Annotated in this window: 91 protein-coding genes and 1 pseudogene (1 of these 92 running past the window's edge); 50 read left to right on the plus strand and 42 right to left on the minus strand. The window is 69.4% G+C overall.

Annotated elements, in window-relative coordinates:
* Positions 1–1,209: the 5' portion of an HlyD family secretion protein gene (locus MKL11_RS10360; RefSeq protein WP_243942862.1), read on the minus strand. It extends 42 nt beyond the left edge of the window; the window shows 1,209 of its 1,251 coding nt (coding positions 1–1,209); the start codon lies at positions 1,207–1,209; the stop codon falls past the left edge of the window.
* A gap of 204 nt (positions 1,210–1,413) precedes the next feature.
* Here MKL11_RS10360 and MKL11_RS10365 point away from each other — a divergent pair, with 204 nt between their 5' ends.
* Positions 1,414–2,073, plus strand: coding sequence for an HdeD family acid-resistance protein (locus MKL11_RS10365; RefSeq protein WP_243942864.1), 660 nt, complete (start codon positions 1,414–1,416; stop codon positions 2,071–2,073).
* Between the two features lie 134 nt (positions 2,074–2,207).
* A complete protein-coding gene (locus MKL11_RS10370) occupies positions 2,208–4,670 on the plus strand; it encodes a PBP1A family penicillin-binding protein (RefSeq protein WP_243942866.1) in 2,463 nt (820 codons plus the stop codon).
* Positions 4,671–4,674: 4 nt separating this feature from the next.
* Here MKL11_RS10370 and MKL11_RS10375 read toward each other — a convergent pair whose 3' ends face one another.
* Complete coding sequence (locus MKL11_RS10375) at positions 4,675–5,103, minus strand: DUF1810 domain-containing protein (RefSeq protein ID WP_243942868.1); 429 nt, start codon at positions 5,101–5,103, stop codon at positions 4,675–4,677.
* A 93-nt stretch (positions 5,104–5,196) separates the two neighbouring features.
* On the opposite strand from MKL11_RS10375, the gene MKL11_RS10380 reads away from it, so the two are divergent.
* The gene (locus tag MKL11_RS10380; protein ID WP_243942869.1) at positions 5,197–5,550 is read left to right on the plus strand and encodes a hypothetical protein; all 354 of its coding nucleotides are present in this window, start codon (positions 5,197–5,199) and stop codon (positions 5,548–5,550) included.
* Between the two features lie 284 nt (positions 5,551–5,834).
* On the opposite strand, the gene MKL11_RS10385 is transcribed toward MKL11_RS10380, so the two are convergent.
* The 8 genes from MKL11_RS10385 to MKL11_RS10420 all read right to left on the minus strand — a co-directional run bounded on the left by MKL11_RS10385 (position 5,835) and on the right by MKL11_RS10420 (position 12,687).
* Complete coding sequence (locus MKL11_RS10385) at positions 5,835–6,110, minus strand: hypothetical protein (RefSeq protein ID WP_243942871.1); 276 nt, start codon at positions 6,108–6,110, stop codon at positions 5,835–5,837.
* Between the two features lie 349 nt (positions 6,111–6,459).
* Positions 6,460–6,873, minus strand: coding sequence for an EF-hand domain-containing protein (locus MKL11_RS10390; protein WP_243943056.1), 414 nt, complete (start codon positions 6,871–6,873; stop codon positions 6,460–6,462).
* A gap of 177 nt (positions 6,874–7,050) precedes the next feature.
* A complete protein-coding gene (locus MKL11_RS10395) occupies positions 7,051–7,299 on the minus strand; it encodes a hypothetical protein (protein WP_243942873.1) in 249 nt (82 codons plus the stop codon).
* A 101-nt stretch (positions 7,300–7,400) separates the two neighbouring features.
* Positions 7,401–9,020, minus strand: a complete 1,620-nt coding sequence (locus MKL11_RS10400) for an ABC transporter substrate-binding protein (RefSeq protein ID WP_243942875.1) — start codon at positions 9,018–9,020, stop codon at positions 7,401–7,403.
* A gap of 127 nt (positions 9,021–9,147) precedes the next feature.
* Positions 9,148–10,209 (minus strand): MBL fold metallo-hydrolase, encoded by a 1,062-nt coding sequence (locus MKL11_RS10405; RefSeq protein ID WP_243942877.1) that lies wholly within the window; start codon positions 10,207–10,209, stop codon positions 9,148–9,150.
* A 77-nt stretch (positions 10,210–10,286) separates the two neighbouring features.
* Complete coding sequence (locus MKL11_RS10410; protein ID WP_092036457.1) at positions 10,287–10,523, minus strand: DUF6894 family protein; 237 nt, start codon at positions 10,521–10,523, stop codon at positions 10,287–10,289.
* Positions 10,524–10,628: 105 nt separating this feature from the next.
* The gene (locus MKL11_RS10415; protein WP_243943057.1) at positions 10,629–11,654 is read right to left on the minus strand and encodes an aromatic ring-hydroxylating oxygenase subunit alpha; all 1,026 of its coding nucleotides are present in this window, start codon (positions 11,652–11,654) and stop codon (positions 10,629–10,631) included.
* Positions 11,655–12,057: 403 nt separating this feature from the next.
* Positions 12,058–12,687: an ATPase gene (locus MKL11_RS10420; protein WP_243942879.1), complete on the minus strand. Its 630-nt coding sequence runs from the start codon at positions 12,685–12,687 to the stop codon at positions 12,058–12,060.
* A gap of 300 nt (positions 12,688–12,987) precedes the next feature.
* Between MKL11_RS10420 and MKL11_RS10425 the strand changes: the two genes are divergently transcribed.
* From MKL11_RS10425 to rimM, 5 genes are read left to right on the plus strand one after another with little or no spacing between them, the layout of a single operon-like run.
* Positions 12,988–13,200, plus strand: a complete 213-nt coding sequence (locus MKL11_RS10425) for a glutathione S-transferase (RefSeq protein ID WP_243942881.1) — start codon at positions 12,988–12,990, stop codon at positions 13,198–13,200.
* 17 nt (positions 13,201–13,217) lie between these two features.
* Complete coding sequence (gene ffh, locus MKL11_RS10430; protein ID WP_243942883.1) at positions 13,218–14,792, plus strand: signal recognition particle protein; 1,575 nt, start codon at positions 13,218–13,220, stop codon at positions 14,790–14,792.
* Positions 14,789–15,124, plus strand: coding sequence for a chorismate mutase (locus MKL11_RS10435; protein WP_243942886.1), 336 nt, complete (start codon positions 14,789–14,791; stop codon positions 15,122–15,124). The genes ffh and MKL11_RS10435 overlap by 4 nt, the downstream gene beginning before the upstream one ends.
* Positions 15,125–15,128: 4 nt before the next feature.
* Positions 15,129–15,491, plus strand: coding sequence for a 30S ribosomal protein S16 (rpsP, locus tag MKL11_RS10440; RefSeq protein ID WP_147896965.1), 363 nt, complete (start codon positions 15,129–15,131; stop codon positions 15,489–15,491).
* Between the two features lie 12 nt (positions 15,492–15,503).
* The gene (rimM, locus tag MKL11_RS10445) at positions 15,504–16,199 is read left to right on the plus strand and encodes a ribosome maturation factor RimM (protein WP_243942888.1); all 696 of its coding nucleotides are present in this window, start codon (positions 15,504–15,506) and stop codon (positions 16,197–16,199) included.
* Between the two features lie 56 nt (positions 16,200–16,255).
* Here the strand turns inward: rimM and MKL11_RS10450 are convergent, their stop codons facing one another.
* On the minus strand, positions 16,256–16,975 hold the full coding sequence (locus MKL11_RS10450) for a class I SAM-dependent methyltransferase (RefSeq protein ID WP_243942890.1): 720 nt from the start codon (positions 16,973–16,975) through the stop codon (positions 16,256–16,258).
* Positions 16,976–17,050: 75 nt separating this feature from the next.
* Between MKL11_RS10450 and trmD the strand changes: the two genes are divergently transcribed.
* The 3 genes from trmD to aqpZ all read left to right on the plus strand — a co-directional run bounded on the left by trmD (position 17,051) and on the right by aqpZ (position 20,611).
* Positions 17,051–17,794, plus strand: a complete 744-nt coding sequence (gene trmD / locus MKL11_RS10455) for a tRNA (guanosine(37)-N1)-methyltransferase TrmD (RefSeq protein ID WP_243942892.1) — start codon at positions 17,051–17,053, stop codon at positions 17,792–17,794.
* Between the two features lie 352 nt (positions 17,795–18,146).
* Entirely contained in the window at positions 18,147–19,313 is a 1,167-nt protein-coding gene (locus tag MKL11_RS10460; RefSeq protein ID WP_243942894.1) for a phosphoserine transaminase, read from the plus strand.
* Positions 19,314–19,870: 557 nt separating this feature from the next.
* The gene (gene aqpZ, locus MKL11_RS10465) at positions 19,871–20,611 is read left to right on the plus strand and encodes an aquaporin Z (protein ID WP_243942895.1); all 741 of its coding nucleotides are present in this window, start codon (positions 19,871–19,873) and stop codon (positions 20,609–20,611) included.
* Positions 20,612–20,734: 123 nt separating this feature from the next.
* On the opposite strand, the gene MKL11_RS10470 is transcribed toward aqpZ, so the two are convergent.
* The 3 genes from MKL11_RS10470 to tesB form a co-directional block, all read right to left on the minus strand.
* A complete protein-coding gene (locus MKL11_RS10470) occupies positions 20,735–22,246 on the minus strand; it encodes an ammonium transporter (protein WP_243942898.1) in 1,512 nt (503 codons plus the stop codon).
* 84 nt (positions 22,247–22,330) lie between these two features.
* A complete protein-coding gene (locus MKL11_RS10475; protein ID WP_092036434.1) occupies positions 22,331–22,669 on the minus strand; it encodes a P-II family nitrogen regulator in 339 nt (112 codons plus the stop codon).
* Between the two features lie 301 nt (positions 22,670–22,970).
* Complete coding sequence (gene tesB / locus MKL11_RS10480; RefSeq protein WP_243942901.1) at positions 22,971–23,870, minus strand: acyl-CoA thioesterase II; 900 nt, start codon at positions 23,868–23,870, stop codon at positions 22,971–22,973.
* Between the two features lie 95 nt (positions 23,871–23,965).
* On the opposite strand from tesB, the gene MKL11_RS10485 reads away from it, so the two are divergent.
* Entirely contained in the window at positions 23,966–25,237 is a 1,272-nt protein-coding gene (locus MKL11_RS10485) for an FAD-dependent monooxygenase (RefSeq protein ID WP_243942903.1), read from the plus strand.
* Position 25,238: 1 nt separating this feature from the next.
* On the opposite strand, the gene MKL11_RS10490 is transcribed toward MKL11_RS10485, so the two are convergent.
* Positions 25,239–26,765, minus strand: a complete 1,527-nt coding sequence (locus MKL11_RS10490; RefSeq protein ID WP_243942905.1) for a glycosyltransferase family 2 protein — start codon at positions 26,763–26,765, stop codon at positions 25,239–25,241.
* A 19-nt stretch (positions 26,766–26,784) separates the two neighbouring features.
* Positions 26,785–29,892 (minus strand): rhamnan synthesis F family protein, encoded by a 3,108-nt coding sequence (locus tag MKL11_RS10495; RefSeq protein ID WP_243942907.1) that lies wholly within the window; start codon positions 29,890–29,892, stop codon positions 26,785–26,787.
* Positions 29,893–30,247: 355 nt separating this feature from the next.
* Here MKL11_RS10495 and MKL11_RS10500 point away from each other — a divergent pair, with 355 nt between their 5' ends.
* The 8 genes from MKL11_RS10500 (at position 30,248) to MKL11_RS10535 (ending at position 43,189) form a co-directional block, all read left to right on the plus strand.
* Positions 30,248–30,796 (plus strand): formaldehyde-activating enzyme, encoded by a 549-nt coding sequence (locus MKL11_RS10500; protein ID WP_091718756.1) that lies wholly within the window; start codon positions 30,248–30,250, stop codon positions 30,794–30,796.
* Positions 30,797–31,060: 264 nt separating this feature from the next.
* Complete coding sequence (locus MKL11_RS10505) at positions 31,061–32,065, plus strand: AAA family ATPase (protein WP_243942910.1); 1,005 nt, start codon at positions 31,061–31,063, stop codon at positions 32,063–32,065.
* 2 nt (positions 32,066–32,067) lie between these two features.
* Positions 32,068–32,979: a DUF58 domain-containing protein gene (locus MKL11_RS10510; protein WP_243942912.1), complete on the plus strand. Its 912-nt coding sequence runs from the start codon at positions 32,068–32,070 to the stop codon at positions 32,977–32,979.
* Positions 32,980–32,986: 7 nt separating this feature from the next.
* The gene (locus MKL11_RS10515; RefSeq protein WP_243942914.1) at positions 32,987–35,806 is read left to right on the plus strand and encodes a DUF4159 domain-containing protein; all 2,820 of its coding nucleotides are present in this window, start codon (positions 32,987–32,989) and stop codon (positions 35,804–35,806) included.
* Between the two features lie 214 nt (positions 35,807–36,020).
* Positions 36,021–38,105: a hypothetical protein gene (locus MKL11_RS10520; protein WP_243942917.1), complete on the plus strand. Its 2,085-nt coding sequence runs from the start codon at positions 36,021–36,023 to the stop codon at positions 38,103–38,105.
* Between the two features lie 248 nt (positions 38,106–38,353).
* Positions 38,354–40,231 carry an extracellular solute-binding protein gene (locus MKL11_RS10525; protein WP_243942919.1) on the plus strand — a complete coding sequence of 626 codons (1,878 nt, stop codon included), beginning with the start codon at positions 38,354–38,356 and terminating at the stop codon, positions 40,229–40,231.
* Complete coding sequence (locus MKL11_RS10530; protein WP_243942921.1) at positions 40,228–42,081, plus strand: extracellular solute-binding protein; 1,854 nt, start codon at positions 40,228–40,230, stop codon at positions 42,079–42,081. The genes MKL11_RS10525 and MKL11_RS10530 overlap by 4 nt, the downstream gene beginning before the upstream one ends.
* A gap of 7 nt (positions 42,082–42,088) precedes the next feature.
* On the plus strand, positions 42,089–43,189 hold the full coding sequence (locus MKL11_RS10535) for a microcin C ABC transporter permease YejB (RefSeq protein WP_243942923.1): 1,101 nt from the start codon (positions 42,089–42,091) through the stop codon (positions 43,187–43,189).
* 25 nt (positions 43,190–43,214) lie between these two features.
* Here the strand turns inward: MKL11_RS10535 and MKL11_RS10540 are convergent, their stop codons facing one another.
* A complete protein-coding gene (locus tag MKL11_RS10540; RefSeq protein ID WP_243942926.1) occupies positions 43,215–43,826 on the minus strand; it encodes an NIPSNAP family protein in 612 nt (203 codons plus the stop codon).
* Between the two features lie 92 nt (positions 43,827–43,918).
* The gene (locus MKL11_RS10545) at positions 43,919–44,719 is read right to left on the minus strand and encodes an AraC family transcriptional regulator (RefSeq protein ID WP_243942928.1); all 801 of its coding nucleotides are present in this window, start codon (positions 44,717–44,719) and stop codon (positions 43,919–43,921) included.
* Between the two features lie 62 nt (positions 44,720–44,781).
* On the opposite strand from MKL11_RS10545, the gene MKL11_RS10550 reads away from it, so the two are divergent.
* Both MKL11_RS10550 and MKL11_RS10555 read left to right on the plus strand, forming a co-directional pair.
* A complete protein-coding gene (locus MKL11_RS10550) occupies positions 44,782–45,978 on the plus strand; it encodes an MFS transporter (RefSeq protein WP_243942930.1) in 1,197 nt (398 codons plus the stop codon).
* A gap of 66 nt (positions 45,979–46,044) precedes the next feature.
* Complete coding sequence (locus MKL11_RS10555; protein WP_243942932.1) at positions 46,045–46,548, plus strand: GNAT family N-acetyltransferase; 504 nt, start codon at positions 46,045–46,047, stop codon at positions 46,546–46,548.
* A gap of 81 nt (positions 46,549–46,629) precedes the next feature.
* Here the strand turns inward: MKL11_RS10555 and MKL11_RS10560 are convergent, their stop codons facing one another.
* On the minus strand, positions 46,630–47,358 hold the full coding sequence (locus MKL11_RS10560) for a Crp/Fnr family transcriptional regulator (protein WP_243942933.1): 729 nt from the start codon (positions 47,356–47,358) through the stop codon (positions 46,630–46,632).
* Between MKL11_RS10560 and MKL11_RS10565 the strand changes: the two genes are divergently transcribed.
* Positions 47,357–47,548, plus strand: a complete 192-nt coding sequence (locus tag MKL11_RS10565; RefSeq protein WP_243942936.1) for a hypothetical protein — start codon at positions 47,357–47,359, stop codon at positions 47,546–47,548. The genes MKL11_RS10560 and MKL11_RS10565 overlap by 2 nt on opposite strands.
* Before the next feature lie 12 nt (positions 47,549–47,560).
* On the opposite strand, the gene MKL11_RS10570 is transcribed toward MKL11_RS10565, so the two are convergent.
* Positions 47,561–47,815, minus strand: coding sequence for a hypothetical protein (locus tag MKL11_RS10570; protein WP_243942938.1), 255 nt, complete (start codon positions 47,813–47,815; stop codon positions 47,561–47,563).
* A 172-nt stretch (positions 47,816–47,987) separates the two neighbouring features.
* On the opposite strand from MKL11_RS10570, the gene MKL11_RS10575 reads away from it, so the two are divergent.
* Positions 47,988–48,203, plus strand: a complete 216-nt coding sequence (locus MKL11_RS10575; RefSeq protein ID WP_243942940.1) for a hypothetical protein — start codon at positions 47,988–47,990, stop codon at positions 48,201–48,203.
* Between the two features lie 116 nt (positions 48,204–48,319).
* Here MKL11_RS10575 and MKL11_RS10580 read toward each other — a convergent pair whose 3' ends face one another.
* The gene (locus tag MKL11_RS10580; protein ID WP_243942942.1) at positions 48,320–49,501 is read right to left on the minus strand and encodes a multidrug effflux MFS transporter; all 1,182 of its coding nucleotides are present in this window, start codon (positions 49,499–49,501) and stop codon (positions 48,320–48,322) included.
* A gap of 93 nt (positions 49,502–49,594) precedes the next feature.
* Positions 49,595–50,569, minus strand: coding sequence for a c-type cytochrome (locus tag MKL11_RS10585; protein ID WP_243942943.1), 975 nt, complete (start codon positions 50,567–50,569; stop codon positions 49,595–49,597).
* Positions 50,570–50,862: 293 nt separating this feature from the next.
* Here MKL11_RS10585 and MKL11_RS10590 point away from each other — a divergent pair, with 293 nt between their 5' ends.
* From MKL11_RS10590 to MKL11_RS10600, 3 genes are read left to right on the plus strand one after another with little or no spacing between them, the layout of a single operon-like run.
* The gene (locus tag MKL11_RS10590; RefSeq protein ID WP_243942945.1) at positions 50,863–51,606 is read left to right on the plus strand and encodes a 3-deoxy-manno-octulosonate cytidylyltransferase; all 744 of its coding nucleotides are present in this window, start codon (positions 50,863–50,865) and stop codon (positions 51,604–51,606) included.
* A gap of 12 nt (positions 51,607–51,618) precedes the next feature.
* Complete coding sequence (locus MKL11_RS10595; RefSeq protein WP_243942947.1) at positions 51,619–52,476, plus strand: prephenate dehydratase; 858 nt, start codon at positions 51,619–51,621, stop codon at positions 52,474–52,476.
* A 7-nt stretch (positions 52,477–52,483) separates the two neighbouring features.
* Positions 52,484–52,747, plus strand: a complete 264-nt coding sequence (locus MKL11_RS10600; protein ID WP_243942949.1) for a BrnA antitoxin family protein — start codon at positions 52,484–52,486, stop codon at positions 52,745–52,747.
* Positions 52,748–52,819: 72 nt separating this feature from the next.
* On the opposite strand, the gene MKL11_RS10605 is transcribed toward MKL11_RS10600, so the two are convergent.
* Positions 52,820–53,545 (minus strand): tyrosine-protein phosphatase, encoded by a 726-nt coding sequence (locus tag MKL11_RS10605; RefSeq protein WP_243943059.1) that lies wholly within the window; start codon positions 53,543–53,545, stop codon positions 52,820–52,822.
* 215 nt (positions 53,546–53,760) lie between these two features.
* Between MKL11_RS10605 and MKL11_RS10610 the strand changes: the two genes are divergently transcribed.
* Together MKL11_RS10610 and ppa are read left to right on the plus strand one after the other, a co-directional pair.
* Positions 53,761–54,267 (plus strand): GNAT family N-acetyltransferase, encoded by a 507-nt coding sequence (locus tag MKL11_RS10610; protein WP_050734398.1) that lies wholly within the window; start codon positions 53,761–53,763, stop codon positions 54,265–54,267.
* A 111-nt stretch (positions 54,268–54,378) separates the two neighbouring features.
* The gene (gene ppa / locus MKL11_RS10615) at positions 54,379–54,912 is read left to right on the plus strand and encodes an inorganic diphosphatase (protein WP_147856529.1); all 534 of its coding nucleotides are present in this window, start codon (positions 54,379–54,381) and stop codon (positions 54,910–54,912) included.
* Positions 54,913–55,025: 113 nt separating this feature from the next.
* Here ppa and MKL11_RS10620 read toward each other — a convergent pair whose 3' ends face one another.
* The gene (locus MKL11_RS10620) at positions 55,026–55,559 is read right to left on the minus strand and encodes a gamma carbonic anhydrase family protein (RefSeq protein ID WP_243942951.1); all 534 of its coding nucleotides are present in this window, start codon (positions 55,557–55,559) and stop codon (positions 55,026–55,028) included.
* A gap of 136 nt (positions 55,560–55,695) precedes the next feature.
* On the opposite strand from MKL11_RS10620, the gene MKL11_RS10625 reads away from it, so the two are divergent.
* Together MKL11_RS10625 and MKL11_RS10630 are read left to right on the plus strand one after the other, a co-directional pair.
* The gene (locus tag MKL11_RS10625) at positions 55,696–55,974 is read left to right on the plus strand and encodes a hypothetical protein (RefSeq protein WP_243942953.1); all 279 of its coding nucleotides are present in this window, start codon (positions 55,696–55,698) and stop codon (positions 55,972–55,974) included.
* A gap of 9 nt (positions 55,975–55,983) precedes the next feature.
* The gene (locus MKL11_RS10630) at positions 55,984–56,331 is read left to right on the plus strand and encodes a hypothetical protein (protein ID WP_243942955.1); all 348 of its coding nucleotides are present in this window, start codon (positions 55,984–55,986) and stop codon (positions 56,329–56,331) included.
* A 16-nt stretch (positions 56,332–56,347) separates the two neighbouring features.
* Here MKL11_RS10630 and MKL11_RS10635 read toward each other — a convergent pair whose 3' ends face one another.
* Together MKL11_RS10635 and MKL11_RS10640 are read right to left on the minus strand one after the other, a co-directional pair.
* Positions 56,348–56,512: a hypothetical protein gene (locus MKL11_RS10635; protein WP_243942957.1), complete on the minus strand. Its 165-nt coding sequence runs from the start codon at positions 56,510–56,512 to the stop codon at positions 56,348–56,350.
* Positions 56,513–56,637: 125 nt separating this feature from the next.
* Complete coding sequence (locus MKL11_RS10640; RefSeq protein WP_243942959.1) at positions 56,638–57,156, minus strand: META domain-containing protein; 519 nt, start codon at positions 57,154–57,156, stop codon at positions 56,638–56,640.
* A 239-nt stretch (positions 57,157–57,395) separates the two neighbouring features.
* On the opposite strand from MKL11_RS10640, the gene MKL11_RS10645 reads away from it, so the two are divergent.
* The 5 genes from MKL11_RS10645 (at position 57,396) to MKL11_RS10665 (ending at position 60,822) form a co-directional block, all read left to right on the plus strand.
* Entirely contained in the window at positions 57,396–57,719 is a 324-nt protein-coding gene (locus tag MKL11_RS10645) for a multiprotein-bridging factor 1 family protein (protein WP_243942961.1), read from the plus strand.
* Positions 57,720–57,870: 151 nt separating this feature from the next.
* Complete coding sequence (locus MKL11_RS10650; RefSeq protein ID WP_243942963.1) at positions 57,871–58,608, plus strand: PIG-L deacetylase family protein; 738 nt, start codon at positions 57,871–57,873, stop codon at positions 58,606–58,608.
* The gene (locus MKL11_RS10655) at positions 58,605–59,198 is read left to right on the plus strand and encodes a class I SAM-dependent DNA methyltransferase (protein WP_243942965.1); all 594 of its coding nucleotides are present in this window, start codon (positions 58,605–58,607) and stop codon (positions 59,196–59,198) included. The genes MKL11_RS10650 and MKL11_RS10655 overlap by 4 nt, the downstream gene beginning before the upstream one ends.
* Positions 59,195–60,046, plus strand: a complete 852-nt coding sequence (locus MKL11_RS10660; RefSeq protein WP_243942967.1) for a glycosyltransferase family 2 protein — start codon at positions 59,195–59,197, stop codon at positions 60,044–60,046. Before MKL11_RS10655 ends, MKL11_RS10660 begins: the two co-directional genes overlap by 4 nt.
* Positions 60,047–60,144: 98 nt before the next feature.
* Positions 60,145–60,822, plus strand: a complete 678-nt coding sequence (locus MKL11_RS10665) for a uridylate kinase (RefSeq protein ID WP_243942969.1) — start codon at positions 60,145–60,147, stop codon at positions 60,820–60,822.
* Between the two features lie 110 nt (positions 60,823–60,932).
* On the opposite strand, the gene MKL11_RS10670 is transcribed toward MKL11_RS10665, so the two are convergent.
* From MKL11_RS10670 to MKL11_RS10705, 8 genes are all read right to left on the minus strand, one after another.
* On the minus strand, positions 60,933–61,904 hold the full coding sequence (locus MKL11_RS10670) for an HpcH/HpaI aldolase/citrate lyase family protein (protein WP_243942978.1): 972 nt from the start codon (positions 61,902–61,904) through the stop codon (positions 60,933–60,935).
* Between the two features lie 160 nt (positions 61,905–62,064).
* Entirely contained in the window at positions 62,065–64,827 is a 2,763-nt protein-coding gene (locus MKL11_RS10675) for a phosphoenolpyruvate carboxylase (RefSeq protein ID WP_243942980.1), read from the minus strand.
* Positions 64,828–65,044: 217 nt separating this feature from the next.
* Positions 65,045–65,935 (minus strand): succinate--CoA ligase subunit alpha, encoded by an 891-nt coding sequence (sucD, locus tag MKL11_RS10680; protein ID WP_243942982.1) that lies wholly within the window; start codon positions 65,933–65,935, stop codon positions 65,045–65,047.
* 14 nt (positions 65,936–65,949) lie between these two features.
* A complete protein-coding gene (locus MKL11_RS10685) occupies positions 65,950–67,128 on the minus strand; it encodes a malate--CoA ligase subunit beta (RefSeq protein WP_007559571.1) in 1,179 nt (392 codons plus the stop codon).
* Between the two features lie 238 nt (positions 67,129–67,366).
* Positions 67,367–68,008 (minus strand): methenyltetrahydrofolate cyclohydrolase, encoded by a 642-nt coding sequence (gene fchA / locus MKL11_RS10690; protein ID WP_243942984.1) that lies wholly within the window; start codon positions 68,006–68,008, stop codon positions 67,367–67,369.
* A gap of 12 nt (positions 68,009–68,020) precedes the next feature.
* A complete protein-coding gene (locus MKL11_RS10695; protein WP_243942986.1) occupies positions 68,021–68,881 on the minus strand; it encodes an NADP-dependent methylenetetrahydromethanopterin/methylenetetrahydrofolate dehydrogenase in 861 nt (286 codons plus the stop codon).
* Positions 68,882–69,094: 213 nt separating this feature from the next.
* The gene (locus MKL11_RS10700; protein ID WP_243942988.1) at positions 69,095–70,039 is read right to left on the minus strand and encodes a D-2-hydroxyacid dehydrogenase; all 945 of its coding nucleotides are present in this window, start codon (positions 70,037–70,039) and stop codon (positions 69,095–69,097) included.
* Positions 70,040–70,142: 103 nt separating this feature from the next.
* A complete protein-coding gene (locus MKL11_RS10705) occupies positions 70,143–71,351 on the minus strand; it encodes an aminotransferase class V-fold PLP-dependent enzyme (RefSeq protein ID WP_243942990.1) in 1,209 nt (402 codons plus the stop codon).
* Between the two features lie 543 nt (positions 71,352–71,894).
* Here MKL11_RS10705 and MKL11_RS10710 point away from each other — a divergent pair.
* Genes MKL11_RS10710 through MKL11_RS10720 form a run of 3 tightly spaced genes read left to right on the plus strand, consistent with a single transcriptional unit; the run spans position 71,895 to position 74,448 of the window.
* Positions 71,895–72,710 carry a UDP-2,3-diacylglucosamine diphosphatase gene (locus tag MKL11_RS10710; RefSeq protein ID WP_243942993.1) on the plus strand — a complete coding sequence of 272 codons (816 nt, stop codon included), beginning with the start codon at positions 71,895–71,897 and terminating at the stop codon, positions 72,708–72,710.
* Between the two features lie 11 nt (positions 72,711–72,721).
* Positions 72,722–73,768: a glycosyltransferase family 4 protein gene (locus MKL11_RS10715; protein WP_243942995.1), complete on the plus strand. Its 1,047-nt coding sequence runs from the start codon at positions 72,722–72,724 to the stop codon at positions 73,766–73,768.
* A 38-nt stretch (positions 73,769–73,806) separates the two neighbouring features.
* Positions 73,807–74,448: a ribonuclease HII gene (locus MKL11_RS10720; RefSeq protein ID WP_243942997.1), complete on the plus strand. Its 642-nt coding sequence runs from the start codon at positions 73,807–73,809 to the stop codon at positions 74,446–74,448.
* Between the two features lie 143 nt (positions 74,449–74,591).
* Here MKL11_RS10720 and MKL11_RS10725 read toward each other — a convergent pair whose 3' ends face one another.
* From MKL11_RS10725 to MKL11_RS10735, 3 genes are all read right to left on the minus strand, one after another.
* Positions 74,592–76,952, minus strand: a complete 2,361-nt coding sequence (locus MKL11_RS10725; RefSeq protein WP_243942999.1) for a membrane-bound PQQ-dependent dehydrogenase, glucose/quinate/shikimate family — start codon at positions 76,950–76,952, stop codon at positions 74,592–74,594.
* A gap of 289 nt (positions 76,953–77,241) precedes the next feature.
* Positions 77,242–79,374 (minus strand): methyl-accepting chemotaxis protein, encoded by a 2,133-nt coding sequence (locus tag MKL11_RS10730; RefSeq protein ID WP_243943001.1) that lies wholly within the window; start codon positions 79,372–79,374, stop codon positions 77,242–77,244.
* Positions 79,375–79,724: 350 nt separating this feature from the next.
* Positions 79,725–80,840 (minus strand): PA0069 family radical SAM protein, encoded by a 1,116-nt coding sequence (locus MKL11_RS10735; RefSeq protein WP_243943003.1) that lies wholly within the window; start codon positions 80,838–80,840, stop codon positions 79,725–79,727.
* A 142-nt stretch (positions 80,841–80,982) separates the two neighbouring features.
* Here MKL11_RS10735 and MKL11_RS10740 point away from each other — a divergent pair, with 142 nt between their 5' ends.
* Together MKL11_RS10740 and MKL11_RS10745 are read left to right on the plus strand one after the other, a co-directional pair.
* The gene (locus tag MKL11_RS10740; protein WP_243943005.1) at positions 80,983–81,501 is read left to right on the plus strand and encodes a hypothetical protein; all 519 of its coding nucleotides are present in this window, start codon (positions 80,983–80,985) and stop codon (positions 81,499–81,501) included.
* A gap of 138 nt (positions 81,502–81,639) precedes the next feature.
* On the plus strand, positions 81,640–83,094 hold the full coding sequence (locus tag MKL11_RS10745) for an amino acid permease (RefSeq protein WP_243943007.1): 1,455 nt from the start codon (positions 81,640–81,642) through the stop codon (positions 83,092–83,094).
* Here the strand turns inward: MKL11_RS10745 and moaB are convergent.
* Complete coding sequence (gene moaB, locus MKL11_RS10750; protein WP_243943009.1) at positions 83,084–83,641, minus strand: molybdenum cofactor biosynthesis protein B; 558 nt, start codon at positions 83,639–83,641, stop codon at positions 83,084–83,086. The two genes, MKL11_RS10745 and moaB, sit on opposite strands and share 11 nt — an antisense overlap.
* 866 nt (positions 83,642–84,507) lie before the next feature.
* Between moaB and MKL11_RS10755 the strand changes: the two genes are divergently transcribed.
* The 7 genes and pseudogenes from MKL11_RS10755 to MKL11_RS10785 all read left to right on the plus strand — a co-directional run bounded on the left by MKL11_RS10755 (position 84,508) and on the right by MKL11_RS10785 (position 89,407).
* Positions 84,508–85,419: an aspartate/glutamate racemase family protein gene (locus MKL11_RS10755; protein WP_243943019.1), complete on the plus strand. Its 912-nt coding sequence runs from the start codon at positions 84,508–84,510 to the stop codon at positions 85,417–85,419.
* Between the two features lie 151 nt (positions 85,420–85,570).
* Positions 85,571–86,218: a maleylacetoacetate isomerase gene (gene maiA, locus MKL11_RS10760; RefSeq protein WP_243943022.1), complete on the plus strand. Its 648-nt coding sequence runs from the start codon at positions 85,571–85,573 to the stop codon at positions 86,216–86,218.
* 159 nt (positions 86,219–86,377) lie between these two features.
* On the plus strand, positions 86,378–87,709 hold the full coding sequence (locus MKL11_RS10765; protein WP_243943061.1) for an NAD(P)/FAD-dependent oxidoreductase: 1,332 nt from the start codon (positions 86,378–86,380) through the stop codon (positions 87,707–87,709).
* Positions 87,710–87,853: 144 nt separating this feature from the next.
* Positions 87,854–88,039 (plus strand): annotated as a pseudogene (locus MKL11_RS33385) (type II toxin-antitoxin system RelE/ParE family toxin); the annotation flags it as partial.
* Between the two features lie 106 nt (positions 88,040–88,145).
* Positions 88,146–88,427, plus strand: a complete 282-nt coding sequence (locus tag MKL11_RS10775) for an addiction module antidote protein (RefSeq protein ID WP_243943024.1) — start codon at positions 88,146–88,148, stop codon at positions 88,425–88,427.
* A gap of 366 nt (positions 88,428–88,793) precedes the next feature.
* A complete protein-coding gene (locus tag MKL11_RS10780) occupies positions 88,794–89,105 on the plus strand; it encodes an EthD family reductase (protein ID WP_243943026.1) in 312 nt (103 codons plus the stop codon).
* Positions 89,102–89,407 carry a hypothetical protein gene (locus MKL11_RS10785; RefSeq protein WP_243943028.1) on the plus strand — a complete coding sequence of 102 codons (306 nt, stop codon included), beginning with the start codon at positions 89,102–89,104 and terminating at the stop codon, positions 89,405–89,407. The genes MKL11_RS10780 and MKL11_RS10785 overlap by 4 nt, the downstream gene beginning before the upstream one ends.
* A 7-nt stretch (positions 89,408–89,414) precedes the next feature.
* On the opposite strand, the gene MKL11_RS10790 is transcribed toward MKL11_RS10785, so the two are convergent.
* From MKL11_RS10790 to MKL11_RS10805, 4 genes are all read right to left on the minus strand, one after another.
* Positions 89,415–92,738 (minus strand): GAF domain-containing hybrid sensor histidine kinase/response regulator, encoded by a 3,324-nt coding sequence (locus MKL11_RS10790; protein WP_243943031.1) that lies wholly within the window; start codon positions 92,736–92,738, stop codon positions 89,415–89,417.
* An 80-nt stretch (positions 92,739–92,818) separates the two neighbouring features.
* Positions 92,819–94,120 (minus strand): O-antigen ligase family protein, encoded by a 1,302-nt coding sequence (locus MKL11_RS10795; RefSeq protein ID WP_243943033.1) that lies wholly within the window; start codon positions 94,118–94,120, stop codon positions 92,819–92,821.
* Between the two features lie 106 nt (positions 94,121–94,226).
* Complete coding sequence (locus MKL11_RS10800; protein ID WP_243943035.1) at positions 94,227–94,715, minus strand: hypothetical protein; 489 nt, start codon at positions 94,713–94,715, stop codon at positions 94,227–94,229.
* Between the two features lie 184 nt (positions 94,716–94,899).
* Positions 94,900–95,901 carry a CobW family GTP-binding protein gene (locus tag MKL11_RS10805; RefSeq protein WP_243943037.1) on the minus strand — a complete coding sequence of 334 codons (1,002 nt, stop codon included), beginning with the start codon at positions 95,899–95,901 and terminating at the stop codon, positions 94,900–94,902.
* A 297-nt stretch (positions 95,902–96,198) separates the two neighbouring features.
* Between MKL11_RS10805 and MKL11_RS10810 the strand changes: the two genes are divergently transcribed.
* Positions 96,199–97,512: an efflux RND transporter periplasmic adaptor subunit gene (locus MKL11_RS10810; RefSeq protein WP_243943046.1), complete on the plus strand. Its 1,314-nt coding sequence runs from the start codon at positions 96,199–96,201 to the stop codon at positions 97,510–97,512.
* Positions 97,513–97,528: 16 nt separating this feature from the next.
* Positions 97,529–100,341 (plus strand): efflux RND transporter permease subunit (locus MKL11_RS10815; RefSeq protein ID WP_243943048.1); only part of this gene is annotated, 2,813 nt, incomplete at its 3' end.

The following is a 100,341-nucleotide window of genomic DNA, read 5'->3' on the forward strand; positions in this document are numbered from 1 at the left end:
GATCGCGACGTCCGTCGGCCAGTCCTTGACCACGATCTTGACCGGGATGCGCTGCGTGACCTTGACGTAGTTGCCGGTGGCGTTCTGCGCCGGCAGCAGGCTGAAGGCGGTGCCCGAGCCAGGCTGCACCGAGGCCACCGTGCCGTGGATCTTGCGGTCCGGATAGGCGTCGATGCTGATGTCGACCGGCTGCCCGGGCCGCATGTCGGTGATCTGCGTCTCCTTGTAGTTCGCGGTCACCCAGATGTCGTCGGGCACGAACATCGACAGGCTCTGGCCGGCCTGGGCGAATTCACCGATGCCGCCGGACAGGCGCACGACGCGGCCGGACTGCACGGCCCGGATCGTGGTGTAGCCGAGGTTCAATTCGGCCTGCTCGACCTGTGCCTTGTCGCGGGCAAGCTGGGCCTGCGTCGAGGCCTTCTGCGCCTCGAGGGAGCCGATCTGCTTCTGCGCGGCGACCACGCTGGCATTGGCGCTCTGCAGCGCGGCCTGGCGCTGCTGTAGTGTCGAGGTCGCCGATTGGGATTGCTGGACCGAGCCCGAACCGCGGTCGGCGAGGTCCTTGTAGCGGGCCGCATCCTCCTGGGCGAATTTCAGCGCCGCCTCGGCGGTGGCGACCTGCGCCTTGGACACGTCGATATTGGCGTATTGAGCCTGGATCTGGGCGTCGATGTTCTTGATCGCGGCCTCGTCGGCCACGACCTGCGCCTTCGCCTGATCGAGGGCGATCTCGTAGTCGCGCTGGTAGATCTGGAACAGCACCTGCCCGGCCTCGACATGCTGGTTGTCGGTTACCGGGACATCGACGAGGTAGCCGCCCACCTTCGGCTGAACCGAGATGCTGCGCGCATCGACGAACGCGTCGTCGGTGCTCTCGTAGGGGTGCATGTACAGCAGCCAGTAGAAGAACACGCCGACGCAGAGGGCGAGCACCGCGAGGCCCCCGAACAGGAACGCCAAAGGGTGGCGGCGCAGGATATTCGGACGCTTTTCCTCATCCTCCGGCTCACCGTCCTGCGCTGGCTCTTCATCCGGGGCGCTCTGGCCTTCGTCGCCCTCTTGGGCCGGCTTGCGCGCCGTCTCGCCATCCGGGCTGGCGCCGCCGCGGCCGAGATCCAGGATATCGCGGTCGGGCGCCTCGGGCCGGCCCTCGACCGGCAGCGGGCGTGACACGGGCTCGGCAGCCTGCCGCTGATCGTCAAACATGGCGTCTCATCACCACCGGATGGACCGGCCGCCCTGCGGCGGCCGGGCTGTACTCGTGCCCGCCTCGGTCAGCAAAAGTCGGCGACCGCGCCAAGGTTCCGCCCGGCGCGCGGCCACTTGCAGGAACGCTTGTCGCAGTGCAGCGTTCTGCGGGCGGTTTATCCGGGCACCGCATGCGCGCCCAGCGCGTTTCGGAGTTCCGCCATGACCAGCACCCCGTCCCCGACACCGCAGAGCCCAGGCGTCGGTTCGACCGCGACGTCGCGCTCCGGAATCCCCCTCGCCGGCACTGCGCGCCTCGACGCGATGAGCGCCGCGCTCGCCCGGAACTGGTGGCTCGTCGCCCTGCGCGGCGTCATCGCGATCCTGTTCGGCATCGTGGCCTTCGCGGCGCCCGCGGCCTTCGTGCTGTCGCTGGTGCTGCTGTTCGCCGGGTACACGCTGGTCGACGGCATCGTCGCCATCGTCGGAGCGGTGCGGGCCGCGCAGCGGCACGAGCGCTGGGGCTTCCTGCTCGTCGAAGGCATCGTCGACATCGTCGTGGCCGTGGCCGCCGTCCTGGTGCCGGGAGCCGCGGTCTGGGCGTTCGTGCTGCTGCTGGCCGCCTGGGCGCTCGTGACCGGCGCCCTGATGATCGCCGCCGCCTTCCGGCTGCACCTCCATTACGGGCGCTGGTGGCTGGGGCTCGGCGGCCTCGTCTCGATCCTGTTCGGGATCGCGCTGATCCTGGAGCCGGGCATGTCGGCCCTGGTCCTGACTTGGTGGATCGGCGCCTACACCTTCGCGTTCGGCGTGCTCCTGCTGATCCTCGCGTTCACGCTGCGCAGCCGCCACGGAGCCGTGGGACCGGTCGTCGGGCGGTAGACCGGGCCGCGTGGCGCGCGTCACACGGTCGAGCCTGAAGACCAGCGTCATCCCTTTGTCGGTGGGACTTGCAGCCGAATGCAGCATAGAACCTGCCGTCGACCGGAACGGCCGGTCCCGGAACATGCATCGCGATGACGCCAGACGCGCCGGAGCGCGCCCCGATCGATCCGGGTCCCGCACAGGGTCCCGGACCCGACACGCCGGACCCGCGCCGGGCGGCCCACGAGGCCGGACGCGCCGCCCGCGACTTCTTTCGCCACCTGTGGATTCTGGTCGCCGCCGCCGGGCGCGGGCTGCTGCGCCTCTGGCAGTCGGGTTTCGCGCGAACCGCCGGCGTCCTGACGCGCAAGCGCGACCGCGTGCCGCCTGTCGCGGCCGCCCGGCCTGCCGTGGCGGGAACTGCGATGCGCCCCGCTCCCGGCGCTGCGCCCTTCGGCCGCCTGCGGCGCCGGCCCGTGCTGCTGGCCGTCGGCGCCGCGATCCTGCTGCCCACCCTGGCGCTGGCGATCTACCTGCTCGCCGCCCTCCTGACCCTGCCGCCCCTCGGCGGCGCCGTCGTCGATACCGGCCAGCGTGCCATCACCGTCGAGGCCGATGACGGCCGGGTCTTCGCCACCCGGGGCAGCTTCCGCGGCCAGAAGCTCACCGCCGCCGACCTGCCCAAGCACCTCGCCCAGGCGATCGTGGCGATCGAGGACCGGCGCTTCTACAGCCATTGGGGCATCGACCTGCGCGGGCTGGCCCGCGCCGCGTGGCGCAACGCCCTGGGCGGCGGCGTCCGCGAGGGCGGCTCGACGATCACGCAGCAATATGTCCGCCTGACCTCGCTGAACCAGGAGAAGACGCTCTGGCGCAAGGTCCAGGAGGCGTTCCTGGCGCTCCGGGTCGAGACCACGATGAGCAAGGACGAGATCCTGCTCGGCTATCTCGACGCCGCCTATTTCGGCGCCGGCGCCTACGGGGCGGACGCGGCGGCCCGGCGCTATTTCGGCAAGCCCGCCAAGGCGCTGACCCTGCCCGAGGCCGCCATGCTGGCCGGGCTGGTGCGGGCGCCGTCGCAACTCGCCCCGACCCGCAACCTCGGCGGCGCCAAGGAGCGGGCCGACGTGGTGCTCCAGGCCATGGTCGAGACCGGCGCGATCACGCAAGCCGAGGCCGACGCGGCGCGCAAGCAGAGCGTGACCCTGAAGTCGCCGCCCGAGGCGCCGCCGGGCACCAACTACTTCCTCGACATGATCGCGGGCGACGTGAAGCGGCTGGCCGGCACCGACGGCGACATGACCGTGCGCTCGACCCTCAACCTCGACCTGCAGAGCCTGGCCGAGGGCGTCGTCGCCCGCCGCCTCGACAAGGACGGGGCCAAGCGCAAGGTCGGCCAAGCCGCCATGGTGGTGCTGTCGAAGACCGGCGCGATCCTCGCCATGGTCGGCGGCCGGGACTACGAGGACAGCCAGTTCAACCGCGCGGTCCAGGCCAAGCGCCAGCCGGGCTCGCTGTTCAAGCTGCTGGTCTATCTCACGGCCTACGAGCAGGGCCTCACCCCTGAGACCGTGATGGACGATCGCCCGGTGCGGATCGGCGACTGGGAGCCCGAGAACGACGACGGCCGCTATCGCGGCCCGGTGCCGCTGCGGACCGCCTTCGCGCTCTCGATCAACACGGTGGCGGCCCAGCTCGGGCAGGAGGTCGGCATCCCGGCGGTGATCGCCACCGCGCGCAAGCTGGGGATCCAGTCCGAGCTGCCGAACGTGCCGAGCCTCGTCCTCGGTTCCGGCACCGTCAGCCTGCTGGAGATGACCCGCGCCTACGGCTCGGTGCTCTCCGGGCGCGTGCCTCTCCAGAGCTTCGGCATCCACGCGATCCGCGGCGCGGCCCCCCAGCCGCTCTACGTTCGTGCCGACCCCGCGCCGACCGCCCAGCTGGCGCAGGAGCCGCGCCAGATGATGCTCGATTCGCTCCAGGCGGTGGTCGAATCCGGGACCGGCCGGGCGGCGCGGGTGCCGGGCCAGATCATCGGCGGCAAGACCGGCACCAGCCAGGATTTCCGCGATGCCTGGTTCGTCGGCATGACCCCGGATCTCGTGGTCGGAATCTGGGTCGGCAACGACGACGACAAGCCGATGAACCGGATGTTCGGCGGCGAGATGCCGGCGGGCATCTTCCACGATTTCGTGCAGCGGGCCTCCGCGCAGCTCGCCAAGGGCAAACCGCGTCCCTCGGCGGAGCGGGCCGAGCCCGCGCCGGCCGCCGCGCCGGCGCAGCCGCCGACCCCGGTGGCGTCCGCCGAGATCCGGGGCGTGCCCGAGGTGATCGACACCGGGACCCTGTCGCTGCGCGGGCGGACCGTGCATCTGCTCGGTGTCGTGGGCGAGCGCGGCCACCTCGCCCGCCAGCTCGCGAGCTACCTGCGCCGCCGCGAGGTGGTCTGCAGCCTGTCCGAAGACGCCACCGGCCGCTGCCGAATCGAGGGCGACGACCTCGCCGCCCTGATCCTGACGGCGGGCGGCGCCCGAGCCGCGGAGGATGCGCCCCCGGACCTCCTCGGCGCCGAGGAGCAGGCCCGGGCCGAGCGCGTCGGCCTGTGGGGACGGTGACGGTCTACCGGGTGCCGAGCTTGGCGAGCGTCAGCGGGTCGGGCTCCCCGCCGAAGTACTTGGCCAGCGCCGCCGCAAATGGTGGCGCGTCCGGCGCGGCCCGCGCGAACAGCGTCATGCTGGAACGGAATTTCATATCGTCGGGCGCGCCGAAGATCGCGTGCGCCGAGCGCCCGGTGACGCCGTTCACCGCCTCCGTGCAGGCGCGCAGGCGTGGGCCGAGAACCGGATGGGCGAGATAGGCTGTGGCCTCGTCGCGGGAGCCGATCGCGTAACGCTGCGCCATCAGGCTGGAACCCAGGCCGGCGATCTGCGGGAAGATGAACCACATCCAGTGGCTGCGCTTCTCCCCGGCCCGCAGCTCGGCGAGCGCCCGCTCGTAGACCCCCTCCTGCGCGGCGACGAAACGGTCGAGATGGTACGGTTCGGCCATGGTCCCGCTCCGGTCTGCCCGGGATCAACCCGGTCGCGGCCGTTCGGATGCGCGCGGCCGACGCGCCGCAGCGGATCGTGTAAGCATCACCCGATGCTCGGTACGCTCCTCGGCTTCATGATCGCCAACCCGGCGACGAGCCACGCCCTCACGGCACTGCTCGAGACGGCCGGAGTCGCCGCCGCGATGATCGGGCTGCGGACGCCCCGCCCCGAGGCGACGGCGGCCTTGGTCGTCTCGACCTATTACTTCGGCCGCGAGGCCGGGCAGCGCGAGCACGACATCAAGCATGCCGGCTGGGACGCCGTTCAGGCGCATCTGGGCGCTGAATTCCTGTACGGCTGGGCGCTGCCCAACCTCCAGCAATGGGTAGCGCCGACCTGCGCCGCCTGGGCCGTCGCCGCAGCGATCTTTCTGATGCGCAGACGCCTGACACAAAAGCGCTAGCGGCAGCGCTGTCAGGATGTTCGACCCGGGATGTCCCGTCGGCCGTCAAGGATAGGTCTTCGCAGCCGCAGATCGATCGAACTCTTTGGCATTCCGGGGCCGCGACGCGGAGCCCCGGTATGACGGGATTGGTGCCGAAACGACAGGGCTCGTTCCAAATCACGGGACGACTGGCTCTCCAGATGCCTTCGCCACTTCCGCCTTGCATCAGGCCGGCGTCTCCCGCCGTTCCCTGCGACGCGCATTCTTTCGATGGGCCGGATGCCACTTCGTCAGAATGCGCTCTAATGACAGGGAATGCCGGCATCCGCAGGCGACATGCCGCGCGCCAGCCGGCGCCCGACATGGAACAGGACCTTCTCGATCAGCGCCACGGTCAACGGATCGCCGTCGTGCTGCGCGAGATGATAGGCGACGAGCAGGTTGTCGCTGATGTCGCCGAGCAGGTCCGACGCATCGCTCAAGGCCTCGGCGGATAGCGGCTCCGGCGCGGGTGCAGCGGCCGGACGCGCCTGCGCCGCCTGCGATCCTTCGATGACTTGCCGCGCCGATTCGATCATCGCCAGCAGCTCCAGGCGCGCGGCGTCTTCGGGCGTATCGTTACGCATGGTTCTGGCCCCCCAACCACCTCCAAACTGCACCTACAGGTTGCGATCCGTCAACCGGCCGCATGCACATCTTTGCGGCAAAAGGCGATCGAGGCACGATTGTCGCAGGACGATGCTGAATAGATTTCGATCAATACAACAATCAAGACGAAGACTATACAACCGAAAGGTGCATAAGCAATCGCCGCCGTGTGCCGCCGAACCGCACGGCATTCGCGGCTGAAACACAAGAACGCCCCCGCGAAGATATCCGCGGGGGCGTCGATCTTTGTCGGTGCGGGCGAAGAACGCCCGCGAACCGTTACTTGATCAGGGCGAGCAGCGCCTTGCCGGCCTTGGAGTTCAGCTCCTTGGCGTCGAGGGTACCGTCGCTATCCGGATCCGCCGCCTTGAATCGGGCGTCCACGGCAGCGAGGTATTCCTTCTTGTCGATGGTGCCGTCGTTGTCCGGATCGGCCTGCTTCAGCCCGGCCTTGCTCAGACGGCCCTTCAGCTCCTTGGTGTCGAGGGTGCCGTCGGAATCCTTCTCCAGGCGGTCGAAGGTCGCCGAGGCCACGGCCTCCACTTCCTTGAGATCGACGGTGCCGTCATTGTCGGTGTCGATCATCTTGACGGCACTGGCACCGCTCACCGGCTTGGCCAGTGCGGCTGGCACGGCAAGACCGGAGACGGCGAACGCGACCGCCGCGAAACCACTGATGAAACGAAGTGCCATTGCCAAATGCTCCCGAAACATGATGCGCGATCTTCCTAGTCGCGCCCCGGCTTTGCCGCAAGCGCGAAATTGGCCGCGCAACGCAGCCATCCGAAAGGTGGAGACGCGAAAAAGGGGCCGGCGAATGCCGACCCCTCTCAACATCGGCAGTTTACGCCGTGCTGTCGTCAGACCAACTCAATAGCCGTAGCCGCGGCGGACCGCCGGGCGGTCGTCCTCGAAACGCTCGCGGCGATACATCCGGTCGTCGTAGGCGCGGTCGCGATCCCGGCGATAGTCCTCGCGGCGGAAGTCGCGTTCCCGCTGGCCGCGGGAGCGGAGATCGACGCTGGGGCCGTCGGGTCCGATATCGATGCGCTGAGCCGAAGCGGGAACGACGGTCGCGAGGGAGGCGGCCAGGATGGCGCCGGCGAGCAGGGTCTTCATGGGACACTCCTTCGTGCGTTGGAGGCCCAACACAGTCCCGTGAGGATCGTTCCCGATTCGCGACAGGCTATCCCCACAGCATCGCAGAAATCCGACCGGTGTCAGGCCAGGGTCGACAGATCCTGAAACCAGTGCTGCGCCTGGACATAGTTCTTCACCCGCGGCGACAACGCGTGCGGATTGGTGTCGTGTACCACCCAGACTTGCACCGCGTCGTCGACAACGATCTCGTGGATGCGCGCCAGAAGCTTGTTCTGTTCATCCGGGTCCAGGCTCGCCTTAACCTTATCGCAGAGGGCATCGACCTCGGGATTGCGGTAGTGGCTCCAGTTCACGCCCCCCGGGGCGATCTGCTTCGAATCGTAGAAGCGCAGGATCGCGTAGAACGGATCCGAGGTGACGTAGGCGATGTTGCCGGCGGTGATGCCCTTGAGGCTCGGATCCGCCGCGCCCTGGCGCCAGGCCGTGTAGGCTACTTCCAGCTCCACCGTCTTGAACTCCACCTGGATGCCGATCTCGGCCCAGCTCTGCTGGACGAACTCGTTGATCGGCAGGGACAGCATCTGCCCGGTCCCGCCGGTGGGGATCATGATCGTGGTCTTCATCGGGTTCTGCACCGAGAAGCCCGCCTCCTGCACCAGTTTGCGCGCCTGATCGACGTCGGTCTTGATCTGGAAGCTCGGCTTGCCGAACCACGGGCTCGAGGCCTGCATCTGGCCGACCGCGGGTTGCGCGAGGCCGCCCAGCAGCTGGACGACGCCCTCGCGGTCGATGGCGAGGTTGGCGGCCTTGCGCAGGCGCAGATCCCGCCAGGGCGAGCCCTCCAGCATCGACAGGTGGTAGTTCCAGACATGCGGGGTGTCGTTGCCGACGACCCGCATGCCGGACGCCTTCAGGCGCGGTACCGCGTCGGGGGCCGGCGCCTCGATCAGATCGACATTGCCGGAAAGGAGCGCGTTCACCCGGGCGAGATCCTCGGGCACGCAGGTCAGCGTCAGCTTGGCGAGCTTCGGTACTCGCTTGGGGTTCCAGTAGCCGGCATTCGGCAGCAGCTCGAGGCGGACCCGGGGGACCAGCTGGCCCATCTTGAACGGACCGGTGCCCGAGGGCTGGAACGCGTACTTCGCCCAGTCGCGCCCGACCGCCTCGTATTGCGCGGGCGAGGAGATCAGGAACCAGAGCATCTGGTAGGGGAACAGGCTGTCGGGGTTCTTGGTGGTCACTTGGACGGTCTTGGCGTCGAGCTTCCGGTAGCTCGCGACCCCCGGCAGCCGCGGGCGGACCTGGGCGGCCTGCCGCTGGTCGAAATGCGGCGCCTCCTTGTTGAGGACCTTGTCGAAGTTCCAGATCACCGCGTCGGCATCGAAGGCCGAGCCGTCATGGAATGTCACGCCCTCGCGCAGGTGGAAGATCCAGACCTTCGGATCTGCCTTGTCGACCTCCCATGCGGTGGCGAGGCCGGGGATCATCGTGCCCGGCCGGTCGGCAATGTCGAGGTCCCAGGCGACCAGGGGGTCGTACAGGGTCAGACCGGTGAACTGGTAGCCGCCGGCGCCGCGGTCCGGCTGGCCGGTGGTGAGCGGCAGGTCGGTCATCGAGATGCCGTAGGTCAGACTGCCGGCCCCCGCGCCCTGCGCGCCGGCCCGGCCCGCCGGACCCAGTGCCGCCAGGGCGGCGCCCCCGGCCATGAGCGCGCGGCGTGTCGGCTTGATCGGGTCCATCGTGTCTCTCGGCAGAAGGGGCGCGCCGCCCGTCAGCGCCCTCCTCCGTCGAGAAGTACCGCCGCCGGCTGCATACGGTATCTTGCATGCATCGTGCCCAACGCCGCGGCGGCCGGTATTCCTAACCTCAGCCCGCCCAGACCTGGCCGGGCCTCAGGGCCAGGAACCGCTCGGGGGCGATGCCCTGCGCGTCCAGCGCCGCCGCCAGCGCCTCGACGGGCTGCTCGATCCCCTCGTCGGTGAGCTGGAAGGTGCCCCAATGGTGGCCGAGCGCCTGCGCGGCCCCGAGGAGCGCGAACGCCTCCACGGCCTCGGCCGGGTTCACGTGCTGCGCCTGCATGAACCAGCGCGGCTCGTAGGCGCCGATCGGCAGCGTCGCCAGGCGGGGCGCCCCGAACCGGGCGCGGATGTCGCGGAACAGGCCGCCGTCGCCGAAGCCGGTATCGCCGACATGGTAGTGGACGCCCTGGGCCGAGGTGATCACGAAGGCGCACCACAGGGCCATGCGCCGGTCCTTCACGCCGCGGGCGGACCAGTGGTTGGCCGGCACCAGGTGCACGGCGAGCCCGTCGCCGAGATCCACCGACTCGTCCCAGTCGCGGGTCTCGACATGCATCGTGTCGTCGTAGTTGCGCAGGATCGTATCGTTGCCGAACGGCGCCACGATCAGCGGCTGATGGGCCTGCCAGATCCGGGCGAGGCTCGGCCCGTCGAGATGGTCGTAGTGATTGTGGGTGATCAGCACGGCGTCGATCGGGGGCAGGTCGCCGAACGCAATCCCCGGCGGGTTGACCCGCTTGGGTCCGGCGAACCGGACCGGGCTGGCGCGCTTGGCGAAGACCGGATCGATCAGGATGTTGCGGCCGGCGACCTGCACCAGGTAGCTCGCGTGGCCGATCAGCACGACCCGCAGCGAGCCGCTGCGCTCGGGCGGGCGGTCGGCGGGAAACGGGCTCGGGTAGCTCTTGGGCCAGGGCTCGCGCTGGCGCTTCGCCTGCCAGCGCAGCACGTCCGGCAGCGACGTGTCCGTCGCCTGATCCGGCAGGAAGAACCGCAGCCCGTCGAAATGACCGGATTTCGGGCCGCGGTAATACGGGTTCTTGCCGCGGCGGTGGGCGGCATAGCCGACGCCGCCGAGCGTCATCACCGTGGCCGCACTCGCGACCGTGAGCAGGCTGCGCCGTTTCATGAAATGGGAGATGGCCGTCAAGGCGCCGTGGTCAAGCTCTCCCGGCCGCGACGGGGAGCCTCAGGGCCGCCTTGGCCTTACTCCACGGCCTCGGCCGCGAGCGACAGGCGGGCGCGGAACACCACCTTGCCGACCGTGTCGCGCACGCAGGCGACGTAATCCTGGCGCTCGACATCCGGCAGCATGTCGCGGGCGATCGCCGACATGATCCGGGTGACTTTGGCGCGGGCCGCCGGCAGGTCCGGCAGGTCGAAGCCGACCTCGTCGCGGACCGGCTGGGAACCGTCATGGAGATCGATGAAGAAGCGAGGCATCGGCGCGCAGCGTCTCATGAGTGGTAATTCGCTGATATCAGTGCGCAAATTGTGGTTAATAGAGCGTTACCTGCCTCGAATAGACGCCTATAACCGTCCTACAAATCAGGAGCGCCAGCGCAGTTCGCGCCGCTCCAGAGGGTTCTCGAACGGCCGGCCGGCACGGGCCGATTCCAGGGCCTCGCGCTTGAGCCGGAAATACCATTGCGAGGGCAGATCGCCCTGGCCGAACAGCACCATGGTCGGCTTGCGGTCGAGGCCGTCCTGGGCGTGCTGAAGCACCTGCTGGTCCTGGGTCAAGAACTGCCGCATCAGCGGCCGGGCGACGGGCTTGAGCAGGTTCAGCGCCGGCATGCTCCAGTAGAGGGCGTTGGTGAGCAGGGTGCGGTCCGGCGTCAGCGGCGTCGCGAAGGTGTAGTTGGCTACGCGCTTCGCGCCGGCGCGGATGCGCTCCAGGCGCACGCCGGGCAGCCGGAACTCGATCTCGACCTCGGGCACGCCGCCGAGCAGGCGGTAGACCGGCGAGCTCGTCGTGGTGGCGTGGCTGGTCATGACGAAGCCGTGCGGCACCGGCTGGAAGGTCTTCACCTTCTCGCGCAGCTGCTTCGAGGGTCGGAACCACCAGCTGTCATGCACGAAGGCGACATGCCCGGGATCGACCAGGCTCAAAGTGGTGAGGTCGTAGGAGGCCTCGACCACGAGTTCGACGACCAGAGAGCCCGCCGGCTCGAAATCCAGCTCCGGCACGGCAGGCACGTCACCACCAGCGGGGCCGAGATGCGGGTTGACCCAGAGGAACCCGGCGCTCTCGCAGACCGGGAAGCGCTGGACCTGGATGCGGGAGAAATCCGCGGCATCGTGCTCGGACAGGGTCGGCACGTCGCGGCAGCGCCCGTCCGTGCCGAAGCGCCAGCCGTGGAACGGGCACATCAGCGTGTCGCCGTCGAATCGCCCCTTGGACAGGGCCATGCCGCGATGCGGGCAGCGGTCGCGGAGCGCGAACGCGGTGCCGTCCGGGGCGCGGCCCAGCACGATCTGCTCGCCGTTCAGCTCCACGGCGCGAAGCCCGGTGCGGCCGATGCTGCGGGATTGGCCGACGCAGTACCACGCGTTGCCGAGGGGCTGGCGCATGGCCTCCGGATCGAGGGCGGCGTCCTCGGGCGGACGCGGCAGGGACGTGACGGGCGCGTTCAAAGGGTGTTCGGGCTGACCTCGGTGCGCCCGTCATACGCCCGGCGACCGGGGGGAGGAAGCACGGATGCAGGGAGGACAAACGGGCGCAGCCGCGGGGCTTCACAAGTGGGCAGGAGCCACCTACCTTCGCGTCACCCGCAACGAACGAAAGGAGGTGATCCAGTGTCTCATTGTCATCAGCCGTCAGTCTCGGCTTACCGGACCTGGACCGTCGCCTCCGGCGTGTCGATCTAAGACGCGTCAGAGCCCCGATTTCGGGACAGTTCCGCCAGACATGACGGTTCGGCAATGGAAGGGCCACCCTCGCGGGTGGCCCTTCGGCTTTTCAAGCCTTGAATGTTCAGCGCTTCGGCGCCTGGAACAGCGGCTGCGCCAGGGCCTCGGTCCGCGCCCGCCACAGGTCGCGCTCCTCGCGCAGGCCATCGCGCTCGGCCGCGATGGCGTGGCGCTCGGCCCGCAGCGCGTCGCGCTCGGCGACGGCCCGGTCGCGCTCGATCCGCATGTGCTCGCGCTCCTGGCGGAACCGCTCGCGCTCGCTCCGGAATTCTTCGCGCTCGGCGCGAACCTCTTCCTGCTCGGCGCGCAGATCCTCGATCGAGCCGATCTCCTCGCGGATATGCTCCCGGAGCGCCCGCATCTCCTCGGCCAGGATTGCCTGAAGCTCGTCCTGGCGCTCGGCCTCCAGCCGCAGCTTGGCCTTGAGCATCATGTTCTCGGCCATCAGTTCGGACACGTCCGCATCCTCCGCGACCGCGCCGACCCCGTCGGGCTGCGCCACCAGCCGGGGCGACCACGCCGCCTCGGCACCGCGGGGGGCCTTGATCTCCGGGGCCGCCTCGTGCGGGCGATCGTCGCCGCGCGGCTCGGCCGGGCTGTGGGTCTTCATCGTCGCGAGCCAGTCCCGCAGGGGACCGGGGGCGATGCGGCTGCCGGTCTCGTTCGGCGGGAAGGTGCGGGCGGGTTCCGACATCGGCGGTCGTCCTGAACGGGTGCTGCCCGATCAGAGTCCCAACATGCTTAACGATCCGTAAAAGTTAACGGCCGGCCGTCGTCTCAACCATGAGATGGTTCATGGGCGGGAGACCGAAAATTGACTTTTCCGGCTGTTGCCGCTACGCCCCGCGCCTCCGATCCGTAGCAGATCGTCACGACACGAAGCCGCCCGGCCCATGAGGCCGGAGGTCAACGCCCGACAGCGCGTCCGCGCCCTCGGGCGCGATCTGTGTTGGGCCGATCCGCTGCGTCGGGATCCGCCGGTCGAGGCTTTCGCATGACCCGAGACGATTTGAACATCGCGGACGCGATCAACGAGACCTGTCCCTGGTCGGGCAAGCCGATCTCGGCCGATTCGCTGACACTCTATAGCGGCGCGGTGGTCGGGTTCTGCAATCCGGATTGCCGGGACAAGTTCGCGAGCGCCGTGCGCAGCTTCGAGGCAGCCCTCCAGGCGCGCCGCGTCGAGCGCGCCGGCCTCGAGCAGTAAGCGCGGGTCCGAAAACCATGTTCGAAGGCCTGTCCGACCGCCTCTCCGGCATCCTCTCGGGGCTCACCCGCCGGGGCGCCCTGACCGAAGCCGACGTCACCGCGGCGATGCGCGAGGTCCGCCGCGCCCTGCTGGAGGCCGACGTGGCCCTGGAGGTCGTGCGCGGCTTCACCGACCGGGTGAAGGAGAAGGCGGTCGGCGCCGTCGTGCTCAAGTCGGTCACCCCCGGCCAGATGGTCGTCAAGATCGTCAACGACGAGCTGGTGGCGATGCTCGGCACCGATGCCGAGGTGATCGATCTCAATGCGCCTGCCCCGGTGCCGATCCTGATGGTCGGCCTCCAGGGCTCGGGCAAGACCACCACCACCGCCAAGATCGCCCGGCGCCTGTCCGAGCGTGAGAAGCGGCGGGTGCTGCTCGCCTCCCTCGACACCCGCCGCCCGGCCGCCATGGAGCAACTCGCGGTGCTGGCCAAGCAGGTCGGCGTCGAGAGCCTGCCGATCGTGGCCGGCCAGTCGGCGGTGCAGATCGCCAAGCGCGCCATGGAGGCCGCCCGGCTCGGCGGCTTCGACGTGGTGATGCTCGACACCGCCGGCCGGACCACGGTCGACGAGGCCCTGATGGTCGAGGCGGCCGAGGTGAAGGCCGCGACCCGGCCGCATGAGGTGCTGCTGGTCGCCGACGCGCTGACCGGCCAGGACGCGGTCAACACCGCCCGCGCCTTCGACGAGCGGCTCGGCGTCACCGGCATCGTGCTCACCCGCATGGACGGCGATTCCCGCGGCGGCGCGGCGCTGTCGATGCGCGCCGTCACCGGCAAGCCGATCAAGCTCGTCGGCACCGGCGAGAAGGTCGACGCGCTGGAGGAGTTCCATCCGTCCCGCGTCGCCAACCGCATTCTCGGCATGGGCGACATCGTCTCCCTCGTCGAGAAGGCCGCCGAGACCATCGACCACGAGCAGGCGCTCCGCACCGCGGAGAAGATGCGCAAGGGCAAGTTCGACTTGGAGGATCTCTCCATGCAACTCGCCCAGATGGAGAAGATGGGCGGCATCGGCGGCCTGATGGGCATGCTGCCCGGCATGGGCGCGATGAAGAAGCAGGTCGAGGGCGCCAATCTCGACGAGAAGATGTTCAAGCGTCAGCGGGCGATCATCTCGTCGATGACTCCGCACGAGCGCAAGAACCCGGACCTGCTGAAGAATTCCCGCAAGAAGCGCATCGCGGCGGGCTCGGGCGTCGACGTCTCGGAGATCAACAAGCTCCTGAAGATGCACCGGACCATGGCCGACATGATGAAGGCGATGGGCTCGGGCAAGCGCGGCATCGGGCAGGCGCTTGGCTCGATGTTCGGGCTTGGCGGCGGAGGCGGGATGCCGGGTGGGATGCCGGGCTTGCCGCCTGGAATGCCCGAGCCGACCCCGGAGCAGATCGCCCAGCTCGAAAAACAGTTCGGTGGCAAGCTGCCGCCGATGCCGCCGGGCCTGGGCGGGGGCGGTCTGGGCGGTATGCCGAAGATGCCGGGGCTTCCAGGCCTCGGCGGTCCGAAGCTGCCCGGACTCGGCGGCTTCATGCCGGGGAAGAAGAAATGAGCGTGCTGGCGGCCCAGGCGGTCGATCCCGAACTCGCGCGCCTGCGCGACAGCATCGACAATTTCGATGCGGCGCTGATCCATCTGCTCGCCGAGCGCTTCCGCTGCACGCAGCGGGTCGGCGAGCTCAAGGCCCGAAAGGGGATCCCCCCTTCCGATCCGGACCGGGAGGCGCGTCAGGTCGCCCGGCTCCGCAAGCTCGCGGTCGACGCCAAGCTCGACCCCGATTTCGCCGAGAAGTTCCTGGCCTTCGTGGTCAAGGAAGTCATCCGGCACCACCAGACGATCGCGGCCAACCATGCGCCGTCGGTCGAAGAACAGAGAAAGTCTTAAACCAATGGCCCTGAAGATCCGTCTCACCCGTGGCGGCGCCAAGAAGCGTCCGTACTACCGCATCGTCGTCGCCGACGCCCGCGCCCCCCGCGACGGCCGCTTCATCGACAAGGTCGGCGCCTACGACCCGATGAAGCCCAAGGACGATCCGGCCCGGATCCAGCTCGACGCCGAGAAGATCCAGGGCTGGCTCGCCAAGGGCGCGCAGCCGACCGATCGGGTCCTGCGCTTCCTCGACCAGGCCGGCCTCGCCAAGCGCCCGACCCGCAACAACCCGCAGAAGGCCGAGCCCGGCGAGAAGGCCAAGGAGCGCGCGACCAAGCGCGCCGAGAAGGCCGCGGCGCCCGCCGAGGACGCCGCCGCGTAAGGCGGCCTGGCCATGGCGCGCCGCCCCGCAGGTTCATTCTCCCGCGACGGCGGTCGCCGCGGCCGCGCCGGCACGGCGATCGGTGCCATCGCGCCCGAAGCCGCGACATCGCCCAAGGCACCGGCCCCGAAGCCGGTGGCGCCGCCCGTGCCGCCCGATCCGAACCTCGTCCTCCTGGGCGAGTTCGGGCGCGCGCACGGGCTCAACGGCGAGGTCCGGCTCAAATCCTACACCGGCGATCCGTTGGCGATCGCCGGCTACGGCCCGCTCCTGACGTCGGATGGGCGCACGCTGACCTTGTCTGGCGTGCGGACCGCCCCCGGCTCGTCCCCCGACATGCTGATCGCCCGGGTCAAGGATATCGGCAGCCGCAGCGCCGCCGAGACACTCAACCGCATCGCCCTGTTCATCCCCCGCGACCGCTTGGCGGAACCCGAGGATGACGACGAGGTCTACGCCGCCGACCTGATCGGCGCCACCGCTTTGGACGAGGCCGGCATCGTCGTCGGCACGGTCGTCGCGGTGCCCAATTTCGGTGGCGGCGACCTGCTCGAACTCCGCCCCGCCGCGGGCGGCGCCACGGCGTTGCTGCCTTTCACCAAGGCGTTCGTGCCGGTGCTGGATCTCCCGCAGCGGCGTGTGACCGTGGTGCTGCCGGAGGATTTCTTCGCACCGGTGGGCGAGAAGCCCGCCGACGATCCGGGCTGAGATTTTTTTGGACCTCACACGCCTGCACCGTGGCCTGACCGCGCGATCCGAGCCGGTCAGCGCGGCGTCGCCGCATCCCGGCACGGGCGGATCGAGTCCGGGCGCGGCCTCGCCTCCGGCGCCGGCGCCGCGAAGATCGCCAGATAGGCGCCGCCGCTTAGAGATTGGAACCCGATCTCGCGAAAACCGGCGGCGGCGAGCTCGCAGCGGAGCAGCGCCGGCGGGGTGCCGTGGCGCGAGGGGATATCGTCGGCGTCGACGATGCCGACCCGCCCGCCCGGGCGCATCGCCGGTGCGAGGTTGTGCAGAAGACCGAAGGGCTGGGCGATCTCGTGGTACATGTGCACGAGGATCGCGGCATCGACCGAGGCCGGGGGCAGGCGCGGATCGTGGGGCTCGCCCCGCACCACGGTGACGTTGTCGAGCCCCTTCACCCGCCGCTCCAGGCTCGCCAGATAGGCGGGGGTCACGTCCTCGGCGAGGACCTTGCCGTTCGGCCCCACCCGGGGGCTCAGGCGCACCACGTAGTAGCCGCTGCCGGCGCCGATATCGGCCACGGTCTCGCCTGGGGCGATGCCCATCCCGCGGGCGACCGCATCGAACTCGCCGGCTCTGTCCCGCGCGGCCTCCGAGGACCATTGCGGCGCCACGATCTCGGCCACCGGCCGGTCGGGCTTCGGGAACGCGCCCGCGGGCGCGCCCGGAGGCGCCAGAGGGCCCGCCGCGAGGGCTGGTCCCGCCAGCAAGACGGTTAAGAGGAGCGTGCGCCGGATCATGGCCGACAACCCGCCGCGGGGCCGAACGGTGCCCGGGCCGTTGACCGTGCCGCACCCCGCGCGCGATCAAGCGCCATGACGCGCGCGGAAACGCCCTGGCGGGCCACGATCCTCACCCTCTACCCGGAGATGTTCCCGGGGCCGCTGGGCGTATCGCTGTCCGGCGACGCGCTCACCCGGGGCGACTGGAGCCTGGAGGCGCGCAACATCCGCGAGCACGGGCTCGGCCGCCACCGCTCGGTGGACGACACCCCGGCCGGCGGCGGCGCCGGGATGGTGCTGCGCTGCGACGTGCTCGCCGCTGCCATCGACGCCGCGACCGAAGCGGATGATCCGCGGCCCCGGCTGCTGATGTCCCCCCGCGGCCGGCCGCTGAGCCAGGCCCGGGTGCGGGCGCTCGCCGCCGGCCCGGGGGCGCTGATCGTCTGCGGCCGGTTCGAGGGCGTCGACGAGCGCGTCATCGCCGGCCGCGCCCTGGAGGAGGTCTCGATCGGCGATTACGTGCTCTCCGGGGGCGAGATCGCCGCCCTGGTGGTGCTCGACGCCTGCGTCCGGCTCCTGCCCGGGGTGATGGGCAAGGCGCAATCGGGCGACGAGGAAAGCTTCGAGGGCGGGCTTCTCGAATATCCCCACTACACCCGGCCCCGCGACTGGGAGGGCCGGCCGATCCCGGAGGTGCTGTCGGGCGGGAATCACGGGGCCATCGCCCGGTGGCGCCGCGCGGAAGCCGAGCGGATCACCGCCCAGCGGCGCCCGGACCTTCAGGTAGGCTCCAATCAGGCGGGCTCCAAGTCGATGACCGGCCCGTCGCACTCGTAATCCAGAGGATCGAGTTGCAGCGGCTGGGCGGCGGGACGCCCGAGCCGGCCCGCAACGGCGAAGCGGGCCGTTAACGCGCCGATAACCATAAGTAAAACTGACCAGATCGACAGTAGTACAGCGCTGTGGAAAGACATCAGCGTACCTCGAACGCGACACGGCACGGCATTAAGGCTAATGCGCCAAGCTTAATCGACGGTTCCGTGGACCCGAACAGCCTGTCCCGGCGAGGGGCACGCGCCGAAGACTGCAGCCCGGGCAAGCGCTTGCCAGACGCCGGGATTGGGCGCATCCCCGGCCCGGGACACTCCTCCCCGCCGAGGAGCGCCCATCTGCAAGGATGGATCCGACGATGAGCCGACCCGACAGGCGCCCGCGCGTTCCCCATTTCTCGTCCGGCCCCTGTGCCAAGCGCCCGGGCTGGACTCCGGCCGCCCTGGCCGACGCCGCGCTCGGCCGGTCGCATCGCTCGGCTCTCGGCAAGGCCAAGCTCGGCCGGGCGATCGACCTGACCCGCTCGGTGCTGCAGGTGCCCGCCGATTACCGGATCGGCATCGTGCCGGCCTCCGACACCGGCGCCGTCGAGATGGCGATGTGGACCCTGCTCGGGCCGCGTCCCGTGGAGGTCGCGGCTTGGGAAGCGTTCGGCAAGGAGTGGGTCACCGACGCCCTGAAGCAGCTCAAGATCGCGCCCAGGATTCATCAGACGCCCTACGGCGTGCTGCCGGATCTGTCGGCGATCGACACGAAGACCAACGACGTGGTCTTCACCTGGAACGGCACCGCCGCCGGCGTGAAGGTCCCGAACGGCGACTGGATCGCCGCCGACCGCGCCGGCCTGACGATCTGCGACGCCACCTCGGCGGCCTTCGCGCAGCCCCTCCCCTGGGACAAGCTCGATGTCGTCACCTTCTCCTGGCAGAAGGTGATGGGCGGCGAGGCCGCGCACGGCATGCTGGTGCTCTCGCCCCGGGCGGTCGAGCGGCTGGAAAGCCATGTCCCGGCCTGGCCGCTGCCGAAGGTGTTCCGGCTCGCCAAGGACGGCAAGCTGATCGAGGGCATCTTCAAGGGCGACACGATCAACACGCCCTCGATGCTGGCCGTGGAGGATTACCTCGACACCCTGGACTGGGCGGTGCGGATCGGCGGCCTGCCGGCGCTCCACGCCCGGGCCGACGCCAACGCCAAGGCGATCTACGACTGGGTCGCCCGGACGCCCTGGATCGCGCCGCTGGCGGTCGATCCCGCGACCTACTCGAACACCGGCGTGTGCCTGGTGATCGCCGACCCGGACGTGCTCGCCCGCGGCGACGCCGCGGTGGCGGCCCTGGCCTCGGGCATCGTCGAGCGCCTCGACCGCGAGGGCGTCGCCCTCGACGTCGGCGCCTACCGCGACGCCCCGGCCGGCCTGCGGATCTGGTGCGGCGCCACCGTGGAGACCGCCGATCTCGAGGCGCTGACACCCTGGCTGGACTGGGCGTTCGCGGAGGAAAAGGCGGCCCTGAGCCGGGCGGCGTAGCGCGACTCGGCCGGGTCTCTCCGACGAATCCGCCTCATCATGAGGGGCCCGCGTAAGCGGACCTCGAAAGAGCCATCCGCGAGCGGCTGCGGTCGCGGGATCGGGACGTGCGCCGGGGAGGTGCCGTAGCCCGTCCCAGCCTCGCGCGCGGAGTGATCCGGCCCGAAGCCGTGTCGGACGTGCCCTGAGGGGCGTCCCCCGAGCCCAAGTCCAGACCAGCCCCGGCCCAGACGGAGCCGGGGTTTCCCGCGCCTGCGATGCGGCCCCGCGTAGTCCGGGCCGCCGGGCGGAGCCAGCCTACGATCGCGGCACGACCTGCTGCTGAAGGGCCGTGCGGCAACCTCAGCAAGGACTCGACCCCTCTGAGGATGCCGAGCCCCTATCGATCGCGCGGGCGAGCCCGTGCGGCTTGAATTGATATTCAATTCATGCAGTATTTAATTGTATCTGGGTCGAATATTGCGGCCAAGATAAAAATACCGCGTCGCTTCAGGCGAAGACCCTCGATCTTATACTTTGCGATCGGCCCGAAAACTCAGCCCTCGAAAGGTTCGGACATGGATCACGACACGATGCGCAGGGCGACCGCCGAGCTGTTCGGCACCTTCTGGCTGACCTTCGGGGGATGCGGTGCGGCGGTCCTGTCGGCGGCCTTTCCGGAACTCGGCATCGGCTTCCTCGGCGTCGCCTTCGCGTTCGGCCTCACGGTGCTGACTATGGCCTACGCGGTCGGGCATATCTCGGGCGGGCATTTCAACCCGGCCGTGACGCTCGGCCTGTGGTCGGCGCGGCGGTGCGCGAACCGGCACGTGCTGCCCTACATCGCCGCCCAGGTGATCGGCGCGATCCTGGCGGCGGGCGTGCTCTACGCGATCGCGTCGGGAAAGCCGGGATGGATCCCGAACGGCTTCGCCGCGAACGGGTACGGCGATCTCAGCCCCGGCAAGTACAGCCTCACGGCGTGCCTGATCACCGAATTCCTGACGACGTTCTTCTTCGTCTTCATCATCGTCGGCACGACCTCGAAGGGTGCGGCCGCCGGCTTTGCCGGCATCCCCATCGGTTTCGCGCTGGTGCTGATCCACCTGATCTCGATCCCGGTGACCAACACCTCGGTCAATCCGGCGCGCAGCACGGGGCCGGCCCTGATCGCCGGCGGCGCCTACGTCACGCAGCTCTGGCTGTTCTGGCTGGCGCCGATCCTCGGGGCCATGACCGCCGGAGCGATGGGGCGGTGGTTCTACGAGCCCGCCGACGTGGTCGAGACGCGTGTGGTCGAGAAACGCGCCGTGGCGTGAGGTCTCTGCGGCGCGACCACCGGGAACGCCGCCTCGGGCATCCGACATGAAAAACCCCGGCCCACACGGAGCCGGGGTTTTCCTTTGGTCAAGACGGGCCCCGCAGGGCGGCGCCGGTCGCTCTCAGTAGTTGTAGGCGCGCTCGCCGTGGTCGGCGATGTCGAGGCCCTCGCGCTCTTCTTCCTGGGTCACCCGCAGGCCGATCGTCAGGTCGACGAGCTTGTACAGGATCGCCGAGCCGATGCCCGACCACAGGAGCGTCAGACCGACCGCTTCAGCCTGGATGATGAGCTGGCTCATCATGTCGTAGGCACCGACCGCCAGCTCGCCCGGCTTCGAGGTGTAGTCGGGGATGCCGACGCCGCCGAGGTTGGGATCGACCAGGATGCCGGTCGCCAGGGCGCCCAGGATGCCGCCGATGCAGTGGACGCCGAACACGTCGAGGGAGTCGTCGTAGCCGAGCGCGTTCTTCACGGTGGAGCACATCACGAAGCAGACCACGCCGGCCACGAGGCCGAGCACGATCGAGCCCATCGGGCCGGCAAAGCCCGAGGCCGGGGTGACGGCCACGAGGCCGGCGACCGCGCCCGAGAGCATGCCGAGCAGCGACGGCTTGCCCTTGAGCGCCCACTCGGCGAACAGCCACGCCACCGCGGCGCCGCAGGTCGCCACGAAGGTGTTGAGCATCGCCAGCGCGGCGGTGCCGTTGGACTCCAGGTTCGAGCCGGCGTTGAAGCCGAACCAGCCGACCCACAGCAGCGAGGCGCCGATCATGGTCATGGTCAGCGAGTGCGGGGCGAGCAGGTCGCGGCCGTAGCCGATGCGCTTGCCCATGATCAGGCAGCCGACGAAGCCGGCGATGCCCGCGTTGATGTGCACCACGGTGCCGCCCGCGAAGTCGAGGGCGCCCTTCTGGAAGAGGAAGCCCGCATCCTTGTTGACCGCGTCCAGCGCCGCCTGGGCGGTCGCCTTCGAGGCGTCGTCGGTGGCGGCAGCGAGCGCCTTGGCAGCGTTGCCGACGGCATCCGGCCCGGCCCAGTACCAGACCATGTGGGCCATCGGGAAGTAGATGACCGTGACCCAGAGGATCGTGAAGACCACGAGCGCCGAGAACTTCATCCGCTCGGCGAAGGCGCCGACGATCAGGGCGGGCGTGATCATCGCGAACGTCATCTGGAAGCAGAGGTAGGCGTATTCGGGGATCACGACGCCGTTGGAGAAGGTCGCCACCGTCGAGTTCGCGTCGATGCCCTTCAGGAACGCCTTCGACAGGCCGCCGACGAAGTCGTTGATGCCGCCGCCGTTGGTGAAGGCGAGGCTGTAGCCGTAGAACACCCACAGCAGGCCGACGATCGACACGATCGCGAACACCTGGGTCAGCACCGAGAGCATGTTCTTGGTGCGCACGAGGCCGCCGTAGAACAGGGCCAGGCCCGGCACGCTCATCATGAGCACCAGCGCCGAGGAGATCATCATCCAGGCCGTGTCGCCCTTGTTGGGCAGCGGCGCGGCAGCGGCGGCCGGGGCCGCGGTGGCGGCTTCCGGTACCGGGGTCTGCGCGAGAGAGGGCTCGATCAAGAGGGCGGCGAGCGCCGCTCCTCCCAATCCGAGCATGAGGGCATTACGAACTTTCATGGACAGGTGGCTCCCGGTCGCGATTCGTTGAGCGTTGCGTAAGGGTGGAGGCTATCGGCGGGCCCGGACGTGCCGGGCCGCGGCTCAGAGGGCGTCGGCGTCGGTCTCGCCGGTCCGGATGCGCACCGCCTTCTCGAGGGGCAGCACGAAGATCTTGCCGTCGCCGATCTGGCCGGTGCGCGCCGCGCCCGCGATGGCATCGATGACGCTGGAGGTCAGGTCGGAGGCGACCGCGACCTCGATCTTGAGCTTCGGCAGGAAGCTCACCGCATATTCCGCGCCCCGGTAGATCTCGGTGTGACCCTTCTGGCGGCCGTAGCCCTTCACTTCCGTCACCGTCAGCCCGTGGACGCCGATTCCGGTGAGCGCGTCGCGCACCTCCTCCAGCTTGAACGGCTTGATGATGGCCATCACGATCTTCATGGGCGGCGCCCCCTTACAGAGTCCTTGGAAACCGATGCCGTCGCACGAGTTGCGCGGCGACCCGGCCCGGGTCGCCCGCTGAGCCGGGCTGGCCCGCGGTTGAGCGGGACTATTCAAGGACTATGCCACCCAAGCTCGGCGGGGAACATTTCAGCCGGACGCAGTTATGCCCAGCAAATAGCCGGATCGGATCAGGCTAGAGGCAGAGACTTTGCTCTGTCCGCTCAATAAGCGGGCAATCGCTGCAAAAGTATGCGTTTTTTGCCGTTGCATTTCTGCAACGCACGCTGGCGAAGACGTTTTAATCCCTGTGTGGCCGAATCAAACCCTCCTGCGCCACCGAGGCGACGAGGTTGCCGGCGCGGTCGAAGATCTGGCCGCGGGCGAAGCCCCGGGCGCCGCCTGCGGCCGGACTGTCCTGGGCGTAGAGCAGCCACTCGTCGATCCGGACCGGCTGATGGAACCAAAGGGCGTGGTCGAGGCTCGCCGCCTGGATGGTGGGATCGAACACCGAGCTGGCATGCGGAATCAGCGACACGTCCAGCAGGGTCATGTCGGAGGCGTAGGCCAGCACTGCCCGGTGCAGGGCCGGATCGTCGGGCAGGGATGAGGCCGCGCGCAGCCAGACATTGAACACCGGCTCAGGCGGCGCACCGCCCTTGCGGCGGGCGGTGTAGCGGTCGAGGTCGACCGGGCGCAGCTCGATCGGGCGCTCCCGGCCGAAATAGGCGGCGACCGCCTCGGGCATCCCGGCGGCGCCGGAGGCCGCCAGAGCCTTGCCGTCGAGGAGGCCGTCCGGCCCCGCGACATCGGGCATGGCCGGCTGGTGCTCGAACCCACCCTCGGACACCTGATAGGAGATCGTGGTGGCGAAGATCGCCCGCCCGTGCTGGATCGCCTTGACCCGCCTTGTGGTGAAGCTGCGCCCGTCGCGGATGCGCTCGACCTCGTAGACGATCGGCGCGCGGGGATCGCCCGGGAGCATGAAATAGGCGTGGAGCGAATGGGCCGGCCGGTCGTCCGGCACCGTGCGGGTGGCGGCCACCAGGGCCTGGGCCACCACCTGGCCTCCGAACACCCGGCGCCAGCCGGTCTTGGGGTTCTGGCCCCGGAACAGGTCGACCTCGAGTCGCTCCAAGTCGAGGATGGCGATGAGCTCGGCGACCGCGTCGGTCATCGCGTCGGTGGTGGCGTCGGTCATGAGTCGCGGGGTTTCCGTTCGTCGTCCAAACGCGACATAGGCCTTTCGGGCGGAGCGATCCACGCGCTCGGCCCCCAGATCGGAGATCCGTGACGATGACGGCCCAGACGCCCCGCCCCGGCAGCCGCAGCCTCCTGATCGCCGGCGGCGGCCTCGCCAGCCTCGCTTTGGCCTTCGCACTCAAGCAGGCCCACGGGCCGGCTCTGGCCGTGACGGTGATCGACCCCCACGGCGCCGATCCCGCCCGGCACCGCGGCCGCGCCTACGCGCTGGCCGCCGGCGGCCGGCGGATGCTGGCGCAGCTCGGGCTCTGGGACAAAATCTCGGCCGTCGCCGAGCCGATCGCCGAGATGGTAATCTCGGACAGCCGGATCGCCGACCCGGTGCGGCCGGTCTTCCTGACCTTCGGGCGGGAGGAGGAGGATCAGGCGGATCGCGCGGTCGGCGAGCCCTTCGCCCACATGGTCGAAGCCGAGCCCCTGGCCACGGCCCTGGCCGAGGCCTGCCGGGCGACGGGCGTCGAGATCGTCACCGGGAGTGTGGTGCGGGCGGTGCCGGAGGGCGCGGCGATCCGGGCGGAGTTGACCAAGGGCGCGACCCTCAAGGCCGACCTGCTGGTGGCCGCCGACGGGGCGCGCTCGCGTCTGCGCGAGGCGGCACGGATCGGCTGGGTCGGCTGGTCCTATCCGCAGGTCGGCATCGTCGCCACGATCGGGCATGCGCGGCCCCATCAGGGCCGCGCCTTCGAGCATTTCCTGCCCGCCGGCCCGTTCGCGATCCTGCCCCTGCGCGACGGCGGGTCGCTGGGCCACCGCTCCTCGATCGTCTGGACCGAGCGGGCCGACGCAGCCGACGCGCTACTCTCGGGAGAGCCCGACGAGGTGCTGGCCGAGATCGAGCGCCGGTTCACCCTGGATCTGGGCCAGCTAGCCCTGGAGCACGGCCCGAGCCGGCACCCGCTCGCCTTCGGCATCGCCCGGGCGTTCCGGGCGGAGCGGCTGGCCCTGCTCGGCGATTCCGCCCACGTCATCCACCCGATCGCCGGCCAGGGCCTCAATCTCGGGCTGGCCGATGCCGCGGCGCTGGCGGAAGCCGTGACCGGGGCGCTCCGCCTCGGCCTCGACCCGGGCAGCCCGGACGTGCTGCGGGCCTACGAGCGCGCCCGCCGGTTCGACAGCTTCGCCATGGCGGCGGCCACCGACGGGCTGAACCGGCTGTTCTCCAACGACGCCTTGCCGCTGCGGCTCGCCCGCGATCTCGGTCTCGGGATCGTCGACCGGCTGCCCGGCCTCAAGCGGTTCTTCATCGGCGAGGCCGCGGCCTCCCGGGGCACCCGGCCCCGGCTGATGCGCGGGGAGGCTTTGTGAATCAGGCGGACCGCGCCTCCGTCACCCACCGCGCCGCATCGGCCCGGGGGGCGACCACGTCGGTGTCGGTGCGCAGCTGCGGGCTGTAGGCGGGATCGTCGGTGAGCACGTCGTGCCAACGGCGCAGGAAGCGCGAGATCTGCGAGCCCGGGGCGAAGCTGGTCTGCCGGGAGGCGCTCTCGTGGTGCGCCATCTCGGCGAACGGCGTGTAGACGATGCGGTAGCCGAGCATCCGCAGCTTGAAGCACAGGTCGACGTCGTTGAAGTCGAGGGCGAAGCTCTCGTCGAAGCCGTCGACCGCTTCCAGCACCGCCTTGCGGGTGGCGAACAGCGCGCCCGTGACCGACGAGCAGTCCCGCTGCGCCAGCGCCCAGTCGCCGTAGGTCGGCTCGGCCGCGTCGCGGTTGTACCAGGGATGGGCGCAGACATCGAAGATGCCGCCGAACATGCCGGCATGCTGAATCTGGCCGTTCGGGAACAGCAGCCGCCCGCCGACGCCGCCGACGCCGCGATCCAGCGCGAAGGTCAGGAGCGCTTCGATCCAGCCGGGGCGGCGCACCACGAGGTCATCATTCATCAGGATGACGAGGTCGGTCTCGGCGGCGCGCCAGAGGGTGTTCATCTTGGCCGCGTAGTTGAACGGCGCGCTCTCGGGCCGGGTGGTGAGCAGGCGGGTCACCGCGAACCGGTCGGAGCGGCCGCGATAGATCGCGTCGTCGGCCCTGTCGTCGCCGATCAGCACCCGGATCCGGTCGGCCGGGTAGGTGCTGCGGGCGAGGCTGTCGAGGAGGTTGATCACGTGGGGCTTGGTGCCCTCGATCACCCGGCCGTCCGCGTCCCGGGGCCGGCTCTGCGCGGTCGGGACCACCAGGGTCACGGGCGGGCTGGCATCGAGGCTGCGGCGGATCTCCAGGGTGTCCGCGGTCAGGCCGGGAGCGGTGCGCAGGGGCGCGCCCGAGCCCTGGAACCAGCGGTCGAGCACGTCGGCCCGGGCGGCGCGCTTCGCCTTCGGGCGCGTGAGCGGCGAGGCGATCAGCGTCTGCGGGATCCGGTCGATGCCGATGCCCGCCGAGAGCGCGTCGAGCAGCAGCCGGAACCAGGCGGCGTTGCCGGTGCGCCGGCCGAAATCCGGGGTGAGGCTCGCCAGGGCCGAGACGCGGATCACCAGCGGGAAGCCGATATAGTCGTCGGCCATGAGCAGGGCCGGATTGAAGGCCGGCTTGCAATGGACGCTGCGAACCTGGCCGCCTGCATCCACCACGGCGTCGTCGCCGTGGAAGATGCCGATATCCGGCCGCTCGGCCATCGCGGCCAGGATCGATTCGAACAGGTCCGGATGCAGCTCGGACGCGGCCGGGGCCACGAACACGGCCCGGCAGGCGGGAAGCGCACCGGCGGCGACCTGGGCGAGCTTGCGGTCGTCGATCGGGTGGAAGCGCTCGTTGAGGGGCAGCGGCAGGATCGCGTCCGGCCAGGCGCGCGCGCTCCAGGAGGCCGACGGGGCCGGGACCGGCTTCTTGTTCAACACGGCTCGCGTCTCCCGGGCGTCAGGTACGTTCGGCCTTGAGAAGGCGGGACAGGCTCGCCTCCATGGCGGCGGCCACCGCCCCGATCGACAGGCGCTCGCGGATTCGGGCGCGGGCGGTGGCGCCGATCCGTTCGGCGTCGCCGCTGGTCACCGCCCGGGCGGCGTCGGTGAGCGCGCGGGCGAGGTCGTCCTCGTCCACCTGCCCCCATTCGGCGCCGCGCAGATACGGCCCGTAGGTCTGGTCCAGGGCGGCGATCTCGGCCTTCACCGGGAAGCCGCAGGTGGCGTCGAGGAAGTCGCGGCTGCCGCCGTAATCGGTGGCGACCACGACCTTGCCCATCTCCATCGCCTCGGCGATCGTCAGCCCGAACCCTTCGGAGGAATGCGACGAGGCGTAGACCGCGCAGAGCTCGAACAGGGCGCCGAGCTCGTTCTGGGAGAGCGGCTGGTCGATCACCACCACGTCGCCGGTCTTGCCGACGAGGTCGAGGAGCTTCTTGCCCTCGTCCGGCAGGTCGAACACGTGCTTGGTCTTGAGCACGAGCTGCCAGCCGGACTGCGCCAGCCCCGCGGCCCGGAACGCCCGGATCAGCGCGTGCGGGTTCTTCCGGGCGAGGTAGCTCGACCCGTCGAAAGCGTAGAGGATCACCTTCCTGCTCGGGTCGATGGAGAACGCCTTGCGCAGGTTGGCCTTGGCGGCGGCGCTCGCCGGCTCGCCGGGCTCGTTCTCGACCACGTAGGGCACGACATCGACCGGGATGTCGGTGATCTGGCGGAAGATCGCGGCGCAGAACTCGGTGGGCGCCCAGATCGCGTCGAGGCCGTCCACGGTGGGCAGCCAGCCTCCGGGCACGTGCGAGGTCTCCCAGACGAACAGCCCGATCTTGAGCCGGGCGCTCGCAGCGATATCGAGCTGACGCGCGCTCATCAGCGCGTGCCAGCTGTCGCCGTTGAAATGCACCAGGGCGACGTCCGGTGCCCCCGAAAAAGTCCGGGCCTGCCAGCCCGGTCCGACCCGGGCATGGACGTGGAACGACCGCTCCATCGGATGGACGTTCAGCGCGAAGGGCGCCCGGTGCAGCGCCCGCACGTAGCTGCGCGCGGCGACGCCGAGCCCGTTGGCGTAGTTCATCGGCGAGACGTACGAGGCCCGCAGGGGCCGATCCGGCGCCCGGGGCCGGCGCAGGTCGGCCCAGATCTTGGGGCCGGGATACGTGAAGGTCTGGTCGAGCCGGTCGAGGTCGAAGCCGCGCTCGCCGATCGCCTCGCGGACCGCCTCGCCGCCGATCGCGGCGTGCTCGCCCAAGAGTGAGCGCTTCACGAACGGGAAGCCCTGGCCGAGCATGTTCTCCCAGTCGAACAGGGTGCGGTTGTTGCGTGGGTCGTTGACCAGCGTCATGTGCTTGTTCTGGGCCGAGAACAGGCTGCGCATCCCGAGCCCGGCGGCCCGCATCCGCCCGGAGAAAGTCAGCTCGTACTCGGTGATGACGATGTTCTTGTCCGGCCAGTTCGCCACCGCCTGGATGAAGTGGTTGAACGCGTAGGAGGACAGGCAGCGCCTCTTCAGGGCCAGGAAGAAGCTCTGCAGGTGGTGACTGTAGTAGAAGTTGTCGGCGAGCCCGATCACCGCCTCCGGGTAGGCATCGATCTTCGCCAGCAGCCCGGCGAAGTCGCCGCTGTCGAGGGGCCCGACCAGGCTGTCGTTGGCTAGGTACAGGGTCTCGGCATCGAGCAGGTCGTCGTCCTCGAGGAGGACATGCGCCCAGGCGGCGAAATCGAATCCCGTGTTCTCGCGCAGGTAGGCCGAGGCGCAGAGCGTCAGGATCGCTTCCGGCACCGCGGTCTTGTGCTGGTCGGCCGCGATGATCAGCACGATGTCGATACCGTTCTTGGCGAACGCCCGCAGGTAGGGCTCGACATGGCCGCGGATCCGCCCCTCCGGCGCGTGGGTGATGAACAGGGCGGTGCGGCCGTGTTTGCGCGGCTCCCGTTTCAGGCAGGACAGGCGGGCGTCGGCGGCCTCCGGCACCGCGGCGCCGGCGACCCGGCGGGTCAGGCGGCCCGCCTCCAGCCCGGTCGTGACGTAGTCGACCAGGGGATTGAGCCCCAGAGCGGCGACCTTTGGGTAGCGGGCGAGGTACCAGGGCGCGTCGAAGCGCGGGGACGGGCTCGTGCGTCGTCCGTTATCAGCCAGGAAATGCACGAGCGGGTTCGCGTCCGTCTCGTCGTCGGCCAGGTAGGTCTTCGTGTACCAGCGCGTATCGAACCACGGGCCGGGATCGAGGCCCTCCCGGGCGCCGTGCTCCAGGAAATGCACCAGCGGGTTGAGGCTGTCGGCGCGCACGTCGGCCGATTGCGCGGCGTACCAGTCGGGGTCGAACAGGGGATGCGGGGCGTAGCGGCGATAGCCGCCGGCCATCACGTAATGCTCCAGCGGCTCGAGCCCGCTGGTCTCGGCCTCGGGGCAGCGCCCGCGATAGAACTCGGCGTCGAAGATCCCGGATCGGCGGATCAGGTCGACATGCCGCGACAGTCCGGCGAACTCCTCCGGATTGCGCAGGTAGCCCTGCTTCCGGCCGGTCTCGAAATAGTGACTGAGCGCGATACCGCCCGCCTCCCGGGCATCCGGGTAGCGCGACCGGTACCAGGCGGAGTCGAACAGCGGCGACGGGTCGGTGTCGGGACTCTTCACGAAGTGGAAGAACGCCCGGGCGCGGGCGTCGGCGCCACCGAGATAGCGCGCGGCGTACCAGCCCGGATCGAACAGCGGGTTGGGGGCGATGCCGGCAACGGCGCCGCGCTCGACATAATGGATCAGCGGGTTCACGCCCTCGGCCCGCAGGCCCGGGACGGCGTCGAGATAGCGGTCGCCGTGGAACAGGGGCGACGGCCAGCGGCCCTCGCGCCCGCCATGGACCGCGTAATGCACGAGCGGGTCGATTCCCTCGCCGACCACGTCGGGATAGCGCCGCGCGTACCAGGCCGGATCGAACAGGCCCGAGGCCTTCACGGCAGCCACGAGATCCGCCTGCCGGGGCTCGTCCGTCCGCCGCCGCTTCAGGCGCCGGGCCAGCGGGCGCGTGAGGGACCGCGCGGTCCCGGCGACGAACACATCTCGAAGGCGCATGGTGAGTACCGGATACGCGGGAGGCCCGCTTTGCTGCCCACGCCGCAATCCGCGAGAGACATCAGGAGGTTCAGCCAGCAGCCCCGGCTTCGCGCGCCTTCCTACTGGTCCGGCTCGCCCGCGCCAAGACCCGGCCCAAGATCCGACCCAAGATCCGACCCAAGACCCGGGCCGGGTTCACCGAGCCGGCAGCGGCATCGCGGCAGGGCCGCCGGATGCCGGAGCGCGTGCTAGAGGGAGCGCCGTCGGCCGAGGCGCCCGCGCCCTGCGGGGCCCGGGCGCGACGCGACGATCCAGCCGGCACGGCGGCAGCGGCCGCCCCCGTCCCGTGCCGCTACCCATGGGAGCCTACCTTATGAGTGAACGCATCATCCTGCGCGCCGGCGAAGCCCTCGTGGCGGGCGGACCGCCCAACACCGCCTCCGAGCCGGAGGTCATCATCGGCGAGCTCGACGGGCCGGTCGGCACCGCGCTGGCGACGCTGACGGGCGACCAGGTGGTCGGCCACAGCCGCGTCTTCGCCCTGCTCAACACCGACATCATGGTCCGGCCGGTGACGCTCTGCGTGTCCAAGGTCAGCGTGACCGAGAGCAAGTACACCTCGATCCTGATGGGCACGGTGCAGTTCGCCATCGCCAACGGCGTGCTCGACGCGGTGCGGGCGGGCTACATCCCCAAGGAGAAGGCCAACGACCTCGGCATCATCTGCTCGGTCTGGCTGAGCCCCGGCGTGATCCAGGCCGAGACGGTGGACCACAAGGCGCTGTTCGAGATCCAGCGCAAGGGCATGACCGAGGCGATCCGCAAGGCCATGACCAACGAGCCGTCGATCGACTGGCTGCTGGAGAACCAGGATAAGATCGTCCACAAGTATTACACCATGGGTCTTGAGGGAAAGATCTGATCCGCACCGTCGAAACTCTCGCGCGGAAGGGAAGTCGGACCAGGGGACATCCCTCCCGCGCACCGGCGCCCAGAGACCCGGAGGTCGCAGCGCGTCTTCAAGGCGGCGTCTCCGAGCCCGTCGCCGGGAGCGGCATCGCCCGCCGCCCCCCGTCAATCGCCGTGCGGCGATCCCGACCTTGCCAGCCCGGTGCGAACGGCCCCACATTGGCCGGATGACCGGTGGGGTCCCGCGGGACTCCGGGGGCAGGAGATGGACATCGGCATGACGCAGGGGATCAGCCCGGCCACCACCCTCGACGACGGCATCGTCGCCACCGCGGAGAGCTGCCTCGCCGCCGTCGGCGCGGCCCGGGACGCGATCCACGGCGTGATCTTCGGGCAGGAGAAGGTCGTCGATCTCGCCCTGGTGACGATCCTGGCCGGCGGCCACGGCCTGCTGGTCGGCCTTCCCGGCCTCGCCAAGACCAAGCTCGTGGAGACGCTCGGCACCGTGCTCGGCCTCGACGCGCGCCGCGTGCAGTTCACCCCGGACCTGATGCCCTCCGACATCCTCGGCACCGAGATCCTGGAGGAGGATGCCGACCGCCGTCGGGCGTTCCGGTTCGTGCAGGGCCCGGTCTTCACCCAGCTCCTGATGGCCGACGAGATCAACCGCGCGAGCCCGCGCACGCAGTCGGCCCTGCTCCAGGCGATGCAGGAGGGCCACGTCTCCGTAGCCGGCGCCCGCCACGACCTGCCGCGGCCGTTCCACGTGCTCGCCACCCAGAACCCGATCGAGCAGGAGGGCACCTATCCGCTGCCCGAGGCCCAGCTCGACCGCTTCCTGCTGGAGATCGATGTCGGCTATCCCGACCGCGCCGCCGAACGGCGGATCCTGATCGAGACCACCGGCGTGGACGAGGTGCGCCCGCGCGCCGTGATGTCCACCGAGCAGCTCCTCACCGCCCAGCGCCTGGTGCGCCGGCTGCCCGTGGGCGAGGCCGTGGTCGAGGCGATCCTCGACCTCGTGCGCGCTGCCCGGCCCGACGGCGGCGATGCGCTGGTCAAGGACAAGCTGCTCTGGGGTCCCGGCCCCCGCGCCAGCCAGGCACTGACGCTCGCCGCCCGCGCCCGGGCGCTGATCGAGGGCCGGGTCGCGCCCTCCGTGGCCGACGTGAAGGCCCTGGCCGAGCCGGTGCTCAAGCACCGGATGGCACTCAGCTACACCGCCCGCGCCGATGGCGAGACGATCGAAGGCCTGATCGGCAAGCTCGCCGAGAAGCTTTAGCCTTGGTCGGGACACACGCCCTCGACTCCGAACGGCGCACCCCCGGCAGGCGCGAGAGCGCGGGCGCGACCGCCCTGTCCGAAAAGATGCCCCGCCTGGTGCTGGAGGCGCGGCGGGTGTCGAGCCTGCTGGCCCACGGCCTGCACGGGCGCCGGCGGGCCGGGCCGGGCGAGAGTTTCTGGCAGTTCCGCCCGTTCGTCACCGGCGAGGCCGCCGCGCGGGTCGACTGGCGCCGCTCGGCCCGGGACGACCGGCTCTACGTGCGCGAGCGCGAATGGGAGGCGGCTCATAATATCTGGTTGTGGATCGACCGTTCCGCCTCCATGGGCTTCTCTTCGGACTTGGCGTCGGCGTCCAAAGTCGAACGGGCTCTGGTCCTGGGGCTGGCCCTCGCCGACGCCTTCGTGGAGGGCGGCGAGCGGGTCGGGCTCCTCGGTCTGACCCGGGCTACCGCGTCGCGGGGCATCGTCGAGCGGATGATCCAGGCACTGGTCACCGACAAGTCCGGCCTGGAACAGGACCTGCCGCCCCGGGCGACCCCTGCGCGCTTCGACGAGGTGGTGCTGATCGGTGACTTCCTCACCGATCCCGACCGGATCGCGACCGCGGTGCAAAACCTCGCCGGGCGGGGCAGCCGTGGTCATCTTCTGATGGTCGTGGACCCGATCGAGGAGACCTTCCCGTTCACGGGCCAAGCCGTGCTGCACGACCTCGAAGGCGGACTCAGCCTCGATATCGGCGACGCCGGCGCCTGGGGCGACCGCTACCGCGCCCGCATCGCCGAGCACCGCGCCGCCCTCCAGGCCATCACCCGCCAGCAGGGCTGGACGCTCACCATCCACCGCACCGACCGCCCGGCGAGCGAGGCGGCCCTGCGGCTCGCCACGCTGATCGCCGCGCGCGGCCCGGAGTGAGGACGCCATGCTGGGTCTGACCTTCGCGGCGCCCCTGGCGCTCGCCGCCCTGATCGGCCTGCCGGCCCTGTGGTTCCTACTGCGGGTGACGCCGCCGCGTCCGCGCCGGATCGAATTCCCGCCGCTCAAGCTCGTCGCCGACCTGATCCCGCAGCGGCAGACGCCGGCGCGCACCCCGCCCTGGCTGCTGCTCCTGCGCCTGCTGATCGCCGCCGCGCTGATCCTGGCGGTGGCCGGCCCGGTCTGGAATCCCGGCGGTGTCGGGGCGGGTGGCGGGCGGAGCGCGCTCCTCGTGCTCCTCGACAACGGCTTCGCCGCCGCCCACGACTGGCGCGACCGGCTGCGCGTCGCCACCGACGCCGTCGAGGGCGCCGCCCGGGACGGCCGGCCGGTGGCTGTGATCGGCCTGGCCGAGCCGCCCGCGGCCTTCGAGGCCAAGACCCCGGCCGCCGCCCTGGAACGCCTGCGCGCCCTGGCGCCGCGCCCGATCCTGCCGACTCGCGACGCCCATCTCGCCAGCATCGGGACGTTCCTGGAGAAGAACCGGGGCGCCGGCCTCGTCTGGATCAGCGACGGCGTCGCCGGGGCGGGCGACGAGCGCTTTGCCAAGGGCTTGGCCGACCTCGTCGGCGGCAGCGGCGCAGCACTCACAGTGCTGCGGGCGGAGAAACCGCCGGCCCTGGCGCTCACCGCCTCCGAGACCGGCGGCACCCTGACGGTACGAGCCCTGCGGGCGGCCCCGAACGGGCGCGACACCGGCGTGGTCCGGGCGCTCGACCAGAAAGGCCTGCCGCTGGCCGAGCGCGACATCGCCTTCGCGGCCGACGCCACCGAGGCGACGGCGACGTTCGAGATGCCCGTGGAACTGCGCAACAGCATCAGCCGCCTTGAGATCGCGGGCGAGCGCTCGGCCGGGGCCGTGGTGCTCCAGGACGAGCGCGGCAAGCGCCGTCGGGTCGGCCTGGTCTTCGGCGGCACCCTCGACCAGGCCCAGCCGCTGCTGGCACCGACCTATTATCTGGCCCGGGCGCTCCAGCCCTTCGCGGACGTGCAGGAGGCGCGCGGCGCCAAGGGCACGGCGGAGTCGATCAACCAGCTCCTCGACAATCAGGTCTCGGTGCTGGTGCTCGCCGATGTCGGCGCGCTGGACGAGCGGACCACCGCTCGGGTCGAGAGCTTCGTGAAGGCCGGCGGCATGCTGCTGCGCTTCGCCGGACCGCGCCTCGCCGCCGGCAACGACCCGCTGGTACCGGTGCGCTTGCGCCGGGGCAACCGGACGCTCGGCGGCACCCTGTCCTGGGACAGCCCCAAGACCCTGGCGCCGTTCCCACCCGAAAGCCCGTTCGCGGGCCTGACCCCGCCGGCCGATATCGGCGTGCGCCGCCAGATCCTGGCCGAGCCGGACGGCGACCTGCCGAACCGGACCTGGGCTTCCCTGCAGGACGGCACGCCGATCGTCACCGCGCAGAAGCGCGGCCAGGGCACGCTCGTGCTGTTCCACGTCACCGCGGACACCACTTGGTCGAACCTGCCGCTGTCGGGGCTGTTCATCGACATGCTCCGGCGCGTCGTCGGGCTCGCCGGCACCTCGGCACCGCCAGCCGGAGAGGCCGGCCGCGCGTCTACGATCGTGCTCGCCCCCCGGGCGACGCTGGACGGGTTCGGCGCCCTCGGCTCGCCCCCCGCCTCGGCCACCGCGGTGGCGGCCGACTATGCTGACCGGGGGAACGCCGAGCACCCGCCGGGCTTCTACGGTCCGGCCGATGGCGGCATCAGCGTCAACGCCTTGAAGCCCGACGACCGCCTGAAGACCCTCGACACCGCGGCGCTCGACGGCGCCCGGATCGGAACCCTCGCCGGAGCCGAGACCCTGGATCTGCGTCCCACGTTGTTCACGCTGGCGCTGCTGCTGCTCGCCCTCGACACCCTAGCCGGCCTGTGGCTCGGGGGTTTCCTGCGCCGTTCCGCCTGGGCGAGCCGCCTGCGCGGGCGCCCGGCGGTGCTGGCCTTCGCGGGCCTGCTCCTGTTCGCCGCCCTCCCGGTGCAGCCGCTGCGCGCCGAGGAACCCGCGGCCAACCGGCCGAACGGCATCGAATCCGCCCTCGTCACGCGGCTGGCCTACGTGATCACGGGCGACCCCGCCGTCGACGAGGCGAGCCGCACCGGCCTCACCGGCCTGACCCAGATGCTCGCCTCGCGCACCGCCCTCGAACCGGGCGAGCCCGCCGGCATCGACCCGGCCAAGGACGAGCTGGCCTTCTACCCGCTGATCTACTGGCCGATCGCGCCGTCCCGGCCCCAGCCCTCGGAGACGGCGATTCGCAAGATCGACGCGTTCATGCGTAACGGGGGCACGGTCCTGTTCGACACCCGCGACGCGCTCACCGCCCGCCCAGGCGGCCCGCCCTCCCCGGAGGCGGCGTACCTGCGCAAGATGCTGGCGACCCTCGAAGTGCCGGAGTTGGAGCCGGTGCCCCTCGACCACGTCCTGACCAAGGCGTTCTACCTGGTCGACAGCTTCCCCGGCCGCTACGCCACCGGCCAGACCTGGGTCGAGGCCCTGCCGCCCGCCGCGGAGGGTGCCGAGCGCCGCCCGGCCCGGGCCGGCGACGGCGTCAGCCCGATCATCATCACCGGCAACGACCTCGCCGCCGCCTGGGCGGTGGGCCGCCGCGGCGAGCCGCTCTACCCCGTGGTCGGCGGCGACCAGCGCCAGCGCGAGATGGCCTTTCGCGGCGGCGTGAACATCGTGATCTACACGCTCACCGGAAACTACAAGGCGGACCAGGTCCACGTGCCCGCGCTGCTGGAGCGGTTGGGGCAGTGAGTTTTTTGGACACGGTCCCCGGGCAGCGCTTGCTCCCACCACCACCCCTCATCCTGAGGTGCGACCGCGAAGCGGGCGCCTCGAAGGAGCCCTCCAGCCGGCCGCGCAATTCCTGGAGCCCTCCTTCGAGGCCGCTGACGCGGCACCTCAGGATGAGGGGGTCTGATCGGCCGGCGGCCTCATCCCTCACAAGCATCTCGGAGGCTTGCACGCCATGCTGAGCCTCAGCTTCACCCCCCTCCTACCCTGGCCGGTCCTGGCCGCCCTGGGCCTGATCGTCGTCGTCCTGGCCGTGCTCGCCTTCGTGGCGCGGGGGCGCACCGCGCTGTTGCGCGCCCTGGTGCTCGCCTTGGTCCTGGCGGCCCTCGCCAACCCCGCCCTGGTGCGGGAGGACCGCGAGCCGGTGAAGGACATCGCCGCCATCGTAGTCGACCGCTCCGGCTCGCAGGCGCTCGGCGACCGGCCTCAGATGACAGACGCGGTCCGGGCCGAATTGGAGCGCCGCTTCGGGGCGCTCACCAATATCGAGCCGCGCTTCGTCGACGTGCCCGACGCCAAGGACGGGGACGACGGCACCAAGCTGTTCACGGCGCTCGGCCAAGCGCTGGCCGACGTGCCGCCCGAGCGGCTCGCCGGGATCGTGATGCTCACCGACGGCGTGGTCCACGACATTCCGGCCTCGATGGCCCAGCTCGGCATCAAGGCGCCGCTCCACGTGCTGGTTACCGGCCATCCGGACGAGCGCGACCGGCAGATCAAGCTCCTGGAGGCGCCCCGCTTCGGCATCGTCGGCAAGGATCTGACGATCCGCGCCGAGGTGATGGAGCGCGGCGGCACCGGCCACGCCGTGGTCACGGTCCGCCGCGACGGCGAGGAAATCGACCGGCGGGACGTCGCCACCGACAAGCCGTTCGCGCTGACCACACGGATCGAGCATGGCGGCCCGAATGTCGTCGAGATCGAGGTCGAGCCGCTGCCGGGGGAATTGACCACGGTCAACAACCGCGCGGTCCTGCCGATCGAGGGCATCCGCGAGAAGCTTCGCGTGCTGTTGGTCTCCGGCGAGCCGCACCAGGGCGAGCGGACCTGGCGCAACCTGCTGAAATCCGACGCCAACGTCGACCTGGTGCACTTCACCATCCTGCGTCCGCCCGAGAAGCAGGACGGCACGCCGATCTCCGAATTGTCGCTGATCGCGTTCCCGACCCGCGAGCTGTTCGTCCAGAAGATCAAGGACTTCGACCTGATCATCTTCGACCGCTACGCCAACCAGAGCGTGCTGCCGCAGGCCTATTTCGACAACATCGTCCGCTACGTCCGCGAGGGCGGCGCGCTGCTCGTCGCCGCCGGTCCCGAATATGCCGGGCCGGCGAGCCTGGCCCGCACGCGGCTCGCCGGCATCCTGCCGGGCGACCCGGACGGGCGGGTGGTCGAGCGCCCCTACAAGGCGACGCCGACCCAGGTCGGCCAGCGCCACCCGGTGACGCGCGACCTGCCGGGCTCGGACGCGAACCCGCCCGCCTGGGGCGACTGGCTGCGTATCGTCCAGGCCCGCACCCGGCCCGGCATCCAGCCGATCCTGTCGGGAGCCGATGGACTGCCGCTGCTCGCCCTGTCCCGGGAGGACAAGGGCCGGGTCGCGCTGCTCCTGTCCGACCATGCCTGGCTGTGGGCGCGGGGATACCAGGAAGGCGGCCCCTATCTCGACCTGCTGCGCCGCCTGGCGCACTGGTTGATGAAGGAGCCGGCCCTCGAAGAGGAGGCCCTGCGGGCGCAGACCACGGGCCGCGGCCGCGAGGTGCGAGTCGAGCGCCAGACCATGGCCGACCAGGTCGAGCCGGTCACCGTCACCGGGCCGACCGGCAAGGTGACCACCCTCACCCTCAAGTCCAGCGAGCCCGGCCTGTTCACCGCCACCTTCGATGCCGAGGCCCTGGGGTTGCATACCCTGCGCTCGGGCAACCTCGTCGCCTTCGTCAGCGTCGGGCCGGCCAACCCGCGCGAGCTCGCTGACGTGTTCAGCGACACCGAGCGCCTGAAGGCCGTGGCGGAAGGCTCCGGCGGCTCGATCCGCCGGGTCGCGGATGCCGGCGGCGGCACCCAGGTTCCGCGGCTCGCGACCGTGCGCAGCGGACGCCTAGCTGGCGGCGACTGGATCGGCTTTCGCCCGAGCGACAGCGCCAATATCCGCGGCGTCGAGGTCTACCCCCTGGCTCTCGGCCTCGCGGCGCTCGCTGCGCTGGCGGCGGCCGTGCTCGCGATGTGGCTGGTCGAGGGACGCCGCGGGCGGGCGGCTTGAGTTTTTGTGACTTGGAAGGCGGCCTTGTTTCCCCAATCTGGGCGCTCTCCCTCCCCCGCAGAGGGGGGAGGGAGACGCGCGCGGATCCGGCCCCCGTCAAAAAAGGCCCTGTGCAGCGCGTCACGCCGCGGTCGCGCACCAGCCGGCAACATGTAGCCTCGACGCCCGGGCCGCACCCAGCCTAAGACCCTCGTGAACCCTGAATACCCCCGCACCGCACGGTGCGCCGACATGGAGACAGCCTGCCCGTGACTGGACGCCTCCTCGCCGCGACGCTCGTCGTCGCCTGCCTCCAGTTCGCCCCGGCCCGGGCGCAGGAACCGGCGGCGATGCCGGCGGCCACGGGCCAGTGGACCCACGCCATCACGTTGATGGGCGAGCCGAAATACGGCCTCGACTTCAAGCATTTCGACTATGCCGACCCCGATGCCCCCAAGGGCGGCCTGGTGCGGCTGGGTGCGCAGGGTGGCTTCGACAACTTCAACATCGTGGTCGCCGGCCTGAAGGGCGATCTCGAGAACGGGGTCCAGCAGATCTACGATACGCTGATGACCGAATCCTCGGACGAGCCGTTCACCTCCTACGGGCTGCTGGCCGAGGCGGTACGGATCGCCCCCGATCTCGGCTCGGTCTCGTACCGCCTGCGCGAGAACGCCCGCTGGCACGACGGGAAGCCGATCACCCCCGAGGACGTGGTCTGGTCCTACGGCGTGCTGAAGGCTAACAGCCCGTTCTATGCCGCCTATTACCAGACCGTCGCCAAGGCCGAGGCGACGGGGCCGCGCGAGGTGACCTTCACCTTCACCGAGAAGGGCAACCGCGAGTTGCCGCAGGTGATCGGCCAGCTGCGCGTCCTGCCCAAGCACTGGTGGGAGGCCAAGGACGCCAACGGCAAGCCGCGCAGCCCCACCGAGACCACCCTGGAGCCGCCGCTCGGCTCCGGCCCCTACCGGCTCGCCAAGTTCGAGCCCGGCCGCAGCGTCACCTATACCCGCGTGCCGGACTATTGGGGCAAGGACCTGCCGGTGAATGCCGGGCGCTACAACTTCGACACCGAGCGCTTCGAGTACTTTCGCGACGGCACCGTGCTGGTCGAGGCCCTGAAGGGCGACCTGTACGACTTCCGGGCCGAGAACATCGCCCGCAACTGGGCCACCGCCTACGACGACTTCCCGGCCGTGAAGGAGGGGCGCCTGATCAAGGAGGCGTTCCCGGAGCGCGGCATGGGCATCATGCAGGCCTTCGCGTTCAACACCCGCAGGGACAAGTTCAAGGACCCGCGGGTGCGCCGGGCCTTCAACCTGGCGCTCAACTTCGAGGAGATGAACAAGGCCCTGTTCTACGGCCTGTACAAGCGCATCAACTCCTACTTCTTCGGTTCGGAACTCGCCTCCGCGGGCCTGCCGGAGGGCGAGGAGAAGGCGATCCTGGAGAGCGTCAAAGACAAGATCCCGGCTTCGGTCTTCACCACGCCGTATGCCAACCCGGTGAACGAGCCCCAGGACGCCGTGCGGAAAAACCTGCGCGAGGCCGTCGGGCTGCTGCGCGAGGCCGGCTACGAGTTGCGTGGCGGCAAGATGGTCGACAAGGCCACCGGTGAACCGCTGACGGTCGAGTTCCTCGAGTTCCAGAATGCCTTCGAGCGGGTGATCCTGCCCTTCTCGGCGCAGCTCAAGCTGATCGGCATCGATGCGACCCTGCGGGTGATCGATGCGGCGCAATACCAGAACCGGATCCGCGATTTCGATTTCGACATCATCACCAACGCCTGGGGCGAGTCGCTCTCGCCGGGCAACGAGCAGCGCGAGTTCTGGGGCTCGGCGGCGGCCGACAAGCCGGGCTCGCGCAACCTGATCGGGATCAAGGATCCCGGCATCGATGCGCTGATCGAGAAGGTGATCTACGCCCCCGACCGGGCCGGCCTGGTCGCTGCCACCCGGGCGCTGGACCGGGTGCTGCTCGCCCACGATTACGTCGTGCCGCAATGGTCGGCGAGCGAGCAGCGGACCCTGCGCTGGAACCGGTTCGGCCACCCGGCGATCCTGCCGCGCTACGCCGGCTCCGGTTTCCCGACGACCTGGTGGTACGACCAGACGCTGGCCGCCAAGACCGGAGCCCCGCGTTGACCCGCGGCCCTTGGCGGCCGAGCCGGCGCGGCCTCGTGCTGGGCGCCGGCGCCCTCGCGGCGATCCGTCCCGCCCGGGCCGCCGGCGACGAGCGCCACGGCCTGTCGAGCTTCGGCGAGCTGAAATACGCCCCCGGCTTCGCGCATTTCGACTACGTGAACCCGATCGCCCCGAAAGGCGGCCGGTTCTCGACCCAGCTCACCGGCACGATCGGCAACCAGTCCCTCAACACCTTCAACACGCTCAATATCTACGTGCTGCGCGGCGACGGCGCGGCCGGGCTGGACCAGACCTTCGACAGCCTGATGGTCCGGGCGCTCGACGAGCCGGACGCGGTCTACGGGCTGGTGGCGCGCGCCGTCACGGTGAGCCCCGACGGCCTGACCTACACCTTCGCGCTGCGCCCCCAGGCCCATTTCCACGACGGCTCGCGGCTCACCGCACGGGACGCCGCCTTCAGCCTCAAGCTCCTGCGCGACAAGGGCCATCCCTCGATCTCCGAGGTGATCCGGCCGATGATCGACGCCCGGGCCGAGGGCGACGACACTCTCGTCGTCACCTTCGCGGAGGGCCGCGCCCGGGACCTGCCGCTGTTCGTGGCGCAGCTGCCGATTTTTTCGGCTTCCTACTACAGCAACCGCGATTTCGAGGCGTCGAGCCTCGATGCGCCGCTAGGCTCCGGCCCCTACCGGGTCGGCGCTGTCGATCCCGGCCGCTCCATCGGGCTCGACCGGGTCCCGGATTACTGGGCGGCGGACCTCGCCGTGACGGTGGGGCAGAACAATTTCGACGCGCTCCGCTACGAGTACTTTCGCGATCGCACCGTGGCCTTCGAGGCGTTCAAGAGCGGCGCCTTCACGGTCCGCGAAGAGTTCACCGCCCGGGTCTGGGCAACCGGCTACGATTTTCCCGCCGCCACCGAGGGGCGCGTCATCCGGCAGACCGTGCCGGATGCGCGACCCAGCGGCACGCAGGGCTGGTGGATCAACATCCGCCGGGAGCCGTTCCGCGATCCGCGCATCCGCGAGGCGATCGGCCTGTGCTTCGACTTCGAATGGTCGAACCGCAACCTGATGTACGGCGCCTACACGCGCACCGCCTCGTTCTTCGAGAATTCCGACCTCAAGGCCACGGGAGAACCCTCGGCCGAGGAGCTGGCCCTGCTGGAGCCGTTCAAGGACCTGCCCCCGGAGGTGTTCGCCGAGGCCTGGACGCCCCCCGTCTCGGACGGGTCCGGCCAGGACCGGGCGCTGCTCAAGCGCGCCGACGCCCTGCTGCGCGAGGCCGGTTGCACCCGCCAGGGCAGCGGCCTCCTGCTGCCGGGCGGCCAGCCCCTGGCCATCGAGTTCCTGGACGACGACCCGGTCTTTCAGGCGGTCACCCAGCCGTTCATCCGCAATCTCGGCCTGCTCGGGATCAAGGCGACCCATCGCACCGTCGACCCGTCCCAGTACCAGGCCCGGGTCAACGACTTCGACTTCGACGTCACCTCCCGCCGCTTCGCCGGCGGCGTTACCCCGGGCGCGGAGCTGCGCGAACTCTATGGCTCCCGGGCGGCCACTACCCCGGGCTCCAACAACCTCTCAGGCGTCGCCGATCCGGCGCTCGACGCGCTGCTCACCGCCATCGCGGATGCCAAGTCCCGGGCCGCGCTGACCACGGCGTGCCGGGCCCTCGACCGGGTGCTGCGGGCCCAGCGCTTGTGGGTGCCGATGTGGTATTCCGGCGCGCACCGCCTCGCCCTGTGGGACGTCTACGGCCGCCCGGCGAACCCGCCCAGATACGACCTCGGCGCCCCCGGCACCTGGTGGTACGAGGCCAACAAGGCCAAGCGGATCGGGCGGGACTAGGACGATCATGCTTGGCTACATCCTCCGCCGCATCGGCCTGATGATCCCGACCCTGTTCGGGATCATGCTGATCACCTTCACCATCGTGCAATTCGCCCCCGGTGGCCCGGTGGAGCGGGTGCTCTCGCAGATGAAGGGCCAGGGCGACGGCGCCCTGTCGCGGGTCACCGGCGGCGCCGGCGATCTCGGCGGCGGTCGGCCGGCAGGGGGCGGGGACGGCAATTCCCGCTATCGTGGCGCGCAAGGGTTGAGCCCGGACTTCATCGCCAAGCTGGAGAAGCAGTTCGGCTTCGACAAGCCGGCGCCCGAGCGCTTCGCCAAGATGCTCTGGGACTACACGAGGTTCGATTTCGGCCGCAGCTATTTTCGCGACGTCACCGTCATCCAGCTGATCAAGGAGCGCCTGCCGGTCTCGATCTCGCTGGGCCTGTGGATGACGCTGCTGTCCTACGCGATCTCGATCCCACTGGGCATCCGCAAGGCCGTCAAGGACGGCGAGCGCTTCGACCGCTGGACCTCCTTCGTGGTGATCATCGGCTACGCGATCCCGGGCTTCATGTTCGGGCTGATGCTGATCATCCTGTTCGCGGGCGGCTCGTTCTACCAGTTTTTTCCGCTGCGCGGCCTGACCAGCGAGGGCTGGGAGACCTTCTCCACCTGGCACAAGCTCACCGACTACGCATGGCACATGGTGCTGCCGCTCACCGCACTGGTGATCGGCGCCTTCGCGACCTCGACCCTGCTCACCAAGAACTCGTTCCTCGACGAGATCCGCAAGCAATACGTCCTGACCGCGCGGATGAAGGGCCTATCCGAGCGACGCGTGCTCTACGGCCACGTCTTCCGCAACGCCATGCTGATCGTCATCGCCGGCTTCCCGGGCGCGTTCATCTCGGCCTTCTTCACCGGCTCGCTGCTGATCGAGACGATCTTCTCACTCGACGGGCTGGGGGAGCTGTCGTTCCGCTCGATCGTCGGCCGCGACTACCCGGTGGTGTTCGCGACCCTGTACATCTTCTCCCTGCTCGGGCTGGCGGTGAACCTGCTGTCCGATCTGATCTACGTCTGGATCGACCCGCGGATCGATTTCTCCGCCCGGGCGACGTGAGGGTGGCAGGCGGGGCGGAGCCCGCTCACGACAGCGGCGAGCCCGGATCCGGCAGGGCGATGGTCGAGGTGGCCTCGAGGATCTGGTCCGGTCCGCCCTTCGGGGGCCACGCGCCGGAGGCGTAGGCGTTCGCGCGCAGCCTCGCCCGCTCTTCCAGGCTGGTGAAGGCCCAGATGTGCGTGATCCGGGGGGCACCGTCGAGGGCGTACAGGTTGGTCACGAGATGCGCGGTGTAGGGCTTGGCCGGCGCGATCGCCGCCTCCCAGGCTGCCAGCGTCGGCGCGAGGCCGCCGGGCCTGAGCCGATAGGTCCGGATCTCGTACACGCCGCCGCGCGAGCCGGTCCGCACCGGCGGCAGGAACGGGAACGGCGCGTAGCTGTCCATGGTCAAAGCGGTGAGGTGATCGCCCGCGTGGAACGGCGCGGCGCTCATCAGGGCGCGCCGCCGCTCCGCCGTCATCGCCTCGGGGGCCTGGAAGCGGCGCAGGAGCACCACCCGGCCGAGGGTGCCGATCTCGGTGCGCCAGCAGCCGAGCAGCGTCCCGGCCTCCGCCTCGGCGGCCCAGGCGCACGCCCGCTCGGCGACTTGGCCGACCGCCAGCAACGGGCAGGACAGCGTGGCGAGTTCGTAGAGCATGGCCGGGCGCCTCCGCTTTCGCTTTCGCTTTCGCTTGCTTTACCCGGCTGAAGCTAGATCACCGCGATCCCGGGGCGAGGGCCGCGCGGGACCTACCGTGCTTCCCCACTGCCGAGCACCCGCGCCACCGTGCTCCGCAGCGCCTGGGCGCTGCGATAACCCACCGCCGCCGCGACCGCTCCGAGGGGCCGCCCCTCGGCGGTCAGCGCGAGCGCCCGGATCACCCGGGCCCGCGCCCGCCAGTCGCCGAAGCTCAAGCCCGTCTCGGTGCGGAACCCCCGGGTCAGGGTGCGCCGGCTCGCTCCGGCGCGGTCGGCCCAAGCGTCGAGGTCGTCGGCCGCGGCCGGATCCGCGATCAGGCCGAGGCAGACCCGGCGCAGGCGGGCATCTCGGGGCAGCGGCAGGGTGAGCGGCGTCTCGGGGGCGCGGCCGATCTCGTCGAGCACCAGGGCGGCGAGGTGGCCGCCGCGGCCGGCCTCGTCGTACAGCACCGGCTCCAGCCCGAGGGCCGCGAGCGCCGCGGCGAGCAACGGGGAGACCAGGATCACCCGGCAGCGCTCCGGGAAGGCCGACACCGCGGTCGGATCGAGATAGGCGGAGCACATCGCCACCGCGCCGTGGGTCGCCACGGCGTGCGGCAGGCGCGGCGGGATCCATAGGGCATGCCCCTCCGGCACGACCCAGGTGCCATCGTCGGCCGAGGCCGTCATCAGGCCCTCCGTCGCGTAGAGAAGCTGCGCACGCGGGTGGAAATGCCGGTCCAGCCGCATCCCGGCCGGGTAGGTCTTGGGCATCACCGCGACGGCGCGCGGCACGTCCTGATAATCGGCAGCCTCCGTCGAGCGTCCGCGACGCGGCTGGCCGCTCGAACAAAATGGCCCGTTCGCATCCATATCCGGCCCGACACGTCTATCGGGCCAAGGTATCAGGGGACGATCCCGGAGGATACGCCGCGATGGATGCCGAAACCCTGTCCCGCCGCACGCTGCGCTTCGTCAACGTCGCGCACGCCCTCGACCATTTTGTGCTGCTGATCTACCCGACCGCGGTCATCGCCATCGCGTCCCAGACCGGGCTCGGTTACGGCGAGCTGATCGGGCTCGCGACCGGCGCCTTCGTGGCCTTCGGCCTGTGCTCGCTGCCGATGGGCTGGCTGGCGGACCGGTTCGGCCGGCGCAATATGCTGGCGGTGTTCTTTCTCGGCTACGGGCTGTCCTGCCTCGGGGTGGCGAGCGCCACGACGCCGCTGAGCTTCGCGCTGTGGCTGTGCGTGCTCGGCCTCGCCTCGGCGATCTACCACCCGGTCGGCTCGACCATGCTGGTGACCCACGCGCGCCGGCTCGGGCGCGACCTCGGCGTCAACGGCGTCTGGGGCAATCTCGGCGCCGCCTCGGCCTCGGGGGTGACCGCGTTGCTCGCCGCCACCGCCGGCTGGCGCGCCGCCTTCGTGGTCCCGGGCCTGGTCTGCCTCGCCTGCGGCGCCGCCTTCCTGGCGCTGGTCCCGGGCGACGGCGAGGCCGGCGGCAGGAAGGCCGGCGGTGCGGCCGCGATCGCCGTGAGCCGGCCCTGGGCGCTGATGGCCCTGTACGCCCTGGCGATCTTCGCCGGCGGCGTGACCTTCAACCTGACCACGATCAGCCTGCCCAAGGTGATCGACGAGGGCGTGGGCCACGCTCTGCCGCTGGCGCTGATCGGCTCTCTCGCGACCGTGGTCTTCCTGTTCGGGGCGCTGATGCAGCTCGCCATGGGCCGGCTGATCGACCGGTTCAGCCTGCCGGCCCTGTTCGTCACCCTGTCGGTGCTGCAGCCCCTGGGCCTCGGGCTCGCGGCGCTCTCGACCGGCCTACCGCTGCTCGCGGGCCTGATGCTGGCCATGACGGCGATCTACGGGCAGGTGGTGATCAACGACGCGATGATCGCCCGCTACGTGCCGCCCGCCTACCGGGCGCGGGCCTACAGCGTGCGCTATTTCGTGGGCTTCACCGCCAGCGGCTTCGTGGTCCCGGCGATCGCGGTGCTGCACGAGCGCGGCGGCTTCGCCCTGGTGCTCGGCATCGCGGCCGCCTGCGGCGCGGTGATCTGGCTCTCGGCGATCGGCTTCCTGCGGCTGACGCAGGGCGGCCCCCGCGCCGCCCTGGCGGCAGCGGAGTAGGCCGGCGGTTTGCCGCACCGGGCCGGCGCTGCTACGCGGCGGCGGTTCCGAGCCGCGAGCCCGCCCTTGACCACACTCTCCCTCGTGATCCGGCCCGAGCGACCGGAGGACGCCCCTGCAATCGACCGGCTCCAGGCCCGAGCCTTCGGCCCCGGACGGTTCGCCCGCACCGCCTACCGGTTGCGTGAGCGCGCGCGCGAGCGGAGGGATCTGGGCATCACCGCCTCGGTCGGCAACTTTCTGGTGGGCTCCGTACGGATGGGTCCGGTGCGGGCCGGGACCATGTCGTTCGTCATGCTCGGCCCCCTGGCGGTGGATCCGAGCTTCGCGGGCCGCGGCATCGGCGGCACCCTGACCCGGGCGGCGATCGAGGCCGCCCGGCAGGCCGGCGAGGGCTTGGTGATCTTGGTGGGCGACGCGTCCTATTACAGCCGCTTCGGCTTCACCCCGGTCCCGCCGGGGCGCCTGACCCTGCCGGGACCGGTGGACCCGGCCCGGCTCCTGTGGCTGGAACTGGCAGCTGGGTTCCATGAGGGCGTGTCGGGCCTGGTCGAGGCGGTGCGACCCTGATCCGTCGGGCCGCGGGCGGCAGACAGACCATCTTGGTTTCAAAAGACCGTCGACCTTCGGGATCCCCGTCTTCAGCCGAACTTAGACATTCGGTTCGACGCGCCCCTCGATCAGGCGCGCGTATTCGGCTTCCGCCGCGCCGTAGCCGTCCCCGGCATAGTCGAGCAGCCCCTCGCGATCGGTGATCTCGACGCTACCGCGACGTTTCTGGACGAAGCCGGCCTTCTCCAGGGTCCGCAGGGCCGCCGTCACGCCCGGACGCTCGACGCCCAGCATGAACGACATGAAATCCTGCGTGACCGTGATCTGGTCGCCGTCGATCCGATCGTGACACATCATCAACCACCGGGCGAGGCGCGTCGCCGTGTTGCCCCGGGCATTGGCGAAGGCTGTCTGGGCCGTCTGGACGAACTGCGCCTGGATGAAGCGATGCAGCAGCCGGCGCAGGGCCGGGCGCTGCTCAACCTCGGCCCGCAGCACCGCCACGTCGATGCTCAGCATGTGCCCGGCCATCTGCACGAAGTGGGTGTGCGGGCTGCGATCGTCGTCGAGCAGGATGGGAGAAGCACCCACCAGACCTTCCCGGCCGATCAGACCGATCTCGACCCGGCCGCTGGGCTCGTCGGTGGTGATCGAGACAAAACCCTCTTCCGGGAAGTAGACGGTCTCGATCACCGTATGGGAGGAGATCAGGACGTGCCGCAATGGCATCTCCTGGACGCGCAGGGCCGGTTGCAGGGCGCCGAAATCCTCCGGCGAAAGCGCGCGGAGGAGGCGGTTGCGCACGTCCGGTTGCTGGAGGGGGGCCATGATGCTCGCCTGCTTGGGGGCAAGAGCACACGGCGTCCCTCAATCACCGGCGCCCGAATCGTGGCCGGCGATGGCCGTGAAGTGGTCATTTTTACCAAAAGCACAAGTGTTGCGGAAAAAGCGTATGAATATTACTGCGCTTCAAAATCAATTTTTAAGCCTCTCCGGTCGAAAAAATAACGAATGCTGAATGTTTCACTCTCTATCTCGCGCATAAATCGTCGGCTTGCGCCTTCAAAATCTCGCGGACGCATGCGAAGACCGCCTGCCGATCTTCAGGCTTTCGGATCGCGAGCCACATCTGCAGAAGCTGAGCCGTATGGCCGGTCGAAGGCCCATCGGGTGTTTCGAAGAATAGATTCGTCGAACAGCCGAGCAACTCGGCCAGTTCTTCGAGTTTCCCCGATGCCCCTGCGCCCGCTACCGAACCCAGGACGTCAGGAGTCTGCATATCCATTTCAGCTTCTCGCCCGACAAGTCGCCCCGTATCGGCGATGAATGCATCCTACCATTGTATTTTTGGTTGCAAAACCGTAATTAAAATACAATGCTTAAAATGAAAATGCGCGGATTGTAAAAATTTTACAGTGCTGGACGCATATCCGAACACTTTGCACGTTGGATATCCAATGAATCGTGCCTCTGATCTTGATGCCATAGCAGATGCGTGTATTGCCGCTTACGGCGCCATCGCGGATCACGGCACCCCGCAGATGAAGATGCTGATCCGGGTGCTCCTGCACATCGTCGGCAAGGAGATCGCGCAGGATTTGTCACGGCCGCAGCGCGGAGACAATCAAACGCGCCTTGATCTCGGGTCGCCGGAACGGCAGCACGACGATTGAATTCGATCCTTCGGAACTCGATCCGTCTAACAGCCTGAGCGTGACAATCTTTATGGCGTCGCAGCGAACGGCCTGAACCTGAATGCGGTCGCAAGCGGAGGATATCGAGCGTCGGATCACGCCCGCCGCAGCGCCAGCGCGGCGATCAGGCCGGCCGTGAGCAGCGCCAGCGCCACGGGAGTCGCCGATGTCGCAGGCCAGGCCGAAGCCGCGACCGTGAACAGAGCCCCGAACGTCATCTGAGTGAAGCCGTAGAGACTGGAGGCCGAGCCCGCCGCGTGCGGATCGACGTTCATCAGCCCGGCCACCGCGTTGGGGCTGAGCAGGCCGACCCCGACCGCATAGGCGAAGAGCGGCACGATCAGGCTGACGACGCCGAGCATCCCGGTCCGGTCGACCAGCAGCAGCGCCAGCGCCGCCGCGATGCAGAGCAGGTTGCCGCTGCGCGCCGCCTTGCGGATCGGCACCCGGGTCGCGAGCCGGCTCGCAAGCACGGCACCGCCGACCATGCCGAACACTACCATCAGGCAATCGAACCCGACCTCCTGCGACGAGCGCCCGAGCCGGTCCACCAGCAGGAACGGCGCCACCGCCAGGAAGGCGTAGAGGCTGGTGCCGCCGCAGGCCCCCGCCACCAAATAGGCGCGAAACACCGGCACCTTCACGAGCCGCAGGTAGCCTGCCAGCACCGCGACGAATCCCGGCAGCGCCACCTTGTGCCGGTTTGTCTCCGGCAGGGTGAACACCACCAGGGCACCGAGCAGGGCGACGATCCCGGCCAGCACCACGAACACGGCGCGCCAGCCGAACGCCTCGTTCACCACCCCGCCGATCGCCGGGGCCAAGGCCGGCGTGAGGGTCATGGCGGTGGTCAGGATCGCGAGCTTTTTCGCCGCGTCCTCCCGGGTCGAGACGTCCCGCACCATCGCCCGGCCGATCACCAGGGAGCCGCAGGCCCCGAGCGATTGCAGCACCCGGGCCACCAGCAGGGTGCCGATGTTCTGGGCCGGGATCGCCAGCAGCAGCCCGGCCAGGTAGAGCCCCAGCCCGCCGATCAGGATCGGACGCCGCCCGTACCGGTCGGAGAGCGGGCCGTACAGGAGCTGACCGCCCGCGAGCCCGATCAGGTAGACCGTGATGGTGAGCTGTGCGGCGGCATGGGTGGTGCCGAGATCGGCGGCGGCGGTGGCGAGCGCGGGCACGAAGATGTGCAGCGCCACCGTGCCGGTCATGGTCACGGCGACCAGCAGCGGCAGGGGCGCCCGGCGCCCCGCCGGATCGGCACTTCGATCGGGCAAGAGGATTCCTTCGCGGTGTCTGACCCGGACTGATCCCGGGTCGCTGCCGCCTCAAGGCAAAGGCCGGGCCTGAGCCCGACCGTTCCTTCGCCCCTACGGCTTCGGCGTCGGCAGCGGCGCGTTCAGATCCTTGGTCGGACCGTCGACCTCGAGGTTCTTGGCCCGATCCACCGCCTCGGGATTGGCCTGGGCCGCCGGCTCCTTGGTGGCCGGGGCTGACGGCGCGGTCGGCTCGGCCGGGATCAGACTCGACGGCGTGCCCTGCTGGTCGCCGTCATGGGCGCCGGCCGGCGGGGCGGGAGCGTTGCGGTCGCTCGATTCGCCGGGCGCCCGCGGGCTGCCGGCCGACTTCTCCTCGACCGGCTTGGCCGTGTCGATATCAGCCGGCTTGGCCGGGCTGTCCTTGCCCTCCGAGCCCTTGCCGGCGGCGGGCTTGGCGGCGGAGGGCTTTTCCTCGGACGCGGGTGCAGCCGCGGGCTTGTCGTCGGGCTTGGCGGCCGCAGGGGCGGCCTCCGGCTTCGTGTCGGTCTTCTCGACGGCGGGCAGCGGCTTGGGGCTATCCGCGTTGCTGCGCAGGTAGGCGATGACGTTGGCCCGCTCCTGCGGCGAGGCGATGCCGGCGAACGCCATCTTGGTGCCCGGGGCGTAGGCCTTGGGGCTGGTCAGGAAGGCGTCCAGGTCGTCGTAGGTCCAGGCGCCACCCTTTCCCTTCAGCGCTGCCGAGTACTCGAAGCCGGGATGCGCGCCCTTCGGCCGCTCGACCACGCCGTACAGGTCCGGGCCGACCTTGTTCGGGCCGCCCTTCTCGAAATTGTGGCAGGCATGGCAGGCCTTGGTGCCGGCCTCACCCTTCTCGGCGTTGGCGCCGGCGAGCCGCACGGCGATCGGCTCGACCTTGGCTTCCGGGGCTGCGGCTGCGGTCTGCGGCTCCGGCTCGGGCAGATCGTAGCCGGCTTTGCCGGCGGGTCTGGGATGGTAGATCAGCTCGGCGACGAAACCCGATCCAGCCGCGAACAACAGGGCGCCGAGGACGGCGCCGAGGACCTTGTTCACCTCGAACGAGTTCATGCTCTTCTCTCGATCTGCCCATGCCCGTCGCCGGCTGGCCGGGACGTGGGACCTTGGAAGATTTCAAGGGTGCTTAGCCGTTCCGGCACGATCTTGACAATGCCGGACCCGGGATCCGCACTGTCGCGGGACGAAACCGTCGAGGCAAATCGCCCAGCTTGTCACCCGGCGGCATCATTTTTCCGGATCGCGAGACCCCGCTCCCCTGCCGCGCGAGGGACGACAATCGCGGGAAGGCCTGTTAAGCAGCCGCGCTTCGCTGGCGGACGCCTCGCCTCAGGTCCGAGCCCTTAATGTCCGATCCCCTCGTGCTGATTCCGGCCCGCCTCGCCGCGACGCGCCTGCCGAACAAGCCGCTGGCCGAGATCGCCGGGGAGGCGATGATCGTCCATGTCTGGCGCCGGGCCATGGAGGCCGGGATCGGCCCCGTGGTGGTGGCCACCGACACCGCCGAGATCGTCGACGTCGTCGAGGCTGCCGGCGGCATCGCGGTAATGACCCGGGCCGACCACCCGTCCGGCTCGGACCGCCTCGCCGAGGCGCTGGAGAGCGTCGATCCGGAGGGCCGCCACGACGTGGTGGTCAACGTCCAGGGCGACCTGCCGACCATCGACCCGGCGATCATCGGCGCCGCGATCGGCCCGCTCTCCGACCGGACGGTGGATATCGTCACGCTCTGCGCGCCGATCACCGGCCCGCACGAGGCCGACAATCCCAACGTGGTCAAGCTGGTCGGGCATATGGTCGGACCGGGCCGCCTGCGGGCGCTCTACTTCACCCGCGCCCGCGCCCCCTGGGGCGAGGGTCCGCTCTGGCACCATATCGGCCTCTACGCCTACCGCCGCACGGCGCTGACCCGCTTCGTCGCCCTGCCCCCCGGGGAGTTGGAGACCCGGGAGAAGCTGGAGCAGCTGCGTGCGCTGGAGGCCGGCATGCGCATCGATGCCGTCATCGTCGACGACCTGCCGCTGGGCGTCGACACCCCCGCCGATCTGGAGCGCGCCCGCGCCCTGCTCCAGGCCCGCCGCCTGAACTGAACCGCGATCCCGATGACAGACCGCACCATCGCCTACCAGGGTGAGCCCGGGGCTAACTCGCACATCATCTGCGCCGAGGCGTTCCCGGACTGGGTTCCGCTGCCCTGCGCCACCTTCGAGGACGCCTTCGCGGCGGTCACGGAGGGCCGGGCGCAGCGGGCGATGATCCCGATCGAGAACTCGATCGCCGGCCGGGTGGCCGACATCCACCACCTGATCCCGACCTCGCCGCTGCACATCGTGGCCGAGCACTTCCTGCCGATCCATTTTCAGCTGATGGTCCTGCCGGGCACCGCCCTTGAGACCGTGCGGACCGTGCACAGCCACGTCCACGCGCTGGGCCAGTGCCGGCGGATCGTCCGCCGCCTGGGCGTGAAGGCCGTGGTCGCTGGCGACACCGCCGGGGCGGCGCGCGAGGTCGCGGAGATCCGCGACCCGAGCCGGGCGGCCCTGGCCCCGGCGCTCGCCGCCGAGGTCTACGGTCTCGACATCCTGGAGCGCGACGTCGAGGACGAAGCGCACAACACCACCCGGTTCGTGGTGTTCTCCCCTGACCCCGAACCGGTGGAAGCCGGGACCGGACCCTGCGTGACCAGCTTCGTGTTCCGGGTCCGCAACATCCCGGCCGCCCTCTACAAGGCGCTCGGCGGCTTCGCGACCAACGGCGTCAACATGTCGAAGCTCGAGAGCTACATGATGGACGGCGAGTTCACCGCCACGCAGTTCTACGCCGAGGTGGACGGCCATCCCGAGGATCCTGGCCTCGCCCGGGCACTGGATGAGCTCGGCTATTTTTCACGCGAGCTCAGGGTGGTAGGCACCTACCCGGCGCACCCGTTCCGCGAGGCGGCGCGGCCGGCGGCGGAGTAGTTCTGCCATGAGCGGCAAGTTCACCTCAGAGCAGGCGCCAACTATCCGGTATAAAGGCTTTGCCGACATGCCCGCGGCGGCTCCCCTCAGCCCGGCGTTCAACGCCTTGGACGACGCAGAGATCGAGCGACGCGCCGCCGCAGATCCCGATGCCGGTCGGATTCCACCGGGTTTCTGGGACGAGGCATCGCCCGCGTCCGTCGAGACGAAGGTGCAGATCACGCTGCGCCTCGACGCGGACGTGCTGCGGCATTTCCGGAGCGCCGGATAGGGCTACCAGTCGCGGATCAACGCGGTGCTCAAGAGCTCTGTCAGAGCGCAGGAGAAGCGGCGGTAGCGAAAATTACTCCCGCCGCAACACCCGGTCCACCGCCAGATCCGACCAGAACCCCGGCCGAAAATCCCGCTTGAGTGCCTCCGGATCGTAGATCGTCTCGACCCAGGTCAGGAAATCGATGCCCTTGGCCTCGCCCTCCACCCGGTAGCGGGCGAAGAATGCGTCGAGGATGCCGGTCTTGGCGAAGCGGAGATGGCCGTAGCGGGCCGAGAGCTGGCGGGCGGCCTCGGCCACCGGGCGGTTCTCGTGCAGGATCAGGTAGAGCGCCGAGGCGAGCCCGGCCCGGTCGGCGCCCGACTTGCAATGCATTACCGCCGGGTACTGGATGCCGGCGAAGAAGTCCTTGGCGGCGAGCAGCGTGGCGCGGTCGGGGGCCTCGCGGGAGCGCAGGACGAACTCGACCAGGGTGAGCCCGTGGCGCTCGCACGCCTCCCGCTGCAGCGGCCAGGAGCCGTGCTCGCGCCCGCCGCGCAGGGAGATGATCGTGCGCACGCCCTCTGCGCGGAAGTGCGCGAGCTGGTGCGGCCCGGGCTGGGCCGAGCGCCAGAGCCGGCCCGAGCCGACTCGGTGACGGTTGAGATAAGCCAGCCGGAACACGCCGTGATCGATCAGCAGCATGTTCGCCCAGGCCTTCAGCCGGTCGGCCGGCCCGGCGATCGGCCGCTCGAAGCGGGCGATCCGGGCCATGCGGCGCGCGTAGCGCGTCTCGGGCTTGAGGAAGCGGTTGAACACGATCGGGGCTGCCACGGAATCGGGAGCCGGCTCTAACAGCCGCCCGGAAGCCCGGCAATTCACCGAGCGAACCGGCGGTCACGCCTCTTTCCCGCCCACCAACGGAGAGTTCCAAAAAACCGGCGCCGATCTTGCCTTTACTCCGCCTGGATCGGGATCGAACCTGGGCGGGCCGCGCGGGTTATCCGACGGTCGACGGGGGAGGCCGGAAGCCGATGAGCACGCGCACCACGAGCATCCGCCGGGCTCGAGAAGCCGATCTCGGCAGCCTGTCGACGGTGTTCGATGCGTCGTGGCGCGAGGCCTATCGCGGCATCATCCCAGGGGTGGCCCTGGAGCGCCTGATCGCCGGACGCGACCGCGCCTGGTGGCGCAGCGCCCTGCGCCGGGGGCGCCCGATCGCGCTGGTCGAGACCGGCGAGCGGGTGGTCGGCTACGCCGCCTACGGGCGCACCCGCAGCCGGGCGCTCGGCACCGAGGCGGAGATCGACGAGCTCTACCTGCTGCCGGAATACCAGGGCGTCGGCCTCGGACGCCGCCTGTTCAAGGCGGTCCGCAACGACCTCGCCGATCACGGCCTCACCCAACTCGGCGTCTGGAGCCTGGAGGACAACGCCCGGGCCGGTGCGTTCTACGAGGGGCTGGGCGGCCAGGCCGGGCCGCGGGTGCTGGACCGGGTCGCGGGGGTCGCGCTGCCTAAGGTCGGGTACCTGTTCAGCTAACGTTTCTTGGGACTCGTCGCCGGCCTCGCGCCGATACTGATTTGCATCGTGGAGCCGGGCATCTAAGAGGTCGGGGAAGCGGTGCAAGCCGCATCCCGGAAGCGATACGCCATGAACATCGACGCCATCCCGCTCGGCAAGAAGCCCCCGCACGACGTCAACGTCATCATCGAGGTGCCGCTCGGCGGCGAACCGATCAAGTACGAGATGGACAAGGAATCGGGCGCGCTGGTCGTCGACCGGTTCCTCTATACCCCGATGTTCTACCCCGGGAATTACGGCTTCATCCCGCACACCCTGTCGGGCGACGGCGATCCCTGCGACGTGCTGGTGGCCAACACCCGCGCAGTCCTGCCCGGCGCAATCATCAGCGCCCGCCCCGTCGGCGTGATGGTGATGCAGGACGAGGGCGGCGAGGACGAGAAGGTCATTGCGGTGCCGTCCCGCCACCTGACCAAGCGTTACGACCGGGTCGAGAACTACACCGACCTGCCCGACATCACGATCCAGCAGATCCAGCACTTCTTCGAGCACTACAAGGATCTGGAGCCCGGCAAGTGGGTCAAGTTCGTCCGCTGGGGCGACAAGGAAGAAGCCCACCGGCTGATCGAGGAAGCGATCGAGCGGGCGAAGAACAAGAAGTAGTTTTTCAGACGCAGGCAGACCTTGCCTGACCCTCCCCCCGCTGCGGGGGAGGGAAAAGCGGCGTGTTTCAGGCGCTCACCGCTGAACGTGATGGGTAAGCCGGCAGCCTTCGTTCACCCGTCGATGCGACGCAGGCCCGACCTGTAGCGGCGGGCGTTCTCGACGTAGCGCAGGGCCGCTTGGCGAAGGCCCTCCACCGCCTCGGCATCGAGGGTACGCACGGCCTTGGCCGGAGCGCCGACGATCAGGCTGTGATCGGGAAAGTCCTTGCCCTCGGTCACCAGCGCGTTGGCCCCGATCAGGCAGCCCCGGCCGATTCTGGCGCCGTTCAACACCGTCGCGCCCATGCCGACGAGGCTGCCGTCGCCGATCGTGCAGCCATGAACGATGGCGCCGTGGCCCACGGTGACATCGGTGCCGATCACCAGCGGAAAGCCGGGATCGACGTGCATGATCACGCCCTCCTGCACGTTGGTGCGGTCGCCGATGCGGATCGGCTCGTTGTCGCCGCGCAAGGCCGCGCCGAACCAGATGCCGACATCCAGACCCAGATGGACCCGGCCGACCACCTGGGCATCCGGGGCGATCCAGATCCGGTCGGGATCGGCAAGCTGCGGCGCGTGATCGTCGAGGGCGTAGAGCGGCATGGCTGGCTTCCGTCCCGTGGGCTGAGATCCGCCGGCATCGAGGCCGACGATGGGCATCGCCTGTCGCCGGAATGGCACAGGTCCGGCCGGCATGCCAATGCTAGGCTGAACCCTCAACCGGACGCGAGGCGCAGGCGTGAAACGGATCGCGGCATCGATCGGCCTCGCGGGCCTGCTGCTGGCGCAGGCCGCCTCTGCGGCGGATTGGCATGGCGGCGCACGGGCCGGCGGCTTTCGGGCGACCTGCGAGGATCTCGCGACCTTCTGCTTCGCCGATGCCTGCGGGGGCGACCAGATCGCGGCGGCCGAGTCCTGCCGGGCACGCTGCCCCAGCGCCGTGATCCTCGATGTGCTTCCGGCCGCCTGCCGCATCCCGGATGCACCGCCGGAACCGGTCCTTCGGCGGCGCGGCTGAGATCTCGGCATGCTTCGGTCCGGCCTCCGCGGCGCGCCGATAGATCTCGACGAGAAAAATTCTCGGTCCTGCGGCAACAAAACGCGGCACGCGGCATTGAACGTGCTCGAACGGATCAACAGCAAGCACGTCAATGCGGACCGTTGCTCGCACCGTCGCGAGATCGGAAGCCCTATCATGATCAAAGACGATCTGAACCCGCCCCGAGTAGGCCTGAACGCTCATCCTATTCTGTACGGGGTCGCGGCCGGTCTGGCGGCTTTGTTCCCACCGGTCCTGTCCCACGCCCAGGCCGCGGTCGATCAGGATTCATCCTCCGATGGGGACGAGGAGACGGAGACGCGCGACGGGGAGTGAGCCGGGTGTCCGCCCGTCAGGCAGCGAGCCGTGCGATCAGCAGCAGCGTCGCCATGGCCGGCGCGGCGGCAGCGAGCCAGAGCGCACCGGGATGGAAAGCGGGCGGAGCGGTGAAGCGCAAAGGCCGCGACACGCCGGGGCGCAGGGTCTCCTCGCGCCCGAAACCGATCCCGATGGTCATTCGCGCCTCCTCGATGCCCGAGGAGGAAAGGCCCGCGCCCCTCAAGGGCGTCTGAATCGGCGTTCGGGTTCGCGTGGCGTGGTGAACCCGTCGTTAAAGCAGCAGATAGCGCGGCGCAACGGGTCTCAGAGCGCCCGGTCGAACTTCAGTTCGCCGTTCGGGCTCTTCAGCACCAGCTGGGAGCCGACGAGATCCCACACCGCCGCCGTGCGCAGGGCGACGAAGAACGCCTGCTCGGTGGCCGCGAGGCCCTTGTCGCAGTTCTTCTTGGTCAGCGCGAGCGGGCCGACCGCGAGGTGCTGATCCTTGAGCGGGAAGGCGGTGGCCGCGAAGGTGTTGCAGCCTCCGTAACCGCGAGCGCGGTACTGCTTGTCGATGATGAAGCTCGGGCGGTCGCCGCCGGTGAACGGCTTGCCGTTGAGGCTCACCGCCGTCCAGGTCGAGTCGAGCGGGAAAATCTTTTCGCTCGCCTTGGTGCCGGGCACGTATTGGGGCTTCTTCTCGTCCTCGCCGCCGGGGCGGCGGTTGCCGCGGCCGAAGCCCGTGGGCGCGCCGCCGCCCATCTGGGCCTGGGCCTGCGTCGCTGCGGTCAGGTCCACGGCCATCACGGCACAGGCCAAGGTGGCGATCAGCACCGCTCTCATCGTTTTGCCCCTTAACTCGCGCGCACGGCGCATAGCCCATCGTCCAGCCGCGGGATGCAACACCCGCACGACGTTCCCGAGTCGCGCGTCGCAGCCGCCCCGAACTCATACACCCCCGCGGATGCGACGGAATTTCAGCACAATTATGGTCATGGCGCAGCGTGCGGCGGCCGGAAACGATCGGCGGTGGATATCGTTGTCGATCATCCCAGAGGCATGAACGACGGGTGGAGGACCACGTGACAGGATCGGACGAGAGCGGCCAGGCCGGTGCGAGCGAGCCCGCGATGAGCCCGGCGCAGTCGCGGGCGGCCAGGGGGCTGCTCGGATGGTCCGAGGCGGCGCTCGCCGCCAAGGTCGGCCTCGACGCGCAGTTCGTGCGGGACTTCGAGAGCGGCTACGGCGACCCGCCGAGCGGACAGCTCGAAGCCCTGCGCAGCGCGCTCTGCACCGCGGGGGCCGTGTTCGACGATGCGCCGAACCCCGGCGTCCATCTGGCGGCGCAGGCCAACGCCGACGAGGGCGTCCGTCTCGGCGCGCTCACCACCGAGAACGATCGCTAGCAGCGGTCAGGGCGGTCGCTCATGATGCGTTCAGCCACCGAGGCCGATAGCCAGGTCGCTCGATCTGCCCGCCGTCTCAGGAGCGATCCGTGACCCTTCTCCTCGACAGCCCGATCCGGACCGGTGCGCGTGCCGCGGCGGGGCCGCGCTGATGCGGGCCGATGCCTTCCTGGCGGCTGCCGACACGCTTCCGGTGGCGGATCTCAGCACCCTTGTGGCGCGGGGCGGCCTCGTGGTGGTCGCGCCCCATCCCGATGACGAGAGCCTGGGCTGCGGCGGCCTGATCGCGGCTGCGCGCACCGCCGGGCGCGACGTGCGCCTCGTGGTGATCAGCGACGGCTGCGGCTCGCACACCCATTCCCAGCTGTACCCGCCGGACAAGCTGCGAACATTACGCGAGGCGGAGACGCTCCGGGCGGTGGCGATCCTCGGTTTAGCCGCCGACGCCGTCACCTTCCTGCGCCTGCCCGACGCCGACGTGCCCAGCACCGGCCCCGAGGCCGAAGCGGCCGCCCATGCCGTCGCGCAGGCCGCCGCCGCCTGCAAGGCCGGCGCGGCGTTCGTGACCTGGCGGCACGATCCCCATTGCGATCACAAGGCGTCGGCCGCAATCGTCGGGCTGGCGCGGCCGCAGATGCCGGGTGTGGCGATCTATGAATACCCGGTCTGGGGCTGGACCCTGCCGCCGGAGACCGAGGTCGGGCCAACTCCGGACGGCCTGCGCCTCGACGTCTCGGCCTATCGCGCGGCCAAGGCCCGGGCGGTGGCGGCGCACGAATCGCAGACCACCGACCTGATCGCGGACGATCCCACGGGTTTCCGCCTGGAGCCCGCGATGATCGACCGACTCTGCGGCCCCTACGAGCGCTTCGTCAGGATCCCGGCATGAGCCGCGCGACCGAGACTTTGCCGGTGGATTACTTCGCCGGCATCTACGCCAGCGATCCGGATCCCTGGCAGTTCACGAGCTCGGCCTACGAGCGCGACAAGTACGCGGCGACCCTGTCCGCGCTGCCGCGGCCGCGCTACCGCGCCGCCTTCGAGCCGGCCTGCGCGATCGGGGTGTTCACCCGCGCCCTGTCCGAGCGCTGCGACCGCCTCCTGGCCAGCGACCTGATCCCGGCCGCGGTCGAAGCCGCGAGGGCGCGGTGTGCCGACCGCCCGAGCGTGGAAATCCGCCAGGGTGCCGTGCCGGCGGATTGGCCGGACGGCCGGTTCGATCTGATCGTGCTCTCGGAATTCCTGTATTTCCTCGCCCCGCCCGACCTCGCCGAACTGGTCCACCGCGTCGGCGGCGCCATCGAGCCCGGCGGCGACCTGGTGCTGGTCCACTGGATCGGCGAGACCGATTACCCGCAATCGGGCGACGCGGCGGTCGAGAGCTTTATCGCGCAGGCCGCCCCGTTCGCGGGCCTGCTGCATCAGGACCGGACCGACAAATACCGGCTCGACGTGCTGCGCGCGGGAGCGCCTGAATGAGCACGACGGTCATCACCCTCAACAAGGGCCGGGGCGCGCATCTCGCGCGGCTGCTGGAGGGCCTGGCGCGCGGCACGCCGCCCGAAGCCTGCATCGTCGTCGAGATCGGTGGCGACGACGCCCCCCTGCCGGACCTGCCGTTCCCGGTCGAACGCGTCCCGTTCCCGCGGGACGGCCTGCCCCTCGCCGCCGCGCGCAATGCCGGGCGCCGGGCGGCCCGGACCGACACGCTGATCTTCCTCGACGTCGATTGCATCCCCTCGCGCGGCCTGGTCGCCGGGCTATCGCGGGCCTCGGCCGAGCAGGACGGCCTGATCTGCTGCGAGATCGGCTACCTGCCGGCCGGCGCGGTCACCGATGGCTGGGAAGAGGCCGATCTCGACCGGCTCGGCCATCCCCACCCGGTGCGTGCCTTCCCGCCCCCCGGCCTCGTGGGACCGGCGCCGCAGCCCGGCCTGTTCTGGTCGCTCGCCTTCGCGGTGCGGGCCACGACCTACGACCGGATCGGCGGCTTCGACGAGTTGTTTTCCGGCTACGGCGCGGAGGATACCGACCTGGCGTTCCGGGCGGACAGGGCCGGCGTGCCGATCCTGTTCCTCGGCGGCCCGCGGGCCTACCACCAGCACCATGCGAGCTACGACCCGCCGCTTCAGCATTTTCGCGATATCGTCGCCAACGCCGCCCGCTTCCACGCCCGCCACGGCCTCTGGCCGATGGACGGCTGGCTCGACGGGTTCGCCCGTCTCAGCCTGATCGCGGCCGACCGGTCGAACGGGATCACGGTACACCGCGACCCAACCCCGGCCGAGATGGCGGCAGCGCGCCTGCCGGATGCGCGGCCGTTCTGACACACGCAGCGCCTACGATAGAGACCAGCCCGGTGGGGGACCGCAGGGTCCAAATTGTCGATCGGGTGCCGGCAGTGAGCCGAAACAACGAGGTCGAGATGCGCAGCCGAGCCATCGATGCGATCGTCCGTGTCATCCTCGATCTCCGGCCGAGTCATCCGCTGCGCATTGCCATCGACGGCAGAACCTCCTCCGGCAAGACGACCTTGGCTGACGAGATCGCGACCAAGACACGGGACCATGGCCGCAATGTCATTCGAACCAGCATCGACGGCTTTCATCGCCCGAAGGCCGAACGCTATGCACGCGGTCGCAGGTCAGCCGAAGGATACTATTACGATGCGCGGGACCTAACTGCGATCAAGGACTTGCTTCTACGCCCTCTCGGCCCGCAGGGTGACCTGCTCTACAGAACGGCGAGCTTCGATCTCGAATTAGATCGTCCGATAGATGCGTCACTGCACAAGGCCGAAGCCAACGATATCCTGATCGTGGATGGCACGTTCCTGCAGCGACCGGAATTGCGGGCCGAATGGGATCTGATCGTCTTCATCGACGCGCCCGAAGAATTGGCACGTGCCTGGGGCGTCGATCGGGATACCGAGCGCCTCGGCAGTCCCGCAGAAGCTCAAGCGATCTATCGCGAACGCTATCTGCCAGCTTACGCAATCTACGAAACTGATTGCGACCCGAGAACAGGCGCGCACATCGTTTTTGAGAACGCCAATTTCGAAAGCGCAAAAGCACATATTCAACGTCTGCCCGAGTTGGGCTGATACCAGCTCGACGATCGCCGCAACCTCCGACCGCCCACATCTTCGACGGCGGTGAAGAGTGGGTCCTGGGAAGATCCCAGGACCCATTCCCATTGCAGAGCTGCCGGAGCTCATGCCTTCATAGCGTTGGCCTTCTCGATCAGCGCCTCGGCCATGCGGATCGACGCGATGTCGATCAGGCGGCCGTCGAGGGAGACGGCGCCGCGGCCGGCCTTGGCAGCTTCCTGCATGGCTTCGAGGATGCGGCGGGCCTTGGTCACCTCGGCCTCGGACGGCGTGAACACCTCGTTGGCGAGGTCGATCTGGGACGGGTGGATCGCCCACTTACCCTCGAAGCCCAGCGCCGCGCAGCGCTTGGCCGCCGAGCGGTAGCCGTCGGGATCCGAGAAATCGCCGAACGGTCCGTCGATCGGGCGCAGGCCGTAGGCGCGGCAGGCGACCAGCATGCGGTTCTGGGCGAACAGCCATGGGTCCTGCCAGTGGGTCTGGCGGTTGCCGGCCTCGTCCTTGTCGGTGAGCACCGAGTAGTCCGAGTTCACGCCGCCGATCACCGTGGAGCGGGCCCGGGTCGAGGCAGCGTAGTCGGCGACGCCGAAGGACATCGCCTCCAGGCGCTTCGACGACTGGGCGATGGCCTCGACATTGGCCATGCCGAGGGCGGTCTCGATCAGCACCTCGAAGCCGATCTGCTTCTCGCGCTTCTTGGCCTGCTCGATCTGGGTGACCAGCACGTCGATGGCGTAGACGTCGGCCGGCACGCCGACCTTGGGGATCAGCACCATGTCGAGCCGCGGACAGGCTTCGACGATGTCGACCACGTCCCGGTACATGTAGTGGGTGTCGAGACCGTTGATGCGGATCATCATGGTCTTGTTGCCCCAATCCAGGTCGTTGAGCGCCTGGATGATGTTGGTGCGGGCCTTCTCCTTGTCGTCGGGGGCGACCGCGTCCTCAAGGTCGAGGAAGATCACGTCGGCGGCCGAAGACGCGGACTTCTCCATGAAGGTCGGGTTGGAGCCCGGGACGGCGAGTTCGGAGCGATGCAGGCGCGGCTTGGCCTGCTGGATCAGGGTGAAGCTCATGGGTGTTTCTCTCTCTTGGTAACGGTTCTGGTGCCGCCGTTGGGCTGGACACGCCCGACGGTGGAAATGGCGTCCGCGGCGCCCGGTGACAGGGCGGGGACGGTCGGTTCGAGGCGCGGGTCCCCTCTCCCGTGCGGGAGAGGGGGCTTGTTGCGCGCCCCTATCCCGTCGAGCCGAAGCCGACCGCGATGCAGTTGATCGACAGGAGTAGGGCGGATTTCACAGCCTCACGCCGATCCTCGTCGGTCTCGGCCCGGTAGCGGGCCAGCAGCTCGACCTGCTCGCGCCCGACCTGGTTGATGGTCGGCAGCCGGCCCTTCAGCCGGTCGCGGAACAGCGGGAAGCGCTCGGCGAGGTCCGTTCCCCCGCTCACCCGCAGCACCATCTCGCGGGTCAGCGCGTACTCGGACTCGATCATCGAGAAGATCCGGTCCCGGATGCCCGCGTCGGGTACGAGGCCGGCATAGGCGCGGGCGATGTCGAGATCGACCATCATCAGGGTCTTCTCGACCTCGTCGAGGACCAGGCGGAAGACACGGGAGTCTTGGAACAGGCGCTTCAGGGTGGCCTCACCGTCCCGGCCGCGCACGTCGAGGAAGCTCGCGAGCCCCGAGCCGACCCCGTACCAGCCGGTGATCACGTGCCGGTTCTGCGACCACGCGAACACCCAGGGGATCGCCCGGAGATCCGAGAGCGAGCGGGCGCCGAACCGGCGGGCCGGACGCGAGCCGATGTTCAGGAGCGCGATCTCGTCCAGGGGGCTGGCCGACTGGAAGTAATCGACCAGCCCGTCGGTTTGGAGCAGCCGGACGTAGGCGGCCCGCGAGGCGCCGGCCAGCGCCTCCAGAGCATCGTCGTGGCCGACACTCGCCCGCTCGCCGTCGCCCGCCAGGGCATGCTCGAACACCGAGGCGGCGAGCAGCTCCATCTGGTAGGCGGCGGTGCCGCGGTTGGCGTATTTGAACGAGACGACCTCGCCCTGCTCGGTGGTGCGGAAGCGGCCGCGGATCGAGCCCGGCGGCTGGGCCATGATGCCCCGATGGGTCGGGACGCCGCCCCGGCTCACCGAGCCGCCGCGCCCGTGGAAGAACGCGATGCCGACGCCGAGGTCCTGGCCGAGCCGGGTCAGCTTGCTCTGCGCCTTGTACAGCTCCCAGTTGGCGGCGACGAAGCCGCCATCCTTGTTGGAGTCGGAATAGCCGATCATCACCTCCTGCACCCCGCCCTGCCAGCGGGTCGAGCGGCGCACCACCGGCACGGTGAGGAGCTCGCGCATGATCGCCGGGGCGGCACGCAGGTCGTCGATGGTCTCGAACAGGGGCACGATCGCCAAGGGGCAGATCTCGGGGCGGATGTCGGGGCCGGCGGCGTCGAGGAACACGCCGGCCTCCTTGGCCAGCAGGTACGCGCCGAGGACATCCTCCACCGAGCGGGTCATCGACAGGATGAAGGCGCCGAACGCCTCCCGGTCGAGGCTCTCGCGCATCTCGGCCACCAGCGCGAAGGTCGCCAGGGTCTCGCGGGCGGCGTCGGGCAGGTTCTCGAAGGACCGCTCGGGGTCCCGGGGCCGGACCAGCTCCGCGTCGAGCCAGTGCCGCCACGCGGCCGAGCCCAGGGCCGGGGGCTCGCCCTCGCCGTTGCGCTGGCGCCAGAGCGCCTGCAGCGTCTCGGTGGTCCGGGTGGTGTTCTCGCGCAGGTCCAGGCGGACCGTGGAGAAGCGGAAGATCTCGACCATGCGGCGGACCGGCCGCACCAGGTCGCGGCCGAGGGCGCCGCATTTGGCGTCGTCCAGCCCGCGCTCCAGCACGCGCAGGTCCTCGATCAGGCCGTCGGCGCTGGCATAATCCGGCCCGGACGGGTGCTCGCCCTCGTTGCGGGCGATGGTCGCGTCGAGCTTGCGCAGGACGCAGGTGAGATACTGGCGGTACGGCTCGCCGGGATTGCGCCGGGCGATGGCCCGGGCCTGGCCGCTCTCGGCGAGCTGCCGCTCGAGTTCCCGGCGGAACGTCTCCGGCAACGGCAGCGCGCGCTCGGTGAGCGAGAGCGTCCGGCCGAGCTCGCGCACGCCGTCGCGGTAGCGGTTGAGCGAGGCCAGCGCGTTGCGGTGCAGGGCCTGCCGGGTGACTGCGGCCGTCACGTAGGGATTGCCGTCCCGGTCGCCGCCGATCCACGAGCCGAACTGGAAGAACGGCGGCACCTGGAACGGCGTGCCGGGATAGGCCTCGGCCAGGGACTCCTCCAGGGTGTCCATGGTCTCGGGCAGCATCTCGAACAGGGTCTCGTCGAAGAAGTGCAGCCCCCAGGCGACCTCCCGCTCGACGGTGGCCTTCTCCAGGTGCAATTCGCCGGTCATCCAGACCAGCTCGATCTGGTCGCGCAGCTCGTTCATGAGCCCGTTGCGCTCGCGGTCGGTCCAGCGCGGCATCTCCAGCTCGCGCAGCACCAGGTAGATCCGCCGGAATTTCTCCAGCACGGTCACCCGCTTGCCCTCGGTCGGGTGCGCGGTCAGCGTCGGGCGGATGCGCAGGTCGGAGAGCAGCGCCTGGATCTTCTCCGGCGGAATGCCCTGGGCGCGCGCGTCGGCAAACACCTTCGCGAACGAGCCGCTCAAGGCCGCCCGTCCTTCCGTGCGCTCGACGTGCCGGCGGCGGCGCATGGCGGCGTTCTGCTCGGCGATCGAGATCAGGTGGAACCAGATGCCCTGCACTTGGAGCGCGCGGGCCAGCATCTCCGGCGAGAACCGCGAGATGTCGGCGGTGCCGTGCAGCACCGCCTCGAGATCCGGATCGTGCCGGCGGGCGACGTCGAGCAGGGCCTGGAACAGGATGTCGAGGGCCTGCTCGGCCGAGGTGCCGGTGATCACCGGCGGCGCGAAGGCGCTGGCCTCGGCCAGGGCGGGCGATGCGTGGAGGGTACGGGTCATGGAGCCACCTCGTGGCGCACGTTTTTAGAGAAGCCGCCGCGATGTCCCCTCCCCCCCTCTGCGGGGGAGGGTGGCCCCCGCAGTGGGGGGAGGGAGAGGGGAGCGACGGTGCCGGAGAGGTCGCGACGGGCCTCGCATCCTGGAGCGTTGCGCTGCCCCTCTCCCGCCCCGCATCCGCGGGGCACCCTCCCCCGCAGAGGGGGGAGGGTTGAGACAGCTACGCCGCCCGGGCGAGCACGTCGGCGACGGTCTGGCCGAACGAGCCGGGATCGGGCGCGACGGTGAGGCCGTAGGAGCGCATGATCTCGGCCTTCTCGGCGGCGCTGTCGCCGGCCGCCGAGATGATCGCCCCGGCATGGCCCATCCGGCGGCCCTTCGGGGCCGTGAGCCCGGCCACGAAGCCGATCACCGGCTTCGACATGTTGTCCCGGATCCAGGCGGAGGCCTCGGCCTCCTGCGGGCCGCCGATCTCGCCGATCATCAGCACCGCGTCGGTATCCGGGTCGGTCTCGAACAGGGCGAGGTGGTCGAGGAACGACGAGCCGTTGATCGGGTCGCCGCCGATGCCCACCGAGGTCGAGATTCCGAGGCCCAGCGCCTTGAGTTGCGAGGCGGCCTCGTAGCCCAGCGTGCCCGAGCGCGAGATCACCCCGACATTGCCCGGGAGGTAGATGTGGCCGGGCATGATGCCGAGCATCGCCTTGCCGGGCGAGATGATGCCGGCGCAGTTCGGGCCGACCACCATGGTGCGGCGATCCCGGGGATAGCGCATCAGGTAGCGCTTCACCCGCATCATGTCCTGGGCCGGGATGCCGTCGGTGATCGAGCAGACCAGCCGCAGCCCGGCATCGGCCGCCTCCATGATGGCGTCGGCCGCAAACGGCGGCGCCACGAAGGTGATCGACGTGGTGGCGCCGGTGGCGGCGACCGCCTCCTTGACGGTGTTGAACACCGGCAGGCCGAGATGGCTGCGGCCGCCCTTGCCGGGTGTGACGCCGCCGACGACGTTCGTGCCGTAATCCAGCATCTCCTTGGCGTGGAAGGTGCCCTTGTCGCCCGTGATGCCCTGGACGATGATCGGGGTGGTCTCGTCGATGAGGATGCTCATGGCGTGGTCTCCCCTCAGCGGTTCTTCTTGGCGGCGTCGCAGGCGTCGACCGCCTTGCGCGCCGCGTCCGACAGGGTGTCGGCGGTGATCAGGTCGAGGCCGCTCTCGGCCAGGATCTTCTGGCCGGCCTCGACGTTCGTGCCGGCGAGCCGAACCACCAGGGGTACGTCGATCTTCACCTCCCGGGCGGCCTGGATCACGCCCTCGGCGACCCAGTCGCAGCGATTGATTCCGGCGAAGATGTTGACCAGGATCGCCTTGACGTTGCGGTCCGAGAGAACGAGCCGGAACGCCGTGGCGACCCGCTCGGGCGATGCCCCGCCGCCCACGTCCAGAAAGTTCGCCGGCTCGCCGCCTGCGTGCTTGATCATGTCCATGGTCGCCATGGCGAGCCCGGCGCCGTTGACGATGCAGCCGATCTCGCCCTCGAGCCCGATATAGCTGAGGTTGTGCTCGGCAGCCTGCGCCTCGCGGGGATCGCCCTGCGACGGGTCGTGCATGTCGGCGATGCCCGGCCGGCGGAACATCGCGTTGTCATCGAAGGACATCTTGGCATCGAGGGCCAGCACCCGGTCGTCCTTGGTGACGACCAGCGGGTTGATCTCCAGCATCGTGCCGTCGCAGTCGCGGAACGCCCGGTAGGCGTTCATGATGGTCTTCACCGCGGCCGAGACCTGCTTGATGTTCAGGCCGAGCTGAAAGGCGATCTCCCGGGCCTGGAACTGCTGCAGGCCCACCGCCGGCTCGACCACCACCTGGATCAGCGCCTCGGGCTCGTTGGCGGCGATCTCCTCGATATCCATGCCGCCGCGCTGGCTGGCGATGACGCGCACGCGCTCGGCCTTCCGGTCCAGCACGTAGCCGAGATAGAGCTCGCGCTCGAACGGGTCGGCGGTCTCGACATAGACCCGCTGGACCGGCTTGCCCTCGGGCCCCGTCTGCAGGGTGACGAGGCGCTTGCCGAGCAGCTCCTTGGCGGCGTCGCGGACCTCGTTGTAGGTCCGGCAAAGCTTGATCCCGCCGGCCTTGCCACGGGCGCCGGCATGGATCTGCGCCTTCACGGCCCAGAACGAGCCGCCGAGCTCGGTCGCGGCGTAGACCGCCTGGTCCGGGCTGAACGCGATGGCGCCCTTCGGGACCGCGACACCGAAGCTCGCGAGCAGCTCCTTGGCTTGGTACTCGTGGACGTCCATTCGGCGCCTCCTCCGCGGTCGTTGCCGCCGTCTGACGCTGTCTACTTTAGTTGAATGGGAAGATTACGCCCGTCAAATTTTTTGATCTATCGGTTTAGGCGACCTTTTTCGCGGTTGCAAAACGAATTGTATCTATCGTTGCACTGCAGCATTCCGGCAAAAAGAAAGGCCGGGGGCAAAATGCACCCGGCCTTCACTGGCGATCCATTTGCGGCACCCGTGGCGGGTGCAGCCCGGTTCAATTCACCTTGGCCGTGACGACTCCGTAGACCTTCTCCGTAAGCGCACCGGCCTCGGCGAGCAGGCCTTCGAGTTCCTGGAGCCGCTCGTCGGCGAACTCCCGATCCTCGATCCCCTTGGCGTTGACGTAGACGTTGAGCGCCGCGCTGCGCAGGCCGGCATAGGCCGATAGCACAGCCACGCCGGCATCGGAGACGACGTTGAGGTTGCCCTTGTCGGCGGTGATCGCCGCAAGGTCGATCACCGTGCGGCAGGCTCGGCAGCAGGACAGCGGCACGTCGGTGGCCGTCCGGAGCGCGGCCTGGATCGCCGTGGCGCGGGCCGCCTTCTCGTCGTCGGTGCCCTTGGGCAGGCCGTAGGCGCCCATCACGGCGTCGAAGGCCTGGACGTCCTCGCCGATCATGCCGGTGAGCACGACCCGCAGGCCCTCGGACCGGGCGAGCACGTCCTTCAGCTCGGCCTCGACCTCCACGTACTTCTTCTTGCCGATGGTCAGATTGCAGACCATCGACACCAGGGCCGCACCCATGGCGCCGGAGATCGCCGCCGCGCCGCCGCCGCCGGGGGTCGGGGCGGCGCTCGCCAGCGCCGTCAGGAACGTCTCGATGCTGTCGGTCTCGGGGGGATGTGTCTCGGTCACCGGCGCCTCCCCTCAGGCCATCGACTTGGCGAGCGCGTAGATCTCCTCGGCATCGAGCACCTGCTCGGTGCTCTCGAAGAGCTGACCTACGCAGGCCCGGTGCAGCTTGAGCTTCAGGCCGCCGATCCCGAGGGCGCCGAAGGCCTTCTTGCCGTTGCGATCCTTGCCCTTGTCCATCACCTCGATGCCGCCGATGCCGGTCGGGGGCTGGGCGTTGTAGTCGGCCACGAATTCGATCGACGGTTCCTGCGCCCAGGCGGCTTCGGGGAGCAGCTCGACGCCGATGGCGCCGGCCGTGAACACGAGGTTGGTGCCCTTCACCAGCGCGACGCGGGAGGCCTCATCGGGGGTGGCGGCGGCCTTCACGTTGACCTTGAAGCGGGTGTTGATCTGGTCGGCGGCGGCCTGGGTCTTGTCGAGCGCCCGGCCCGCGATCGTCACCTCGGCGCCCTCGCCGGCGAGCAGCGCCGCCGAGCGCATGCCCACCGGGCCGGTGCCCGCCAGCACGACCGCCTTCTTGCCCTGCAGCGAGCCCGCGGCCTTGGCCACCAGCGCCACGCCGGCGGCGGCCGTGGTGTTCGAGCCGTTGGAATCGAGCATCACCGAGACCCGGAACGGGCCGAAGAACCGCTTCTTGACGGCCGCGAACAGCTCCTCGCCGGCCGCCATGCTGCCGCCGCCGACGAAGATCGCCGTCGACTTCTTCTCGGAGCCGCCGCGGGTGTAGATCGTGCCGTCGACCAGAGCGCCGACGTTGTCGGGGGTCACGCTGCCGTAGCCGGTGATGTGATCGGCGCCGCCGTCGTAGCCGACCACCGTGTCGAACACGTTCGGGACCGGATCGGTGTCGAACAGGAACAGCAGCTTCTTCATCTCGGTTTCGATCCTTGTGTCGCGCCCAACGGCGCTGTCGCTGATTGTCGTTCGCGCTGTGGCGGAGATGCGCGGCCCTCTCCTCCCCCTTGTGGGGAGGAGCTGGAGGTGGGGGTGGTTCCGGAATGACCGGGGCGCTGCCGTCTGCACCACCCCCACCCCTAAACCCCTCCCCACAAGGGGGAGGGGAAAGCGCCCTCCAAAATCCCTCGGCTATCCCTCGACCACGTTCTGCGGCTTGCCCGCCACGAACGCCTCGACATTGTCGACGAGCTGGTCGGCGAGGATCTGCATCGCCTCCTTGCTGGCCCAGGCCACGTGCGGGGTCACGATCAGGTTCGGCAGGTCGGCCTCGCACAGGATGTTGCCGTCCTTGGGCGGCTCCTGCGCGACCACGTCGAAGCCCGCCCCCGCGATGGTGCCGTCCTTGAGCGCGGCCAGAAGCGCCGCCTCGTCCACCAGCCCGCCCCGGGCCGTATTGATCAGGATGGCGTTCTTCTTCATCCGCTTGAGCTCGGCCGCGCCGATCAGCCCCTTGGTGTCGGGGGTCAGCGGCACGTGCAGCGTGATCACGTCGGACTGGGTGAGGATCGTCTCGAAATCGACCAGCCCGTCCTGCGGGAACACGTCGTAGGCCAGAACCTTCATGCCCAGCGCCTCGGCGCGCTTGCCGATCGACTTGCCGAGCGCCCCGTAGCCGACGATCCCGAGCGTCGAGCCGGCGATGTCGTAGATCGGGTAGTCGAAGTAGCAGAACTGCTTGGACTTCGCCCAATCGCCCCGCCGCACCGAGTTGGCGTAGGGCACGATCGCCCGGCGCAGGGCGAACATCAGCCCGACCACGTGCTCGGGCACGGTGTTGAACGCGTAGTTGCGGATGTTGACGACCGTGACCCCTTGAGCCTTCGCCTGGGCCTTGTCGACCACGTCGGTGCCGGTGGCGGCCACCGCGATCAGCTTCAGGTCGGGGAGTTGCTTCAGGGTCTCGGCCCGCATCGGGACCTTGTTGATCAGCGCGATCTCGGCTCCCTGAAGCCGCGCGATCGTGTCCTCGGGCGTCCAGGTGGAGTCGTGCTCGACGTATTCGTGCGGGAAGCTGAACGGCCGGACCGTCGCGTCGAGGGACTCACGGTCCAGGAACACGATTTTCTTCGTCATGGATCCCCTCTCGGGCGACGGGCGGTTTCCTCGGGATTCTTGGTCTTCCTTGCGCGTCGGGGCGGGTCCGGCAACCCGGTCCCGCCCCGATCGCGTGCGCGGCTTACGCCTTATGCAGCGGATTCTCGCGCAGGTAGCTGGACGCCGCGGCGACGCCGGAGCCCGGCGTGACCTTGATGCCGCAATCGAGCATCGCCATCTCGGCGCCCGCGATGGCGCCGAGCAGCGACAGCTCGTTCAGATCGCCCAGGTGGCCGATCCGGAACACCTTGCCGGCGACTTTCGACAGGCCGGCACCCAGCGAGAGATTGTAGCGGTCGTAGGCGTGGGTGATCACCTGGGCGGCGTCGGCGCCCTCCGGGACCACGATCGCCGTGACCGTGTCGGAGTTCCACTTGGGCTCCTTGGCGCAGGGCTTCAGGCCCCAGGCCGCCACCGCCTGGCGGGTCGCCTCGGCGAGCACGTGATGGCGATGGTAGATGTTCTCCAGCCCCTCCTCCTTCACGATCGCCAGGGCCTCGCGCAGGCCGTAGAGCAGCGGCAGAACCGGCGTGTAGGGGAAGTAGCCCGTGGCGTTGGCCGCGAGCTGGTCCTTCCAGGCGAAGTAGGCGTGGCCGAGCCGGTCGTTGCGGCCCGCCCCGCCCTCGGCGATCTTCAGCGCCTTCGGGCTGATGCAGATCAGGCCGAGGCCGGCCGGCAGCATGAAGCCCTTCTGCGAGCCCGCGATGGCGCAGTCGACGCCCCATTCGTCCATCTTGAACGGCAGCGAGCCGATCGACGAGATGCCGTCCACGAACAGCAGCGCCGGGTGGCCGGCAGCGTCGAGCGCCTTGCGCACCGCAGCGATGTCGCTGGTGACGCCGGTGGCGGTCTCGTTGTGGACGACCATCACGGCCTTGATGGCGTGGTCCTTGTCGGCCCGGAGCGCCTCCTCGATCTTCTGCGGATCGGCGCCGGTGCCCCACTCCTCCTCTTGGACGATCACCTCGAGGCCGAGGCGCTGGGCCATGTCGACCCAGAGATGGCTGAACTGGCCGTAGCGGGACGTGAGCACCTTGTCGCCGCGGCACAGGGTATTGGACAGGGCCGATTCCCAGATGCCGGTGCCCGAGGACGGGAACAGGATGATCGTCCCGGCGGTCGAGCCGAACACGATCTTGGAATCCTGGAGGAGCGGCTTCACCAACTCAGGGAAGCTCGGCGAGCGGTGATCCTCGGATGGCACGTGCATCGCGCGCAGGACGCGATCCGGGATGTTCGTGGGGCCCGGGATGAACAGGTGATTGCGACCGGGGCGCCGGGTTGCGGCCATGGTGTTTCCTCCAAAAATCTGTTGCGCGCGGGCGGACCCGCGCCGGTTGGTTCAAACGTCTTCGGCGCCCTGGGGCCCTGTCGGGCATTCTGCGAACGGCACCGGCGGCCGCGGTGCTGGCCGCAGCTCCCCGAATACCCTTCGTGTCATCCGTGGATCGGGGGGCCCAGCGGAGCGGCAGGCGGCTTCGTGCCGCTCGCGTCGCGGCGCGCCCCCGCGCGCCGGTCGCCTCCGAAATGCCGTCCCGTTCTACGGCGCCTCGTCTCAAGGCACCCTGGCCGCCTTCCCGTACGCATCCGGCCCGGCTCATGCCGAGCCACCGGTTGCTGGTATTATGAGGCGGCGAAGCTGGGAAGCAAAACCGGAAAAACTTCGGGATCGTGGCAAAAAAATTTTTTGTGCGCCGCAATGTCCGCTATTCGCGCTTGAGGACTTTTCCCGCGCCGCACCAAGACGCCCACACCCATCCGCGCCCGCGTCATCAAACTGAGACGTGATCGCGCTCTGGATCCCCCTCGACCGTTCGACCGTCGGGAGGGTGACGTGGCCGAGGATGAGGAGATGCCGGTCCGGGTCCGGACGCTGTTCCTGTCCGATCTGCATCTCGGCACGCGCGGCTGCCAAGCCGGCATGCTGCTGTCGTTCCTGAGGGATTACGACGCCGACACGATCTACCTGGTCGGCGACATCGTGGATGGCTGGCAATTGCGCTCCGGCTGGTACTGGCCGCAGGAGCACAACGACGTGGTGCAGAAGCTCCTGCGCAAGGTGCGCAAGGGCACCCGGATCGTCTACCTGCCCGGCAATCACGACGAGTTCCTGCGCGACTATGTCGGCACCAATTTCGGCGGTATCGAGATCGCCGAGACCGCGATCCACGAGGCGGCTGACGGGCAGCGCTACCTCGTGATCCACGGCGACCAGTTCGACATGGTGGTGCGCCACTCTCCCTGGCTGGCTCATCTGGGCGACGGCGCCTACACGCTGGCTTTGAGCCTCAACACCCTGATCAACCGGGTCCGCCGGCGGGTCGGCCTGTCCTACTGGTCGCTCTCGGCCTGGGCGAAGCTGCGGGTGAAGAACGCCGTCAGCTTCATCGGCCGGTTCGAGACGATCCTGGCCGACGAGGCCCGCCGCCAGGGCGCCAACGGGGTGATCTGCGGCCATATCCACCACGCGGCCGACCGGACGATCGGCGATCTGCGCTACCTCAATACCGGCGACTGGGTGGAATCCTGCACCGGCCTGATCGAGCATTACGACGGCCGGATCGAGGTGCTGCACTACCCGAGCATCCTGCGGGCCCGCGAGGCCGAGGACGCGCCGCGGGCGGTCCCGGGCCGGCGCGCGGTGGCGTGAGGGACCACTCCGTGAAGCTCCTGATCGCCAGCGATGCCTGGCACCCGCAGGTCAACGGCGTCGTCCGCTCGCTCGAGCAGATGGTCCGCCGTGCCCCCGAGCACGGCTTCGAGACGGCCCTGCTATCGGTGGGCGATTTCCGCTCGCTGCCCCTGCCGGGCTACACGGAGATCCGTTTGGCCTTGGCTGGACGCGACCGGGTCGCGGCGCGCTGGGCCGCCGAGCGGCCGAGCCACGTCCACATCGCCACCGAAGGGCCGATCGGCTTCGCGGCCCGGCGGCATTGTCTGGCCAACGGGCTGCCGTTCACCACGAGCTACCACACCCGGTTTCCCGAATACCTCTCAGCCCGGCTGCCGGTACCGGAGGCGTGGTCCTACGCCTACCTCCGCCGCTTCCACGGGGCGGCGCGCGGCACGATGGTCAGCACCGCCTCCCTCCAGGCGGAGCTGGAGGCGAAGGGCTTCACGCATCTGATGCGCTGGACCCGCGGGGTCGACACCGAGCGGTTCCGGCCGGCCGCCCCCGGCGACCTGCCGCCGGCGGAGCTCGCCGGACTGCCGCGGCCGCTGTTCCTGTATGTCGGCCGGCTGGCCGTCGAGAAGAACATCGCGGCCTTCCTCACCCTCGACCTGCCCGGCACGAAGATCGTGGTCGGCGACGGGCCGGACCGGGCGCGGCTGCAGGCGCTGGCCCCGGAGGCGCGCTTCCTCGGCACACGGACGGGGGCGGCGCTCGCGTCGGTCTACGCCGCCTGCGACGCCTTCGTGTTCCCGAGCCTCACCGACACGTTCGGCATCGTGTTGCTGGAAGCCATGGCCTGCGGTCTGCCGATCGCCGCCTTCCCGGTGCCGGGCCCCAAAGACGTGCTGACCGGGACCCGCGTCGGCATTCTCGACCAGGATCTGCGCACGGCGGCGCTGGCGGCCTTGCGTCTGTCCCGGGCCGAGTGCCGGCAGGAGGCGCTGCGCCGCGGCTGGGACGTCAGCGCCGACCAGTTCTTCGGCAACATCATCGAGGCCCATGGCGGCGAGCGCGGGACCCGGAACGCCGCCTGACCGGTGACGGCGGCCGTGCGGGATGGCAGGACGGCGCCATGCCGCCCGTGAAAAAGACCTCTCCTCTCAGGAAGACACCGCCGGCCCTCACGCCGCCCTTCGATCCGGCCCGGGCCGCCGATTACCCGGCGGTGATCGGCTGCGACGAGGTCGGCCGCGGCGCCCTCTGCGGGCCCGTGGTGGTCGCGGCAGTCTGGTTCGACCCAGTGGCGATTCCCTCTGCCCTGCTGGCTGCGCTCGACGACAGCAAGCGCGTGCCCGAACCGATCCGCGCGCGGCTGGCGCCGCTGATCCGCACCCATGCCCGGGTCGCCGTGGCGGCGGGCTCCCGGGCGCTGATCGACCGGATCAACATCCGCGCCGCGACCCTCGACGCCATGCTGCGAGCGGTGTCCCGCCTCGGAATCGCGGCGCCGGTCCTGGTCGACGGCCGGGACGCCCTCCCCGGTCTGCCGGGCCGGGCGGTGATCGGCGGCGACGGGCTGGTGCCGCAGATCGCCGCCGCTTCGATCATCGCCAAGGTGTTTCGCGACGACCTGATGCGCCGCCTCGCCGAGCGCCATCCGGGCTACGGCTGGGAGCGCAACGTCGGCTACGGCACGGCGCTCCACCGGGCCGGCCTGACCACGCTCGGCCGAAGCCCCCACCACCGCCTCAGCTTCACCCGCGGGTTCGGCTAGGTTTCAAAAGGTCGAGACCTTTTGCGGGTGCAGGGCAGCGCCCTGCTGTCCGGCTTCGCCCGATGCATCAAGGGCAGCGCCTCGACACCCCGCTAAAGCGCTGAGCCCTTCGGAAATCCAACCGTGCTCGTAAGCGGATCGGATCACTTCGATCCGGGATCGCCCGGCAGCGCGTAGGCGACCACGTAGTCGCCGCGGTCGGGCGATTGGCGGGCGCCGCCGGCCGTGACCACGATGTATTGCCGGCCGGTCCTGGGCGACCGGTAGGTCATCGGCGCGCCCTGGCTGCCCACCGGCAGACGGCCTTTCCAGATCTCGCGGCCGGTCGCGGCGTCGAACGCCCGAAGGTAGTAATCCTGCGTGCCGGCGAAGAAGATCAGGCCGGAGCCGGTCACCAGCGAGCCGCCGAGCGAGGGCAGGCCGATCGGGATCGGCAGGTGCATCTTGATCCCCAGCGGCCCGGTATCCTCGACCGTGCCGAGCGGGACCTGCCAGGCGATGCGGCGCGCCTTCAGGTCGATGGCGGTCAGGGTGCCGAAGGGCGGCTTCTGGCACGGGATGTTCAGCGCCGACACGAAGCGGTTCCGGACGGACACGTAGGGCGTGCCGCGCATCGACGACATCCCCATCTCGGTGCCGGTGGCCTTGCCGCCGGTCTCGACCTGCTCCCGCGCGATCAGCCGGTTCCACAGGCCGAGCCGCATGTCGTTCACGATCAGGTAGTCCCGGGTCATGTCGATCGCGGTGCTGCCCCAGTTCATGCCGCCGAGCGAGCCCGGCATCTGGAGGGCGGTGTCGAAGCCCGGCGGTGTGAAGGTCCCCTCGTGGCGCATGCCCTTGAACTGGATCCGGCACAGGAGCTGGTCGAACGGCGTCGCCCCCCACATGTCGGCTTCGGTCAGGGTCTCGGTGCCGATCGACGGCATGTCCGAGAACGGCTGCGTCGGCGCGTAATGCTCGCCCGGCACGCTGCCCTGCGGCACGGCCCGCTCGGTGACCGGCGCGATCGGCGCCCCGGTCGCGCGGTTCAGCAGGAAGATCTGGCCGTGCTTGGTCGCCGCGATCAGCCCCGGCACGGTGCCGCCCTGCCCGTCCGGCAGGTCGTAGAGGGCCGGCTGGGCCGGAACGTCGAAGTCCCACAGGTCCTTGTGCACCAGCTGGACGTGCCAGCGCGGCCGGCCGGTCGCGGCGTCGAGCGCGAAGATCGACGAGTTGGTGGCGTCGTCCTCCGCGGTCCGGTGGCCGCCGAAGAAGTCCGGCGTCGCGTTGCCGGTCGGCGCGTAGACCAGGCCCAGGCCCGCGTCGTAGGCCATGCTGGTCCAGACGTTGGGCGTGCCGCGCGTATAGGTCTCGCCGGGGGGCGGCAGGCGGGTGGTCGCCGGGTTGCCGGGATCCCAGGCCCAGCGCAGATCGCCGCTCCCGACATCGAAGGCCCGGACCACGCCGCCGGGCTCGCCGGTCTCGATATTGTCCGCGACCCGGCCGCCGACCACCACGAGATCGCCGGCGATCAGCGGGGCGGCGGTCTGGGTGTAGTAGCCGGGCTTGATCTCGCCCATGTCGGTCTTGAGATCGACCGTGCCGCCGGCGCCGAAATCGGTGCAGGGCTGGCCGGTGGCGGCATCCAGCGCGATCAGGCGCGCGTCGATCGTGGCGAGCAGCAGGCGGCGGGGGCAGACCTTGTCACCGGCTGACGCGCCCGCGTCGTGATAGCCGAGCCCGCGGCACCGCTGCCATTGCGGCGCGCTCGCCTTCGGGTCGTAGCGCCAGCGCTGGGTGCCGGTATCGGCGTCGAGGGCGATGACGATGTCGTTCGGCGTGCAGACATAGACGGTGTCGCCGATCTGCAGCGGCGTGGTCTGGTCCTCGGCGCCGAAGCCGTTGCTGATGGCGACGTCACCGGTGCGGAAGGTCCAGGCCGGCTGGAGATTGGCGACGTTGGCGGGATCGATCTGCGTCAGCCCGGCGAAGCGGGTGCCGCCATTGGTGTTGCCCCAGGCCGCCCAATCGACCTGCGGTCCCGCCTGCGTCGCGGGATGGACTGCCGGAACCTCCGTCGCGGCGATGATCGGCACCGGCTGGAAAGCCCGCAGCGTCGTCGCCACAAGGGCGAGCGCCAGCGCGGCGGCGATGCCCAGGGAGGCCCGGCGCCACACGCCGCCACCCGATCGATCGAGCAGCGGCGCGAACAGGGCGACCACGCAGGCGAGCACCGCCAGCGCGAACAGCCGCGAGACCAGCGGCCAGAACGCGAACCCGACCTCCCAGACCGCCCAGACCCCCGTCAGGACGAACGCCGCGCCGTAGAGCAGCGCCCCCGCGCGTCGCCGTTGGGCGACCAGGACACCGGACACGATCATCGCGGCGCCCATGACCAGGAAGTACCAACTTCCGCCGAGCCAAGCCAAGTAAACCCCGCCGGCAGCAAAGACCCCGCCAATCACGGCCAGCACGATCCCGAGCAGGATCAGTGCTCCATCGGCAAGCGTTTTAGGTCGGCGCATCGAACAACCTCAAAAATGCGAGATCATCGCCTCTTTAGCTTGAGTCTCGGTTCGGTCAACGCGGTTTTACGCGATTTTACCATGCATCATTTTGCAAGATGGCGCGTATTTATCTTCCTCGGCAAGCGTAGCTCCGATTTTACATGAGAGCCATCGCATAGCAGGGCGGGGATTGATCATCGGCTCGACACGCCGGCCGAATTTTTCCGGCCGACACGACTCCCATGATCTTCGCGCTCCGAAACACCGCCATCCGCTCAGCGTGGCGGTGACGGCGACGAATCTGCCCTCACGCCGCCCGCACGGTGCCGAGGAAGCGATCGACCTCCGCGGAAAGCTGCTCGGACTGGCGCGACAACCCGGTGGCGGAGGCGAGGACCTGCTCGGCCGCCGCGCCGGTCTGCTCGGCGGCCCGCGCGACGCCGGCGATGTTGCCGGTGACCTCCTGCGAACCGGCCGTGGCCTGGGTGACGCTGCGGACGATCTCCCGGGTCGCCGCCCCCTGCTCCTCGACCGCCGTGGCGATCGTCGCCGCGACCGTGTTGATCTCCCGGATGCGGCCGGCGATCGCGCCGATCGCGCCCACCGCCTCGCCGGTGACGCTCTGGATCCGGCCGATCTGGCTGGCGATCTCCTCCGTCGCCTTGGCGGTCTGGCCGGCGAGTTCCTTCACTTCCGTCGCCACCACGGCGAAGCCCCGGCCCGCTTCGCCGGCGCGCGCCGCCTCGATCGTGGCGTTCAGCGCCAGCAGGTTCGTCTGAGCCGCGATCGACGCGATCAGCTGGACCACGTCGCCGACCCGGGCGGCGGCGGCGCTCAGCTCGGAGACGAGGGCGGCGGTCTGGTCGGATTCGCCTACCGCCCGCTGGGCGAGGACGGTCGAGTCCTGCACCTGGCGGCCGATCTCCTCGACGGAGCTGCCGAGTTGCTCCGCGGCGCTCGCCACGGTGTTGACGTTGGAGGCGGATTGCTCGGCCGCCGCCGCCACCGCGCCGGATTGGCTGGCGGTCTCCTGGGCGCTCGCGGTCATCTGCGCGGCGGTGGCCTGCAACTCGGTCGCGGCGGTCGAGACCTGCGTGATGATGCCGGAAACCGCGGCCTCGAAACGCTCGGCCATCTGCCGCGTGACCGCCCGGCGCTGCTCCTCGGCGGCGCGGCGCACCTCGTCCGCCTCGGCTTCGAGCTGCCGGGTCCGGAGCAGGTTGTCCTTGAACACCTGGACGGCGGCGGCCATGGCGCCGATCTCGTCCTGGCGGTCCCGGACCGGGACCGTCACGGTGGAATCGCCGGAGGCCAGGGCGCGCATCGCCTCGGTCATGCTGCGGATCGGCCGGAGCACCCGGCGGACCACCACGAGCGTGCCGATACCGGTCAGCAGGATTGCGGCGGCGAGGAACAGGACGGTCCGCAGCAGGGTGGCCTGCGCTTCCGCGGTCAGCGCCCGAGCGCGGTCGACCAGCGCGTCGAGGGCCGCGCTCGCCAAGTCGGCGATGGTGTTCACCTCCGCGGTCTGGCGGGTGCGCAACGCATCGATGGACAGGCCGGTTGGCCGGCCCTGCGCGAGCGCCTCTGTGGCGGCCTGGCGGCGCGCGATCGCCTCGCCCTCGAAATTGTCGGCCTTGGCCTTGCGGAAGGCGGCCCGGACCGTGTCCGACGTCTCGTCGGCGGCAGCCCGGACCACGCCGTCCCAGGCGGCGGCCAAGCGGCCGCGTTCCTCGGACGCCGCGACGATGTCGGCCTGCGACCAGGGGGTGCCGGCGGCGACCGCGAGCTCGATGCGCACGACCACGCCCCCAGCCAGGGCCCGCGACGTCCACGCCGCGCGCTTGAGATCGAGGTAATGGGCCAGGCTCGCGTCGCCGCGCGGGATTACGGCGTCGATCGCGTCGTTCGCCGCCATCAACGCATCGAGCAGCGTCTGGGACGCCTCAGCGAAGGCCGGCAGCGTGCCGGCGGATCGCTGCGCCCCCGGCACCGCCAGGGCGGCATCGACCTGCGGGCGAAGCGCGAGCAGGGCCGCGTAGGACCGCTGGGCCGCCTCGGCCTTCGCCAGAACCGAGGGCGCATCGACCTCGCGGGCCAGGATCACCAGCCGATCGACACCGCCCGCGAGAGTCGCACGGTGGGTGGCGATCAGCTCCGCATCCTTGGCGGGAATGGGCTCTGCAGCCTTCAAGGCCTGGAGCGTGCGGCCGCGCTCCATGCGGATGGCGAGCAGATCCTTGAGGAGCGTGCGGCTCGCCTGGGTCAGGGCCACAACGCGGTGGCTCTGATCGGCCTGCATCCGAGCGTCACGCAGGGTCGTCACGCCCGATGCGAGCAGCATCATGCTCATCGAGAGCAGCGTCGCGGTCAGAATCTTGCCGATCGATAGTCTCGCCAGCACGAGGCTGGCGAACGATGGGTGCGGCGCACAAAACATCGCGTTCGGTTCCGTCAGAATGTTGCTGCGTTGCCGGACGATGTTCGATCTTGATTTTGAACAAATCTAAATATCTATCGGCAACTAAGCCTCTGTGACTCCGGATCGTGACGCTTGCAACTCGAATTTGTAACAATTATTATCAGCATGTCCTCCTCGGCCACAACTGATTTGTTTCTCGAGTACGAACTAGATTTTGGCTGCGTGTGATAGCAGCATGATCGTCATCTGAGACCGCCGCGCCGAAATCTGATTCTCTCGGCAGCGCCGGCGTCATGAACGGGGCGGACCTTGGTGCATCCCGCGTCGGGACGGCGAGCGCTGCTGCGAAGCCCGGACGACGGCCCGCTTCAGAATAGCGCGAGCTGCGCTCCCGGTTTGCGGAACGCCGCGCGGTTCAACGCCATCCGCCCGAAGGCGAAGCCGAGCCGGGTGCCCGCGAGGCGGACCCGCTGGCCGATCATCTCGGCATAGGCCCCCTCCCCGCGGAAGCGGTGGCCGAACCGGGGATCGTTCTCGCGGCCGCCCCTCGCCTGCGCCAGCAGCGCGAAGGCCCGAGCCCGGCGCTCGGGGTAGTGCTCGGCGAACCAGTCGGCCACCAGGTCGGCGACCTCGCCGGGCAGGCGCAGCAAAGCGTGGCCGATGCGGCTGGCGCCGTGCGCCCGCGCCTGGGCCAGGATCGCCTCGATCTCGTGGTCGGTCAGGCCCGGGATGATCGGCGAGACATTGACCATCACCGGCACCCCGGCCTCGGACAGGCGCCGCATCGCGGCGAGCCGCTTCTCCGGCCGCGGCGCCCGGGGGTCGAGCAACCGGGCGAGGCGCGGGTCGAGAGTCGGCAGCGAGACCGCCACGAGCACGAGGTTCTCCGCGGCCATCTCGGCCAGGATGTCGAGGTCGCGCAGCACGAGGTCGGACTTGGTGGTGATGCCGACGGGATGGCGCGCGTCCTGGAGCACCTCCAGCACCGCACGGGTGATCCGGTGCTCGCGCTCCACCGGCTGGTAGGGATCGGTGGCGGTCCCGAGGGCAATCGTCTCCGGCGCGTAGCCCGGGGCGGCGATCTCCCGCGCCAGAAGCTTGGCCGCGTCGGGCTTGGCGAAGATCCGCGATTCGAAATCGAGCCCCGGCGACAGCCCGAGCCAGGCATGGGTCGGGCGGGCGTAGCAATAGATGCAGCCGTGCTCGCAGCCCCGATACGGGTTGACCGACCGGTCGAACGGGATGTCCGGCGAGGTGTTGCGGGCGATGATCCGCGCGGCGCGCTCCAGCGTGACCTGCGTGCGCAAGGGAGCAGGCGCATCGGTTTCCCAATCGGGGTCCTGGAAGACCTCGCGCCCGGCCGCTTCGTACCGGCTCGTGGGGTTGGCGGTGGCGCCGCGGCCGCGCCGGGCCTCCGGGGGAAGCCTGCTCGAACCGAGACGCACGGGCGCCGTGGGGATGGAGCCGTTCCGAATCTCAGCCATCGCGCGCCGCCCCGTGTTTCACGTGGAACATAGCGCGAACACGAGATCCGCCAACGCCTCAATTTCAGGCAAACGTCGCCGAGCCCGGTCGAGACATCGCCACCCGGTTTACCGCCGCGCAAAATCGTCTATGGGCGCGCACATGCTCTCCGCGGTGACCTACCTGGCCGACCCGGCCGATCCGGATGCGATCGATCGCCTGGCCGACACGCTCAGCGTGCTGGTGTCGGGCGTGGCCGGCGGCCTGGTCGGCGACGCCGTGATCGTGATCGGCCGGGAGAGCGAGGCGGCGGCGGCCATCGCGGACGCGACGGGGGCAGTGCTCGTGCTTCACCGGGGCAGGAATCCCTATGGGGCGGGCGCCGCGGAGGCCCGGCGGGACTGGGTGCTGTGCCTGGAGGCGGGAGACGTCCCGGCCGAGGGCTGGATCCGCACCCTCGACCGCTTCGTCGGCACCGCACGACCGGAGACCGGGCTCGGCCGCCTGCACCGCCCGGCCGCGGGCTGGATCGGCCGCCTCGTCGGCTGGATCGAGGCCCTCCTGGGCGCCAGGCAGGCGCGGGCCGGCGACGTGGTGCGGCGGGAGGCGCTGCGGGCCGGCGCAGTGTTCGCGCCGCGCCTCAAGGTACGGCCGCTGATTGCCCGGATCGACAGGCCCTGATCGACAGAATGTCGCAGCTCGACTGAGTGATATCGACTAAATATCCTCCGAAATTTCTGGCGCGATGGCAGAAAACTTGCTGAATTGGAGATTATAGCCGAGCGCCGCTCCCGTGGCGCGGCGAGGAAGGATACGCCGATGGACTCCTCGGGCCTGATGGGGCGGAAGTCCGTCGACGACATCCTCAAGAGCGGCGAGGGCGAGGAGCAGCTCTCGAAATCGCTCGGTGCGCTCTCGATCACCGCCATGGGCATCGGAGCGATCATCGGCGCCGGCATCTTCGTGCTCACCGGCACGGCGGCGGCGCAATATGCCGGACCGGGCATCATGCTGTCCTTCGTGCTCGGCGGCATCGCCTGTGCGTTCGTCGGCCTGTGCTACTCCGAGATGGCCGCGCTGATCCCTGTAGCCGGGTCGAGCTACACCTATACCTACGCGACGCTCGGCGAGTTCTTCGCCTGGCTGATCGGCTGGGACCTCATCCTCGAATACGCCATGGGCGCGGCCACGGTGGCGGTCGGCTGGTCCGGCTACGTCACCAGCCTGCTGAAGGATGTCGGCATCGTGATCCCGGCCCGGTTCGCGCACGCGCCGGGCACGGCGATCGACGGCGGCGGCACCGCCCTGTTCAACCTGCCGGCGGTGGTGATCGTGGCGCTGATCACGCTCCTGCTGATCCGCGGCACCAAGGAATCGGCGCGGTTCAACAACATCATGGTGGCGGTCAAGCTCACCGTGGTGGTCGCCTTCATCGCGCTGGGCTGGGGCCATGTCGACACGGCGCATTGGAGCCCGCTGATCCCGCCGAACGAGGGCAGCTTCGGCCAGTACGGCTACAGCGGCATCCTGCGCGGCGCCGGCGTGGTGTTCTTCGCCTTCATCGGCTTCGACGCGGTCTCCACCGCCGCCCAGGAGGCGCGCAAGCCGCAGAAGGACATGCCGATCGGCATCCTCGGTTCGCTGATCGTGTGCACGATCCTGTACGTGCTGGTGGCCGCGGTCCTGACCGGGCTGGTGCCGTACAAGGACCTGAACGTCCCCGACCCGATCGCCAAGGGCGTCGACGTCATCGGCATCGGCTGGTTCGCCGTGCTGATCAAGCTCGGGGCGATCACCGGCCTGACCACGGTGATCCTGGTGCTGCTCTACGGCCAGAGCCGGATCTTCTTCACCATGGCCAATGACGGGCTGCTGCCGAAGCTGTTCGCCCATGTCCATCCGACCTACCAGACGCCCTATCGCAGCCAGATGCTGATCGGTGCGGTTGTCGCCGTGGTGGCGGCGCTGGTGCCGATCAACATCCTGGGCGAGATGGTGAGCATCGGGACGCTCGCAGCCTTCATCCTGGTCTGCGGCTCGGTGATCTATCTGCGACGGAGCGAACGCCACATGAAGCGCCCGTTCCGGGTGCCGGCGGTGCCGGTGGTGCCGATCCTCGGCATCCTGTTCTGCCTGCTGCTGATGGCCGGCCTCCCCCTCGACACCTGGCTGCGCCTCGTGATCTGGATGGCCGTCGGGCTGGTCGTGTACTTCTTCTACGGCCGCAAGCACTCGGTGCTGCGCCGCAAGGAGGGCAACGCGGTCACGCCGTGACGCTGGCGCCCCGCCGCAGATGCTCGTCGAGGCGCGGCATGATCTCGACGAAGTTGCACGGGCGGTGCCGGTAATCGAGCTGCTGGGCCAGGATGCCGTCCCAGGCGTCCCGGCAGGCCCCCGGCGAGCCCGGCAGCACGAACAGGTAGGTCGCCTGCGCGACCCCGGCGGTGGCCCGGGATTGCAGGGTCGAGGTGCCGATCTTGTCGTACGAGATCCGGTGGAACACCGCGGAAAACCCGTCCATCCGCTTCTCGAACAGCGGCTCAAGCGCCTCCGGGGTCACGTCTCGGCCGGTGAAGCCGGTGCCGCCGGTGGTGATCACCACATCCACCGCCGGATCGCGCAGCCACGCCTGCACCTGCTCGCGGATCGCGGGGATCTCGTCCGGCACGATGGCCCGGGCGGCCAGCCGATGCCCGGCCTCGGTGAGACGCTGGCTCAGGGTGTCGCCCGAGCGGTCGTCCGTGATCCGGCGGGTATCCGAGACGGTGAGCACCGCGATCCCGAGGGGAATGAAGCGGCGTGAGTCGGGCTGATCGGCCATCGTGAGGGCTCTCCGGGACAGAGTTCAGATATGGGCCGCTGCCTGTCGGTTGTCGTCCCCCCTCAATCGCCTGGCGCCCTCGATGCATCCGGCCTTGGGGTGTAGACCCGACCGGGATCGCGGATATCGAGAGATGGACCGACGGGGCGCCGAACGCCTTCCTCGCGAGTCGAGGCCGCGAGCCTGACTGGGCCGACAAACCGCACGTTTGAATTCCGCCTCTTGCGGAATTCCGTCCCCGGATACCTTCATTAGAATAAAACTATTCTACGTTAGGGCTTGCAGAACTCGATCACGAATTCGTGTCACAAAGAAGAACCTGAAAAACACTAGATCGAAACACCTTGTTGAACCTGAATCCTATCGATCCGAGACTGCATCTCTCCGGCACAATAGGTTCAAGCAACATGCCATGCCGGAAGAGTCAAATTTCGATCCAGTATTTCACGGCCAGCCGCAAACCCACATAAAATCTTTGACTTTTCTTGGCTTGCGGTCACTCTGCACCGGCCGCGGCGATGAAAATTGCTACGGCTCGTCGCTGGCTGACACGATAGGCAGTCTCCCACGCGCCCAAACCGAAGCCGAGACCGCGTCCCGACTTCGAAATGATACCGCGACCGGGAGTTTGCGCACGACTCGCGCCCAGATCCTCATCCAATCAATAGAACTATCGAGCCTGGACGGCGACGTTCCAGGCGTGGATCTCGGCTACATTCGCGTCCGACACCTCTTCGCACTCTGGGCGTATGCCCAAGGATTCGCCGAGGAATGAGGCATGCACCGCGCATATTCCAGCAAACGCGCGCGAATTTCGGCTTGGATGTGAAATCATCCGCCACAAAGCTCGACGGGGGGAGCACACGATGACCATAAAATTGAAAAAATTGGGCGTGCTGGGTGGCTTGAGCCGGCGTTCGACGATCGAATGCCACCAGATGATCAATCGTGAGGTCATGAATTTGACCAACACCCGCGCTGCTGCAGACTTGGTGATGTGGAGTTTCGCTCCGGATACCATCGTCCGCCTTCTGTCGAAAGATACTCGGCCGTTGATCGCCGACCAGATCAAGAACGCGGTCTCGAACCTGCTTCTGGAAGGCGTCGACGGCTTGATGATCACCAGCGACACCCTTCATTGCGCCCTTGAAGATGCGCCGATCTATTTTGGCATCCCCGTGATCCAGCTCCGCGATGCGCTTGCCGAAGAGATCCGGCGCCTGTCCTTGAAGAAGGTCGGCTTTATCGGGACTTCGTCGACGATGAGCGGCTCCTATTACCGGAGTCTCATTCGTGGGTCCGACGGCGTAGATGTCGTGCTGCCCGACCAAGGGCTATGGGTGAATATCGACTACTCGATCTGCAATCGGATCTACAGCGGCGAGAGCACGTTGCTCGGCATCGAGACCTATAGCCGCATCATGTCCGAATTTGAGGCGCAGGGCGTCGATGGGGTCGTCGTGGCCTCGCCGGAGATAGCTCTGGCGTTCAACAAGCCCAATCCGGTGCCCGTACTTCATACGGCCAAGATCCATGCCGCGGCGGCCGCGAGATGGTGTGTCGCGGACGACGCCATCGGGCGGCCCGACAGGTCCCTGTCCGACGCGGCGCGGCCCACGTTTGCAGCATTTGGCCATGAAGCCGCTGACGACACAGCGAAAATCTCGTTTGTCAGGCCCCGTCCCGACGGTTTTCGCCGCGACTCCAAGCGCACACGCAAAGCTGCTGCACGATCGGGGTTTGAAAACAGCGGACACCCCGCTCGTAGCCGCGGGTGACCTCGCGCGCGACGTGACGTCCCCCATCCGAGCGCCGGCCGGCACTCGGCCCGGAGACTTGCCGGCCATCGCGACTTGCCGCGGGCGACGAAGTGCGGTGTCTTCACACGCGTAAATCGTGCCGAAGACACCGCAGGGCGGAACTCCACACATGCACATGTACGGCAACTGGCGCTCGGCCGCCGCTTTCCGGGTCCGGATCGCCCTGAAGCTGAAGGGCATCGCTTACGAGGAAACCTTCATCGACCTCGATGCCGGCGATCAGCACAAGCCGGAATTCCGCAGGATCAACCCGCAGGGCGCGGTGCCGGCCCTGTTCGACGGCGACGGGCCGCCCCTGATCCAATCCCTGGCGATTCTCGACTATCTGGAGGAGACCCGGGGCGGCGTCCGCCTGCTGCCCGAGGAGCCGCGGGCCCGCGCCCGGGTGCGCTCGCTGGCCCAGGTCGTCGCCTGTGACACGCACCCGCTCTACGTGCCGCGGGTGCGCACCTTCCTGATGGAGGAGTACGGACTGCCTCGGGAGCGGATGCTGGCCTTCCTCCGCAACGCCTTCGAGACTGGCTTGAAAACCCTTGAGACCCGGCTTTCCACCGAGCCGGGGACCGGCCGCTTCTGCCAGGGCGATGCGGTGAGCCACGCCGACCTGTGCCTCGTCAGCCTCTGGGTCGGGACCGGCATCTTCGGGGTCGACACGGCGGCCTACCCGACGGTCGCCCGAATCGCCGAGGCCTGCCTGGCCCTGCCCGAAGTCGCCGAGGCCCATCCTCTGCGCCAGCCCGGAGCCCCCGCCGCCTGAGGCCGGGACCGGCCTCCTCACGACGCTCGGGTCCCGCGTGCTCTCGTCACGCGTGCGCGGATCGGACGTGCTCTTGGCAGGCAGATGTGGCAAGCGGGCGTTCGAGGCGTTTAATCCGGCCGGGGCGTCAATCCAGGTCCGTGGGAAGAAAGGGTGTCGATGGTACCCGTCGAGAACGAGTCCGGCCTGCATCGTGTCGTCGTGGTCGGCGGGGGCGCCGCCGGGCTGCAGCTGGTGACGAAGCTCGGCGACAAGCTCGGGCGCGGCAAGCGCGCGCATATCACGCTGGTCGACCGAGCCCGGACGCATATCTGGAAGCCGTTGCTTCACGAGGTCGCGGCCGGCAGCCTCGATATCGGACACCACGCCGTCGACTACCTGCACCATGCCCACAAGCACGGATTCCGCTACCGCATCGGCAGCATGACCGGCCTTGACCGGGAGGCGCGCACGGTTCGGCTCGCCGCGAGCCACGATCCGGAGGGGCGCGAGGTGACGCCGGAACGCTCGGTGCCCTACGACACCCTGGTGATGGCGGTGGGTTCGACCACCAACGATTTTGGCACGCCCGGGGTCGCCGAGCACGCCATCGCCCTCGACACCCAGGACCAGGCGGTGCGCTTCCATCAGCGCCTCGTCAACGCGTCCCTGCGGGCCCACACCCAGGCTGGGCCGGTGCGTCCCGGCCAGCTCCACGTCACGGTGATCGGCGCCGGCGCCACCGGCACCGAGCTCGCCGCCGAGTTGCACCGGACCTTCCGCCACGTGGTCTCCACCGGTCTCGACCGGATCGACCCGAGCAAGGACATCCGCATCACCCTGGTCGAAGCGGCCGACCGGATCCTGCCGGCGGTGCCACAGCGCCTCTCGGCGGAGGTGATGCAGCTCCTCCACAAGATCGGCGTCGACGTGCGCGTGAAGGCGCGGGTGACCGAGGTGCGTGCCGACGGCGTGCAACTCGCCGACGGCACCTTCATCCCGTCGGAGCTCGTGGTCTGGGCGGCCGGCGTGAAAGCCCCGCCGTTCCTGCAGGGCATCGGCGGGCTGGAGACCACGCGGACCAATCAGCTCGTTGTCGCCCCAACCCTGCAGACCACCCGCGATCCCGACATCTTCGCGATGGGCGACTGCGCCTACCTCGTCGAGGCCGGCTCGGACACGCCTGTGCCGCCCCGGGCCCAGGCGGCCCACCAGCAGGCCAGCCACCTGATCGGCCAGATCCAGGCGAAGATCGACGGCAAGCCCCTGAAGCCGTTCAAGTACAAGGATTTCGGCTCGCTGGTGTCGCTCGGCGAATACTCGACGGTGGGCAGCCTGATGGGCTTTGTCCGGGGCAAGAACATGCTCATCGCCGGGCTGTTCGCCCGGATGATGTACCGCTCGCTCTACAAGATGCACGAGCGGGCGCTCCACGGCACCGTCAAGACCACGCTCGACGCCATGGCCCGGGCGCTGACCCGCCAGACCGAGTCACGGGTAAAGCTGCATTGAGGGTCCACCGGCACCCTGACCTCCCGGGGCCCTAGCAGGGGGGATGTACGTACGCTAACGTCGAGCATGTCGGGAACGTGGTTTTTCATGACAAAATGTGAACTATAGTTGACATTTCGCCGGAGCCTAAGTACGGAACCTGATATGTTCCAAGTGCTCCGCACCGTCGAATTTATCGACTGGCTGACCGCCTTGCGGGATGTCCAAGCGCGGGCGCGGATCGCCAAGCGGATCAACCGTATCGCACAGGGTAACCTTGGCGATGCCAAGTCCGTTGGCGACGGTGTCAGCGAGTTGCGGTTCTCTTTCGGGCCTGGATACAGGGTTGATTACACCCTGCGCGGCGATGTCGTTGTGATCCTGCTGTGCGGCGGCGACGGGGCTCGCAAGCGCAGGACATCGAACGGGCTAAGACTATGGCGCGGGAGGTTTGACGATGGCCCTCGAAACCAAGCCTTGGGATGCGGCCGAGGTGCTGAAAACCCCGGCCGACATTGCAGCCTATCTCGACGCCTATCTCGAGGACGGGACTCCGGAAGTGGTGCTGGGCGCATTGAACACCATAGCCCGCTCGCACGGCATGTCGGCCCTTGCCCGCGAGACGGGGATCAGCCGCGAAGCGCTGTACAAAGCCTTCAGCGACAACGGCAATCCCACGTTGGACACCCTGTTGCGCGTCCTGAAAGTCTTCGGTGTGCGCCTCGCCGTGGCGGCCTGATCGGCCCATGAACATGAAAAGGGGTACTGCTATCCGGCACGTCGTCACGCCCGACACGTTCGTCCGGGCGTAAGCCCCTGTCGCCGCTCGGCTCACCGTGCGCGAGGCTGCCGCAGGCGTGACGTTTGGGACGACCGCTCTGCACGAGGCTCTCGCCGGCACCAAAGCGCCATGTTTATGATCCGTCAGCCCTCGGAAAAGAAGTCGCCCACGGTGAGACGAGTTTAGCTCCGGTTTTTTGCGTATGCCGCATTTTCACGGCCTAACTGGCGCCTACTGTGTCGGAAAATGCTCTAAGCGTTCGATGATGCGAAGATTTCACCGGCACCTTGGCGACACGGGGGCCGCAACAGGAAGGATGACGAGATGATTCTGGTCAGCGTGATGTATCCGACCGGCCCGAACTTCGACATGGCCTACTATCTCGGGCACCACATGCCGCTGGTGCGCGAGCGCTGGTCGTCGCTGGGCCTCCACGACGCCAAGGTGGTCAAGGGCGTCGGCACCCCTGACGGCGGCGCGGCGCCGTTCCAGGTGATGGCGCTGCTGACCTTCGAGTCGGTCGACGCCTTCAAGAAGGCCGCGGCTGCCCACGGCGAGGAGATCTTCGCCGACATCCCGAACTTCACCGCGGCGCAGGCCCAGGTGCAGATCAACGACTTCGCGGAGAGCCCGTGATCGACATCGTCAAGGCGGTGCAGCAGGCCGATCCAAGCCTCGGCACCTACGTGGTCGTGCTGCGCGCCGACGCCCGGGCCCTCGACGGCCCGGAGCGCCTCACCCCCGAGGCGCAGGCCTGGATCGATGCGAACGCGCCCGGCGGCCGCCTCGCCCGGGTGCGGGTCCTGCTCGCGCCCTATCCGGGAGCGGTGCCGGCCGAGCGCGACGTGACCGTGGCGGCCTTCGCGGATGCCCGCCAGCTCGCCGCCTTCGCGACCGCCTGGACCGCGGATCCGCTGCCGGAGGCGGAGGAGCCGTAGAGCCGGGTCAGGCCGCCCGCAGCCGGCGGATCGCCCCGAGGGCAGTGGCCCGCTGCACCTCCAGGCGCTGGATCAGCGGCACGAGGTCGGCGCCTGCATGGGCGGCGGCCTCGACCTCGCGACACAGACTCGACAGGCCGACGAAGCCCAAGAGCCCGGCCGCCGCCACCATGGCGTGGGCGTCGTGGGCGATCTGGAGGCGGTCGGTCTCGCTCGGCCGGAACCGCTCGGACAGCTCGTTGGCGAGCAGATCCAGCAGCGCGCCGACTTGGTCCGTGCCGAAACTCGACTCCATGTCGGTGAGCACCGTGGCGTCGAGCACCGCGGGATCGACCGGAACGGTCCGCAGCGGCGGTTCCTGGCGGGCGGGGCGACGCCCCCCGGGAGCAGTCCATCGGCTGATCGTGGCGAACAGGTCGGCCCGGCGGAACGGCTTGCCGACATGGTCGTCCATCCCGGCCTCGCGCAGTTCCGCGACCTGGTCCGGCAGGACGTTGGCGGTCATCGCCACGATCGGGACATCGCAGGCCGGCGGCGCCAGGGCGCGGATCCGGCGCGTGGCGGTGAGCCCGTCGACGCCGGGCATCTGCACGTCCATCAGCACGAGGTCGTAGGGGCGCCCCTCGGCCACCGACAGGCCGACCGCCGTGATCGCCTCGCCGCCGTCCCCCGCGACCTCGACGCTGTAGCCCTGCGATTCCAGCACGGCGCAGGCGAGTTCCTGGTTGAGCAGCACGTCCTCGACCAGGAGCAGGCGCAGCGGCGGCCCGGCCGGGACCGGCCGGGATGCCTTGGCCGGCGGCAGGGGCGAGGCCGCCGTTCCGAAGCGGAGCGCGTCGATGGCCTCGGTGCTGCGCGGCAGGACCAAGCGGAACCAGAAAGTCGAGCCCTCCCCCTCCCGGCTCTCCATGCCGATCTCGCCGCCCATGAGCGTGACGAGGTGCCGGGAGATCGCGAGTCCGAGGCCGGTGCCGCCGAAGCGGCGGCTAATCGAGCCGTCGACTTGGCTGAAGCGCTTGAACAGGCGCTCCTGCTGCACCGGCGCGATGCCGATGCCGGTATCGGTGACGGCGAACCGGACCACGTCCCCGGGGCCGCCATCAGGTGCCGTACCCTCGCCCTCCCGCTGCACGGTGACGGTGACCGAGCCTAGGGGCGTGAACTTCACGGCGTTGTTGAGCAGGTTCAGCAGGACTTGCCGCAGGCGGCCGGGGTCGCCGACCACGACCCGCGGAAGCGCCGGATCGATCTGCGCCTCGATCTGCAGGCTGCTCCGGAGCGCGCTGCCTCGGACGATCGAGACGGTATCGTCCACGATCTGCACCAGCGGGAAGCCGACCGGGTCGAGGGTCAGCTCGCCGGCCTCGATCTTCGAGAAGTCGAGGATATCGTTGACCACGGTGAGCAGAGCCGCCCCGGAGCTGTGGATCAGTTCGAGGCGCCGCCGGTCCTCGTCGCGAATGGCGCTCTCGTCGAGGAGCAGGTCGGCATAGCCCAGGATGCCGTTGAGCGGCGTACGGATCTCGTGGCTCATCGCGGCCAGGAACTCGCTCTTGGCAGCGCTCGCCCGCTCGGCTTCCGCCCGCGCGGCCTCGGCGTCCCGGGTCGCCTCCCGCAGGGCCGCCTCGGCCGCCTTGCGGTCGGTGATGTCGAGATGGAGCCCGACCATTCGCTGCGGCTGGCCCTCGGGCCCGAACAGCGTGCGCCCGCGCGCGTAGATCCAGCGCTCGCCGACCCGGAACTCGGCGACGTAGGCGGAGGACGATTCCACCGCCTGCCGGATCGCGTTCCAGACGTCGCCGGCATCTTCGGGATGCAGGAGCGCCGTCCAGGCGGCCGCATTCATCGCATGCGCCCGACCGGTATCCGGCAGGCCGTGCATGCGCGCGCTCTCGGGGCTCAGGGTGGCGAACCCTGTGCGCATGTCCCAATCCCAGGTGCCGGCATCGGCCGCGTCGAGGGCGATCCCTAACAGCCCGCGCGCCTCCTCGACGGCGAGCCGGGCGGTGACGATGTCGTCGACGTCGAGCGCGGTGCCGAGCCATTCCACCACCGTCCCGTCGGCGGGATCGAGGTAGATCGGGATCAGCGAGATCTTGTGCCACCGGTAGGCGCCGTCGTGCCGCCGGATCCGCCACTGACCGCCGTAGCCGATCCCGGTTGCGATCGCCTGCTGCCAAGCCGCTTCCATGGCGGCGGCATCCTCCGGGTGGTTGCGGGCGAGGCGCTCGGCCCGGTCCAGCCCGATCGGCCCGTAATAGGTGTGAAACTGCGCGTTCGCGTAGGTCGCCCGGCCGTCGCCGACCCGCATGGTCCAGATCAGGAGCGGCAGGGTCTCGGCGAGGCCGCGGTAGCGCAATTCGCTGCGGCGGACCTCGTCCTCGGCGCGCCGCCGCTCGGTCACGTCGATGAGCACGCCGATGAGCCCGGTCACAGGGTTCTCGCCGCGGCACACGCCGCGCACGACCACGTCGCGGACCTCGCCGTCGGGCCGCAGCAGCCGCGCCTCGAAGTCGAAGCTCGCCCCCCGGGCGATGGCGTCCGTGACGACCCCCTCCAGCCGCTCCCGGTCGTCGGGGTGATAGATCTGCGAGAACTCGGAAAGCGCCGGCGCCGGCCCCCGGGGGTCGCGGCCGGCGATCTCGTAGAGGCTCCTGGACCAGATCGGCTGCCCGTCGGCGAGGTCCACGCGCCAGTTGCCGACGCTGGCGAGCTGCTCGGCCATGGTCAGTTGGTGGTTGGCCGCCGCCTGGGCCTCGGACCGGGCGTTGATCTCGCGGTGCTGCTCCCGGATCAGGGCCTCGCGGATCGCGGCCTGCGCCATCTCGTGGCCGCGCCGCACATCGGCCTCGGTCAGCCGCAGATGGGCGATCACGATCTCGGCGAGATCGCGGAACGCGTCCGCGTCCGCCTCAGACAGCCCGTCCCGGGGCTCCGGGTCGACCAGGCAGAACGTGCCGATCCGGACTCCCGGCGCCAGGCTCAGGGGGATGCCGGCATAGAACCGGATCCCGCCTGGGGTCGCGACCAGGGCGAGATCGCGAAATCGCGGATCGGCCCGGGCATCGGGCACGATCAGCATGGCGTCGCTGCGGATCGTGTGCTGGCAGAGACTCTGATCCCGCGGAATCGTCGTCGGCACGTCGGCACAGGGGGTCTTGAGCCATTGCCGGGTGTCGTCGAGGAACCCGACGAAGGCGCTGCGCACGCCGAACAGGCGGCGGGCCGTGCGGCACACGGCGTCGAAATGCGGCTCGGGCGCGGTGCCGACGATGCCGAGGGCGTGCAGAGCCGCGAGCCGCACCGCTTCATCGTCTGAGTGTGCTCTCACCGACCGTCTCCGGGAGCGGATGCGCCGTTCGGCGATCACCAGTATCCTCGCGGGAGCGATGACCCGGCTGCGACCGCGTTTCAAGCGGGCTTGGCGCCGCGCGCGATCGAGTTGCGATCCCGCAGGCTGCCGATGTCGCCGATCCGGGGCATGCGCAGCCGCGCGGCTTCGAGCGCCCAGACCATACCCAGCATCATGTAGACGTGGCGCCACTTCTCGATGTCGATCTGGAACGCCTGCAGGAAGAACATCAGCAGCGCCGGCCAGACGATCTGGGCATGCGCCCGGAATGGCGACGGCCGCACCAGCAGGCGGAAACCGACGACGCTCGTGGCCAGAACGAGGCCGATGAACACCACGCCGCCGAGCCAGCCGCCATTGGCGAACGAGCCGATATAGGAATTGTGCGGCTCCAGCCCGAAGACGAGCCGCCAGTGCATCGAACCCATGCCGAACGGGCGCTCCAGCAGCATCGCGAGGCCCCGGACCTGGTTGCCGAAGCGCCCGGTCTCGCCCTGGTCGTAGTCCTGCGTCAGGGCCGCCCGGGTCTCGAACATCGTGTGCACGTGCTCGATCGACAGGAGGCCGATCACCGCGATCGTGCCGAGCACCAGGGTCGCCAGCGTCAGGAGCACGATGCGGCGGCGCAGCCGGATCGAGCCGCTGCCGGCATAGACCGAGCCGACCATCAGCAGGACGGCGACGACGCTGCCGCCCCAGGAGCCCCTAGAGAACGACAGGAAGATGCCGGCCATGATGATCAGCAGGCCGGCCAGCGACAGCAGCGGCCGCCGGGCGCTGCCGGTGAGCAGCCCGTGCATCAGGTAGAGGGCGCCGAGCGTGAGGAATGAGCCGAACACGTTCGGGTCCTGGAAGGTGCCCGAGGCCCGGTCGTACTTGTAGAACAGGTCCTCGATGCCGAGCCATTGCAGGTAGCCGACGATGCCGAGCGCCGCCGAGAACACGCAGCTCGCCGTATAGGCCCTGAGCGCCAGCTCCATCCGGGCGTGCGTGTCCTCTGCGAAGAACATCGCGAAGAACACGCAGGTGATCACGAGGTAGATCAGCTGGATCGTCCAGGTGACCGGGAACTCCTCGTTCAGGTACGGGAACAGCGCCGTGACGATCGCCACCAGGTAGAGCAGCAGGAGCGCCAGCAGCGGCACTGCCCCCCGGTGCAGGCGCACGCCGAGGCAGAGCCACAGCAGGATCGTCGGGATCGCCACCGCATCGTAGGGCGAGGTTTCCGAGAACGCGAAGCAGGCGAAGAAGATGAAGGCGGCAAACAGCGCCTTGGCCAAGCCTTGGACGACCCCAAGGAGCGGGATTCCGGCGGCAAATCCCGACGGGGTCGGGATTGCGGGCGCTGCGATGTGAGCCATGGATACGCGGACTCCGCGGGCCGGTTACGCAGGCCTGCGCCGCAGTCCATGACACCCAATGGTTGAGAATCGGCTTCGTGTCCGCCAGCGCGGGGCGAGGGTGTCGTCAGCCCTTCAGCCGCTTGTTGCAGACCGAGTAGTAGCCGCCACCCTTTTGAATCCACTTCGCGTCGCCCAGCGTCCCGGAAGCTTTGGCCGCGTTGTAGCTGTCGAGGCAGGTATGCATCCGCGCCTTGCCGGCCGACTCGCTCGCGTATTTCGGATCGACGGCAGACGGATAAGCCGCCGTCCCGGCCGGGGCGGCCGTGGGCCTCGCGGCCGGGGCTTGCGGCGCGGGAGCGGGAGCCGCGGTCTTCGTCGCGCCCGGCGCGACGGGGTTCGGCACGGTGTTGGCCGCCGTGGCCGCCGTGGCCGCCGGCTCGGCGCCGCATTCCGCCTTGCGGAAGTCGTTCCACTTCTGGCCGTTGAGGGTCCCGGCCTGCTTGGCCGCCTGATACTTGGTCGAGCAATCCTTGACCGACAGAGCCGCCGCCGGCGTGACGAGCGCGCCGGCGCCACAAGCCAGCATGGTGGCGGTCAGAAGCAGGCGTACCATAGCGAATAACCCCCGAGTCGGTATCGATCCGTGACGATACGCTATATCGAGGATAATCGCTCCGATAGTCTGTGGATATACAGCTGTTAGCGGATGCCAGGCGGCACCTCCGACAACCCGAGGCCGCCGGCGGCGCGAGACCACGAACCGTCGGCGGCAGGATTCCGGGCTCGGCGGCCCTCGGTCAGATCCGGCAGGCTTCGAATCCCTCGCGGATCGCCACCGGGTCGAGGTTGCGGCCGATGAACACCACCCGGGAGACCCGCTTCTCGTCCGCGCGCCAATCCCCCTGGACGTCGCCGTCGAGGATCATGTGCACGCCCTGAAAGACGAAGCGCTTCGGCTCGTTCGGGAAAGCGACGATGCCCTTGCAGCGCAGGATGTCGGGCCCCTGAACCTGGGTCAGGTTCGAGATCCACGGCATGAATTTTTCCGGATCGACCTCGCCCTCGATCCGGGCCGAGATCGATTGGATCTCGGAATCGTGATGATGGTGGTGACCCGCTTCCAGGAATTCGGGTTCCACCTCCAGGATGCGGTCGAGGTCGAAGGCGTTGCGCTCCAGCACGGCCTCGAGGGGCACGGCGCAGTTCTGGGTGCGGTGGAGCGTGGCCAGCGGATTGATTCCGCGGATCTCGGCCTCGACCCGGTCGAGGTCGGCCGGCGAGACGAGGTCGCTCTTGTTGAGCAGGATCACGTCCGCGAAGGCGATCTGGTTCTTGGCCTCGGGCGCGTCCTTCAGGCGGTCGGACAGCCACTTGGCGTCGGCCACGGTCACCACCGCGTCGAGGCGGGCGGCGTCGCCGACATCCTGGTCGACGAAGAAGGTCTGGGCGACGGGAGCCGGGTCGGCCAGCCCCGTGGTCTCGACGATGATCGCGTCGAACTTGCCCCGGCGCTTCACCAAGCCATCCATGATCCGGATCAGGTCGCCGCGAACCGTGCAGCAGACGCAGCCGTTGTTCATCTCGAACACTTCCTCGTCCGCGCCGACGACGAGGTCGTTGTCGATGCCGATCTCGCCGAACTCGTTGACGATCACGGCGTAGCGCTTGCCATGGTTCTCCGTGAGGATCCGGTTGAGCAGGGTGGTCTTGCCGGCGCCGAGATAGCCGGTGAGCACGGTCACCGGGATCTTGCCGGCGCTCGATCCGGATGGGACGGAAACAGAACTCAGGTCGGTCATGGCGGGTTCTTCGGTCGGATCTGAGGGATGGGGCGGGTCTGCGAGCCCGCGGTCGTTGTCATATTGTAACAAATCCCGTCGAAGGAAGGCGTAGCCACACGGTTTCGCGACCTGGGCCTCCCAATCGATTGCGGATCAGTCAAGCTTTGCTCTAGGCACGCGACGCCCCCCGAGTCCGCTCGGGGCGGCTGCCTTAGAAAAGCGCCACCGATCGCATTGATGCGGGCGGATTTCTTGTGCGAATCGTATCTCGTCCGCCATCCCGGTTCCTTCGCCCGGCCCCAGAAGACCTTTCGCATGGACGCCCGCAATCCGATTGACCAGGACGAGACCCGCACCGGGCCCGCGCGCAGGCGCGGCCCGCCGCGGCTCGTGATCGTGCTGGTGCTGCTCGTCGCTGCGGGCGGCCTGGCGCTCGCGTTCTCGGACCGCGCCCGCGAAGCCGCTTCCGGAATCGCCGCCGTGCTGTTCGGATCGGGCAACCCCGATGCGGGGATCGAGGCTGAGAAGGCCGGCGCGGTCGAGCGGGTGTTCCGCCCGACCAAGGAGCAGCGCGCGGCCTTCGAGATCCTGCCGGTGGCGACCCAGGTGTTCCGCCCGGAGGGCGCCGCAGAGGGGCGCATCGCGCTCAACGACGACGACAACGTGCCGGTGGTCTCGCCCTATGCGGGTCGGGTGATCAAGGTTCTGGCCCGGGCGGGCGACGACGTGAAGGCCGGCGACGTGCTGCTGACGCTCGAGGCTACCGACATGGTCCAGGCGCAGAACGATTACCAGGCGGCCCTGAACAACCTCCAGAAGCAGCAGGCCCTGCTGAAGCTGGACCAGACCATCGCGACGCGCCAGCAGGAGCTGTTCCAGGCCCACGCCGTGGCGCTGAAGGATTACCAGTCGGCCCAGAACGACGTGATCGCCGCCCAGAGCGACCTGAAGACCGCGGAGGCGGCCCTCGACGCCGTGAAGAACCGCCTGCGGCTCCTCGGCAAGTCCGACGCCGAAATCGCCAGCTACGAGAAGAACGGCCGCCTCAGCTCCGAGACCCAGATCCGGGCGCCGATCGCCGGCACGATCGTCCAGCGCAAGGTGGGCACCGGGCAGTTCCTCTCGGCTTCGAGCGACCCGGTCTTCGTGATCGGCGACCTGTCCACGGTCTGGCTCGTCGCCAACGTCCGCGAGAGCGAGATCCCGAAGATCCGCATCGGCCAGGAGGTCGAGGCGAAGGTGGCGGGCTTCGGCGCGCGGGTGTTCAAGGCCCGGGTGAACTACATGGCCGCGAGCCTCGACCCGGCCACGCGGCGGCTCGCCGTGCGCAGCGAGGTCGACAACCCGGACCGGGTGCTGCGCCCGGAGATGTTTGCCACCTACACGATTATCACCGGCAAGGGCGAGCCGAGCCCGAGCGTGCCGGTGGCCGCCATCGTGTACGAGGGCGACCGCACCCATGTCTGGGTGGCCCGCCAGGACGGTGCCGTGGAGGCGCGGGACATCAAGCTCGGCGTGATCAACGGCGACAACGCCCAGGTCGTCGATGGCCTGCAGGCGGGCGAGCAGATCGTGACCCGGGGGGCCCTGTTCATCGACCGGGCCGCCACCGGCGACAAGGCGTCGTGAGCGGGAATCCCGGGCCATGAACAGCCTGATCGTCTTCTCGCTGCGCCAGCGCGTGCTGGTGGTGCTGCTGTTCGTGGTGATGCTCGGCATCGGCTACGGCGCCTACACGCAGCTCAACATCGAGGCCTATCCCGACCCGGTGCCGCCGCTGGTCGACGTCATCACCCAGAATCCGGGGCAATCCGCCGACGAGATCGAGCGCTACATCACCATCCCGTTGGAGGTGGCGCTCGCCGGCATCCCGAACGCCCAGGTGGTGCGCACGATCTCGCTGTTCGGCCTGTCCGACGTGAAGGTCCAGTTCAACTACGAGTACACGTACGAGGAGGCGCTGCAGCGGGTGCTCAACCGCCTGTCGCAGGCTCCGAGCCTGCCCAACGGCGCCACCCCGCAGATCTCGCCGACCAGTCCCGTCGGCGAGATCATGCGCTACAAGCTGGTCGGCCCGGCGGGCTACTCGCCTATGGACATGAAGACCCTGCAGGATTGGGTGCTCCAACGCCGGTTCAAGGCGATCCCGGGCGTCGTCGACGTGACCGCCTTCGGCGGCAAGGCCAAGGAATACGAGGTCGCGGTCGATCTGAACCGCCTGCAGGCCCAGGGCCTGACCCTGGTCCAGCTCACCACCGCGCTGAACAACGCCTCGATCAATGTCGGCGGCCAGACGCTGAATGTCGGCCAGCAATCCGCCGTGGTGCGCGGCATCGGCCTGATCCGCGACATGGACGACATCAACGACACGATGATCAGCCTCGTCAACGGCACGCCGGTGCTGGTGCGGGACGTGGCCGAGGTGCGCGTGTCGAACGCGCCGCGGCTCGGCATCGTCGGCCACGACGACCAGCCCGACGTGGTCGAGGGCATCGTGCTGATGAGCCGCGGCGGCAAGAGCCTGCCGACCCTGGAGCGCGTCGAGGCCGAGATCGACAAGATCAACAGCTCGACGATCCTGCCGCCCGACGTGAAGATCGAGCGGATCTACGACCGGTCAGGCCTGATCCACACCACGACCCATACGGTGATGCACAACCTCGTCTTCGGGGTGGTGCTGGTGTTCATCGTGCAGTGGCTGTTCCTCGGCTCGCTCACCAGCGCGATCATCGTGGCGGCCACGATCCCGTTCGCCCTCGGCTTCGCGATCCTGATCCTGGTGGTGCGGGGCGATTCGGCCAACCTGCTGTCGCTGGGCGCGATCGATTTCGGCCTGATCGTCGACGCCACGGTGATCATGGTCGAGAACGTGTTCCGCCACCTCGCGGAGCCGGAGCACACCAGGGGTCAGCAGGCGCCCGGGGGGCTCGAGGGCCGGCTCGGCACCATCGCGATCGCCGGCGTCGAGGTGAACCGGGCAATCTTCTTCTCGGCGATCATCATCATCCTCGGCTTCCTGCCGCTCTTCACGATGAGCGGCGTCGAGGGCCACATCTTCGGGCCGATGGCCAAGACCTACGCCTACGCGCTGGTCGGCGGCCTGCTCGCGACCTTCACGGTGTCGCCGGCCCTGTCGGCGCTGATCCTGCCCCGCAAGCTGGAGGAGCGGGACACCCTGATCGTGCGGGTCCTGCGCGCCGGGCACGAGCGCATCCTGGCCTTCGGCCTGAAGAACCGGGTGCTGGCGCTCTCGGTGATGCTGGCGGTGCTGCTGGTCTCGGGGCTGGCGGCCCGGAACCTCGGCCTCGAATTCCTGCCCCGCCTCGAAGAGGGCAACCTCTACGTGCGCGGCACCATGCCGTCCTCGATCTCGCTGGAGGCCGGCAACGCCTACGTCCAGCGCCTGCGCAAGATCTTCCAGGAGGTGCCGGAGGTCATCACGGTAATCTCGCACCAGGGCCGGCCCAACGACGGCACCGACGCCACCGGGTTCTTCAACGTCGAGATCCTGGCGCCGCTCAAGCCCATCGACCAGTGGCGCAAGGGCCTCGACAAGGACACGCTGATCCACGACCTGAATAAGCGCCTGGAAGATGAATTCCCGGGAATCGAGTTCAACTTCTCGCAATATATCGAGGACAACGTCCAGGAGGCGGCCTCGGGCGTGAAGGGCGAGAATTCGGTCAAGATCTACGGCAGCGACCTCACGCAGCTCACCAAGACCGCCAACGCGGTCAAGGCGGCGCTCGCCACCGTGCCCGGCATCACCGACCTGGCGGTGTTCGAGTCCCTCGGCCAGCCGACCGTGCGGATCGACGTCGACCGCCACAAGGCGGCCCGCTACGGCCTATCCATCGGCGACGTGAACACCACGATCCAGGCGGCGATCGGCGGCCAGACCGCGGGCGACCTCTACGAGTACGGCTCCGACCGGCACTTCTCCATGCGGGTGCGGCTGGCCAAGGAGTACCGCTCGTCGCTGGCCGGCATCCGCAACATCGCGGTCGGCGCCCAGAACCCGAATGGCGGCGTGATCCAGGTGCCGCTCTCCGAGATCGCAGACGTGGACCTCGTCTCGGGCGCCTCGTTCATCTACCGCGAGGACCAGGAACGCTACATCCCGGTGAAGTTCTCGGTACGCGGGCGCGATCTCGGCAGCACCGTGATCGAGGCGCAGCGCAAGGTCGCCGAGGCGGTGGACCTGCCGCCCGGCTACCGGATGGAGTGGGTCGGGCAGTTCACCAACCTCAAGGAGGCCGCGACCCGGCTCAGCCTGGTCGTGCCGGTCACCCTGCTGCTGATCGCGCTCCTGCTGTTCATCAACTTCTCGTCGGTGGCGGACATGCTGCTGACGCTCTCGGTGATCCCGATGGCGATGATCGGCGGCATCTTCGCCCTGGCGCTGACCGGCACGCCATTCTCGATCTCGGCGGCGATCGGGTTCATCGCGCTGTTCGG

The sequence above is a fragment of the Methylobacterium sp. J-077 genome, from assembly GCF_022829365.1.
Classification (GTDB): domain Bacteria; phylum Pseudomonadota; class Alphaproteobacteria; order Rhizobiales; family Beijerinckiaceae; genus Methylobacterium.

Bases quoted from the DNA above. Each gene is read 5' to 3' on its own strand.
- MKL11_RS10365 (WP_243942864.1), top strand. From the start codon at position 1,414: ATGACCAGCACCCCGTCCCCGACACCGCAGAGCCCAGGCGTCGGTTCG.
- MKL11_RS10370 (WP_243942866.1), top strand. From the start codon at position 2,208: ATGACGCCAGACGCGCCGGAGCGCGCCCCGATCGATCCGGGTCCCGCA.
- MKL11_RS10375 (WP_243942868.1), bottom strand. From the start codon at position 5,103: ATGGCCGAACCGTACCATCTCGACCGTTTCGTCGCCGCGCAGGAGGGG.
- MKL11_RS10380 (WP_243942869.1), top strand. From the start codon at position 5,197: ATGCTCGGTACGCTCCTCGGCTTCATGATCGCCAACCCGGCGACGAGC.
- MKL11_RS10385 (WP_243942871.1), bottom strand. From the start codon at position 6,110: ATGATCGAATCGGCGCGGCAAGTCATCGAAGGATCGCAGGCGGCGCAG.
- MKL11_RS10390 (WP_243943056.1), bottom strand. From the start codon at position 6,873: ATGGCACTTCGTTTCATCAGTGGTTTCGCGGCGGTCGCGTTCGCCGTC.
- MKL11_RS10395 (WP_243942873.1), bottom strand. From the start codon at position 7,299: ATGAAGACCCTGCTCGCCGGCGCCATCCTGGCCGCCTCCCTCGCGACC.
- MKL11_RS10400 (WP_243942875.1), bottom strand. From the start codon at position 9,020: ATGGACCCGATCAAGCCGACACGCCGCGCGCTCATGGCCGGGGGCGCC.
- MKL11_RS10405 (WP_243942877.1), bottom strand. From the start codon at position 10,209: ATGAAACGGCGCAGCCTGCTCACGGTCGCGAGTGCGGCCACGGTGATG.
- MKL11_RS10410 (WP_092036457.1), bottom strand. From the start codon at position 10,523: ATGCCTCGCTTCTTCATCGATCTCCATGACGGTTCCCAGCCGGTCCGC.
- MKL11_RS10415 (WP_243943057.1), bottom strand. From the start codon at position 11,654: ATGCGCCAGCCCCTCGGCAACGCGTGGTACTGCGTCGGCCAATCCCGC.
- MKL11_RS10420 (WP_243942879.1), bottom strand. From the start codon at position 12,687: ATGTCGGAACCCGCCCGCACCTTCCCGCCGAACGAGACCGGCAGCCGC.
- MKL11_RS10425 (WP_243942881.1), top strand. From the start codon at position 12,988: ATGACCCGAGACGATTTGAACATCGCGGACGCGATCAACGAGACCTGT.
- ffh (WP_243942883.1), top strand. From the start codon at position 13,218: ATGTTCGAAGGCCTGTCCGACCGCCTCTCCGGCATCCTCTCGGGGCTC.
- MKL11_RS10435 (WP_243942886.1), top strand. From the start codon at position 14,789: ATGAGCGTGCTGGCGGCCCAGGCGGTCGATCCCGAACTCGCGCGCCTG.
- rpsP (WP_147896965.1), top strand. From the start codon at position 15,129: ATGGCCCTGAAGATCCGTCTCACCCGTGGCGGCGCCAAGAAGCGTCCG.
- rimM (WP_243942888.1), top strand. From the start codon at position 15,504: ATGGCGCGCCGCCCCGCAGGTTCATTCTCCCGCGACGGCGGTCGCCGC.
- MKL11_RS10450 (WP_243942890.1), bottom strand. From the start codon at position 16,975: ATGATCCGGCGCACGCTCCTCTTAACCGTCTTGCTGGCGGGACCAGCC.
- trmD (WP_243942892.1), top strand. From the start codon at position 17,051: ATGACGCGCGCGGAAACGCCCTGGCGGGCCACGATCCTCACCCTCTAC.
- MKL11_RS10460 (WP_243942894.1), top strand. From the start codon at position 18,147: ATGAGCCGACCCGACAGGCGCCCGCGCGTTCCCCATTTCTCGTCCGGC.
- aqpZ (WP_243942895.1), top strand. From the start codon at position 19,871: ATGGATCACGACACGATGCGCAGGGCGACCGCCGAGCTGTTCGGCACC.
- MKL11_RS10470 (WP_243942898.1), bottom strand. From the start codon at position 22,246: ATGAAAGTTCGTAATGCCCTCATGCTCGGATTGGGAGGAGCGGCGCTC.
- MKL11_RS10475 (WP_092036434.1), bottom strand. From the start codon at position 22,669: ATGAAGATCGTGATGGCCATCATCAAGCCGTTCAAGCTGGAGGAGGTG.
- tesB (WP_243942901.1), bottom strand. From the start codon at position 23,870: ATGACCGACGCCACCACCGACGCGATGACCGACGCGGTCGCCGAGCTC.
- MKL11_RS10485 (WP_243942903.1), top strand. From the start codon at position 23,966: ATGACGGCCCAGACGCCCCGCCCCGGCAGCCGCAGCCTCCTGATCGCC.
- MKL11_RS10495 (WP_243942907.1), bottom strand. From the start codon at position 29,892: ATGCGCCTTCGAGATGTGTTCGTCGCCGGGACCGCGCGGTCCCTCACG.
- MKL11_RS10500 (WP_091718756.1), top strand. From the start codon at position 30,248: ATGAGTGAACGCATCATCCTGCGCGCCGGCGAAGCCCTCGTGGCGGGC.
- MKL11_RS10505 (WP_243942910.1), top strand. From the start codon at position 31,061: ATGACGCAGGGGATCAGCCCGGCCACCACCCTCGACGACGGCATCGTC.
- MKL11_RS10515 (WP_243942914.1), top strand. From the start codon at position 32,987: ATGCTGGGTCTGACCTTCGCGGCGCCCCTGGCGCTCGCCGCCCTGATC.
- MKL11_RS10520 (WP_243942917.1), top strand. From the start codon at position 36,021: ATGCTGAGCCTCAGCTTCACCCCCCTCCTACCCTGGCCGGTCCTGGCC.
- MKL11_RS10535 (WP_243942923.1), top strand. From the start codon at position 42,089: ATGCTTGGCTACATCCTCCGCCGCATCGGCCTGATGATCCCGACCCTG.
- MKL11_RS10540 (WP_243942926.1), bottom strand. From the start codon at position 43,826: ATGCTCTACGAACTCGCCACGCTGTCCTGCCCGTTGCTGGCGGTCGGC.
- MKL11_RS10545 (WP_243942928.1), bottom strand. From the start codon at position 44,719: ATGGATGCGAACGGGCCATTTTGTTCGAGCGGCCAGCCGCGTCGCGGA.
- MKL11_RS10550 (WP_243942930.1), top strand. From the start codon at position 44,782: ATGGATGCCGAAACCCTGTCCCGCCGCACGCTGCGCTTCGTCAACGTC.
- MKL11_RS10565 (WP_243942936.1), top strand. From the start codon at position 47,357: ATGATGCTCGCCTGCTTGGGGGCAAGAGCACACGGCGTCCCTCAATCA.
- MKL11_RS10560 (WP_243942933.1), bottom strand. From the start codon at position 47,358: ATGGCCCCCCTCCAGCAACCGGACGTGCGCAACCGCCTCCTCCGCGCG.
- MKL11_RS10570 (WP_243942938.1), bottom strand. From the start codon at position 47,815: ATGGATATGCAGACTCCTGACGTCCTGGGTTCGGTAGCGGGCGCAGGG.
- MKL11_RS10575 (WP_243942940.1), top strand. From the start codon at position 47,988: ATGAATCGTGCCTCTGATCTTGATGCCATAGCAGATGCGTGTATTGCC.
- MKL11_RS10585 (WP_243942943.1), bottom strand. From the start codon at position 50,569: ATGAACTCGTTCGAGGTGAACAAGGTCCTCGGCGCCGTCCTCGGCGCC.
- MKL11_RS10590 (WP_243942945.1), top strand. From the start codon at position 50,863: ATGTCCGATCCCCTCGTGCTGATTCCGGCCCGCCTCGCCGCGACGCGC.
- MKL11_RS10595 (WP_243942947.1), top strand. From the start codon at position 51,619: ATGACAGACCGCACCATCGCCTACCAGGGTGAGCCCGGGGCTAACTCG.
- MKL11_RS10600 (WP_243942949.1), top strand. From the start codon at position 52,484: ATGAGCGGCAAGTTCACCTCAGAGCAGGCGCCAACTATCCGGTATAAA.
- MKL11_RS10610 (WP_050734398.1), top strand. From the start codon at position 53,761: ATGAGCACGCGCACCACGAGCATCCGCCGGGCTCGAGAAGCCGATCTC.
- ppa (WP_147856529.1), top strand. From the start codon at position 54,379: ATGAACATCGACGCCATCCCGCTCGGCAAGAAGCCCCCGCACGACGTC.
- MKL11_RS10620 (WP_243942951.1), bottom strand. From the start codon at position 55,559: ATGCCGCTCTACGCCCTCGACGATCACGCGCCGCAGCTTGCCGATCCC.
- MKL11_RS10630 (WP_243942955.1), top strand. From the start codon at position 55,984: ATGCTTCGGTCCGGCCTCCGCGGCGCGCCGATAGATCTCGACGAGAAA.
- MKL11_RS10635 (WP_243942957.1), bottom strand. From the start codon at position 56,512: ATGACCATCGGGATCGGTTTCGGGCGCGAGGAGACCCTGCGCCCCGGC.
- MKL11_RS10640 (WP_243942959.1), bottom strand. From the start codon at position 57,156: ATGAGAGCGGTGCTGATCGCCACCTTGGCCTGTGCCGTGATGGCCGTG.
- MKL11_RS10650 (WP_243942963.1), top strand. From the start codon at position 57,871: ATGCGGGCCGATGCCTTCCTGGCGGCTGCCGACACGCTTCCGGTGGCG.
- MKL11_RS10655 (WP_243942965.1), top strand. From the start codon at position 58,605: ATGAGCCGCGCGACCGAGACTTTGCCGGTGGATTACTTCGCCGGCATC.
- MKL11_RS10660 (WP_243942967.1), top strand. From the start codon at position 59,195: ATGAGCACGACGGTCATCACCCTCAACAAGGGCCGGGGCGCGCATCTC.
- MKL11_RS10665 (WP_243942969.1), top strand. From the start codon at position 60,145: ATGCGCAGCCGAGCCATCGATGCGATCGTCCGTGTCATCCTCGATCTC.
- MKL11_RS10670 (WP_243942978.1), bottom strand. From the start codon at position 61,904: ATGAGCTTCACCCTGATCCAGCAGGCCAAGCCGCGCCTGCATCGCTCC.
- MKL11_RS10675 (WP_243942980.1), bottom strand. From the start codon at position 64,827: ATGACCCGTACCCTCCACGCATCGCCCGCCCTGGCCGAGGCCAGCGCC.
- sucD (WP_243942982.1), bottom strand. From the start codon at position 65,935: ATGAGCATCCTCATCGACGAGACCACCCCGATCATCGTCCAGGGCATC.
- MKL11_RS10685 (WP_007559571.1), bottom strand. From the start codon at position 67,128: ATGGACGTCCACGAGTACCAAGCCAAGGAGCTGCTCGCGAGCTTCGGT.
- MKL11_RS10695 (WP_243942986.1), bottom strand. From the start codon at position 68,881: ATGAAGAAGCTGCTGTTCCTGTTCGACACCGATCCGGTCCCGAACGTG.
- MKL11_RS10700 (WP_243942988.1), bottom strand. From the start codon at position 70,039: ATGACGAAGAAAATCGTGTTCCTGGACCGTGAGTCCCTCGACGCGACG.
- MKL11_RS10705 (WP_243942990.1), bottom strand. From the start codon at position 71,351: ATGGCCGCAACCCGGCGCCCCGGTCGCAATCACCTGTTCATCCCGGGC.
- MKL11_RS10720 (WP_243942997.1), top strand. From the start codon at position 73,807: ATGCCGCCCGTGAAAAAGACCTCTCCTCTCAGGAAGACACCGCCGGCC.
- MKL11_RS10725 (WP_243942999.1), bottom strand. From the start codon at position 76,952: ATGCGCCGACCTAAAACGCTTGCCGATGGAGCACTGATCCTGCTCGGG.
- MKL11_RS10730 (WP_243943001.1), bottom strand. From the start codon at position 79,374: ATGTTTTGTGCGCCGCACCCATCGTTCGCCAGCCTCGTGCTGGCGAGA.
- MKL11_RS10735 (WP_243943003.1), bottom strand. From the start codon at position 80,840: ATGGCTGAGATTCGGAACGGCTCCATCCCCACGGCGCCCGTGCGTCTC.
- MKL11_RS10740 (WP_243943005.1), top strand. From the start codon at position 80,983: ATGCTCTCCGCGGTGACCTACCTGGCCGACCCGGCCGATCCGGATGCG.
- MKL11_RS10745 (WP_243943007.1), top strand. From the start codon at position 81,640: ATGGACTCCTCGGGCCTGATGGGGCGGAAGTCCGTCGACGACATCCTC.
- moaB (WP_243943009.1), bottom strand. From the start codon at position 83,641: ATGGCCGATCAGCCCGACTCACGCCGCTTCATTCCCCTCGGGATCGCG.
- MKL11_RS10755 (WP_243943019.1), top strand. From the start codon at position 84,508: ATGACCATAAAATTGAAAAAATTGGGCGTGCTGGGTGGCTTGAGCCGG.
- maiA (WP_243943022.1), top strand. From the start codon at position 85,571: ATGCACATGTACGGCAACTGGCGCTCGGCCGCCGCTTTCCGGGTCCGG.
- MKL11_RS10765 (WP_243943061.1), top strand. From the start codon at position 86,378: ATGGTACCCGTCGAGAACGAGTCCGGCCTGCATCGTGTCGTCGTGGTC.
- MKL11_RS10775 (WP_243943024.1), top strand. From the start codon at position 88,146: ATGGCCCTCGAAACCAAGCCTTGGGATGCGGCCGAGGTGCTGAAAACC.
- MKL11_RS10780 (WP_243943026.1), top strand. From the start codon at position 88,794: ATGATTCTGGTCAGCGTGATGTATCCGACCGGCCCGAACTTCGACATG.
- MKL11_RS10795 (WP_243943033.1), bottom strand. From the start codon at position 94,120: ATGGCTCACATCGCAGCGCCCGCAATCCCGACCCCGTCGGGATTTGCC.
- MKL11_RS10800 (WP_243943035.1), bottom strand. From the start codon at position 94,715: ATGGTACGCCTGCTTCTGACCGCCACCATGCTGGCTTGTGGCGCCGGC.
- MKL11_RS10805 (WP_243943037.1), bottom strand. From the start codon at position 95,901: ATGACCGACCTGAGTTCTGTTTCCGTCCCATCCGGATCGAGCGCCGGC.
- MKL11_RS10810 (WP_243943046.1), top strand. From the start codon at position 96,199: ATGGACGCCCGCAATCCGATTGACCAGGACGAGACCCGCACCGGGCCC.